The organism is Sphingomonas sp., from assembly GCF_965200105.1.
GTDB lineage: Bacteria > Pseudomonadota > Alphaproteobacteria > Sphingomonadales > Sphingomonadaceae > Solisphingomonas.
On record NZ_CBDATN010000001.1, the window covers coordinates 1 to 112,611 of the forward strand.

General features: G+C 70.5%; 100 protein-coding genes, 1 other RNA gene and 2 pseudogenes (1 of these 103 only partly in view). 42 read left to right on the plus strand and 61 right to left on the minus strand.

The features are described 5' to 3' along the window. The 3 genes and pseudogenes from ACOFKX_RS00005 to rplL all read left to right on the plus strand — a co-directional run. Positions 1-763: pseudogene (locus tag ACOFKX_RS00005) on the plus strand (hypothetical protein); the annotation flags it as partial. 299 nt (positions 764-1,062) lie between these two features. Further along, a complete protein-coding gene (rplJ, locus tag ACOFKX_RS00010) occupies positions 1,063-1,587 on the plus strand; it encodes a 50S ribosomal protein L10 (protein ID WP_419825261.1) in 525 nt (174 codons plus the stop codon). A 54-nt stretch (positions 1,588-1,641) separates the two neighbouring features. After that, positions 1,642-2,019: a 50S ribosomal protein L7/L12 gene (rplL, locus tag ACOFKX_RS00015; RefSeq protein WP_419825049.1), complete on the plus strand. Its 378-nt coding sequence runs from the start codon at positions 1,642-1,644 to the stop codon at positions 2,017-2,019. Between the two features lie 60 nt (positions 2,020-2,079). Here the strand turns inward: rplL and ACOFKX_RS00020 are convergent, their stop codons facing one another. Continuing rightward, the gene (locus tag ACOFKX_RS00020) at positions 2,080-3,180 is read right to left on the minus strand and encodes a catalase family protein (RefSeq protein WP_419825050.1); all 1,101 of its coding nucleotides are present in this window, start codon (positions 3,178-3,180) and stop codon (positions 2,080-2,082) included. Between the two features lie 341 nt (positions 3,181-3,521). Between ACOFKX_RS00020 and rpoB the strand changes: the two genes are divergently transcribed. The 3 genes from rpoB (at position 3,522) to ACOFKX_RS00035 (ending at position 12,562) form a co-directional block, all read left to right on the plus strand. After that, a complete protein-coding gene (gene rpoB, locus ACOFKX_RS00025) occupies positions 3,522-7,679 on the plus strand; it encodes a DNA-directed RNA polymerase subunit beta (protein WP_419825051.1) in 4,158 nt (1,385 codons plus the stop codon). A 138-nt stretch (positions 7,680-7,817) separates the two neighbouring features. Further along, positions 7,818-12,104, plus strand: a complete 4,287-nt coding sequence (rpoC, locus tag ACOFKX_RS00030) for a DNA-directed RNA polymerase subunit beta' (RefSeq protein WP_419825052.1) — start codon at positions 7,818-7,820, stop codon at positions 12,102-12,104. A gap of 116 nt (positions 12,105-12,220) precedes the next feature. Continuing rightward, the gene (locus tag ACOFKX_RS00035; RefSeq protein WP_419825053.1) at positions 12,221-12,562 is read left to right on the plus strand and encodes a hypothetical protein; all 342 of its coding nucleotides are present in this window, start codon (positions 12,221-12,223) and stop codon (positions 12,560-12,562) included. Positions 12,563-12,834: 272 nt separating this feature from the next. Here ACOFKX_RS00035 and dnaA read toward each other — a convergent pair whose 3' ends face one another. The 3 genes from dnaA to mutM all read right to left on the minus strand — a co-directional run bounded on the left by dnaA (position 12,835) and on the right by mutM (position 15,803). Next, entirely contained in the window at positions 12,835-14,208 is a 1,374-nt protein-coding gene (dnaA, locus tag ACOFKX_RS00040; RefSeq protein WP_419825262.1) for a chromosomal replication initiator protein DnaA, read from the minus strand. A gap of 433 nt (positions 14,209-14,641) precedes the next feature. After that, on the minus strand, positions 14,642-14,905 hold the full coding sequence (rpsT, locus tag ACOFKX_RS00045; RefSeq protein WP_419825054.1) for a 30S ribosomal protein S20: 264 nt from the start codon (positions 14,903-14,905) through the stop codon (positions 14,642-14,644). Positions 14,906-14,990: 85 nt separating this feature from the next. Further along, the gene (mutM, locus tag ACOFKX_RS00050; protein ID WP_419825055.1) at positions 14,991-15,803 is read right to left on the minus strand and encodes a bifunctional DNA-formamidopyrimidine glycosylase/DNA-(apurinic or apyrimidinic site) lyase; all 813 of its coding nucleotides are present in this window, start codon (positions 15,801-15,803) and stop codon (positions 14,991-14,993) included. Between the two features lie 61 nt (positions 15,804-15,864). Between mutM and ACOFKX_RS00055 the strand changes: the two genes are divergently transcribed. The 5 genes from ACOFKX_RS00055 to ACOFKX_RS00075 all read left to right on the plus strand — a co-directional run bounded on the left by ACOFKX_RS00055 (position 15,865) and on the right by ACOFKX_RS00075 (position 21,499). Further along, positions 15,865-16,596 carry a class I SAM-dependent methyltransferase gene (locus ACOFKX_RS00055; RefSeq protein WP_419825056.1) on the plus strand — a complete coding sequence of 244 codons (732 nt, stop codon included), beginning with the start codon at positions 15,865-15,867 and terminating at the stop codon, positions 16,594-16,596. Positions 16,597-16,620: 24 nt separating this feature from the next. Next, positions 16,621-18,147, plus strand: a complete 1,527-nt coding sequence (ubiB, locus tag ACOFKX_RS00060; protein WP_419825057.1) for a 2-polyprenylphenol 6-hydroxylase — start codon at positions 16,621-16,623, stop codon at positions 18,145-18,147. Positions 18,148-18,392: 245 nt separating this feature from the next. After that, positions 18,393-19,937: an apolipoprotein N-acyltransferase gene (gene lnt, locus ACOFKX_RS00065; protein ID WP_419825058.1), complete on the plus strand. Its 1,545-nt coding sequence runs from the start codon at positions 18,393-18,395 to the stop codon at positions 19,935-19,937. A gap of 24 nt (positions 19,938-19,961) precedes the next feature. After that, positions 19,962-21,179, plus strand: coding sequence for a methionine adenosyltransferase (metK, locus tag ACOFKX_RS00070; RefSeq protein WP_419825059.1), 1,218 nt, complete (start codon positions 19,962-19,964; stop codon positions 21,177-21,179). Continuing rightward, positions 21,176-21,499 carry a GCN5-related N-acetyltransferase gene (locus tag ACOFKX_RS00075; RefSeq protein ID WP_419825060.1) on the plus strand — a complete coding sequence of 108 codons (324 nt, stop codon included), beginning with the start codon at positions 21,176-21,178 and terminating at the stop codon, positions 21,497-21,499. Before metK ends, ACOFKX_RS00075 begins: the two co-directional genes overlap by 4 nt. A 53-nt stretch (positions 21,500-21,552) precedes the next feature. Here ACOFKX_RS00075 and ACOFKX_RS00080 read toward each other — a convergent pair whose 3' ends face one another. Further along, entirely contained in the window at positions 21,553-22,065 is a 513-nt protein-coding gene (locus tag ACOFKX_RS00080; RefSeq protein ID WP_419825061.1) for an OmpA family protein, read from the minus strand. 204 nt (positions 22,066-22,269) lie between these two features. Between ACOFKX_RS00080 and ACOFKX_RS00085 the strand changes: the two genes are divergently transcribed. Both ACOFKX_RS00085 and ACOFKX_RS00090 read left to right on the plus strand, forming a co-directional pair. After that, positions 22,270-24,459, plus strand: a complete 2,190-nt coding sequence (locus tag ACOFKX_RS00085; protein WP_419825062.1) for an ATP-binding protein — start codon at positions 22,270-22,272, stop codon at positions 24,457-24,459. Between the two features lie 31 nt (positions 24,460-24,490). Then, positions 24,491-24,865, plus strand: a complete 375-nt coding sequence (locus ACOFKX_RS00090) for a response regulator transcription factor (protein ID WP_419825063.1) — start codon at positions 24,491-24,493, stop codon at positions 24,863-24,865. 320 nt (positions 24,866-25,185) lie between these two features. On the opposite strand, the gene ACOFKX_RS00095 is transcribed toward ACOFKX_RS00090, so the two are convergent. From ACOFKX_RS00095 to secA, 5 genes are all read right to left on the minus strand, one after another. After that, positions 25,186-26,733: a DHA2 family efflux MFS transporter permease subunit gene (locus ACOFKX_RS00095; RefSeq protein ID WP_419825064.1), complete on the minus strand. Its 1,548-nt coding sequence runs from the start codon at positions 26,731-26,733 to the stop codon at positions 25,186-25,188. Beyond that, a complete protein-coding gene (locus ACOFKX_RS00100) occupies positions 26,730-27,986 on the minus strand; it encodes an efflux RND transporter periplasmic adaptor subunit (protein WP_419825065.1) in 1,257 nt (418 codons plus the stop codon). Before ACOFKX_RS00100 ends, ACOFKX_RS00095 begins: the two co-directional genes overlap by 4 nt. Beyond that, positions 27,983-29,407 (minus strand): efflux transporter outer membrane subunit, encoded by a 1,425-nt coding sequence (locus ACOFKX_RS00105; protein WP_419825066.1) that lies wholly within the window; start codon positions 29,405-29,407, stop codon positions 27,983-27,985. Before ACOFKX_RS00105 ends, ACOFKX_RS00100 begins: the two co-directional genes overlap by 4 nt. Beyond that, positions 29,404-29,892: a MarR family winged helix-turn-helix transcriptional regulator gene (locus ACOFKX_RS00110; protein ID WP_419825067.1), complete on the minus strand. Its 489-nt coding sequence runs from the start codon at positions 29,890-29,892 to the stop codon at positions 29,404-29,406. The genes ACOFKX_RS00105 and ACOFKX_RS00110 overlap by 4 nt, the downstream gene beginning before the upstream one ends. A 147-nt stretch (positions 29,893-30,039) precedes the next feature. After that, the gene (gene secA, locus ACOFKX_RS00115; RefSeq protein WP_419825068.1) at positions 30,040-32,775 is read right to left on the minus strand and encodes a preprotein translocase subunit SecA; all 2,736 of its coding nucleotides are present in this window, start codon (positions 32,773-32,775) and stop codon (positions 30,040-30,042) included. A 204-nt stretch (positions 32,776-32,979) separates the two neighbouring features. Between secA and argJ the strand changes: the two genes are divergently transcribed. Together argJ and ACOFKX_RS00125 are read left to right on the plus strand one after the other, a co-directional pair. Next, positions 32,980-34,200, plus strand: a complete 1,221-nt coding sequence (gene argJ / locus ACOFKX_RS00120) for a bifunctional glutamate N-acetyltransferase/amino-acid acetyltransferase ArgJ (protein ID WP_419825069.1) — start codon at positions 32,980-32,982, stop codon at positions 34,198-34,200. Between the two features lie 108 nt (positions 34,201-34,308). Next, entirely contained in the window at positions 34,309-34,551 is a 243-nt protein-coding gene (locus tag ACOFKX_RS00125; RefSeq protein WP_419825070.1) for a hypothetical protein, read from the plus strand. A 17-nt stretch (positions 34,552-34,568) separates the two neighbouring features. Here ACOFKX_RS00125 and trxA read toward each other — a convergent pair whose 3' ends face one another. The 9 genes from trxA to ACOFKX_RS00170 form a co-directional block, all read right to left on the minus strand. Continuing rightward, positions 34,569-34,889, minus strand: a complete 321-nt coding sequence (gene trxA / locus ACOFKX_RS00130) for a thioredoxin TrxA (RefSeq protein ID WP_419825071.1) — start codon at positions 34,887-34,889, stop codon at positions 34,569-34,571. A 53-nt stretch (positions 34,890-34,942) separates the two neighbouring features. Continuing rightward, entirely contained in the window at positions 34,943-38,377 is a 3,435-nt protein-coding gene (gene addA, locus ACOFKX_RS00135) for a double-strand break repair helicase AddA (RefSeq protein WP_419825072.1), read from the minus strand. Continuing rightward, positions 38,374-41,304 (minus strand): double-strand break repair protein AddB, encoded by a 2,931-nt coding sequence (gene addB / locus ACOFKX_RS00140; RefSeq protein ID WP_419825073.1) that lies wholly within the window; start codon positions 41,302-41,304, stop codon positions 38,374-38,376. Before addB ends, addA begins: the two co-directional genes overlap by 4 nt. Beyond that, positions 41,297-42,070, minus strand: coding sequence for a nucleotidyltransferase family protein (locus ACOFKX_RS00145; RefSeq protein WP_419825074.1), 774 nt, complete (start codon positions 42,068-42,070; stop codon positions 41,297-41,299). Before ACOFKX_RS00145 ends, addB begins: the two co-directional genes overlap by 8 nt. Then, entirely contained in the window at positions 42,067-43,086 is a 1,020-nt protein-coding gene (locus ACOFKX_RS00150; protein ID WP_419825075.1) for an aminoglycoside phosphotransferase family protein, read from the minus strand. Before ACOFKX_RS00150 ends, ACOFKX_RS00145 begins: the two co-directional genes overlap by 4 nt. Continuing rightward, positions 43,047-43,511, minus strand: coding sequence for a tRNA (adenosine(37)-N6)-threonylcarbamoyltransferase complex ATPase subunit type 1 TsaE (tsaE, locus tag ACOFKX_RS00155; RefSeq protein WP_419825076.1), 465 nt, complete (start codon positions 43,509-43,511; stop codon positions 43,047-43,049). The genes ACOFKX_RS00150 and tsaE overlap by 40 nt, the downstream gene beginning before the upstream one ends. A gap of 5 nt (positions 43,512-43,516) precedes the next feature. Next, positions 43,517-45,877 (minus strand): PAS-domain containing protein, encoded by a 2,361-nt coding sequence (locus ACOFKX_RS00160; protein ID WP_419825077.1) that lies wholly within the window; start codon positions 45,875-45,877, stop codon positions 43,517-43,519. A 104-nt stretch (positions 45,878-45,981) separates the two neighbouring features. Next, positions 45,982-47,391, minus strand: a complete 1,410-nt coding sequence (ahcY, locus tag ACOFKX_RS00165; RefSeq protein ID WP_419825078.1) for an adenosylhomocysteinase — start codon at positions 47,389-47,391, stop codon at positions 45,982-45,984. Between the two features lie 91 nt (positions 47,392-47,482). Further along, the gene (locus ACOFKX_RS00170; RefSeq protein ID WP_419825079.1) at positions 47,483-48,043 is read right to left on the minus strand and encodes a YqgE/AlgH family protein; all 561 of its coding nucleotides are present in this window, start codon (positions 48,041-48,043) and stop codon (positions 47,483-47,485) included. A 93-nt stretch (positions 48,044-48,136) separates the two neighbouring features. Between ACOFKX_RS00170 and ACOFKX_RS00175 the strand changes: the two genes are divergently transcribed. Beyond that, positions 48,137-48,613: a peroxiredoxin gene (locus ACOFKX_RS00175; protein ID WP_419825080.1), complete on the plus strand. Its 477-nt coding sequence runs from the start codon at positions 48,137-48,139 to the stop codon at positions 48,611-48,613. Here the strand turns inward: ACOFKX_RS00175 and ACOFKX_RS00180 are convergent. The 12 genes from ACOFKX_RS00180 to ffh all read right to left on the minus strand — a co-directional run bounded on the left by ACOFKX_RS00180 (position 48,511) and on the right by ffh (position 58,505). After that, the gene (locus tag ACOFKX_RS00180; protein ID WP_419825081.1) at positions 48,511-49,842 is read right to left on the minus strand and encodes a diguanylate cyclase; all 1,332 of its coding nucleotides are present in this window, start codon (positions 49,840-49,842) and stop codon (positions 48,511-48,513) included. The genes ACOFKX_RS00175 and ACOFKX_RS00180 overlap by 103 nt on opposite strands. Before the next feature lie 34 nt (positions 49,843-49,876). Next, positions 49,877-50,656: an alpha/beta fold hydrolase gene (locus tag ACOFKX_RS00185; protein ID WP_419825082.1), complete on the minus strand. Its 780-nt coding sequence runs from the start codon at positions 50,654-50,656 to the stop codon at positions 49,877-49,879. Then, the gene (locus tag ACOFKX_RS00190; RefSeq protein ID WP_419825083.1) at positions 50,637-51,077 is read right to left on the minus strand and encodes a GFA family protein; all 441 of its coding nucleotides are present in this window, start codon (positions 51,075-51,077) and stop codon (positions 50,637-50,639) included. The genes ACOFKX_RS00185 and ACOFKX_RS00190 overlap by 20 nt, the downstream gene beginning before the upstream one ends. 24 nt (positions 51,078-51,101) lie before the next feature. Further along, entirely contained in the window at positions 51,102-52,130 is a 1,029-nt protein-coding gene (locus ACOFKX_RS00195) for an aspartate-semialdehyde dehydrogenase (protein ID WP_419825084.1), read from the minus strand. 37 nt (positions 52,131-52,167) lie between these two features. Continuing rightward, a complete protein-coding gene (locus ACOFKX_RS00200; protein WP_419825085.1) occupies positions 52,168-54,387 on the minus strand; it encodes a DPP IV N-terminal domain-containing protein in 2,220 nt (739 codons plus the stop codon). 101 nt (positions 54,388-54,488) lie between these two features. Beyond that, on the minus strand, positions 54,489-54,869 hold the full coding sequence (rplS, locus tag ACOFKX_RS00205; RefSeq protein ID WP_419825086.1) for a 50S ribosomal protein L19: 381 nt from the start codon (positions 54,867-54,869) through the stop codon (positions 54,489-54,491). Next, on the minus strand, positions 54,866-55,609 hold the full coding sequence (gene trmD / locus ACOFKX_RS00210) for a tRNA (guanosine(37)-N1)-methyltransferase TrmD (protein WP_419825087.1): 744 nt from the start codon (positions 55,607-55,609) through the stop codon (positions 54,866-54,868). The genes rplS and trmD overlap by 4 nt, the downstream gene beginning before the upstream one ends. Continuing rightward, the gene (locus tag ACOFKX_RS00215; RefSeq protein WP_419825088.1) at positions 55,606-55,908 is read right to left on the minus strand and encodes a hypothetical protein; all 303 of its coding nucleotides are present in this window, start codon (positions 55,906-55,908) and stop codon (positions 55,606-55,608) included. Before ACOFKX_RS00215 ends, trmD begins: the two co-directional genes overlap by 4 nt. Continuing rightward, entirely contained in the window at positions 55,909-56,391 is a 483-nt protein-coding gene (rimM, locus tag ACOFKX_RS00220; protein WP_419825089.1) for a ribosome maturation factor RimM, read from the minus strand. It lies immediately after the preceding gene. A 19-nt stretch (positions 56,392-56,410) separates the two neighbouring features. Beyond that, positions 56,411-56,539: a hypothetical protein gene (locus ACOFKX_RS00225; protein WP_419825090.1), complete on the minus strand. Its 129-nt coding sequence runs from the start codon at positions 56,537-56,539 to the stop codon at positions 56,411-56,413. 52 nt (positions 56,540-56,591) lie between these two features. After that, complete coding sequence (gene rpsP, locus ACOFKX_RS00230; RefSeq protein ID WP_419825091.1) at positions 56,592-56,990, minus strand: 30S ribosomal protein S16; 399 nt, start codon at positions 56,988-56,990, stop codon at positions 56,592-56,594. A 30-nt stretch (positions 56,991-57,020) separates the two neighbouring features. Continuing rightward, positions 57,021-58,505 (minus strand): signal recognition particle protein, encoded by a 1,485-nt coding sequence (gene ffh / locus ACOFKX_RS00235; RefSeq protein WP_419825092.1) that lies wholly within the window; start codon positions 58,503-58,505, stop codon positions 57,021-57,023. A gap of 291 nt (positions 58,506-58,796) precedes the next feature. Here ffh and ACOFKX_RS00240 point away from each other — a divergent pair, with 291 nt between their 5' ends. The 4 genes from ACOFKX_RS00240 to ftsY all read left to right on the plus strand — a co-directional run bounded on the left by ACOFKX_RS00240 (position 58,797) and on the right by ftsY (position 63,440). Beyond that, complete coding sequence (locus ACOFKX_RS00240; RefSeq protein WP_419825093.1) at positions 58,797-60,359, plus strand: putative bifunctional diguanylate cyclase/phosphodiesterase; 1,563 nt, start codon at positions 58,797-58,799, stop codon at positions 60,357-60,359. Between the two features lie 63 nt (positions 60,360-60,422). Next, positions 60,423-61,241 (plus strand): diaminopimelate epimerase, encoded by an 819-nt coding sequence (dapF, locus tag ACOFKX_RS00245; protein ID WP_419825094.1) that lies wholly within the window; start codon positions 60,423-60,425, stop codon positions 61,239-61,241. Then, positions 61,238-62,491 carry a tRNA (N(6)-L-threonylcarbamoyladenosine(37)-C(2))-methylthiotransferase MtaB gene (gene mtaB / locus ACOFKX_RS00250; RefSeq protein ID WP_419825095.1) on the plus strand — a complete coding sequence of 418 codons (1,254 nt, stop codon included), beginning with the start codon at positions 61,238-61,240 and terminating at the stop codon, positions 62,489-62,491. Before dapF ends, mtaB begins: the two co-directional genes overlap by 4 nt. A 10-nt stretch (positions 62,492-62,501) precedes the next feature. Next, a complete protein-coding gene (ftsY, locus tag ACOFKX_RS00255) occupies positions 62,502-63,440 on the plus strand; it encodes a signal recognition particle-docking protein FtsY (protein WP_419825096.1) in 939 nt (312 codons plus the stop codon). On the opposite strand, the gene ACOFKX_RS00260 is transcribed toward ftsY, so the two are convergent. Continuing rightward, positions 63,437-63,868, minus strand: a complete 432-nt coding sequence (locus tag ACOFKX_RS00260) for a VOC family protein (RefSeq protein ID WP_419825097.1) — start codon at positions 63,866-63,868, stop codon at positions 63,437-63,439. The genes ftsY and ACOFKX_RS00260 overlap by 4 nt on opposite strands. A gap of 101 nt (positions 63,869-63,969) precedes the next feature. Between ACOFKX_RS00260 and ACOFKX_RS00265 the strand changes: the two genes are divergently transcribed. Then, a complete protein-coding gene (locus ACOFKX_RS00265) occupies positions 63,970-64,581 on the plus strand; it encodes an inner membrane-spanning protein YciB (protein ID WP_419825098.1) in 612 nt (203 codons plus the stop codon). A 3-nt stretch (positions 64,582-64,584) separates the two neighbouring features. Here ACOFKX_RS00265 and ACOFKX_RS00270 read toward each other — a convergent pair whose 3' ends face one another. Together ACOFKX_RS00270 and pspF are read right to left on the minus strand one after the other, a co-directional pair. Next, the gene (locus tag ACOFKX_RS00270) at positions 64,585-65,193 is read right to left on the minus strand and encodes a superoxide dismutase (RefSeq protein WP_419825099.1); all 609 of its coding nucleotides are present in this window, start codon (positions 65,191-65,193) and stop codon (positions 64,585-64,587) included. Positions 65,194-65,261: 68 nt separating this feature from the next. Continuing rightward, entirely contained in the window at positions 65,262-66,287 is a 1,026-nt protein-coding gene (pspF, locus tag ACOFKX_RS00275; protein WP_419825100.1) for a phage shock protein operon transcriptional activator, read from the minus strand. Positions 66,288-66,597: 310 nt separating this feature from the next. Here pspF and pspA point away from each other — a divergent pair, with 310 nt between their 5' ends. From pspA to ACOFKX_RS00315, 8 genes are read left to right on the plus strand one after another with little or no spacing between them, the layout of a single operon-like run. Further along, positions 66,598-67,269, plus strand: a complete 672-nt coding sequence (pspA, locus tag ACOFKX_RS00280; protein WP_419825101.1) for a phage shock protein PspA — start codon at positions 66,598-66,600, stop codon at positions 67,267-67,269. A 4-nt stretch (positions 67,270-67,273) separates the two neighbouring features. Continuing rightward, a complete protein-coding gene (pspB, locus tag ACOFKX_RS00285) occupies positions 67,274-67,549 on the plus strand; it encodes an envelope stress response membrane protein PspB (RefSeq protein ID WP_419825102.1) in 276 nt (91 codons plus the stop codon). 27 nt (positions 67,550-67,576) lie between these two features. Continuing rightward, positions 67,577-67,960: an envelope stress response membrane protein PspC gene (gene pspC, locus ACOFKX_RS00290; protein WP_419825103.1), complete on the plus strand. Its 384-nt coding sequence runs from the start codon at positions 67,577-67,579 to the stop codon at positions 67,958-67,960. Between the two features lie 13 nt (positions 67,961-67,973). Continuing rightward, positions 67,974-68,297 (plus strand): hypothetical protein, encoded by a 324-nt coding sequence (locus ACOFKX_RS00295; protein ID WP_419825104.1) that lies wholly within the window; start codon positions 67,974-67,976, stop codon positions 68,295-68,297. Positions 68,298-68,308: 11 nt separating this feature from the next. Next, a complete protein-coding gene (locus ACOFKX_RS00300) occupies positions 68,309-68,572 on the plus strand; it encodes a hypothetical protein (protein WP_419825105.1) in 264 nt (87 codons plus the stop codon). A 23-nt stretch (positions 68,573-68,595) separates the two neighbouring features. Continuing rightward, on the plus strand, positions 68,596-68,817 hold the full coding sequence (locus ACOFKX_RS00305) for a hypothetical protein (protein WP_419825106.1): 222 nt from the start codon (positions 68,596-68,598) through the stop codon (positions 68,815-68,817). A 41-nt stretch (positions 68,818-68,858) separates the two neighbouring features. Further along, positions 68,859-69,269, plus strand: a complete 411-nt coding sequence (locus tag ACOFKX_RS00310) for a SufE family protein (RefSeq protein WP_419825107.1) — start codon at positions 68,859-68,861, stop codon at positions 69,267-69,269. 8 nt (positions 69,270-69,277) lie between these two features. Next, a complete protein-coding gene (locus ACOFKX_RS00315; protein ID WP_419825108.1) occupies positions 69,278-69,673 on the plus strand; it encodes a hypothetical protein in 396 nt (131 codons plus the stop codon). Between the two features lie 7 nt (positions 69,674-69,680). Here ACOFKX_RS00315 and ACOFKX_RS00320 read toward each other — a convergent pair whose 3' ends face one another. The 4 genes from ACOFKX_RS00320 to rnpB all read right to left on the minus strand — a co-directional run bounded on the left by ACOFKX_RS00320 (position 69,681) and on the right by rnpB (position 71,677). Continuing rightward, positions 69,681-70,025 carry a (2Fe-2S) ferredoxin domain-containing protein gene (locus tag ACOFKX_RS00320; protein WP_419825109.1) on the minus strand — a complete coding sequence of 115 codons (345 nt, stop codon included), beginning with the start codon at positions 70,023-70,025 and terminating at the stop codon, positions 69,681-69,683. Continuing rightward, on the minus strand, positions 70,022-70,564 hold the full coding sequence (locus ACOFKX_RS00325; RefSeq protein ID WP_419825110.1) for a J domain-containing protein: 543 nt from the start codon (positions 70,562-70,564) through the stop codon (positions 70,022-70,024). Before ACOFKX_RS00325 ends, ACOFKX_RS00320 begins: the two co-directional genes overlap by 4 nt. 29 nt (positions 70,565-70,593) lie before the next feature. Beyond that, entirely contained in the window at positions 70,594-71,259 is a 666-nt protein-coding gene (locus tag ACOFKX_RS00330) for a YoaK family protein (RefSeq protein ID WP_419825111.1), read from the minus strand. 28 nt (positions 71,260-71,287) lie between these two features. Beyond that, an RNA gene (gene rnpB / locus ACOFKX_RS00335) (RNase P RNA component class A) lies at positions 71,288-71,677 on the minus strand. A 39-nt stretch (positions 71,678-71,716) separates the two neighbouring features. On the opposite strand from rnpB, the pseudogene ACOFKX_RS00340 reads away from it, so the two are divergent. Further along, a pseudogene (locus tag ACOFKX_RS00340) lies at positions 71,717-72,343 on the plus strand (class I SAM-dependent methyltransferase); the annotation flags it as partial. 10 nt (positions 72,344-72,353) lie between these two features. Here ACOFKX_RS00340 and ACOFKX_RS00345 read toward each other — a convergent pair. The 8 genes from ACOFKX_RS00345 to ACOFKX_RS00380 all read right to left on the minus strand — a co-directional run bounded on the left by ACOFKX_RS00345 (position 72,354) and on the right by ACOFKX_RS00380 (position 79,494). After that, a complete protein-coding gene (locus ACOFKX_RS00345) occupies positions 72,354-73,067 on the minus strand; it encodes an N-acetylmuramoyl-L-alanine amidase (protein WP_419825112.1) in 714 nt (237 codons plus the stop codon). Positions 73,068-73,108: 41 nt separating this feature from the next. Beyond that, positions 73,109-73,957 carry a CheR family methyltransferase gene (locus tag ACOFKX_RS00350; RefSeq protein WP_419825113.1) on the minus strand — a complete coding sequence of 283 codons (849 nt, stop codon included), beginning with the start codon at positions 73,955-73,957 and terminating at the stop codon, positions 73,109-73,111. Next, positions 73,954-75,051 carry a chemotaxis protein CheB gene (locus ACOFKX_RS00355; protein ID WP_419825114.1) on the minus strand — a complete coding sequence of 366 codons (1,098 nt, stop codon included), beginning with the start codon at positions 75,049-75,051 and terminating at the stop codon, positions 73,954-73,956. The genes ACOFKX_RS00350 and ACOFKX_RS00355 overlap by 4 nt, the downstream gene beginning before the upstream one ends. 7 nt (positions 75,052-75,058) lie before the next feature. Beyond that, the gene (locus ACOFKX_RS00360; RefSeq protein ID WP_419825115.1) at positions 75,059-75,424 is read right to left on the minus strand and encodes a response regulator; all 366 of its coding nucleotides are present in this window, start codon (positions 75,422-75,424) and stop codon (positions 75,059-75,061) included. 78 nt (positions 75,425-75,502) lie between these two features. After that, a complete protein-coding gene (locus tag ACOFKX_RS00365) occupies positions 75,503-75,940 on the minus strand; it encodes a chemotaxis protein CheW (protein WP_419825116.1) in 438 nt (145 codons plus the stop codon). After that, positions 75,940-78,321, minus strand: a complete 2,382-nt coding sequence (locus tag ACOFKX_RS00370) for a chemotaxis protein CheA (protein WP_419825117.1) — start codon at positions 78,319-78,321, stop codon at positions 75,940-75,942. The genes ACOFKX_RS00365 and ACOFKX_RS00370 overlap by 1 nt, the downstream gene beginning before the upstream one ends. 61 nt (positions 78,322-78,382) lie before the next feature. Then, positions 78,383-79,027 (minus strand): histidine phosphotransferase family protein, encoded by a 645-nt coding sequence (locus ACOFKX_RS00375; protein WP_419825118.1) that lies wholly within the window; start codon positions 79,025-79,027, stop codon positions 78,383-78,385. Continuing rightward, positions 79,027-79,494, minus strand: a complete 468-nt coding sequence (locus ACOFKX_RS00380) for a Mov34/MPN/PAD-1 family protein (RefSeq protein ID WP_419825263.1) — start codon at positions 79,492-79,494, stop codon at positions 79,027-79,029. Before ACOFKX_RS00380 ends, ACOFKX_RS00375 begins: the two co-directional genes overlap by 1 nt. A gap of 18 nt (positions 79,495-79,512) precedes the next feature. Between ACOFKX_RS00380 and ACOFKX_RS00385 the strand changes: the two genes are divergently transcribed. Together ACOFKX_RS00385 and rpoH are read left to right on the plus strand one after the other, a co-directional pair. After that, entirely contained in the window at positions 79,513-80,466 is a 954-nt protein-coding gene (locus ACOFKX_RS00385; RefSeq protein ID WP_419825119.1) for an RluA family pseudouridine synthase, read from the plus strand. Positions 80,467-80,526: 60 nt separating this feature from the next. Further along, positions 80,527-81,438: an RNA polymerase sigma factor RpoH gene (gene rpoH / locus ACOFKX_RS00390; protein ID WP_419825120.1), complete on the plus strand. Its 912-nt coding sequence runs from the start codon at positions 80,527-80,529 to the stop codon at positions 81,436-81,438. 36 nt (positions 81,439-81,474) lie between these two features. Here rpoH and queE read toward each other — a convergent pair whose 3' ends face one another. The 7 genes from queE to ACOFKX_RS00425 all read right to left on the minus strand — a co-directional run bounded on the left by queE (position 81,475) and on the right by ACOFKX_RS00425 (position 87,538). Then, entirely contained in the window at positions 81,475-82,116 is a 642-nt protein-coding gene (gene queE / locus ACOFKX_RS00395; protein WP_419825121.1) for a 7-carboxy-7-deazaguanine synthase, read from the minus strand. Further along, a complete protein-coding gene (gene queC, locus ACOFKX_RS00400) occupies positions 82,113-82,856 on the minus strand; it encodes a 7-cyano-7-deazaguanine synthase QueC (RefSeq protein WP_419825122.1) in 744 nt (247 codons plus the stop codon). The genes queE and queC overlap by 4 nt, the downstream gene beginning before the upstream one ends. A 176-nt stretch (positions 82,857-83,032) precedes the next feature. Then, on the minus strand, positions 83,033-83,932 hold the full coding sequence (locus ACOFKX_RS00405; protein WP_419825123.1) for an Hsp33 family molecular chaperone HslO: 900 nt from the start codon (positions 83,930-83,932) through the stop codon (positions 83,033-83,035). Positions 83,933-83,984: 52 nt separating this feature from the next. Further along, on the minus strand, positions 83,985-84,914 hold the full coding sequence (gene argF / locus ACOFKX_RS00410) for an ornithine carbamoyltransferase (protein ID WP_419825264.1): 930 nt from the start codon (positions 84,912-84,914) through the stop codon (positions 83,985-83,987). Beyond that, the gene (locus ACOFKX_RS00415; protein ID WP_419825124.1) at positions 84,911-86,101 is read right to left on the minus strand and encodes an aspartate aminotransferase family protein; all 1,191 of its coding nucleotides are present in this window, start codon (positions 86,099-86,101) and stop codon (positions 84,911-84,913) included. Before ACOFKX_RS00415 ends, argF begins: the two co-directional genes overlap by 4 nt. Before the next feature lie 79 nt (positions 86,102-86,180). Then, positions 86,181-86,657 (minus strand): hypothetical protein, encoded by a 477-nt coding sequence (locus tag ACOFKX_RS00420; RefSeq protein WP_419825125.1) that lies wholly within the window; start codon positions 86,655-86,657, stop codon positions 86,181-86,183. 35 nt (positions 86,658-86,692) lie between these two features. Continuing rightward, positions 86,693-87,538: an ABC transporter permease gene (locus ACOFKX_RS00425; RefSeq protein WP_419825126.1), complete on the minus strand. Its 846-nt coding sequence runs from the start codon at positions 87,536-87,538 to the stop codon at positions 86,693-86,695. 56 nt (positions 87,539-87,594) lie between these two features. Between ACOFKX_RS00425 and ACOFKX_RS00430 the strand changes: the two genes are divergently transcribed. The 3 genes from ACOFKX_RS00430 (at position 87,595) to ACOFKX_RS00440 (ending at position 91,709) form a co-directional block, all read left to right on the plus strand. Further along, complete coding sequence (locus tag ACOFKX_RS00430; RefSeq protein ID WP_419825127.1) at positions 87,595-88,287, plus strand: GcrA family cell cycle regulator; 693 nt, start codon at positions 87,595-87,597, stop codon at positions 88,285-88,287. 192 nt (positions 88,288-88,479) lie between these two features. After that, positions 88,480-90,459, plus strand: a complete 1,980-nt coding sequence (gene parE / locus ACOFKX_RS00435; protein WP_419825128.1) for a DNA topoisomerase IV subunit B — start codon at positions 88,480-88,482, stop codon at positions 90,457-90,459. Positions 90,460-90,674: 215 nt separating this feature from the next. Continuing rightward, positions 90,675-91,709: a sodium:calcium antiporter gene (locus ACOFKX_RS00440; protein ID WP_419825129.1), complete on the plus strand. Its 1,035-nt coding sequence runs from the start codon at positions 90,675-90,677 to the stop codon at positions 91,707-91,709. Between the two features lie 450 nt (positions 91,710-92,159). Here ACOFKX_RS00440 and ACOFKX_RS00445 read toward each other — a convergent pair whose 3' ends face one another. Next, on the minus strand, positions 92,160-92,963 hold the full coding sequence (locus ACOFKX_RS00445) for an arginyltransferase (protein ID WP_419825130.1): 804 nt from the start codon (positions 92,961-92,963) through the stop codon (positions 92,160-92,162). Positions 92,964-93,110: 147 nt separating this feature from the next. Next, a complete protein-coding gene (locus ACOFKX_RS00450; RefSeq protein WP_419825131.1) occupies positions 93,111-94,352 on the minus strand; it encodes a threonine ammonia-lyase in 1,242 nt (413 codons plus the stop codon). A gap of 101 nt (positions 94,353-94,453) precedes the next feature. Here ACOFKX_RS00450 and ACOFKX_RS00455 point away from each other — a divergent pair, with 101 nt between their 5' ends. From ACOFKX_RS00455 to ACOFKX_RS00465, 3 genes are all read left to right on the plus strand, one after another. After that, positions 94,454-95,320 carry an NAD(P)-dependent oxidoreductase gene (locus ACOFKX_RS00455; protein WP_419825132.1) on the plus strand — a complete coding sequence of 289 codons (867 nt, stop codon included), beginning with the start codon at positions 94,454-94,456 and terminating at the stop codon, positions 95,318-95,320. Next, the gene (locus ACOFKX_RS00460) at positions 95,317-97,002 is read left to right on the plus strand and encodes an amidohydrolase (RefSeq protein ID WP_419825133.1); all 1,686 of its coding nucleotides are present in this window, start codon (positions 95,317-95,319) and stop codon (positions 97,000-97,002) included. Before ACOFKX_RS00455 ends, ACOFKX_RS00460 begins: the two co-directional genes overlap by 4 nt. Positions 97,003-97,149: 147 nt before the next feature. Then, positions 97,150-99,432: an FG-GAP repeat domain-containing protein gene (locus ACOFKX_RS00465; protein WP_419825134.1), complete on the plus strand. Its 2,283-nt coding sequence runs from the start codon at positions 97,150-97,152 to the stop codon at positions 99,430-99,432. Positions 99,433-99,525: 93 nt separating this feature from the next. On the opposite strand, the gene ACOFKX_RS00470 is transcribed toward ACOFKX_RS00465, so the two are convergent. Further along, a complete protein-coding gene (locus ACOFKX_RS00470) occupies positions 99,526-101,544 on the minus strand; it encodes a protein-disulfide reductase DsbD family protein (RefSeq protein WP_419825135.1) in 2,019 nt (672 codons plus the stop codon). 64 nt (positions 101,545-101,608) lie between these two features. On the opposite strand from ACOFKX_RS00470, the gene ACOFKX_RS00475 reads away from it, so the two are divergent. Continuing rightward, positions 101,609-103,246: an alkaline phosphatase family protein gene (locus ACOFKX_RS00475; RefSeq protein WP_419825136.1), complete on the plus strand. Its 1,638-nt coding sequence runs from the start codon at positions 101,609-101,611 to the stop codon at positions 103,244-103,246. A 140-nt stretch (positions 103,247-103,386) separates the two neighbouring features. Here ACOFKX_RS00475 and ACOFKX_RS00480 read toward each other — a convergent pair whose 3' ends face one another. The 5 genes from ACOFKX_RS00480 to ACOFKX_RS00500 all read right to left on the minus strand — a co-directional run bounded on the left by ACOFKX_RS00480 (position 103,387) and on the right by ACOFKX_RS00500 (position 110,253). Beyond that, on the minus strand, positions 103,387-104,325 hold the full coding sequence (locus ACOFKX_RS00480) for a right-handed parallel beta-helix repeat-containing protein (protein WP_419825137.1): 939 nt from the start codon (positions 104,323-104,325) through the stop codon (positions 103,387-103,389). A gap of 53 nt (positions 104,326-104,378) precedes the next feature. Further along, entirely contained in the window at positions 104,379-107,099 is a 2,721-nt protein-coding gene (metH, locus tag ACOFKX_RS00485; protein WP_419825138.1) for a methionine synthase, read from the minus strand. Positions 107,100-107,193: 94 nt separating this feature from the next. Beyond that, positions 107,194-108,240 (minus strand): homocysteine S-methyltransferase family protein, encoded by a 1,047-nt coding sequence (locus tag ACOFKX_RS00490; protein ID WP_419825139.1) that lies wholly within the window; start codon positions 108,238-108,240, stop codon positions 107,194-107,196. Between the two features lie 121 nt (positions 108,241-108,361). After that, positions 108,362-109,303, minus strand: coding sequence for a methylenetetrahydrofolate reductase [NAD(P)H] (gene metF, locus ACOFKX_RS00495; protein ID WP_419825140.1), 942 nt, complete (start codon positions 109,301-109,303; stop codon positions 108,362-108,364). A 2-nt stretch (positions 109,304-109,305) separates the two neighbouring features. Next, the gene (locus tag ACOFKX_RS00500; protein ID WP_419825141.1) at positions 109,306-110,253 is read right to left on the minus strand and encodes an ArsR/SmtB family transcription factor; all 948 of its coding nucleotides are present in this window, start codon (positions 110,251-110,253) and stop codon (positions 109,306-109,308) included. Between the two features lie 100 nt (positions 110,254-110,353). Between ACOFKX_RS00500 and ACOFKX_RS00505 the strand changes: the two genes are divergently transcribed. The 3 genes from ACOFKX_RS00505 to recJ all read left to right on the plus strand — a co-directional run. Further along, positions 110,354-111,241, plus strand: a complete 888-nt coding sequence (locus ACOFKX_RS00505; RefSeq protein WP_419825142.1) for a VacJ family lipoprotein — start codon at positions 110,354-110,356, stop codon at positions 111,239-111,241. 121 nt (positions 111,242-111,362) lie between these two features. After that, positions 111,363-111,608: a hypothetical protein gene (locus ACOFKX_RS00510; protein WP_419825143.1), complete on the plus strand. Its 246-nt coding sequence runs from the start codon at positions 111,363-111,365 to the stop codon at positions 111,606-111,608. 163 nt (positions 111,609-111,771) lie between these two features. Then, positions 111,772-112,611, plus strand: the start of a protein-coding gene (gene recJ, locus ACOFKX_RS00515; protein WP_419825144.1) for a single-stranded-DNA-specific exonuclease RecJ. It continues 936 nt past the right edge of the window; 840 of the gene's 1,776 nt are visible here — the first part of the coding sequence; its start codon is at positions 111,772-111,774; the stop codon falls past the right edge of the window.

Genomic DNA, 112,611 nt, shown 5'->3' on the forward strand with positions numbered 1-112,611 from the left:
CAGCCACTGTTTTGAACACATTCCTGACTATAGGACCGTGCTGCGCGACTGGTACCGCGTCCTGCGGATGGGCGGCTACATCGTCATCGTCGTGCCGCATCGCGATTTGTTCGAGAAGCGCATCGCGCCACCCTCGCGCGGCAACCCCGATCACAAGCGTTTTTACACGCCGCAAAGTCTGCTAACCGAAATTGCGGAGAGCTATCCGGTTAACTCCTATCGCATCCGCCATCTCGCCGAGAACGATGCCGGCTTCAACTATCAAGATCCGCCCGGGACGCCGTCCTTTGGACAGTTCGAGATAGAGTTGGTCGTCCAGAAGATCGTGCAGCCCTACTGGAATCTAGACGATGGCACGGTACGGCCGTACGGAGCCTCCGAATTTGACAGCGACTGCGCGCGACCTGATCTCTGGACCATCGACGTCGATCTCGCGAACGGGCCCGGCGGATTGTTTTGGGGTCCATATACCGCGCTGCAGCCGGCGCGTTACACGGCCGTCTTCCATTTCGAACCAAGTGACTTCAGCCAAACATCACTCGCTGCCGAAGTGACTTTCGACATACTGAGCGAACTGAGGCCCATCGCCGCGACTACGCTCTCAGGCGCCGCCGGCGCCGACATGCTACGGCGGGGCGCGGTTAGACTCGATTTTGAGCTGACGCCTGCGCGATCCGAGCAGGTGGAGTTCCGAATGCTTGGCAGTGGGCGCGGCACGGGTCGCCTCCGGTTCAAGGGGCTAGATTTGCAATACCAGCGTTAGGCGCGAACACCTTGACTTCCTGTAGGGCCACGATACTGCACATCTTGCATCGGCACTAGCCGGCGCGACCGTCCGAGACCGCAGCCGCCCTCCGGGGCTTAATCATGCTGCGTAGGCGGGGAAGAGTTTGCGGGCGGGCCGTGCGCGGCGTGCCCTTAATCTGCCGTGATCGTCCCCGGACGCGTTGCGACCGATCGGCCCCTCCCCTGTTGGACGAACCGCAACGCGGGCATCTGCCCGCGCCGCGGCTCACCCGTCGGCCCGCGTCATGCGAGCCGGCACGTATGTGGAGATTGGCATTGGATCGCGAACAGAAGTCCGCGGCTGTCGCCGAGCTGAACCGCACCTTCTCCGAGTCGGGCGTGGTGGTCGTCACCCGCAACCTCGGGCTCAGCGTCGCGCAATCGACGGCGCTGCGCGTGAAGATGCGCGAGGCCGGCGCCAGCTACAAGGTCGCCAAGAACCGCCTCGCCCGCATCGCGGCCGAGGGCACGGCCTACAGCTCGATCGGCGCGTTGCTGACCGGGCCGACCGCGCTCTCGACCTCGAAGGACCCCGTCGCCGCCGCCAAGGCGGTGGTCGAATATGCCCGCACCAACGACAAGATCGAGATCGTCGGTGGGGCCATGGGCAACACCGTCCTCGACGTCGCGGGCGTGAAAGCGCTGGCCGAGCTCCCGTCGCTCGACGAGCTGCGCGCCAAGATCCTGGGCCTCGTGCAGGCGCCGGCGACCAAGGTGGTGCAGATCGTCCAGGCCCCGGCGGGCCAGCTCGCGCGCGTGTTCGGCGCATACGCGAAGAAGGACGAGGCCGAGGCGGCCTGAGCTTACCCTTCCTGAAGACATGATGGGGCGGATGCCCCGGCACGGAGATATCACATGGCTGACCTGCAGAAGATCGTCGACGACCTGTCCGCCCTCACCGTCCTCGAGGCGGCCGAGCTTTCGAAGCTGCTCGAGGAGAAGTGGGGCGTCAGCGCCGCCGCCGCCGTCGCGGCCGCTCCCGCCGCTGGTGGTGGTGCCGCCGCTCCCGCCGCCGAGGAGCAGACCGAGTTCGACGTGATCCTCACCGGCGACGGTGGCAAGAAGATCAACGTCATCAAGGAGGTCCGCGCGATCACCGGCCTCGGCCTCACCGAGGCGAAGTCGCTGGTCGAGGGCGCTCCCAAGGCCGTGAAGGAAGGCGTGTCCAAGGATGAAGCCGCCAAGGTCAAGGCGCAGCTCGAAGCCGCCGGCGCGACCGTCGAACTCAAATAAGCTCTCCCGCGACGAGCGGTATGGGAGGGGCGGTCCGGCGACGGGCCGCCCCTTGCTCGTTCAGGCGGTCAGCTCTTCCAGCCGGGCCGGCTCGTGGACCGGGCAGCGGTTGAACTCGGCCCGGAAGCCAGCCGACATCTCGTAGGTCGGTCGACGCGCGCGGTTGATCCCGCCGAGCGGGCGGTGCGCGGCGAGGCCGTGCCACGGTGCGAAGGAAAGCCTGTCCTCCGTCGTCTCGCTCTGGCCGGGCGTCCAGCTCGCCTGCGGCTCCGCCACGATGGTCGCGACCGTCACGTAGGGACTGGTCTTCTCGTTCCATTGCACCGAGGCATCTTCCACCGGCATCGCGGCGGGATCGGTGAGGAGTTGGACGCGGAACTCCCAGACGGCACTCTGCTCGATCATCGTCTCGGACACGTCGTGGCGTAGCGCGTCGGGACGATCTTTGGTGTTGACCTTGGAGCCCGTGAGCTCCGTCAGCCCCCGGGACACAGGTGCGACCGAGAACTTCGCGACATACGGCCCGTAGAGGAACGGCGTCTGGCTGTAGTAGGTCTCGCCCAGCGGGTGCGTGTTGGGCGCGCCGCCGAGCTGCGTCAGCAGCGCGCTCTTGCCGCCGACCGTCTCCAGCGCGTCTTCCACAGTCTGGAGGACGGAGGAGAAGGCCTTCTTCATGCCCTCGCCCCTGTCGGTGGTGGCGGCGAGCTGCTTCAGGTTCTTCAGGAACGCCTTGGGATCGGCAGCGGCGAAGGCTGGCGCGTTCGCCATCACGAAGTCCTGCGTCGACGCGCCTTCGGCGGCGCCCGGCAGCCGCTCGCCTTCGACGCCGAGCACCTTGACCGCCAGCCCGCGCGGCGCGCTCACCGCGTCATCGAGGATGTCTCCCGGATTGGTCGAGATGCGCAGGATCGCCTCGTACTCGCCCGGCCGCGCGAACAGCCCCTGCGCGTAAGCCTCCGGCAAGCCCTCCCCCACGGTCAGCGTCGCACGGATGATGCCGTGCGCCTTGGCGTGAACGCTGCGCACCGCATGGCCGTAACGCTTGGAGGTCGTCTCCAGGATCGAGCGGAACGTCTCGTTGAGCTCGCGCTGCGTCTCGGCCTCGTCCGGCGCCAGCTTCTCCATGGACGGATCGAACCGGGCGGGATCGGTAGCGGGCATGATGATCTCCGTTGAAACCTCCGGACCAATGCCCTGATCGAGCTCGTGTTCCCCCTTCCCTTCCGCGTCGCGGCCGCTATATGGAGGCTATTCCACATCACTGGCTGTCCGAACGCGAGGTTAGCGTGCGTGCGGCCGCCCGGCCCGCCTCCGGGACACGATCCGACCTGCGCATCGGATCGCGACGAATAGGGGGCATGTACGGGTTCAGAGTGCAGCAGTGCGGTCCCACAGCCGGGGCCGCACCTTTTTGCGTCGGCTAAACCGTGGTGGTTTGCCGACACCGGCTGCATGTTCGCTGCGAGGCGGGCGACGAGACGAACAGCGAGGACCAAGCTCCCATGGCCACCCAGCCCCTGCCACCCGAGACCGTCGCGGGCGCCAGCAAGCGCATCCGCAAGATGTTCGGCAACATCCACGAAGTCGTGCAGATGCCGAACCTGATCGAGGTGCAGCGCGAGAGCTATGAGCAGTTCCTGCGGTCCGACGCCTCGATCGGCTATGTCTCGGGGCTGGAGAAGACGCTGCGCTCGGTCTTCCCGATCCGCGATTTCGCCGGCACCGCCGAGCTCGACTTCGTCAACTACGAGCTGGAAGATCCCAAGTACGACGTCGAGGAGTGCCGCCAGCGCGGCATCACCTACGCCGCCCCGATGCGCGTCACGCTGCGCCTGATCGTGTTCGAGGTGGATCCCGATACGGAAACCCGCTCCGTGCTCGATATCAAGGAGCAGGACGTCTACATGGGCGACATGCCGCTGATGACGGGGAACGGCACGTTCTTCGTCAACGGCACCGAGCGGGTGATCGTCAGTCAGATGCACCGTTCGCCGGGCGTGCTGTTCGATCACGATCGCGGCAAGACGCACGCATCGGGCAAGTTCCTGTTCGCGGCGCGCGTGATCCCCTATCGCGGATCTTGGCTGGACTTCGAGTTCGACGCCAAGGACATCGTCAACGTCCGCATCGACCGCAAGCGCAAGCTGCCGGTGACGACCCTGCTCTACGCGCTGGGCCTCGGCGCGGAGGACATCCTCGGCCACTTCTACAACATCGCCACCTACGTGCGCGGCGAGAATGGCTGGAAGGTGCCCTTCCAGGCGGAGAACTGGCGCGGCCAGAAGCCGATGTTCGACGTGGTCAACGGCGACACCGGCGAGGTCGTGTTCCCGGCCGGCACCAAGATCAGCCCCCGCGCCGCCAACAAGGCGGGCAAGGACGGCTTGGCGACACTGCTGATCCCGACCGAGGAAATCTTCGGCCGCTATTCCGCCTACGATCTGGTCAACGACGCGACCGGCGAGATCTACATCGAGGCGGGCGACGAGGTCACTGCCGAGAACCTCGCCAAGCTCGACGCGGCGGGGATCGAGAAGCTCGATCTGCTCGACATTGACCACATCGCCACCGGCCCTTGGATCCGCAACACGCTTAAGGCCGACAAGGTCGAGGAGCGCGATCACGCGCTGTCCGAGATCTACCGCGTGATGCGCCCCGGCGAGCCGCCGACGAAGGAGACGGCGGAGGCGCTGTTCGGTGGGCTATTCTTCGATCCCGAGCGCTACGATCTCTCCGCGGTCGGACGCGTGAAGCTCAACATGCGCCTGGAGCTCGACGCCGAGGATACGGTGACGACGCTGCGCACCGAGGATCTGCTCGCCGTCATCAAGACGCTCGTCGGCCTCAAGGACGGCAAGGGCGAAATCGACGACATCGACAATCTGGGCAACCGCCGCGTGCGTTCGGTGGGCGAGCTGCTGGAGAACCAGTATCGCGTCGGGCTGCTCCGCATGGAGCGCGCGGTGAAGGAGCGCATGTCGTCGGTGGACGTGTCCACCGTGATGCCCAACGACCTCATCAACGCCAAGCCCGCGGTGGCGGCGGTGCGCGAGTTCTTCGGCTCCTCGCAGCTCTCGCAGTTCATGGACCAGACCAACCCGCTGTCCGAGGTGACGCACAAGCGTCGCGTCTCGGCGCTCGGGCCGGGCGGCCTCACCCGCGAACGTGCGGGCTTCGAGGTGCGCGACGTCCATCCGACCCATTATGGCCGCATCTGCCCGATCGAGACGCCGGAGGGGCCGAACATCGGCCTCATCAACTCGCTCGCCTCGTTCAGCCGCGTCAACAAGTACGGCTTCATCGAAACGCCGTATCGCCGCGTGATCGACGGCAAGGTCAGCCAAGAGGTGACGTACCTCTCCGCCATGGAGGAGGCCAAGCACACGATCGCGCAGGCGAACGCCGAACTCGACGGGGAGCATGGTTTCGTCGAGGATATCGTCTCGTCGCGCCAAGCGGGCGAGTTCCTGATGGCACCGCGCGATACGATCACGCTGATGGACGTGAGCCCCAAGCAGCTCGTCTCGGTCGCGGCCTCGCTCATCCCCTTCCTGGAGAATGACGACGCCAACCGCGCGCTGATGGGCTCCAACATGCAGCGTCAGGCGGTGCCGCTCGTCCGTGCCGAGGCGCCGTTCGTCGGCACCGGCATGGAGGAGACGGTAGCGCGCGACTCAGGCGCGGCGATCGGCGCGAAGCGCACCGGCATCGTCGATCAGGTCGACGCCGCGCGCATCGTGATCCGCGCCACCGAGGAGGTCGATCCCGGCAAGTCGGGCGTCGACATCTACACGCTGATGAAGTTCCAGCGCTCCAACCAGTCGACCTGCATCAACCAGCGCCCGCTGGTGAAAGTGGGCGAGACCGTCACCAAGGGCGACATCATCGCCGACGGCCCGTCCACCGAGTTCGGCGAGCTGGCGCTCGGCCGTAACGTCCTCGTCGCGTTCATGCCGTGGAACGGCTACAACTACGAGGACTCGATCCTGATCTCCGAGCGGATCGTGAAGGACGACGTCTTCACCTCGATCCACATCGAGGAGTTCGAGGTGATGGCCCGCGACACCAAGCTCGGGCCGGAGGACATCACGCGCGACATCCCCAATGTCGGCGAGGAGGCGCTGCGCAACCTCGACGAGGCGGGGATCGTCTATATCGGTGCCGAGGTGGAGCCGGGCGACATCCTGGCGGGCAAGATCACGCCCAAGGGCGAGTCGCCCATGACGCCGGAGGAGAAGCTGCTCCGCGCCATCTTCGGCGAAAAGGCGTCGGACGTGCGCGATACGTCGCTGCGCCTGCCGCCGGGCGTGTCGGGCACGATCGTCGACGTGCGCGTGTTCAACCGCCACGGCGTCGACAAGGACGAGCGCGCGTTGGCGATCGAGCGCGAGGAGATCGATCGCCTCGCCAAGGACCGCGAGGACGAGCGCGCGATCCTCAACCGCGCTACCTACGCGCGGTTGCGCCCGATGCTGGAGGGGCAGACCGTCTCGGCCGCGCCCAAGGGCATCCGCAAGGGCTCGGAGATCACGGGCGAGCTGCTGCTGGAGACCGAGAAGCGCGAGTGGTGGAAGTTCGCCGTCGCCGACGATGCCAAGCAGGCCGATCTCGAAGCGGTGAAGGCGCAGTATGACGAGGCCGTCGGCATCCTCCAGAAGCGCTACGAGGACCGCGTCGAGAAGCTCCAGCGCGGCGACGAGCTGCCGCCGGGCGTGCTCAAGATGGTCAAGGTGTTCGTCGCGGTGAAACGCAAGCTCCAGCCCGGTGACAAGATGGCCGGCCGCCACGGCAACAAGGGTGTCATCAGCCGCATCCTGCCCAACGAGGACATGCCGTTCCTCGATGACGGGACGCCGGTGGACATCGTGCTCAACCCGCTGGGCGTGCCCAGCCGCATGAACGTCGGCCAGATCTTCGAAACCCATTTGGGCTGGGCCGCGCGCGGTCTGGGCCGGCAGGTAACCGAGGCGCTGGAGGCGTGGCGCGAGGCCAACCCGGATGCGGAGGCATCGTCGCCGCCGACCGCGGTCATCGATCGCCTCAAGGCGATCTACGGCGAGCAGTATCATGCCGAGATCGACTCGCGCTCTGACGAGCAGATCGTCGAGATGGCGACCGTGCTGAAGGGCGGCGTGCCGATGGCGACGCCGGTGTTCGACGGCGCGCGCGAGGCGGACGTGTCGGCGATGCTGGCGCAGGCGGGGCTCGACACGTCGGGTCAGGTCGAGCTGTTCGACGGGCGGACGGGCGATCCGTTCGACCGCAAGGTGACGGTGGGCTATATCTACATGCTCAAGCTCCACCACCTCGTAGACGACAAGATCCACGCGCGCTCGATCGGGCCGTACAGCCTCGTCACCCAGCAGCCGCTGGGCGGCAAGGCGCAGTTCGGCGGCCAGCGGTTCGGCGAGATGGAGGTGTGGGCGCTCCAGGCCTACGGCGCCGCCTACACGCTGCAGGAGATGCTGACGGTGAAATCCGACGACGTCGTCGGCCGCACCAAGGTCTACGAGGCGATCGTCAAGGGCGACGACACCTTCGAGGCCGGCATCCCCGAGAGCTTCAACGTGCTCGTCAAGGAGATGCGCTCGCTCGGTCTCAACGTGGAGCTGCTCAACGAGGAGCTCGACGAGGACGGCGTGGCGATCGCGGCCGAATAAGCGAGACGGAGCCCTCTCCCCGACGGGGAGAGGGTTGGGTGAGGGGAAGCGACGCCAGCGGCGCGGCGCTTCCCCTCCACCGAACACACCCTCACCCTGCCCTCTTCCTCAAGGGAGAGGGTCGCACGGAGTGACGACATGAACGAGATGACCAACTTCGCCAATCCGGTCGCCAAGCCGGAGACGTTCGACCAGATCAAGATCGGCATCGCGTCGCCCGACAAGATCCGTTCCTGGTCATTCGGCGAGATCAAGAAGCCCGAGACGATCAACTATCGCACGTTCAAGCCCGAGCGTGACGGCTTGTTCTGCGCGCGCATCTTCGGTCCGATCAAGGATTACGAGTGCCTGTGCGGCAAGTACAAGCGCATGAAGTACAAGGGCATCGTCTGCGAGAAGTGCGGCGTCGAGGTCACCGTCTCGAAGGTCCGCCGCGAGCGGATGGGCCACATCGAGCTGGCCGCGCCCGTCGCGCACATCTGGTTCCTGAAGTCGCTGCCGTCTCGCATCGGCCTGCTGCTCGACATGCAGCTCAAACAGCTTGAGCGCATCCTCTACTTCGAGGCCTATGTCGTCACCGAGCCGGGGCTGACCCCGCTCGAAAAGTATCAGCTCCTCACCGAGGACGAGCTGCTCTCCGCGCAGGACGAGTATGGCGAGGACGCCTTCTCCGCCGGGATCGGCGCCGAGGCCGTCAAGCACATGCTGATGGACCTCGACCTGGAAGGCGAGCGCGAGGATCTGCTCAAGGAGCTCGCCGAGACCAAGTCGGAGCTGAAGCCCAAGAAGATCATCAAGCGCCTCAAGGTTGTAGAGAGCTTCATCGACTCGGGCAACCGCCCCGAGTGGATGATCTTGGACGTCGTGCCGGTGATCCCGCCAGAGCTGCGCCCGCTGGTGCCGCTGGACGGCGGCCGCTTCGCGACCTCGGACCTGAACGACCTCTACCGCCGCGTCATCAACCGCAACAACCGGTTGAAGCGCCTGATGGAGCTGCGCGCGCCGGACATCATCGTCCGCAACGAGAAGCGCATGTTGCAGGAGGCGGTGGACGCGCTGTTCGACAATGGCCGCCGCGGCCGCACGATCACGGGCGCCAACAAGCGGCCGCTGAAGTCGCTCTCCGACATGCTCAAGGGCAAGCAGGGCCGCTTCCGCCAGAACCTGCTCGGCAAGCGCGTCGACTATTCGGGCCGTTCGGTGATCGTCACGGGTCCGGAGCTGAAGCTGCACCAGTGCGGCCTGCCCAAGAAGATGGCGTTGGAGCTGTTCAAGCCGTTCATCTACGCGCGCCTCGACGCCAAGGGTCTCTCGATGACCTTGAAGCAGGCCAAGAAGTGGGTGGAGAAGGAGCGCAAGGAAGTCTGGGACATCCTTGACGAGGTTATCCGCGAACACCCGGTGATGCTCAACCGCGCGCCGACGCTCCACCGCCTCGGCATCCAGGCGTTCGAGCCGGTGCTGATCGAGGGCAAGGCGATCCAGCTTCACCCGCTGGTCTGCTCGGCGTTCAACGCCGACTTCGACGGCGACCAGATGGCCGTGCACGTCCCGCTGTCGCTCGAAGCGCAGCTCGAAGCGCGCGTGCTGATGATGTCGACCAACAACATCCTCTCGCCCGCCAACGGCAAGCCGATCATCGTGCCCTCGCAGGACATGGTGCTGGGCCTCTACTACCTGTCGCTCTCCAAGGAGGGCGAGCCCGGCGAGGGCATGATGATCGGCGACATGACGGAGGTGCACCAGGCGCTGTTCGCCAAGGCGGTGACGCTGCACACCAAGATCCGCACGCGCGTGCCGCAGACCGACGAGAACGGCCAGCAGTACATGAAGCGCGTCGAGACGACGGCGGGCCGCATGCTGATTGGCGAGACGCTGCCCAAGAGCCACAAGGTGCCCTTCGAGATCGTCAACCGCGTCCTCACCAAGAAGGACATCGGCGACGTCATCGACGAGGTGTATCGCCACACCGGACAGAAGGAGACTGTGCTGTTCGCCGACGCGATCATGGCGCTCGGCTTCAAGCACGCGTTCCAGGCGGGCATCTCGTTCGGCAAGGACGACATGGTCATCCCGGAAGCGAAGGATCCGCTGGTCGAGGAGACGCGCACGCTCGTGAAGGATTACGAGCAGCAGTATCAGGATGGCCTGATCACCCAGCAGGAGAAATACAACAAGGTGATCGACGCCTGGTCGCGCTGCGGCGATCGCGTGGCGGCCGAGATGATGAAGGAGATCCAGGCGGTCAAGCACGAGACCGATGGACCCAATGAAGGCCGCGAGAAGCCGATGAACGCCATCTACATGATGGCGCACTCGGGCGCGCGTGGTTCGGCGGCGCAGATCAAGCAGCTTGCCGGCATGCGCGGGCTGATGGCCAAGCCCTCGGGCGAGATCATCGAGACGCCGATCATCTCGAACTTCAAGGAGGGGCTGACCGTCCTCGAATATTTCAACTCTACCCACGGCGCGCGCAAGGGCCTCGCGGATACGGCGTTGAAGACGGCGAACTCGGGCTACCTCACCCGGCGTCTCGTCGACGTGTCGCAGGATTGCGTGATCGTCGACGTCGACTGCAAGACCGAACGGTCACTGGAGATGAAGGCGATCATCCAGGGCGGCGCCACCATAGCGTCCTTGGGCGAGCGCATCCTCGGCCGCACCACGGCGGAGGACATCGTCGATCCCAAGACCAACGAGATCGTCGTCCCCGTCCACACGCTGCTCGACGAGCCGACGGTGGCGCGGATCGAGGAGATCGGCACGCAGGCGGTGCAGATCCGCTCGCCGCTGGTGTGCGAGAGCATCGGCGGCGTGTGCGCCACCTGCTATGGGCGCGATCTCGCGCGCGGCACGCCGGTGAACATCGGCGAGGCCGTCGGCGTCATCGCGGCGCAGTCGATCGGCGAGCCGGGCACGCAGCTCACCATGCGTACCTTCCACATCGGCGGCGCCGCGCAGCTCAACGAGACCTCGAACTTGGAGGCGGTCAGCGACGGCCGTGTCGAGTATCGCGAGCTGCCGACGATCGTCGATCCGCGCGGGCGTCGCGTTTCGATGTCGCGCTCGGGCGAGATCGCGATCATCGACATGGATGGCCGCGAGCGCGCGACGCACCGCATTCCCTACGGCGCGCACCTGCTCCACCAGGACGGGCACATCGCGTCGAAGGGCGATCGGCTGGCGGAGTGGGATCCGTTCATGATGCCGGTCATCACCGAGAAGGCCGGCACGGTGAAGTATCAGGATCTCATCGAGAACCAGACGCTCTCCGAGCAGACCGACGAGGCCACCGGCATCGCGCAGAAGGTGGTGATCGAGTACCGCACCACTTCTCGCAAGGAGGATCTCCGCCCCCGCCTCACGCTCCTCGACGAGGGTTCGGGCGAGGCCGCTCGCTACATGCTGGCGCCGGGCGCGATGTTGTCGGTAGAGGACGGGCAGCAGGTGCAGGCGGGCGAGGTGCTGGCTCGCGTCAGCCGCGAGGCCGCCAAGACGCGCGACATCACCGGCGGTCTGCCGCGCGTCGCCGAGCTGTTCGAGGCGCGTAAGCCCAAGGAGAACGCGATCATCGCGAAGATCTCGGGGCGCGTCGAATTCGGCAAAGACTACAAGGCCAAGCGCAAGATCATCATCCGGCCTGACGATGGTTCGGAGCCGGTCGAGTATCTTGTCCAGAAGTCCAAGGTGATCGACGTTCAGGAAGGCGACCACGTCAAGCGCGGCGACAATCTGATCGGCGGCTCGCCCGACCCGCACGACATCCTTGAGGTCTTGGGCGTAGAGCCGCTCGCAGAGTATCTGGTTTCGGAGATCCAGGAAGTCTATCGTCTGCAGGGCGTGAAGATCAACGACAAGCACATCGAGACGATCGTCCGCCAGATGCTGCTCAAGGTCGAGATCACCGCCGCGGGCGACACCGTGTTCCTGCCCGGCGAGCAGGTCGAGAAGGAGGACATGGAGGCCGTCAACAAGAAGATGGTCGCCGACGGCAAGCTGCCGGCGGAGGGTAAGCCGATCCTGCTCGGCATCACCAAGGCGTCGCTCCAGACGCGGTCGTTCATCTCGGCGGCCTCGTTCCAGGAGACCACCCGGGTGCTCACCGAAGCTTCGGTGCAGGGCAAGATCGACAACCTCAATGGCCTCAAGGAGAATGTCATCGTCGGCCGCCTCATCCCGGCGGGCACCGGCGCGGGCATGAGCCGGCTGCGCGTGGCGGCGACGTCGCGCGACGCGGCGCTCCGCGTGCAGCAGCGCGCGATGGAGGCGGCGCTCGTCGCCCCCAACTCGGCGGTGGAGGAGCATGAGGCCGAGCTCGCGCGGTCGCACCGCGACGAGACCGGCGCCGGCCCCGATCCGCTCGCCGAGGTGACGCCCTCGGGCCATGGCACCGACGCCGACGCGGGCAGCTACCTGGAAAGCTGATCGCGCCGACCGGCGGCATGGAGCCCTCCGCGCGAGACGCGTGCGGAGGGCTTCGTCGTCTTGGAGCCTTTTCGGCGCGGGCGACGTTGCGCCAGACGAACCATCCGGAGATCGTCATGCGTCGCGTCGTCCTCCCCGTCTTCCTCGCCTGCCTGTCGCTCGCCGCCTGCAACAAGGGTAATGCGCAGGCCGATGCTCTCGATAATGCCGCCACCCAAGCCGATCCGGCTGCGGCCGACGTGATGCGCAACGAGGCGGACGCTATCCGGGAGAACGGATCGGACGCGAATCTTTCGGCCGCCGGCTCGCCGGTGCAGGACGCGATGGCCAATGCCGGCAACGCGGCCGAGCGCTCGAACGCCGCGCCGGGCGCGACGCAGGCGCCGGTAAAAACGGCCGACACGCAGGCCAGGCCGCACAAGGCCGGCGATCAGGTGCCACCGCCGCAGCAACACTGATCGTGTTGGTCGCGGCTGGCGACATTCCCACCGTCACCCCAGCGCAGTATGGAGCTCCCAGCCGTCGGACGCGGCGATCGCCTCACGAAAATCCCGGTTTTCGCTGAAAGACAACGGCCCCTGGCCAGCCTAGCCGCGCGTCCGCCCACAATGCGCCTGTTCACCAGTCGTCACCGCTGCGCAGGCAGAGGCCCCTCGCCCGCCGCTTGCGACGGAGATGGGCTGCTGCCTGGCGAGGACGACGACGATTGCTTTACGCGAAGGGACGCCCTCTAAGCCTCTAGCTGACGCATCAGCAGGCGGACATCCGCGTCAAGCTCGGCGTCGGCCAAGCGCAGCTTCTCGATCTGGCGAACGGCGTGGATCACCGTCGTGTGGTCACGCCCGCCAAAGCGACGACCGATCTCGGGCAGCGAGCGCGGGGTGAGCTGCTTGGCAAGATACATCGCGACCTGACGCGGCCGCGCGACCTCGCGCGCACGCCGGGCAGAGATCATCTCGGCGTGGCGGATACGGAAATGATCGGAGACACGGCGCTGGATCTCGTCGATGGTGATGCGGCGCTGGTTCGCGCGCAGCACGTCGGCCAGCGTCTTCTCCACGAACGCCACGTCGATCGCCTGGTCGGAGAGCGTGGCGTAGGCGATGACCCGGTTAAGCGCGCCTTCCAGTTCGCGAACGTTGGAAGCGATGCGCTTGGCCAAGAACATCCGCACATCGGACGACACGACGACGCTGGGCTGCCCCTCCAGCTTCTTCTCGATGATGTTGAGGCGCAGCTCGAAATCCGCCGGATTGACGTCGGCGACGAGCCCCCAGGAAAGGCGCGAGAGGATGCGGCTCTCGATGCCCTCCAGATCCTGGGGCGAACGATCGGCGGTGATGACCAACCGCTTCCCGCTCTGGATGATCTCGTTCATCGTGTGGAAGAACTCCTCCTGCGTGGAGTCCTTGCCGGCGATGAACTGGACGTCGTCGATCATCAGCAGGTCGGCCGAACGCAGCCGCTGCTTGAAGCTGTAAGTGTCCTTGGCGCGCATCGCCGACACGAATTCGAACATGAACTTCTCGGCCGACATGTAGACGACGCGCGAACGCGGATGCCGGCGACGGTACTCGTGACCGATGGCATGCATCAGGTGCGTCTTGCCGAGCCCGGTCTGGCCGTGGAGGAACAGCGGGTTGAAAGTGAGCGCGCCGCCCTCGGCCACCGTGCGCGCGGCGTTGTAGGCGACCTCGTTGGCCTTGCCGACGACGAAGCTATCGAAGGTGTAGCGCGGCTCCAGCGCGGGCGCGGCGATCGCCGGCTCGTCCTCGAATGCGGGCTCCGGCGCGGGCGCCTCGATCGCGAACAGCGCAGGTGGCGGCGTGCCCGTCGCGACGTCCACGGTTACGCGCGAGATCTGCGGGAGGTGCTGGCGCCACGCGTGAAGCAAGCGCTCGGCATAGTGGCTGTCGATGTAGCTGGCGGTGAACGCGGTGGCCGCCGCCAGACGGACCGTGCCGTCCTCGTCGAGCGCGATCAGCGTGGCGCCCTTCAGCCAAGTGTCGAACGCGCGCGCACCGACGTCGCGACGGACACCGTCGCGCACCAGCGACCAGGCGGCGGCGACCCCCTCGTCGACCGTGTCGCCGTCGCGCCGCACCAGCTCGATCGCCTCGCCCGTTCGCGCCACGCACCTCTCCTCGCCGCGAGAGCCGATGCGCTCGCGGTTGCCAATCGGCATCGCACCTTGCCCGCGACGCTCCCTTTGCGCGCGGGTGGACCGAAGCCCGTGATGTAGCGTCCCGGCTCGCCGAACCTTCCGATTCGGCAGCGCCGGTAAGACGTTTCTAGGGAGAGGCCCGCCGACCGATCAAGGCCGTCGCCGGTCATGAAATCGAAATATTGCGGCTTGACACGCAAAGCCGTTGTTTTCTTAACTAAACCCGTAACTCACTAGGAACGCTTGATAATTATTCAGGGTAACACATGTCGCTTGCGCGAATCGTGGATTGAGGCCGGGTTCCGTAACGGCAGCAAAAAGCCCGCCGGCCATGAGGCCGGCGGGCTTGAAAGAAGCCGTCGCGGCGAACGCGTCAACCGATGGCGGCGACGCGCTTGGTGAGCCGCGAGAACTTGCGTGCAACGGTGTTCTTGTGGAGCACGCCCTTCGCCACGCCGCGATGAAGTTCTGGCTGCACTGCCGCCAGCGCCGTCTCGGCGGCCGACCTGTCGCCGCTAGCGATCGCCGCCTCAACCTTCTTCACGAAGGTGCGAATGCGGCTGACGCGCGCGCCGTTGATGACGGCGCGACGATCGTTGCGGCGGATGCGCTTCTTGGCCTGCGGCGTGTTCGCCATGTCATTCCTCTGGCAGATAACGGGATCGCGGCGCGGGAGGCCCGTACCGTCACGTACGTGGCCCTACGCGAAGCACCGCACGGGGTCAACGCTGGCAGGCGCGGCAATGGAAGGTGGAGCGGCCAGAATCGACGCGTCGCACGATGGTGCCGCCGCAGGGGCAGGCGAGCCCCTCCCGCCCATAGGCGCGGAACTGCTTGGAGAAGTAGCCGAGTTCGCCGTCGGGTCGCGCATAGTCGCGTAGCGTGGAGCCTCCGGCTGCGATCGCCGCGAGCAGCGTCTCGCGCACCGCCTCGACCAGCCGCGCGAGCCGCGCCGCGCCGATCCGCCCTGCCGCGCGCGTCGGCGCGATGCCCGATATGTTGAGCGCCTCGCAGACGTAGATGTTGCCCAGCCCCGCCACGATCCGCTGATCGAGCAGCATCGCCTTGATCGGCGCCTGACGTCCGGCCAGCGCGGCGCGCAGGTACGCGGCGGTGAAGCCCGACCCCAGCGGCTCGGGGCCCAGCGCGCGAAACGCCGGCCACGCATCCAGCGCGTCCGTCGCCACGAGATCGAGCGAGCCGAAGCGGCGCGGATCGTTGAGCGCCAGGCGCCGCCCCTCCTCCGTTGCGATCAGCAGGTGATCGTGCGCGCCGATAGTATCGGGGTCGATCCGCCACCGGCCGGACATGCCGAGGTGGAAGATCAGCGTGTCGCCACGATCCGTGTGGATCAGCCCGTACTTGGCGCGGCGGCCAAGACCGGACGCGGTGGCGCCGGTCAGCCGCTGGCGAAGATCGGCAGGGATCGCGCGGCGCAGGTCGGCCCGACGCGGCTCGACTTCGGCGATCCGTTTGCTCTCCAGCACGGCGGCGAGCCCGCGCACCGTCGTCTCGACTTCGGGAAGCTCGGGCATCGTGTCAGGCGAGCTACGTGTCCGTTGCTCCCCCCGCAAGGGCTCGGCTAGGGCGGGCGCCATGCAGGACACCGCCCCCTTCGGCTACGCCGACGTTCCCGCCGCCGACAAGACGCGCATGGTGGGCGATGTCTTCGCCCGCGTGGCGCGCCGCTACGACGTGATGAACGACGCCATGTCGGGAGGGATGCACCGGCTGTGGAAGGACCAGTTCGTCAGGCGGGTGAAGCCCCGCGCGGGAGAACGCATCCTCGACATGGCGGGCGGCACCGGCGACATCGCCTTCCGCATGGCGGCCACCGGCGCGCACGTGACCGTCGCCGACATCAACCCCGCGATGCTGGGCGTCGGACGCCAGCGGGCGGAGAAACGCGGCATCCGGGGGCTCGTCTGGGCGGAGGAGAATGCGGAGTCGCTGTCCTTCGCCGACGGCCGCTTCGACGCCTACACCATCGCCTTCGGCATCCGGAACGTGACGGACATACCCGCCGCCCTGGCGCAGGCGCATCGCGTGCTGAAGCGCGGCAGCCGCTTCTTCTGCCTGGAGTTCTCGACGACGGAGTGGCCCGGCTTCCGCGACCTGTACGACGCCTACTCGCATCGGATCGTGCCGCGGCTCGGCAAGCTGATCGCCGACGACGAGGCGAGCTACCGCTACCTCGTCGAATCGATCCGCCGCTTCCCCGACATGCCGACGTTCGCGCGGATGATCGCCGAGGCCGGCTTCGTGCGGACGCGCGCCGAGCCGATCCTCGGCGGGCTGGTGGCGATCCATAGCGGGTGGCGGATATGATCCTTCCCCGCGCAGGGACGATCCTTGGCCTCTAGCCTCACCCACGTCTCGCGCCTCTGGCGCTGGGGACGGACGCTGGGGCGCCACGGCGCGCTGCTCGGGATCGAGCGCGATCCGATGGCGCCGCGCCCGCTGCGTCGGCTGGCGCGTCTCTCGCGGATCGGCGCGCGGCTGCCCGAGCGCCCCCGCTACGCCGATGCGTTGGAAGCGATCGGCCCGCCCGCGATCAAGTTCGGGCAGGCGCTCGCCACCCGGCCGGACCTCGTCGGCGAGGAGGCGACGCTCGATCTCTTCCGCCTGCAGGATTCGCTGCCCCCCATTCCCTTCCCGCTCGTGCGCGCGGCGATCGAGCAGGGGCTGGGCCGCCCGATCGAGGCTCTGTTCGCCCGGATCGAGGAGCAGCCGGTCGGCGCCGCGTCGATCGCGCAGGTCCACCGCGCCGTCACCACCGATGGCCGCCACGTCGCGGTGAAGGTGCTGCGGCCCGGCGTGGAAGACCAGTTCGCCGACGCGATCGACACCTATAGCTGGGCGGCCGCGCACGCTGATCGGCTTGGCGGCGAGGTGGCGCGGCTGCGCCCCCGCCTGGTCGTCGCGACGTTCGAGCGCTGGACGAGCCGCGAGCTTGATCTCCGGCGCGAGGCGGCGTCCGCCTCCGAACTCGCCGAGCGGATGGTGGCGGAACCCGGCTTCCACGTTCCCGCGATCGACTGGGATCGTACGGCCAGACGCGTGATGACGCTGGAGTGGATCGACGGCATCAAGCTCTCGGATCGGCCCAAGCTGATCGCCGCCGGGCACGATCTCAAGGCGCTGGCCGAGACGCTAGTCCGCTCCTTCCTGCGCCAGGCGATCGCGGACGGCTTCTTCCACGCCGATCTCCATCAGGGCAACCTGTTCGCCATGCCCGACGGGCGCGTGGCGGCGGTGGACTTCGGCATCATGGGCCGGATCGACCGGCGCGCGCGCGTCTGGCTGGCCGAGATCCTCCACGGGCTCATCACCGGCGACTACCACCGAGTGGCCGAGATCCATTTCGAGGCGCAGTACGTGCCGCCGCACCACTCGGCGGCCGAGTTCGCCTCGGCGCTGCGCGCGGTCGGCGAGCCGATCCGGGGCAAGGCGGTGGCGGACATCTCGGTCGGCCAGATGCTCGACGGGCTGTTCTCGATCACGCGCGATTTCGACATGCCGACGCAGCCGCACCTCCTCCTCCTCCAGAAGACGATGGTGATGGTGGAGGGCGTGGCGACAGGCCTGCACCCCGGCATCAACATGTGGGAGGTGGCGACTCCCGTCGTGGCGGCGTGGCTACGTGACGAACTCGGCCCCGAGGCGATGGTGGCCGATCGCATCCGCCGCGTCGGCCGCGCGGTCGCGCTGCTGCCCGATCTCGTCGAGCGGCTGGACCGGGCCTACCCGGCCCCCGGCGGTGCCCCCCCGTCCCCGCCACCGCGCGAGGTGGCGGTGGTGCGGCTCGGCGGCTGGCGCACCGGCGGGCTCGCCGCCGCCGCCGCGCTCGCCGGCGCGCTGATCGGGCACGTTCTCTAGCTCGCCGGAAGCGAGCGGTCGCGCTCGCACGGCGCGAGCACCCCGTCATCATCGCTGGACCGGGAGCGGAACGGCAGTCGCGTCGCCATCCATGCGCCCGCGCCCTCCATCACGCATCCCTCGACGCATCTGCGGGGAGCGGCGGCGATCGCGTGCTCGGTCCGCCGCCATGCGCGAGATGCCTCACCTCGGCGCTAGCCAGTGTCGGCGTCAATCTTTAGCGCGGGCGCATGGCAGCTCCGCTGATGGCCCTCGCGCTGGGCCTGCTCGTCGCGTTCGGGTTCGCGCCGTTCGGCCTATGGCCGCTGGCGCTCGCCGGCTATGGAGGCCTCGCGTTGCTCCTCGGGGAGCGCACCGGCCGGCCGCGCGCGGCGTTCGGCGTCGGCTGGTGGTTCGGGCTTGGCCAGTTCGTGCTCGGGCTCGACTGGATCGCCACAGCCTTCACCTACCAGGCCGCGATGCCGGCGTGGCTGGGTTGGGTGGCGGTGGTGCTGCTGTCGCTCTACCTCGCGGTCTTCCCGGGGCTGGCAACGCTGGCCGCCTGGTGGGCCACGCGCCGGATCGGCGGCGGCGCGGCGACGCTCTCGCTGGCGCTGGGCGCGTGCTGGGCGGTGGCCGAGTGGCTGCGCGCCACCGTGTTCACCGGCTTCGCCTGGAACCCGGCGGCGGCCGCCTTCGTCGACCTGCCGCTGGCGCACGCGGCGCGATGGATGGGCACCTACGGTCTCTCCGGGCTGATCGTCGGCTCGGCGGGATTGCTGGTGATCCTCGCCGCTGTACCGCGCGATCGGCTGGGCCGCGACACCATCCTGTCGGCGCGCAACGTGCCGGCGGCGATCGGTCTCGTCCTGCTCGTCGGCATCTACTTCGTGCCCGGCCTCGCGAGGCGCCTCGGGCGGGAGGAGCCGCCGGCACCCGGCACCGGCCCGCTCGTCACCATCGTGCAGCCCGACATCGGCCAGTCGCAGCGCTGGGAGCCGGGCCTGGCCGCCAAGCATCTCGCGCGGATCGCGGCATTGTCCGGGCGCCCCCGCGCCGAGCCGCGGCTGCTGCTGTGGCCGGAAAGCGCGATCGAGGACGACCTGCCCGAGGATCCGGCGGTGCGCGCCCAGGTGGCCGCCGCGATCGGCCCGCGCGACCTGCTGCTCGCCGGCGGCGTTCAGCCGGTGCGCGACCGATCGGGCGAGATGGTGGCGGCGCGCAACAGCCTGTTCGCGGTGGCGCCGGGCGCACGGATCGTAGCGCGCTACGACAAGGCTCACCTCGTGCCTTATGGCGAGTATCTGCCGATGCGGCCGCTGCTCTCCGCCATCGGCCTGTCGCGGCTGGCGCCCGGCGACCTCGACTTCCTGCCCGGCCCCGGTCCGCGCACGCTCGCCCTGCCCGACGGCACCAGGGTGGGCGTGCAGATCTGCTACGAGATCGTCTTCTCGGGTCGAGTGGTCGATGAGGCGCACCGCCCTGCCTTCCTGTTCAATCCGTCGAACGACAGCTGGTTCGGCGCCTCCGGCCCGCCCCAGCACCTCGCCCAGGCGCGGCTGCGCGCGATCGAGGAGGGGCTACCCGTCGCGCGCGCGACGCCCACCGGTATCTCGGCCATTATCGACCCCGAAGGGCGAGTGGTCGAGAAGCTGGACCACCATGCGATGGGGATGATGACGCGTCGGATGCCCACCTCGCTGCCGCCGACGCTTTTCTCCCGTCTCGGCAACATGTCCGTCTTCGTGACGGCGCTGGTGCTGGCGGGGCTGGCGTTTGCCGCGCGGCGATATAAGGAAGGCTTTATATAAGCCATCAGCCGCCACGGAGCCCTCATGCGCAGCGACTATCTCTTCACCTCCGAGTCCGTGTCCGAGGGGCATCCCGACAAGGTGGCGGACCAGATCAGCGACGCGATCGTCGACCTGTTCCTTTCCAAGGACGCGGAGGCGCGCATCGCCTGCGAGACGCTGACCACCACCAACAAGGTGGTGATCGCGGGCGAGATCCGCGGCGCCGGCATCATGGACACCGAGGGCAACTGGGCGCCCGGCGTCGAGGCCGAGATCGAGGATGCGGTGCGCCAGACGGTGAAGCGCATCGGCTACGAGCAGTCGGGTTTCCACTGGAACACGCTGGACTTCTCGAACAACCTCCACCCGCAGTCCGCCCACATCGCGATGGGCGTGGACGAGAGCGGCAACAAGGACGAGGGCGCGGGCGACCAGGGCATCATGTTCGGCTATGCCACCGACGAGACGCCGGGCTTCATGCCCGCCACGCTCTACTACAGCCACAAGATCCTGGAGACGATGGCGGCGGATCGCCATTCCGGCGCGGCACCCTTCCTGGAGCCCGACGCCAAGAGCCAGGTGACGCTCCAATACGAAGGCGGCGTGCCGGTGAAGGCTACCGCGCTGGTCGTCTCGACGCAGCACAAGGCGGGCTATGCCGAGAAGGGCGAAGGCGCCGAGCCCGGCCGCTACGAGGAGCTGCGCCAGTACGTCACGCAGGTGTTCCGCAAGGTACTGCCGGAAGGCTTCGTGGCCGAGGACACCAAGCTCTACATCAACCCCACCGGCGCGTTCGAGATCGGCGGGCCGGACGGCGACGCGGGGCTCACCGGCCGCAAGATCATCGTCGACACCTATGGTGGCGCGGCGCCCCACGGCGGCGGCGCGTTCAGCGGCAAGGATCCCACCAAGGTCGATCGCTCCGCGGCCTATGTGGCGCGCTACCTCGCCAAGAATGTGGTGGCGGCGGGGCTCGCCAAGCGTTGCACCATCCAGCTCTCCTACGCGATCGGCATCGCCGAGCCACTGTCGGTTTACGTCGACACGCACGGCACCGGCACCGTCGACGAGGCCAAGCTGGAGGCGCTGCTGCCGACGCTGGTGCGGCTGACGCCCAAGGGCATCCGCGAGCATCTCGCCCTCAACAAGCCAATCTACAGCCGCACCGCCGCCTACGGCCATTTCGGCCGGGACGCGGAGGGCGATCACTTCACCTGGGAGCGCACCGACCTCGTCGACAAGCTCAAGGCGGCGGTGTGAGCCGCGCGGGGGACGCCGAGCCGTCCCCCGAACGCCGTGCGCTGGAGGCACGATGGCTGAAGCTGACGCGGGAGACGCTGCCGGTGCTGGCGGTGGAGCGCGGCTGGCCGGTGCGTGCCGATCACTGCTTCCAGCGCATCCTGCTCGACAATGCGGTCGGCGGCCGCTGGTACGATGCGATCGAGGGCCGTCCCGCCTACCGCCACGCCGCCGCCGACGTGCTGGAGCATGCCACCGCGCTCGGCGATGCCGTCGCGAAGGGAGAGGCGGACCTGGCCTTGCTCAACCGGGGTTCGCTTGGTTGGCGTGGCAAGGTCTAGAACGGAAGCTGCGAGCGGCCACGTCACCCGCGAGACATGCCGCCACACCGCGCCTATCCCGCTAGAACAACCTCTACCCGCCGGTTGCGCGCGCGCCCGGTGGAATCGTCCTCGCCGTCGGGCTTGCGGTTGGGCGCCGCCGGGCGGAGCTTGCCGTAGCCGCGCACGGTGAGCTTGGTGCCGTCCACCATCCGCACCTCGACCAGATAGTCGCGCACCGCCATCGCGCGCGCGACCGAAAGCCGCTGGTTGACGGCGTCCGGACCTCGGCTGTCGGAGTGACCCTCGATCGCGACCGTGCCCGGATCGCGGGCCTTGATGAGCATCGCGAGCTTGTCGAGCGTGGGCCGCGCCGACGGGCGGATCGTCGCCTGGCCCTCGTCGAAGGTGATGTCACCCGGTAGCGACACCACCGTGCCGCGCGCGGTCTCGGTGGCCTCCAGTCCGCCGAGCGGCAGCGTGACGCTGGTGCCGATCGCGTCCGCCGGCGCGCCGTCGAGCGCGACGGCGGTGACCGCGCGCGGCGGCGAGGCACGCCTCTCGGGTCCGCAACCCGCAAGCGCCATCACCAACGCGCACAAGCCTGCCGCCGTGGAACACCCCCTGCCCATGCGGGCACGCTACGGCTTTTGCGGACCGCGCGCCACCATCACGCGATCGCGCTTCCGGTGCGGCGAGGAACAGGCGGAGGGCGACCCGACGGCGGTTGAGCGTTCGTTAAGTTTGTCGGACTAGGTGTGGGGCCTGTTTTGCTTTCTACGCGAGTGCCGATGCGCATGATCCTCAGCCCGACGCATCGCGCGCCGCTGCCCTTCGTCATCGGCGCGGCGATGCTGCTAATGTGCGCGGTGCTGGCGCTCGGCCTTTCGGTGCAGCAGCGCACGGCGGACGGATGGGTGCGCCACACGCTAGAGGTCGAGAACCGCGTAAACCACATGCAGATGCTCGCCGCGCGCGGCGAAATCTACCGGCGGGGCTATCTGTTGACCGGCGACCCTGGCAACATCACCGCCTACGACCGGCTGCGCGGCACGTTGCTGCCGGATCTTCCGTCGATACCGCGATTGGTCGCGGACAATCCGCCGCAGATGCGGCGAGCCGCCGCGCTCGCGGCGGCTGTCCACACGAAGCTCGACGAGCAGCAGCAATCGATCGCCCTCTTCCGGGCCGGGCGGCACGTCGAAGCGGTGGCCGTCCTTGAGAGCGAAGCCAGCCGCGCCACCGCCGACCGGCTCGTCCACCTCGCCGATCGCATACGCGGCAACGAGGCGGAACTGCTCAATCTCCGACGCGCGCGCGCGGATCGGCTGCGCCTGTTGACCGAGACGAGCTTCGTGCTCTGCGCGCTCGTCGTCTTCGGCCTCTCGCTGCTCGTCGCGCGCGAGCGCCGGCGGCGGCTGGTGGCGCTTGCCGCTGCCAACCGCGCGCTGGAGGAGGACATCGTCCAACGAAAGGCGCTGGAGCAGGACCTGGACGCCGCGCGGCTGCGTGCCGAGGTGGCACGCAACGCCAAGTCCGCCTTCCTCGCCGACATGAGCCACGAGATCAGGACGCCGATGAACGGCGTGCTGGGGTTTGCCGAACTGCTGCTGGCGAGCGAGCTTTCGGGCGAGCAGCGCCGGCATGCCGAGCTGATCGCCGATTCGGGTCGCGCGATGATGCGGCTGCTCAACGACATCCTCGATCTGTCGAAGATCGAGGCGGGGCAGATGCGCGTCCTCTCCGAGCCGTTCGACCTGCCGCACACGCTCGGCGCCTGCGGCAAGCTGATGGCGCCCGCGATACGGCAGCGCGGCCTGGGCTTCGACTGCGACATACCGGACGAGCTCCCGCGCGTGGTGCTCGGCGACGGGCTGCGGCTGCGCCAGATCGTGCTCAATCTCCTCGCCAACGCCGCCAAGTTCACGAGCGAGGGCGGCGTCGCCCTGCGCGCGCGCATCGCCGCAGGCGGGACCTGGATCGAGATCGAGGTGGAGGATAGCGGCATCGGCATCGCGCCAGATCGTCAGGCAGCGGTGTTCGACCAGTTCGTGCAGGCCGACGACGGCATCGCGCCACGTTTCGGCGGCACCGGCCTCGGCCTCGCGATCAGCGCGCAGCTCGCCCACGCGATGGGTGGCGAGTTGCGGCTGGAGAGCGAGCTCGGGCGGGGCAGCCGCTTCACGCTGGTCGTGCCGCTGCGCCAGCCGCAGCCCGCCGCCGAAGGCGATGCGGCGCCTGTCGCCGACCCGCTCGCACCCGAACCGCAGCACGAGACGGCGCGTCCTTCGCTACGCGTGCTCGTGGCCGAGGATCACGACGTCAACCAGATGCTGATCCGCGCCATGCTGGACAGATTGGGCCACCGCGTCGACGTCGCCGCCGACGGCGGGGAAGCGGCCGGGCTGGCGATCGCCGCCGATGCCGGCGACGATCCCTACGCGCTCGTGCTGATGGACCTGCAGATGCCCGAGGTCGACGGCTACGACTCGGCGCGACGCATTCGTGCCGCCGGGATCGACGCGCGCCGGTTGCCGATCCTGGCGCTCACCGCCAACGCCTATGCCGACGACATCGCCGCCTGCCTCCACGCCGGCATGCAGGCGCACCTCGCCAAGCCGCTCAACGGTGCCGCGCTCGACGCGGCGATCGCGCGGTGGACGAGCGTGCCCGCGCAGAGGGTGGCGGCGCCGCGCAGCGCCGAGCGCTTCAGCCCGCAGCTTCGCGAGCGCTACGCGATGCGCCGACAGGAGCTGATCGACGCGGTGGCGGCGCTGGCGGAGGGCAAGCGCGTCACCGATGGCGAGGTCACGGAGATGTCGCGCATGCTGCACAAGTTCCTGGGATCGGCCGAGATGTTCGGCGACGCGGCGCTCGCGCGGGAAGCGCGCGCGCTGGAACAGGGCTTCGCCGTCTGGTCGCGCGCGCGGCGGATCGACGAGGTTCGCCGCGCCGCTGACGCGATGCGTCGCGCGGCTTGATCGCGGACGAACGGGGCGCGATGTAGCAGCCATGGCGCTCATCATCATCGCCGACGACGACGAGATCGCGGGTGGCATCGCGCGCGACGCGCTGATCGCGGCCGGCCACGGCGTGGGTCTCCTCGCCGACGGCCGCGCCGCCTTGCAGGTGATCGCCGCGAAGCGGCCGGATCTCTGCGTCCTCGATTGCAACATGCCCGCACTCTCGGGCCTGCTGGTGCTGCGCGAGATGCGCAACTCGCGCGCGCTGTGCGACATCCCGGTGCTGATGCTCACCGGTCGGCAGAGCGAGCGCGACGCCGAGCTCGCGCGCTTCGAGGGAGCCAACGACTATATGCGCAAACCCTTCGATCCGGACGAGCTCGTGTTCCGCGCCGAGGAACTCATCGCGCGCCGCCGGTCGTGAGGACAACGCCGCGTTAATCATCTTCGGTTACGCGGTGTTGGTCCGCGTGCGGCTAACCCGATCGGCGGGGGAGCGGTTATCGCGGGCGTCGGATCGGGCGCTCCGGGAGACCGCCATGCGTATCAAGCTACTCATCGGCGCGCTGTGCTGCGTGCTTTCGCTTTCCGCCTGCTCGTCCGAAAGCGCCGGTGCGCTCACGGGGGATGGTCTGCCGACCCATTGAAGCCGCGCACGTTCCGTCAGCCCGCATCCACGGGCAGGCGCACGGTCACGCGGGCGGTTCGTCGTCCGGGGCTGCGACGCCTCGCGTCGGGCCCAGGCTAGTCCGCCGCGACTGCGTGGTTCGACGGCGCCGCCCTCCTGGTCATCCACACCACCGCGATCATCGCCAGCGTCATCCAGCCGCTCAGCCAGAACAGCTCGGTCGCGGAGAGTAGGTAAGCCTGGTCCGTGATCTGCCGTGCGATCGAGCCGGCCGCCTGCAGCGGCGTCATGCCCACCTCGCCCATCCGTTCGATCGCGGCGCGGTAAGCCGGCGACCACACCGTTCCCACCTCAGTCAGCCGCGTTTGGTGCGTCGCCTCGCGCCTGTCCCAGAGCGAAGTGATGATCGAAGCGCCGAAGCTGCCGGCGGTGATCCGCGCGAAGTTCGAGATGCCGCTCGCGGCGGGTAATTTGTCGGCGGACAGGCCGTCGAAGGCGATGCCGATCAACGGTACGAAGAAGGTCGCCATCGCCACGCCCTGGATCAGCAGCGGCATCGTGAGCGTCCAGAAGCTCGCGTCGGGCGTGTAGCGCGAGCGCAGGAGGAACGAGGCGCCGTAGGCGACGAACGCCAACGTCGCCAGCCAGCGCAGGTCGACCTTCTGCGACAGCCTGCCGACGAACGGCGTCACGACGATCGCCACCAGCCCGGAAGGCGCGGAGACGAGCCCCGCCCAGGTGGCCGTGTACCCCATGTTGGATTGCAGCCACAGCGGCAGCAACAGGTTGTTGGCGAACATGACGGAGTAGCCGAGGCACAGCACCAGCACCGACAGCGCGTAGTTCCGGCGCGCGAACAGCGACAGGTCGACCGCCGGTTGCCCGTCGGTCAGCTCCCAGATCATCCAGGCAGCGAAGCCGATGGCGGCGCAGATCGTCAATACCACGATCAGCGGATTGTGGAACCAGTCGCGATCCTTTCCGAGATCGAGCATCGTCTGGAGGCTGAACACCCAGAAGGCCAGCAGCACGAGACCGACGGTATCCACCGGCACCCGTCGCGTCGGCGTCTCGCGCCCGGTCAACCCGCGCCAGCTCGCGAAGGCGCAGACAATGCCCACCGGCACGTTGATGAGGAAGATCCAGCCCCAGTGGTAATTGTCCGAGATAAAGCCGCCGAGCACCGGCCCCAGCACCGGCGCGGCGAGCGTCGTCACCGACCAGATGCTGAGGGCGGTGCCGCGCTTGTGGGGCGGGAAGATCGAGATCAGCAGCGCCTGACTGCCTGGGATCATCGGCCCCGAGACCCCGCCCTGCAGGATGCGGAACAGGATCAGCGACGGCAGGTTCCAGGCGATCCCGCACAGCAGCGAGGCGACGGTGAACGCCAGCACCGAGGCGACGAAGGTGCGCACCACGCCGAAGCGCGTCATCAGCCATCCGGTCAGCGGCACCGTCACGCCGTTGGCACACGCGAAGCTGGTGATGACCCAGGTGCCGTTGTCCGTCGAAACGCCGAGGTTACCCGAGATGGTGGGAAGCGACACGTTGGCGATGGTGCTGTCGAGCACCTGCATGAAGGTGCCGAGCGCGAGCGCGACCGAGGTCACGGCGAGCACGATGCCGGCCAGCGGTGGCGGCGGCGTGCCCGCAGGCGCGCTCACCGGCCGGATCCGAGATTCTGTGCGATGATGCGGCGAATCTCGCCCTCCACCTCCGGCCCCGCATCCACGCTTCGCTCGACGCCGCCCGCCGGAGCGGTAGAGCCGGCGACCAGCGCGCCGGATTGGTCGGCCGTATCCACGGTCACCGTTGCCGAGAGGCCGATACGCAGCGGGTGACGCCGCAGTTCGGCCGGATCAAGCGCGATACGAACAGGTACGCGCTGGACGATCTTGATCCAGTTGCCCGTCGCGTTCTGCGCGGGCAGCAGCGAGAAGGCGTTGCCGCTCCCCGCGCCGAGCCCGAGGACATGGCCGTGGAAGACGATGCCGCCGCCGTAGACGTCGGCGACGACGGTGGCGGGCTGGCCGACGCGCAGGTCGCGCAACTGCGTCTCGCGCAGGTTGGCGTCCACCCAGAGCGAGTCGAGCGGCACGACCGCCATCAGCGGGGTCCCCGCGGCGACGCGCTGGCCGAGTTGCACCGTACGCTGCGCGACCACGCCCGCCACCGGCGACGCGATATGCATGTAGGCGCCGGTGATCGCCGCCGCGCGCACGCGGGCGATGGCCGCGAGCACGGCGGGATTGTCGTTCACGGTCACGCCGGCCACCGCGCTCGCCGCCTCGCCACGCTTGGCGATCGCGAGATCGAGCGCCGCCTTAGCGGTCGTCACAACGTCGCCGGCGTGGGCCAGCTCCTCGCCCGAGACCGCGCCGTCGGCAGCGGCGCCCTTGCGGCGGCCATAATCCGCCTGCGCGCGGGCGAGATCGGCGCGCGCGCTCGTCACCTCGGCGTCGGCTGCGGTGACGGTCGATTGACTGGAGCGGATCGCGCGCACCGCGCGGCCGAGCTCGGCCTCGGCGGAGGCGAGCTGGACGTCAGCGATCGCGGGATCGAGATCGATCAATGGCTGGCCATGCTTCACCATCTGCGTGTTGTCGGCGTGGAGCGCGAGGACGGTGCCGCCCTCGCGCGCCGTGATCGCGACCACGTTGCCGCCCACATAGGCGTCGTCGGTCGCCTCCGACGGCGAGCGGGTGAGCGCGTGGATCAGCCACGCGGCGGCGCCCAGAAGGATGACGATGCCGAGGATCAGGAAGGCGCGGAACCGCGCGCGCGACTTCGTCGCCGGCGGAGGCGGTGCCATCGATGGAGGCGCCGCGAGATCTGCCTCGGGCACCTGCCCCGTCGCGAAATCGTCGGCGGGATCGTCCTTGGGGTGCGTGTCGAGCCGCCGCGAATGATCGGTCATGATGGGTTGTCCGTAAGGGCCGGGCCTTGCGCCAGGACGGGATCGAAGCCGCCGCCGAGCGCGGCGACGAGCTGGACGCGCCGGGTGAGCGCGTCGGCCTGGAAGCCGACCAGCGCCTGCTCCGCCTCCAGCAGGCGAAAGCCCGAGTCGATCGCGTCGAGCCGCGAACCGAGCCCGTTGCGGAAGCGCACCTCGTCCAGCGCGACGGTGCCGCGCAGGCCGGCGACGATATGATCCTGGTCCTGGAGCGCGCGATCGCCGGCGCGCACGGTGCTGATCGCGTCGGCCGCCTCACGCACCGCGCCGAGCACCGCGTCGTTGTAGCTCGCCACCGCCGCGTCGAGATCGGCGGTGGCGGAGCGGTATTGCGCGCGCAGTCGGCCGCCCTCGAAGATCGGCAGCGTGACGGCGGGGCCGACCGAGTAGGTGAAGGCGCCCCCCGAGACGACGTTGCTCAGCCCCACGGCGGTGAGCCCCGCGAGCGCGGAGATGCTGATGTCGGGCAGGAAGGCGGCGGCTGCGGCCTTGCGGCCCTGCACCGCCGCGTCGATCCTCGCCCGGCCCGCGAGCAGATCGGGCCGTCGGCCGAGCAGATCGGCGGGCAGGGTCGCGGGCACCGGCGGCGCGCGATCGAGCGCCAGCGCCGGCGAGACGATCCGCGGGTAGAAGTCGGCGCCGCGCCCGGCGAGCGCCGCGATGGCGTGGACCAGCACCTCGCGCTGGCCGACCGCCTGCGTACGCGCCTGCTCGGCTTCGGCGAGCAGCGTCTCGGCGGCACGCAGCTCGAATTGGCTGGCGAGCTGGTTCCTGATCCGCGATTGGACGAAGCCGACCGCCTGCCGCCGCGTAGCCACGAAGTCGCCCGTGACGGCGACGAGCTTGTCCGCCCGCGCCAGACCAACATAGGCCTGCGCCAGCGACACCGACACCGCGAGCCGCGCCTGCGCCGCGTCGAGGCGCGCCGCCTGGGCGGTGGCCGCCGCCCTCGCGACCAGCGCCCGTCTGCGGCCGAACAGGTCGAGATCCCAGCTCAGGTTGCCGAGCGCGATCGCGATGTTGGTATCGTGGCCGCCGATCGGGGGCGGCGCGAACTTGTCGCCGACCCGCGCGCGATTGAGCTGGCCCGCGCCCGTCACCTGCGGCTTCAGGCTTTCCCGCTCGCCCTCCGCCTGCGCCGCGGCAACCCGGATCCGCGCCAGCGCCTCGTCGAGCGAAGGATTGCCGGCGAGCGCCATCGCGATCAGCCGGTCAAGTTGCGGATCGCCGAAAGCGCGCCACCACTCGGCGTTGATTGCCGTCGATGCCGTTCCGAGGCCCAATGTTCCGGACGTCGCCTGCCCCACGCGCGGCGTGTCGCGTGGCGTCGCGCACGCCGCCGCGAGCAGCGAGGCGATCAGGGTGGCAGGCACGAACCGCTTCATTCCGCCGCCTCTGCGACGGGCAGCTCGCGCTGACCGACCTTGGCCTCGATTGCGCCGACCAGCTTCAGCAGCGTCTCGATGAACAGGTTGGCCTCGGCCTGATCCAGGTCCGCCACCATCTCGTTCCAGAGATCGAGCACCGGCTGCATGCCGCGCTGCGCAAGCTCCTCTCCCGCCGCCGTCACAGACAGGCGGACGACGCGCCGATCGGCCACGCTCCGCACCCGCTCGATGCAGCCGCGCTGCTCCAGCCCGTCGAGCAGGCGAGTGGTGGCGCCGCTGGTGTAGCCAAGCTCACGCCCCAGTTCACCGGCGGTTGCCACGACGCCGTCGCGCACCAGCTTTAACGTCGCCCATTGCGAGTAGGTGATGCCGACGGTCGACAGCCGCTCCTCCGTGAGGGCGCGCATCAGCTTGTCGATGCGGCGGATCAGGCGGCCGGGCGCGCGTTGGGAGGTGCAATCGTCGATACGGAAATCGGCCATGCACGCCCAATAGCTGCCAATCCAATCTCTGCCAATGCAGATACTTAGATAGCAGCGGAATTAGGACAGCCTGCCCGTCTCGTCCCGACGCTCACGCCACCGGAAAACGATCAGGAGGCCACCGCCGAGCGGCCAAGCACCGGCGCGCTAGAGCTGGCCGTGGCAGTGCTTGTACTTGCGCCCCGATCCGCACGGACAAGGCGCGTTGCGGCTCACCGTCTCCGCCCACTGCGCGGGATCGTCGCCGAGTTCTGCGGGCATGTCGGGCTGCGGCGCCTGGAAGGGCGCGACGCGCGTCGTCACCAGCCCGAGCGTGCCCGCGTCGACATCGGCGGTATCGTCGCGCGCCGTCAGCGGATCATAGTGGGTGGTGAGGAAGTCGGGCAGCTCGGGCAGCGGCGGCGGCGCCTGGAAGCTGACGCCGGCCAGGATGCGCGTCACGTCCTCGCGGATGATGTCGAGCATCCGCTCGAACATCGCGAAGGCTTCCTGCTTATACTCGTTGATCGGCGTCTTCTGCGCGTAGGCGCGGAGATGGATGACCTGGCGCAGCGCGTCGAGCCGGGAGAGGTGATCCTTCCAGTGCTCGTCGAGCGTCTGGAGCAGCACGCTCTTCTCGATGCCGCGCCAGGTATCGGTGCCGACGTCGGCGATCTTGCCGGCCATCAGCTCGTCGACCTGGGACGTGATCCGCTCGGCGAGCGTCTCGACCTCAATGCCCTCCTCGCCGATCCACTCCACGACGGGCAGTTCGACGCCGAACACGTCGGTGACGCGGGCGCCCAGCGCCTCGCCGTCCCACTGCTCGGGATAGGAGCCGACCGGGCAGGCATCGCCGACCAGCGCCGAGATCGTCTCGCCGCGCATCTCGTCCGTCACGTCGTCGACGGTCTCGGAGTCCATGATGTCGGCGCGCTGCTCGTAGATGATCTTGCGCTGATCGTTCATCACGTCGTCATATTCGACGACCTGCTTGCGGATATCGTAGTTGCGCGCCTCCACCTTCTTCTGCGCGGTCTCGATCGCCTTGGTGATCCACGGGCTGACGATCGCCTCGCCGTCCTCCAGGTTCTTCTGCATCATCCGCGCGAACAGCGTCTGCGGGCCGAAGATGCGGAGCAGGTCGTCGTCGAGGCTGAGATAGAAGCGGCTGAGGCCCGGATCGCCCTGCCGGCCGGTGCGCCCGCGAAGCTGGTTGTCGATGCGCCGGCTCTCGTGCCGCTCGGTGCCGAGCACGAACAGCCCGCCGGCGGCGAGCACCTTGGCCTTCTCGGCCACGATCTCCTCGCGGATCGCGGCGGCGCGCAGCTCATAGTCGGGCGTGCCTTCGACGAGATCGGAATGCTCGTCGAGCATCCGGAATTCGAGATTGCCGCCGAGCTGGATGTCGGTGCCGCGCCCGGCCATGTTGGTGGCGATGGTGACGGCGCCGAGCCTGCCCGCCTGCGCGACGATATGCGCCTCGCTCTCGTGATAGCGTGCGTTCAGCACCTTGTGCGCGACCCCCTCGCGCTGGAGGAACTCCGACAACAGCTCGGACTTCTCGATCGACACCGTGCCGACCAGCACCGGCTGGCCGCTCTCCTGCTTGCTGCGGATCGACTTGGCGATGGCGCCATATTTGTCGGTGATGTTCTTGTAGAACTCGTCGTCCTCGTCGACGCGCTGCACGGGCACGTTGGTCGGGATCGAGACCACGTTCATCTTGTAGATCTCGAAGAACTCGGCCGCCTCCGTCGCCGCCGTGCCCGTCATTCCGCCGAGCTTGGGGTACATGCGGAAATAGTTCTGGAAGGTGATCGAGGCGAGCGTCTGGTTCTCGGGCTCGATCGTCACGCCCTCCTTGGCTTCGACCGCTTGGTGGAGCCCGTCGGACCAGCGCCGGCCGTCCATCATGCGGCCGGTGAACTCGTCGATGATGATGACCTTGCCGTCCTTGACGATATAGTCGGTGTCGCGCTTGAACGCGACGACGGCCTTCAGGCTCTGGTTGAGGTGGTGGACCACCTGCGTATTCTCGAAATCGTAGAGGTTGGCACCCTCCAGCAGCCCCGCCTCCTCTAGCATCCGCTCGACGGTCTCGGTGCCATCCTCGGTGAGCACGACCGAACGCTGCTTCTCGTCATGCTCGTAGGCGTCGGCGGGCAACCGCTTCACCACCGCGTCGACGCCCATGTAGAGTTCGGAGCGATCGTCGGTCGGGCCGGAGATGATGAGCGGCGTGCGCGCCTCGTCGACCAGGATCGAATCGACCTCGTCGACGATCGCGAAGGCGAACGGCCGCTGCACCATCGCGGCGCGCTCGTACTTCATGTTGTCGCGCAGATAGTCGAAGCCGAATTCGTTATTGGTGCCGTAGGTGATGTCGGCGGCGTAGGCGTCGCGCCGCTCCTGATCCGACAGGTTGGGCACGATCACGCCGACCGACAGGCCGAGCCACTGATAGACCTGACCCATCCACTCAGCGTCGCGCCGCGCGAGATAGTCGTTGACCGTGACGACATGAACGCCGGTGCCGGGCAACGCGTTCAGGTAGGTGGCGAGCGTCGCCACCAGCGTCTTGCCCTCGCCGGTGCGCATCTCGGCGATTTCGCCGCGGTGGAGCACGATGCCGCCGACCATCTGGACGTCGTAGTGGCGCTGGCCGAGCACCCGCGTCGCTGCCTCGCGCACCGTCGCGAATGCCTCGGGCAGGACGTCGTCCAGGCCCTCGCCAGCGTCGAGCCGCGCGCGCAACTTGGGAGTCTGCGCCTGGAGCGTCGCGTCGTCGAGCGCCTGCATGTCCGCTTCGAGCGCGTTGATCTTCGCGACGGTGCCGCGCAGCGACTTGACGTAGCGATCGTTTGAGGAGCCGAAGATGGCCTTGGCGATGCCGCCCAGCATGTGCGTTCCCGTCACCGAAAGGGCGAGGGGCGCGGGCGTGTGGGCACGGCCCGCGAACCCCCGCGCGAACAGGCGAGCGATCTAGGTTCGGGGGGGTGGAGTGTCAATTCGGGGCATGGGCCGCGTCGCGATCGCCCCACCCCGCAAGCGCACTCCGAGCCGGCGAAGTGGCGCCGGCCGGCCCGATCCTTTAAGCCCGCGCGCATGGACGCCTCGCCCCTCGCCCTCCCCTTCCCGTCGATGCCCCCGATCGCGGGCCTGCGCCTCGCCACCGTGCGCGCGGGGTACAAGGCGTGGGATCGCGACGACCTGACGCTTGCGCTGTTCTCGGAGGGGACGTCGGTAGCGGGCGTCACCACGAAGTCGCGCTGTCCCTCGCCCGAGGTGGAGTGGTGCCGCGCGGCGCTGCCGCTCGGCCGCGCCTCGGCATTGGTGGTGAACGCGGGCAACTCCAACGCCTTCACCGGCGCCGCCGGACGGCAGGCGGTGGAGGCGATCGCCGCGCGCGTGGCGCAGTCGACCGGCTGCGCGCCCTCCGACGTGTTCGTGGCCTCGACCGGCGTGATCGGCGTGCCGCTGCCGATCGCCACCGCCGAGGCGGGCGTCGACGCCGCGCTCGTCGCCGAGCCCACCGGCTGGCTCGCGGCGGCGACGGCGATCGGGACGACGGACACCTTCGCAAAAGGCGCCATGGCAACCGCGATCGTTGGCGGGCGCACCGCCACCGTGTGCGGCATCGTCAAGGGATCGGGGATGATCGCGCCCGACATGGCGACGATGCTCGGCTTCCTGTTCACCGACGCCGATGTGGCCGCGCCGCTGCTCCAGGCGATGCTGGAGGAGGCGAACGCCGCCACCTTCTCGTGCATCACCGTCGATGGGGACACCTCCACCTCGGACACGGTGCTGGCCTTCGCGACCGGCGCGGCCGGCAACGCCCCGCTCGCCTCGCGCGACGATCCCGGCGCCGACGCGCTCGCCGCCGCGATCGCGGACGTCTGCCGCCGGCTCGCCCATCTCGTCGTGCGCGACGGCGAAGGTGCTACGAAGTTCATCGAGATCGCGGTCGACGGCGCGGAAAGCGATACCAGCGCCCGGGTGGTGGCGATGAGCATCGCCAACTCGCCGCTCGTCAAGACGGCGGTGGCGGGCGGGGACGCCAATTGGGGCCGCGTCGTGATGGCGGTGGGAAAGGCCGGCGAACCCGCCGAGCGCGACAGGCTTGCGATCCGCTTCGGCGACACGCTGGTGGCCGAACATGGCGCGGCGGTGCCCGGCTACGACGAGGCGCCCGTCGCCGCGCACCTGGCGGGCAACGAAGTGCGGATCGCGGTCGATGTCGGCATCGGCGAAGGCCGCGCGACCGTGTGGACGTGCGATCTCACCCACGGCTACGTCTCGATCAACGCCGATTACCGAAGTTGAGCAGGTCGCGTCGTTGAGCGGTTGCACATCGGTGGCCAGCGATGGCATGTCGCCCGCAGCCGCGACAAGACGGCAACCGGGGAGAGGAGATCGCGTGGAGATCTCCCGATGAAGACGATAGAGCGGGTGGCGCGTGCCATCCACCAGTCCAGCGCGGGCGGCACGCCCAAGGACTATGACGGCCTGCGCGAGGAGATCCGCCGCGCCTACGAAATCGCCGCGCGCATGGCGATCGCGGCGATGCGACACCCCTCCGCCGCGATGGTCGAGGAGGGCAACCGCCGCGACATGGGAGGCGACGCCGCCAACGTCTGGGAGCGGATGCTCTTCCGCGCCCTCAACGAGGACTGACGCCGCCCACCGGGCGCCTAGAGCGACTTCTCGATGAACGCCTTGAGCTGGCTCTTCGGAGCGGCGCCGACCTGCGTGGCAGCGGGCGCGCCGCCCTTGAACAGGATCATCGTCGGGATGCCGCGCACGCCGTAGCGGCCGGGCGCGTCGGGATTGTCGTCGATGTTGAGCTTGGCGATCGTCACCTTGCTTCCCAGCTCGTCGCTGAGCTCCTCGAGCGCCGGGCCGATCATCTTGCACGGCCCGCACCACTCGGCCCAGAAGTCGACGAGCACCGGGCCGTCGGCGGCCAGCACGTCGGCGTCGAAACTCTGATCGGTTATCGTCTTGGTCGCCATGTGCGGTCTCCTGAAAGGCTTGGGCCGCGATGTAGGCGGCGCATTCACAGGGCTCAACGGCCGCCCGGCAATCTTTGCTCCGCGGCCGACAAGCCGGGCTTGCGCGCGGCAAGCGTGGCGGCGTCGACCTCGATCAGCACCGGGCCGGCGGTGTAGAGCAGCCCGGCGCGGACCGGCCGATCGGGGAAGATGACGGCGAGTGCCGCAGCATAGGCGGCGATCTGATCGAGGTGGTAGGCGGGCACTTGCGCGAGACCGGCGGGCGCGCGGCGGCCGGTCTTGAAGTCGACGACCATCACCGCCTCCTCGGCCACCAGCAGGCGATCGACGGTGCCCGCGATCACCTCCCCCGCGACAACCGCCGCGATCGGCGCCTCCGCGAGCGCGCCGGGTGCGAAGATCGCGGCGAAGCGCGGATCGGCGATGATCGCGCAAGCGTCGCGGGCGAGCGCCTCGGCCTCCTCGGGATCGACGCCCGCCGACCGGGTCAGCCAGCCGATCGCCGCCATATGCCGGCGGTCGGGCGTACAGTCCGGCAGGCGCTGGAACAGCGCGTGGAGCAGGCGGCCGCGCGCCGCCGCGTCGCGCGCGGCGGGCGACGGCGGCGCCTCCGCGACATCGTCGCGGCCGATCGAGGAGGGGGCGAGCGGACGCGGCGGGCGCTCCTCGCGCGGCGCGGGCTCTCGCGCCCACGACGGCAGCGTCGCGACCGGCGGCAAGCTGATCTCGCGGCGCGGCCGGCGCACCGCCTCCGCCCCGCCGACGTGGCGACGCGACGCGCCCCACAGCGGCTCGTCCAGCATTTCGGCGCCGAGCGCGTCCATCGCGTGGCCGAGCGCCGCGTACCAGCTCGCCTGCGGCGGCACGCCCTTGGCGAGCGGCCCCAGCGCGCCGCCCACCGCCAGCCACTCCTCCGCGCGGGTGACGGCGACGTAGAGCAGCCGCCAATGCTCCTGCCGCTCGCGCGCCTGCGCGCCGGCGATCAGGTCGTCGAAGGGGGCGAAGCGCTCGTCCGCGCGCGGGCGCGGCATCGGCACCGTGACGCCATCCTCGATCGGCCAGTCGACGCCGCCGACCGGCGAGCGATCCGGGTCGACCGTCGCATCGGCGAGCACGACGAGCGGCGCCTGGAGGCCCTTGGCGCCGTGCACCGTCATCACGCGCACCGCGTCGAGCGGCGCGGAAGGGTCGCGCTTGATCTGCACCTCGCCGCGATCGAACCAGTCGAGGAAGGGCTGGAGCTGCGGCATGCCCTCGTCCTCGAAGGCGAGCGCGGCGGAGAGCAGCTCCTCGATCGGATCGCGCGCCTCCTCGCCCAGCCGGCGCAGCAGCTTGCGGCGCGCGTCGAGTTCGCCCGAGAGCAGCTCCTCGAAGAAGCGATACGGCGTGATCTGGTCGGCAGCGTTGAGGATGCGGTTCAGCGCCTCCGCCGTCCCGCCATGCGCCGGATCGGAGCGCAGCGCGGCGAGCAGCGTGCCGCCGCGCTCGAAGGCGAGCGCGAAGAGCTCGTCCTGCGAGAGGCCGAACAGCGGCGAGACGAGCAGGCTGGCGAGCGTCAGGTCGTCCTCGGGCTGGAGCGCGAAGCGCGCGGCGGCGAGCAGGTCCTTCACCGCCAGCGGCGCGTCGAGCCGCAGCCGGTCGACGCCCGCAACCGGCACCCCGCGCGCGTGCAGCCGCGCGACGATCAGCGAGGCGAGATCGCCGCGCTTCCTCACCAGCACCATCACGTCCTCGGGGCGCAGCGGGCGGCCGCGCGAGGCCAACCACGGCGCCTCGTCCAACCAGGCGCGCACCTGCCGCGCCAGCTGGTCGGCGAAGGCGCGGGTGGCGTCGTCCAGCCAGCCCTCCTCGCCTTCCGTGTCGCCCTCATCCTGCGTATCGAGCGACACGGGCGCCCATAGCTCGATCCGCCCCGGCCCCTCGCGCGCGGCGGCGTGGGGCGGGATGGCGTGATCGAGGCCGAGCGCGTCCGATCCCAGATGATCGAGCAGCCGGTCGACGAGCGCCAGCACCGGCGGCGTCGATCGGAACGAGGTGTCGAGCGATAGCCGCTCGATCCGCAGATCCTCCTCGCCCCCGCTCGCCTCCTCGGCGCGGCGGCCGAAGGCGATCGCCGCCTGCTCGAAGGCGTCGGGGCTGGTGCCCTGGAAGCCGAAGATCGCCTGCTTGAAGTCGCCGACCGTGAAGATCGTGCGGAGCCTGTCGCGCGCGCCCTCGCCCGCGAAGAACTCCGACGCCAGCGCGGCGACGATCGACCACTGGTCGAGATTGGTGTCCTGCGCCTCGTCGACGAGGATGTGGTCGGTGCGCTGGTCGAGCTTGTAGCGCACCCACTCGCCCATGCGGTCCTGCGTCAGCAGCGCGACCGTGGTGGCGATGAGATCGTCGAAGTCGACCGCCGCCGCCGCGCGCTTGGCCTCGGCATAGGCGCGGGCATAGGCCTGGCCGGCGCGCAGCCCCGCCGCCGCCATCGCCGCGAACGCCGCCTTGGCGCGCAACGCGAGCAGCGCCGAACAGGCGGCGTGCATCGCGCCGACATCGTCGGGATAGCCTTCCACCTGCGGCGCCTGCCCCTTGCCCGTGGAACGCGGATCGCCATCCGCCCTCGCCCAAACGGTGTGCAGCTCTGCGAGCCCCGCCGCCCGCGCCGCCGGATCCAGCGCCAGCCAGCGATCGATCGCGTCGCCGCGCGCCGCCCCGCTCTTGCCGCTCCAGCCGCGATTGGCGTCGCGCAGGCGGCCGAGCGCGCCGTGATCGAGCGCGCCGCACTGACCCGCGATCGCCGCCTCGATGTCGCCCGAGGGCAGCTCCAGCGCGCGCCGCAGCCGCGCCTCGATGCCGGGCGCGGGGCCAATCGCCGCCATCGCCTCGCCCGCCCGCGCGCAGCGGCGCAGGAACGCCTCCGCCTTGTCCTCGCCCATTCGTCGGCTGAGCGTGGCGACGTCGGCCAGCAGCGGCAGGTCGCCCCCCGCCTCGGCCTGCGTCAGCATCCGCGCCAGCGCCGAGCGGGCGAGCGCCTGCGCCTCGCGATCCTCGATCAGGCGGAAGCCCGGCACCAGCCCCGCCTCCGCCGGGAAGGCGGCGAGCAGCGACTGGCAGAAGGCGTGGATGGTCAGGATGCGGATGCCGCCGCCCGTCGCCTCCAGCACGCGCGCGAACAGCGTGCGGGCGTAGGCGCGCGCCTCCGGCCCGTGATCCTCGCCCAACGCTTTCAGATCGGCGGCGAGCTTGGGATCGGGCATCCGCACCCAGCTCGCCAAGCGGCCGTGGATGCGCTCCGCCATCTCGGCGGCGCCGGCCTTGGTGAAGGTGAGGCAGAGGATCGCGGCGGGATCGTTGCGCGCGATCAGCAGCCGGATCACGCGCGCGGTGAGCACGTGCGTCTTGCCGGTGCCCGCCGACGCCGACAGCCACACCAGCCGCCGGGGATCGGAGGCCGCCGCCTGCGCGCCGGCGAGCGGCCGCAGCGGGGAGACGCGCGCGCTCATGCCTCGCCGAGCCTCCCGTACCATTCGTCGAGCCGCATGAGCTGGTCGTAATCGCCATAAGGCGCGAGCTCGGGGTGGAGCTTGGCGACGAACGGCTCGTCGCCGGTCAGCCAGCGCGACGCCGCCGCCGCGAAGTGGCGATGCGCGTGCGCGGTGAAGTCGGCGGGATCGATCGCCGGCCGCTTGCCGAGCGCCTCCGCGACATGGCCGAGCTTGCCTCCCTTCTGCGCCAGCGACCAATATTCGAAGGCGCGCGGCTCTCCGGCGACCCCTGGGAAGCCGCCGCGCTCGGCGATGAGGCCGAGCAGGCCGAGCTGCATCGCGAACCCTGAGAACACCTGGCGCGGCCCGGGGGGAGTGCCCGTCTTGTAGTCGACGATCGCGAGGCTGCCGTCGGCTTGACCGTCGATGCGGTCCGCTTTTCCGTAGAGTTCGATGCCCTCGATCGTCGCGCGGCCGAACTCCTCGGCGAGCAGCACCTCGCGGCCTTCTCCGCGCAGCCGCTCCATCTCGCCCGCGATCCATTCCACCGCCTCGCGCAGGCGCGGCGCCCAGAGCGCGCGCAGCACGGGGTGCGCGGCGATGCCCGCGAGCATCGCGTCGGCGCGCGCGGACAGCAGCGCGGGATCGCAACCGTCCTCCTTCGCCCAGGCCTCCAGCACCGCGTGGACGGCGGTGCCCCGCCATGCCGGTCCGGGTTCGGCGTCGACCGGATCGAGCGGCGACAGCTTCAGCATCGCCTGCGCATAGAAGGCGAAGGGGTCCGCCTTCAGCCGATCGAGCCGCGTCACCGCGAGCTTGCGCGGGCGCAGCGCGACGGGCGGACTGGGGTGGGGTCGCTCGGCCGGTGCGAACTCGGCCGTCGCATCGATCGCACGCGCCCAAGCGAGCGGAATGCGGGCACGCACCATGCCGCCCGTCATCGCCTCCAGCCGCAGCCACAGCCGCGAGGCGATCGTCGGCGCGCGCGCGTCGCGCCGGGCACGGGTGACGAGCACGTCGCGGCTGCCGAGCACGCCCACCAGATCGTGCGCGGCGAGCCCGATACGCCGCTCCAGCCCGGGCAGGCCGAGTTCGGCGCGGATGCGCGGGCCGAGCCACGGATCGGGCGCCGGCAGCGCCGGCCACACCCCCTCGTTAAGGCCGCCGGCGACGACGAGATCGGCCTGCTGGAGCCGCGATTCCAGCAGCCCCCAGATGAAGACGCGCGGGTGTCCGCCCTGCGGCGGCCGCACCGCCTCCTCCGCCATCAGCCGCTCGATCAGCGGCGCGACCGCTGGCGCGGCGAGCGCCGTCGGACCCTCGCCGGCAAACGCCTCGGCGTCCTCGATCAGGCGGGCGGCGGCACGCCCCGCCGGCCCCGCCCAGGCGCCGTCGCCGGCCAGCGCCTGCGCGCCCTCGCGCAGTGCCGCCAGCGCCGAGACGAGCGTCGGCTCGCCCGCGAACGCCGCCTCCAGCGGGCGCAACCGCGCGGCGCAGCCCTGCCACCAGCCGGAAAGGCGCGGCGTGGCCTCGGCGATCCGCGCCGCGACGCCGTCGAGCCCCGGGGCCGGACGTGGCCCACGCAGCGCGCGATCGAGCAGGCGGACGTCGCCCAGCCAGGCGAGCCGCGCCTCCCCGCCCGCCACCAGCGGATGTTTGAGCAGCGTCAGCAGCTCGACGGGTGCGAAGCCGCTCGCCGCCGCGGCCGCCAGCGCGGTCAGCAGCGTGCCCGGCGGCGTGGCGGAGAGCGGGCGGCCGGCGCTGTCGTCCGCCGCGATCCCCCAGCGCGCGAGATGCGCCGAGACGCGCCGCGCGAGGCCGCGATCGGGCGTGACGAGCGCGGCGGTGCGGCCGGGCGTCTCCACCGCCTGGCGAAGTGCGACGGCGATCGTCTGCGCCTCCTCGGCGGGCGTCGCGGACTCGACCGCGCGGACGCCGGTCAGACGCCGTCCGGCGGTCGGCAGCGTCTGCCACTTGGCGGTGAAACGCGCCGGCGCCATCGCGTTGGCCACCGCTCGGCCGCGCGCGGCGCTCGCGCCCGTGCCGCCGCCCGCCCGCCAGACGGCGACCTCGCCACGCGCCACGCCCATGCGATCGAGCAGCAGGCGGAGCTGATATTGTGGGTGGCTCTCCTGCGCGCGCTCCTCGTCACCGCCGCCCAGCGCCTCCCACTCCTCCTCGGGCATGTTGAGATCGAGCGCGGGGAGCAGCACGGCGCCGCCCGGCAGCCACGACACCACGCGCAGCAGCCGCGCCACCGCCGGCGCGGCGGTGACGATGCCGGCGGCGACGACCAGCCCCTCCGGTGGCGTCTCGCGCCAGCGCCGAGCCACCGCGTCGAGCTGACGGTTCCGCCGCTCCGCCGGTTCCAGCCGCCCCATCGCGGCAAGCTCGCGCCGCCAGCGCGGCACCACCGCCGTCAGCACGCCGAGCGCCGCCTGCCAGTGGCCGGAGAGTTCGGGCGCGACGTCGCTGCCCAGCAGCCGCTCGAACGCCACCTCCTCGATCGCGAGCTGGTCGAGCGTGCGGCCGAGCGCGGTGGCGAGCCGCATCGCCTCGGCGGCATCGACCGGTTGGCCCGCCACCGCGCGTTCCTCCGCCACCAGCCGCGCCAGCCGCATCCGCCGGCGCATCGGCTCCACCGCCGGCGGCAGCGATCCGCCGTCCGCCGCGTCGGCCGGGTCCAGTGCCGCGCCCAGCGCCTCGTCCAACTCGGGATCGCCGATCGCGACGAGGCGGGGCAGCAGCAGCCCCTCGCCCGAACGCCGCACGAAAGCGTCGGTGATCGCGCGACCTGCGCGATTGCTGGGCACGAGCAGCGTCGCGCGCGCGAGCGCCAGCCGATCTCCGCCGGCCCGCGCGATCAGGCCGGCTGCGAGCGCGTCGGCGAAGGGGCGGTGCGCCGCGATGGTGAAGACCGCCGGGCCGCCCACCCGCTCAGCCACGCCGCAGCATCTCCTCGGCCTGCGGGATGTTGCCCGGCGCGCCGACGTCGCACCACAGCCCCTGGTGGACGATGCCGTGGGCGCGCCCGTCCGCGATCGCGCGATCCCACAGCAGATTGAACGAGAAGGCGCCGCCCGGCGCGCTTTCCAGCAGGCGGGGCGAGACGAGCTGCACGCCAGTATAGACGAAGGGCGCGATGCGGCGCGGCCCGCGCCGGCGCAGGCGCCCCGCGGCATCCATGTGGAAATCGCCCGCCCCGCCGTGCGCGGTGGCGCGCGCGAGCGGCACGACGAGCAGCAGCGCGTCCATCGCGGCGTCGTCCCAGCGCGCCGCGAGCAGCCGCAGCGTGTCGATCGGCCCGTCGATCCAGACATTGTCGGTGTTGATGACGAAGAAGGGCTTGGCGCCGAGCAGCGCGCCCGCGCGCGCAACGCCGCCGCCCGTCTCCAGCAGCTCGGCACGCTCGTCGGAGACGGTGACGTCGAGGTCGCCGGCAGCGCGCTTCAGGTGCGCTTCCAGCGCGTCGGCATAGTGGTGGACGTTGACGACCACCCGCCCGATACCGCCCGCGCGGACATGATCCAGCGCGTGATCGAGCAAGGTCGCGCCGCCCACCTCGACTAGCGGCTTGGGGCGCGTGGCGGTCAGCGGCCGCATCCGCTTGCCGAGGCCCGCGGCGAGCAGCATCGCGGTATCCGGCACGTCGCCGCCTTCACGCTGGCGGGGATCGGGGCGTAGCGCCAGCGGCTTGGCGAAGCGGGTCACGCGTGGCCGTCCCACGCGGCGGCGCGCGCCTGCGCCGGTACGTTGGCGTTGAACCACGCCGCCACCGCCTCCAGCGCCGGATGCGCGAGATCACGTTCCAGGTAGCGCCAGACGCGCGGCTGATGCTTCAGGTAGCCGGGCTTGCCGTCGCGCTTCCACAGCCGGGTGAAGATGCCGAGGATCTTGACGTTGCGCTGCGCGCCGAGCGTCGCGTAGTCGGCGCGGAAGCGCGCCGCGTCGGCGATGCCGGCGGCGGCGAGGTATCGCTCGATCATCGCCGCCTCGAGCGCCTCGCCCACGTCGCGCCGCGCGTCCTGGAGCAGCGACACCAGATCGTAGGCGCGGTGGCCTAGGAGCGCGTCCTGGAAATCGAGTAGTCCCAGCCGGGCATCGCCGGGCCTGTCGAGCAGCATGATGTTGTCGACGTGGAAGTCGCGCAGCACCAGCACCGGATCGGCCGGCGCGGCGACCGCGTCCAGCGCCTCGTTCCACGCCGCCCGCCAGCCTGCGCGATCGACGACGAGACCGCAGGCGGGCGCATACCAGTCGGCGAACAGGTCCACCTCGCGGTCGAGCGTCGCGCGATCGTAGGCGTCCACGCGGGCGGGCGGCGCCTCCTCGCCCAGCGCCGCGAGCAACGCCACCGCGTCGCGGTAGATCGCGGCCTCGTCGCCGCCGCCGCCGCGCAGCAGCGGGCCGACCAGCGCGTCGCCAAAATCCTCGAGCAGCAGCAGCCCGCCCGCCACGTCCTCCGCCAGCACGCGCGGCGCCGAGAGCCCGATCGCGTCGAGGTGGCGCGCGATCCGCACGAACGGGCGGACATCCTCGTGGGGCGGCGGCGCGTCCATCAGCACCGCCACGCGACCGTCGTCGCGGACGCGGAAATAGCGGCGGAACGAGGCGTCGTCGGCGAGCGGCGCGATCGCGGCGCCCGCCCAGCCATGCGCAGCGAGGAAAGCCGGCGCATGCGACGGGATCAGCGTGCCGGCTCCAGGGTCGGGTTGGGGGGCGGCCATCGCGCTTCCCATGCCGCCGGCACCTCCCAAGTCAAGCACCGCCCGTCGCCCTCCGGCTCCAGCCGCAGGCGAAGCGCGCCCGTCCACGCGGCGTCCGGCAGCCGCTCGGGCCACTCGACGAGCAGCGCACCTGTGAGCGCATAGTCCTCCAGGCCGAGTTCGGCGGCCTCGACCGGATCCTCGATCCGGTAGAGATCGACGTGCGCCACCGGCAGCGACAGCTCGGGCGGGGCGTAGGGCTGGACGATCGCGAAGGTCGGGCTCGGCGCCTCGCCGGCGAGGCCGAGTGCTGCCAGCACGCCGCGCGCGAAACTGGTCTTGCCCGCGCCCAGGTCGCCCGACAGCGTCACTACGTCGCCCGCGCGAAGCAGCGGCGCCAGCGCGCGGCCCGCCGCTTCGGTGGCGCCGGCATCGGCCAGGACCATGCGGCTCAGGCCGCCGCCCGCGCGCGTTCGCGGGGCAGGCGGATGATGACGGTGGTGCCCTCGCCCGGCCGGCTCTCCAGCGCGATCGCGCCGTCGTGCGCCTCGACATAATGGCGCGCGAGCGGCAGCCCGAGGCTCAGCGCGCCGTCGCGCTGCCCGCCCGCGCGGCCGGCGGTGGCGACGCGGTCGAAGCTGCGCTCGGCATCTGCGGGAGGGAGCCCGTCGCCGTCGTCGGCGACGGTGATGCGCGCCTCGTCCTCGTCGCCCTCGACGCGGAAGGCGACGCGGCCGCCCTCGTGCACGCGCTCGACCGCGTTCGCCAGCACGTGCGCGATCGCCTGGCGGAGCCGCGCGGCATCGCCCGCGATGATGCCCGCCCGCGCGTCGATGGCGATCTCCAGCACCAGCTTGCGCTCCCGCGCGCGGTCGCGATGCTGCTCGGCGACCTCGCGGGCGAGCCTCGCGAGATCGAGCGGAGCGATCTCCAGCTCCAGCGTGCCCGCCGCGCTGCGCGTCAGGTCGAGCACCTCGTCGACGAGTTCGCCGAGCTTGCCCGTCGCCGTCAGGATCGCGCCGACATAATCGGCGGCACGCGGCGGCATCGGCCCGGCGAGCCCCGCCGACAGCATCTCGGCGAAGCCGGCGATCGAGGTCAGCGGCGTGCGCAGCTCGTAGCTCATCGCCGCCACGAAGGCGGACTTGACGCGATCCCCCTCCTCCAGCGCGGCGGCACGGTCGCGCAGCGCCTGCTCGGCACGCCGGCTGTCGGAGATATCGAGCAGCGTGAACAGCGCGTTGCCGTCGGGCAGCGGCACGGCGGCGAAGCGGAAGTGGCGGCCATCGGCGAAGGCGATGCGACCGACCCGGCTCTGCCGCTCGGCAGTGGCGAGGCGGACGAGCTCGCGGATGAGCCCCGCGCGCTGCGGGTTGGCGAGGCTGGGCGCGATCCGCCCGATCAGCTCGTCCACGCGCGGGTGCGTGCCGAGATACTCCTCCTCCAGCGCCCACACCTCGCGGAAGCGATCGTTCCACAGGTGCAGCCGGCCGTCGGCGGCGAACACGCCGATCGCCTCGAACAGGTTGTTGAAGGTGGCGGTGCGCACGCGCAGCAGCGTGTCTCGCGCCGATTGCAGCTTCACCTGCTCGGTGCGGTCCTCGAAGATGGTGAGCAGCCCGCCATCGGGCAGCGGCTGGCCGACGACGCGGAGATGCGCGCCGCCCGGAAGCTGCCACGTCTCCTCGACGGCGGCCGCCGCCACGAACCAGCGCCGCCGCTCAGCCTTCCAGCCGGGGAAGTCGCGGCTCTCGGGCAGGCGGCCGGCCTCGCGCATCCGTTCGAGCACGCGGTCGAACTCGGGGCGATCCTCCAGCCATTCCGGCTGCATCGCGAACAGGCGGCGGAAGGCGGCGTTGGAGAAGGCAAGGTGGCGGTCGGCCGAGAACTGCGCCACGCCCGCCGACAGGCGGTCGAGCATGTCGCGCTGCGCGTCGCCGAAGCGGACGAGATCGGCGCGCGCGCTCTCCACCTCCTCGACGTCGAGCGCGTAGCCGGCGATGCCGCTCTCGCCGAGCGGCACGTCCACGACGCGCAGGTTGCGCCGCTCGCCGCCGATGGTGGCGGCGACGGTGCGCGAGGAGACGACGCCCGCGTCGCGCGCCGCGGCGGCGGTGGCGAGCGGGCTCGACGCGCCCTGCCCCTCCACCAGCTCAAGCCCGCGCGCGATCACGTCGCCCGCATCGCGCCCGTCGACCGATCGGACATAGGCGGTGTTGACGAGGCTGAGGCGCAGGTCGGGCGCGCGATGCCACATCGGAATGGGCGCCGCCTCGATGAGGCCGGCGAGCGCGTCGAGCGTGGCGGCGAGCTCGCCGCGCTCATGGTCGAGCCGCGCGATTTCGGCCTCGCTGTCGGTCGCGTCGAAGATCCACAGCAGCACGGCACGGTCGCCGAGTTCGGGCTCGGCGGCGCGGCCGCGCACCATCAGCACGCGGGCGCCACCCGCAGGCGTCACCGCGCGCGCGAAGCCGCCGCCGGATACCCGCGCGAACTCGATGTCCGTGGCGAGCGCGGCGCCATCGGCGGAATCGAGCGCGTCGGTGATCTCCGCCACGCGACGCGGCGCGCGCGCGAGCCCCAGCCAGTCGCCGACCCGCTGCGTCGCGTCGACGCGCCCGTCGCCCGCGATCACGATCGGCAGCGCCGGCGCGCCCGCGAAGGTGGCGTTGAGCCGGGCGACCTCGGCGACCGCCGCATCCGCGCGCCGCCATCGCCGCGCGCCAAGCATCACGGCGGCCACCGCGCCCGTCAGCCAGAGCGCGAGCAGCAGGCCGACCAGCGCCGCGTGCGCGCCGGTGATGACGATCATGAAGTGCCCGCCCCGCTCATCGCGGCCGTTCTAGCGCGGCCAGGCGGGCGGTGCCATGCCCCGACTTCGCTCCGTTGGCAGGAGCGAAGCCAAGGGCGCAGGCCTCAGTAGCGGTAATGATCCGGCTTGAACGGCCCCTCGGTCGAGACGCCGATATAGGCCGCCTGCTTCTCGGACAGCTTGGAGAGCTTGACGCCCAGCTTGGCGAGGTGGAGCCGCGCGACCTTCTCGTCCAAGTGCTTGGGCAGCACGTAGACCTGCTTCTGATACTGGTCGGCGCGGGTGAACAGCTCGATCTGCGCCAGCACCTGGTTGGTGAAGCTGGACGACATGACGAACGAGGGGTGGCCCGTCGCGCAGCCGAGGTTCACCAGCCGGCCCTTGGCGAGCACGATGATCTTCTTGCCGTCCGCGAACTCGACCTCGTCGACCTGCGGCTTGATCTCCGTCCACTTCAGGTTGGAGAGGCCGGCGATCTGGATCTCGCTGTCGAAGTGGCCGATGTTGCACACGATCGCCATGTTCTTCATCGCGCGCATGTGATCGAGCGTGATGACGTCGGCGTTGCCCGTCGCCGTCACGAAGATGTCGGCACGCTCGGCGGCCTCCTCCATCGTCACGACCTCGTAGCCCTCCATCGCCGCCTGCAACGCGCAGATCGGATCGATCTCGGTCACGATCACGCGCGCGCCGCCGTTGCGCAGCGACGCGGCCGAGCCCTTGCCGACGTCGCCGAAGCCGGCGACCGCCGCCACCTTGCCGGCGAGCATCACGTCGGTGGCGCGGCGGATCGCGTCGACGAGCGATTCCTTGCAGCCGTAGAGATTGTCGAACTTGGACTTCGTCACCGAGTCGTTGACGTTGATCGCGGGGAAGGGCAGCCGGCCCTTCTTGGCGATCTCGTAGAGCCGGTGGACGCCGGTGGTGGTCTCCTCCGACACGCCCTTGATCGCCTCCACCGAGCGGGTGAGGTAGCCGGGCTTGGCCGCCACGAACGCCTTCAATGCGCGGTGGAACTCGACCTCTTCCTCGTTCTCGGGATCGGGCAGCGTCTCCCCGGCTTCGAGACGTGCGCCGAGCAGCGCGAACATGGTGGCGTCGCCGCCATCGTCGAGGATCATGTTGCAGGGCTCGTCGCCCCAGTCGAAGATGCGGCCGACATAGTCCCAATAATCGGCGAGGCTCTCGCCCTTGATCGCGAATACCGGGATGCCGGCCTTGGCGATCGCTGCGGCGGCATGGTCCTGCGTCGAGTAGATGTTGCACGACGCCCAGCGCAGCTCCGCGCCCAGCGCGGCCAGCGTCTCGATCAGCACCGCGGTCTGGATCGTCATGTGCAGCGAGCCGACGATCCGCGCGCCCTTCAGCGGCTGCGAGGCGCCGAACTCGTCGCGCAGCGCCATCAGGCCAGGCATCTCGGTCTCGGCGATCTCGATCTCCTTGCGGCCGAAGGCGGCGAGGCTGAGGTCGGCGACGACATAGTCGGTGCGGTCGAGAACGGGGGCGGTGGCCACGGGCGGCTCCTGCGAAGGGTCAAGGATGGGCGCGCGCCTACCGCTCCCAGCCTGCGAAGGCAAATATAAAGATGTCTTTATATGGCGAGGTTCACGCTCGCCCCGCGCTGGCGCTGAGCAGCCGGGTGTCGATGCCGGCGGCGGCGTAGGCGCCCGCCCAGCGCTCGTCGGCTTCGCGTTCGAACAGCAGCGCGTCGGGCACGGGCGTGCCGAACCAGCCGTGCCGCGCCATCTCGTCGTCGAGCTGCCCCGGCGCCCAGCCGGCATAGCCCAGCGCCGCGATCCATCGCGTCGGCCCACGCCCCTCCGCGATCGCCTTGAGCACGTCGAGCGTGGCGGTGAGCACCCACCGTCCGGCGACGTCGACGCTCCCCTCCCCGCCCCAATCGGCCGAGTGCAGCACGAAGCCGCGGCTGGGCTCCACGGGGCCGCCCCTGTGCACGGGCGCGTCGGGGGAGTCGCCGGGATCGATGTCGAGCCGCCGCATGAGATCGTGGAGGCCGAGCCCCGGCACGTGCGCGCCGATGCCGATGCCCAGCGCACCGCCCTCGTCGTGGACGCACATCGCGATCACCGCGCGCTCGAAGCGGGGATCGCCGATCCCGGGCATGGCGAGCAGCAGCTGGCCGGTGAGGAAGCGCGGCGAGTCCATCTGCGGAGACTAACGCCGCCGCGCGAAACGGTCCACGCTTGGCGCGCGACGTGGCGGCGCTTACGGGCGGACGAAGCCACAGGAGATACCGACATGACGATCAGCGAGGGCGACAGGCTGCCCGACGGCAACTTCTCGACGATGACCGCTCACGGTCCGGAGCCGGTCGGCGGGGAGTTCTTCGCCGGCCGGACCGTGGCGCTGTTCGCGGTGCCGGGCGCGTTCACGCCCACCTGCTCGACGCGCCACCTGCCCGGCTTCGTCGACAAGGCCGACGCGCTGCGCGCCAAGGGCGTCGCCGCGATCGCCTGCACGTCGGTCAACGACGTGTTCGTGATGGATGCCTGGGCGAAGGCGAGCGGCGCCACCAACGTGACGATGCTGGCGGACGGCAACGGCGATTTCGCGCGCGCGGTAGGCCTGGTCATGGACGGCACCGGCTACGGCATGGGCACGCGCAGCCAGCGTTACGCCATGCTCGTCGAGGATGGCGTCGTGAAGCGGTTGTTCGTGGAGAAGCCCGGCGCGTTCGAGGTCAGCTCCGCCGAGCACATGCTCGCCTCGCTATAGCCGCGCGGCACCACCGGGCGTGGCTCGTCCTCGCTTGCCTCGAAGGCGGCGAGGAAGCGGGGATCGGTGCCGCCGGGCCGCTCCGTCGTCGCGACGGTCACCCGGTCCCGACCGTCTAGCTTCGAGCCGTAGAGCGCGGCATCCGCCCGGACGAGCATGGAGGACAGGCTCTCGTCGCGAACGTCGAGCGTGGCGATGCCGAAGCTCGCGGTGACAGACACGGGCAGACCGAGGTCGGCCAGCGCGCCGGGGATCCCCTGCCGCATACGGTCGATCGCCTCGACGGCCGCGCGCGGATCGGCATCGGCGAGGACGATCACGAATTCCTCGCCGCCGAGGCGGCCGACGGGATCGCCCTCGCCCACCGACGCTTCGCAATGCGCGGCGAACCGCTGGAGCACGAGGTCGCCGAGCGCGTGGCCGAACCGGTCGTTGATCGACTTGAAGCGATCGAGGTCGGCGACGATGATCGCGAAAGGCCGATGGGAACGGCGGCACCGCGCGAGCATCTGCTCCGCCGCATGATCGAAACCGCGACGGTTGAGCACTCCGGTCAGCGGATCGAGTGAGGCGAGGCGCTGCAAGCGCGCCGACAGGTCAGAGGCGACGAGCAGCATCGTGAACAGGCCGAGCCCGGACAGCGCCGCCGGCGCGCCGAGCAGCATGGCGAGATCGTAGACCGCCGTCGGCACCGGGCCGCCCTGCCGCGCGAACAACGCGAGCACGGCGAGACCGCCGACATAGCCGGCGAAGGCGGCCACCATCCAGAAGGACGCGCGTCCCGCGCCCTCGCGCCCGTACGGATCGCGGCGCAACGCCTGCGCGGAGAAGAGCAGGAGCACGGCGGTGCAGGTGTTCGCGAGCACCCGATCCTGGAAGACCGCGGATTGCCGCAGCACGGTCATCGTCATCAGGAGGAACATGAGGATCGATACCGTGGCGACGCCGCGCCACTCCTCCAGCCCGGCGCGCTTCCGAAAGCCTTGCGAGAGCAGCGAGGCGCACAGCAACGAACAGCCGACCGCGACGAGGCTGGCGATCCGCTCGACCGCAGGCAGGCTGAGGACGACCACGCGCGCGAGGTTGCTCGCAGCCGCCGCGAAGAAGGCGGCGGACCAGAAGGCGACGTGCGTCTCCCGGCCGAACCGCGCCCACGCGACCGCTAACGCCAGCCCGAGCAGGCCCATGGTGAGAACCATGCCGTCCAGCATGACGAGCTTGAAGTCCATGCCGCGTTCCTCCCACGAACGCGGTGAAAATTCGCTAAACGGATGCCGCGAGAAAATCCGCCATGGCCGCGCCGAGTTCGGGCTTCACGACGGCGCTCATGTGATTGCCCGGCACCGCCACGTAGCGGCCGTCGCCGAGCGCGGCGGCGAGCGCCTCGGCCGATCCGTTGTCGGCATCGTCGACGCCGCACGCCACCAGCGTCGGCGTCGCGATCCCGGCGAGCGCGGCCGGCGGCGTATCGACGAAGCAGCCGAGCAGCGGCAGCAGCGCCGCCGGATCGGCCCCCGTCGTCTTCAGGAAGGCTTCCGCCAGATACTCGGGCGAGCCGCGCGGATGCGTGCCGAGCCCTTCGAGCACGCGACGGAAGTGGCCGGAGCGCGCGGCCGTGTCGAGCAGGCCCTGCAACCCCATGCCCGCCACGATGGCGCGGCGGGGCCGCGCGCCGCGTGCGAGCATCCGCACGACGGTGCGCCCGCCCAGCGAGTAGCCGCCGAGATCATAGGCGCCGTCCTCGAAGCCGAGCGCCGCGAGAAGCGCGAAGCCGTCGTCGGCCAGGATGTCGGGCGGGTAGGCGGCGGGATCGTGCGGCGCCCCGCTCATGCCGTGCGCGCGCAGGTCCGGCATCACGACGCGGAAGCCCGCCGCCGCGATCCGCGCCGCGTGGCCGTAGCGGATCCAGTTGGTCTCGGCGTTGGAGAACAGCCCGTGGATCAGCACCACGGGACGCCCGTCGCCCAGCTCGCGCCACGCCAGCGCGACACCGTCGCGGCCCGTGAAGCGGTGGACGGACGGCTCAGTCGGGAAGCTTGCCAAGCGCGTTCATCCAGCGTTCGACGACGCGTTCGTTCTCCTCCGACCGCGTACCCGGCAGGTGCGCCGTATCCTGCCAGGCGGGCAGCAGGCTCTCGGTCGCGTAATGGTGCGTCGGCGCGAAGCGATCGGGCTCGTCGAAGGAGCCGAGCGTCAGGTCCATCCGCTCCGCGCCTTCCAGGAAGGCGAAGCCGAGCGGAGTCCCGCACGCCGCGCAGAACGGCCGGTGCGCGATCGGCGAAGAGCGGTACCAGTCGGGCTCGATCGCGAAGGCGACGCCCGCCCGCGCCACGCTCACGAAGGCGATCGAGGCCCCGCCCGTCGCCTTGCGGCACATGCGGCAGTGGCAGAGGTAGGCATCGGCGTCGCCCACGTCGGCGGCGTAGCGGACGCGCCCGCACTGGCAGCCACCCTCGGCGATCATGTCGCCCCGGCGGAGCGCGTCACCTCACGCCGCCTTCTTGAGGTGGCGCCGGCCGAGCAGCTCGGCGATCTGGACGGCGTTGAGCGCCGCGCCCTTGCGGAGATTGTCGGACACGCACCACAGCACCAGGCCGCTGTCGACGGTGGGGTCCTCGCGCACGCGGCTGACGAAGGTGGCGAACTCGCCCACGCACTCGACGGGGGTGACGTATCCGCCGTCCTCGCGCTTGTCGACGAGCATGACGCCCGGCGCCTCGCGCAGGATGGACTGCGCCTGCGCCGCCGAGATCTCACGCTCGAACTCGATGTTGATCGCCTCGGAATGGCCGACGAACACCGGCACGCGCACGCAGGTGGCGACCACCTTCACCTTGGGGTCGAGGATCTTCTTGGTCTCGACGACCATCTTCCACTCTTCCTTGGTGAAGCCGTCGTCCAGGAAACTGTCGATGTGGGGAATGACGTTGAAGGCGATCTGCTTGGTGAACTTCGCGGGCGTCGCGGAATCGCCGACGAAGATGTTGCGCGATTGCTCGAACAGCTCGTCCATCCCCGCCTTGCCCGCGCCCGAGACCGACTGGTAGGTCGAGACGACGACGCGGGTGATCTTGGCGGCATCGTGGAGCGGCTTCAACGCCACCACCATCTGCGCGGTGGAGCAGTTGGGGTTGGCGATGATGTTCTTGCGGCGGTAGCCGTCGATCGCCTCGGGGTTCACCTCGGGCACGATCAGCGGAACGTCGGGGTCCATGCGGTAGAGCGAAGAATTGTCGATCACCGTGCAGCCCGCCGCCGCCGCGCGCGGGGCGTGAATTTTGGTGGCCTCCGATCCGATCGCGAACAGCGCGATGTCCCAGCCCGTCCAGTCGAAATGCTCGATATTCTTGACGGTGAGCATCCTGCCCGTGTCGCCGAACTCGATCTGGTCGTTGGTGGAGCGTGGCGAAGCGACGGCGGCGATCTCGTCGATCGGGAACTCGCGCTCGGCGAGGATCGCGAGCATCTCGCGCCCGACATTGCCGGTGGCACCCGCCACGACCACCTTATAACCCATAACCGTTCCGACCCGTCCGAATAGTGCGCGTGACGCCTTAACGGGCGGGTGCCGCTTGTCCACCCAAGCCAAGCTTGTCGTCGAGGAAGCGTTCCATCGTGCCGTACAGGTGGGTCTGCGTGGCCGAGCCCGAGATGGAGTGCGTCTTGCCGGGATAGACCATCATCTCGAACGGCACGCCCTTGTCCTGCATCGCCGAGACGAGCTCGACCGTGTTGTCGAAGAACACATTGTCGTCGGCCATGCCGTGCATCACCAGCAGCGGATCGCGAACCGCGCCGGCCTCGTCGATCAGGTCGGACGCCTTGTAGGCGTCGGGTACTCGGCGCGGATCGCCCATATAGCGTTCGGTATAAGCGGTGTCGTACAGCTCCCACCGCGTCACCGGCGCCACCGCCACGCCCGCCGCGTAGGCGCCCGGCGCCTTCTCCAGCATGCGCAACGTCATGTAGCCGCCGTTGGACCAGCCGAACAGCGCCACCTTCTTCGGGTCCACGTCGGGCTGCGCCTTCAGCCAGGCGAGGCCGGTGAGTTGGTCCTCCACTTCGACGGTGCCGTTCTTCTCGTAGATCTGGCTCTCGAAGGCCGTCCCGCGATGCGGCGTGCCGCGCCCGTCGAGCGAGAACACCACCCAGCCCTTGCGCGCCAGATACTGCTCGAACAACCCGCCGCGCCCCGCCCAGGCACGCCGGACCGTCTGCCCGGCCGGCCCGCCATAGACCTCGACGAAGGCGGGGTGCGGGCCGGGCGTCGCGGGCCTCGTCACGCGATAGTGGAGCGTCGAGCCGTCCGTCGCCTTGAGCGTGCCGAACGCGGTCGGGAGCTGGCCAGCCAGATAAGGCGCGTAAGGGTGCGAGGCGTCGAGCGCGTTGCGCTCGATCCAGCCGAGCCGCTTGCCGTCGGCGTCCGCGAAATAGACCTGCGGCGGCTGGTCCGGGCTCGATCGCTGGACGAGCAGGCGCCGGCCGTCCTTGTCCGCCGCCGCCTCGTTCCAGTAGCCGCCCTCGGTGAGCTGCCTCGGCTCGGCGGGGCGCGCGTAGTCGACGGCGTAGACATGGTTCTCGACCGGCGTCGCCTTGTTGGCGGTGAAGGTGAGGCGGTGCGCCTTCTCGTCGACGCCGATGACGTTCCCAACCATCCACGGCCCGCGCGTGAGCTGCGTCCAGGCTCCCGCCTTCCAGCGATAGAGGTGGCGATAGCCGTCGCGCTGCGACACCCAGATCAGGCTGCCGTCCTTGAGCGCGCGGAAACTCTCCGAAAGGTCCACCCAGGTCGGCGAGGTCTCGGAGAACAGCACGGACGAGGCGCCGGTCGCGGGATCGACCCTGAGCATGTCAAGCCGCTTCTGGTCGCGGCTGAGCCGCTGGACGTAGAGCGTGCGACCGTCCTGCGCCCAGTCGACGCGCGCGAGGTAGATGTCCGGGTCGGGCCCGAGATCGACCTTCACGCGGCGTCCGCCCTCCGGTGCCACGACCCACAGCGAGACGAGCACGTTGGGCGTCCCGGCGAGCGGATAGCGTTGCGTGTAGGTGGTGGTGCCGGTGGCGCCGATCGAGGCGCGCGTGATCTCCTTCATCGGCGCCTCGTCGTAGCACTCCACCGCCACGCGACCGTCGTCGGGCGCCCACCAGTGGCCGGTGCGGCGATCCAGCTCCTCCTGCGCCACGAACTCGGCGGTGCCGCAGGTGACGCTGCCCTTGCCGTCGGTAGTGAGCGCGCGATCCGCACCGCTCGCGAGATCGATGGCATGAAGGTTCTGCCCGGCGACGAAGCTGACGTAGCGGCCGCCGTCCGACACCTTGGCGTCGAGCTCGCTCTCGGGCGTGTCCGTCAGCCGGCGGACGGCGCCGTCGAGCGTGGCGAGATAGAGGTCGCCGTCCACCGGCACGAGGACGCTCTTGCCGTCGGGCGCCCAGTCATAGTCGACGATGCCCTTGGTGCCGCCGACACGCGCGCGCTCGCGGCGCATCTTCTCGGCCTCGCTGATCGCGCCGCCGCCGAACCTGGTGCTGTCGACCAGCATCCGCTCCGCGCCGGTCGTCGTGTCGATCGCCCACAGGTCGTAACGCTCGGCGTCGTCCGGACGCGGCTTGAGCAACGTCGCGTAGCGGCCATCGGGCGACAGCTTGGCGGCACGCGGGCTCGGCCCGGAAAGCGACGGGCTGGCGAACACGCGGGCCAACGTCAGCGGCTGCTGCGGCACGGCAGGCGGCGCGGCGGCGAGGAGCAGCGGGAGAGCTAGGAGGAGAGAGCGCATCGCGCCGGTGTAGCCCGCCGTGCCGCCCTCGCAAGGGGACGAACGAAGGGCGCCGGCAGCTTCACGCCGCCGACGCCCTCGCGGGCCCTGATGGTGGCGCGTCAGGCCGTCGCGGTGCCGCGCGGGTCCTTGCGCTCGGCGATGCGGGCGGCCTTGCCGGTGCGGCCGCGCAGGTAATAGAGCTTGGCGCGACGCACCGCGCCGCGGCGCACCACCTCGATCGAATCGACGTTGGGCGAGTAGAGCGGGAAGACGCGCTCCACGCCCTCGCCGAACGAGATCTTCCGCACGGTGAAGCTGGAGCCCATGCCGCGATTGGCGCGCGCGATGCACACGCCCTCGAACGCCTGGACGCGCGTGCGCTCGCCCTCGACGACCTTCACGCCCACGCGCAGCGTGTCGCCGGGGCGGAACTCCGGAATGGCCTTGGTCTGGTTGAAATGCTCGATCGCCTCGGCTTCGAGCTGCTGGATCAGGTTCATCGGTCGTCCCCGTCTTCGCGCCGCGCGCCAGAGGGCGACGGGACCGGGCCGCCACCATGGCGCTCCCAAAGGTCCGGCCGCCTTGACCGTGTGATCAACGCGGCCTCGGCATGGCGCCAGGCCGCGATCCGCGCGTGATCCCCCGATCGCAGCACTTGCGGGATCGTGCGCCCCTCCCACTCCTGCGGTCGGGTATAGTGCGGATATTCGAGGAGGCCGCTCTCGAAGCTCTCCTCGTCCGCACTTGCGGGCGCGCCCATTACGCCGGGAAGCAGCCGGACGCAAGCGTCGAGCAGCGTGCACGCCGCCACCTCGCCGCCCGAGAGAATATAGTCGCCGACCGACAGCTCCTCGATGTCGCGCGCGTCGAACAGCCGCTGGTCGATGCCCTCGAAGCGTCCGCACAGAATGATCGCCCCCGGCCCCGCCGCCAGCGCGCGGACGCGGGGCTGGCGGAGCGGCGCGCCCCTCGGCGTCATCGCCAGCACCGGCAGGCCGGGCAGGCGCACCGTGGTCGCGTCGAGCGCGGCCGCCAGCACGTCGGCGCGCATCACCATGCCCGCGCCGCCGCCCGCCGGCGTGTCGTCGACCGAGCGGTGGCGATCGCCGGCGAAGTCGCGGATCTGCACGGTTTCCAGCGCCCAGCGCCCCTCGGCCAGCGCGCGGCCGGCGAGGCTGTGGCCGAGCGGCCCCGGGAACATCGCGGGGTAGAGCGTCAGGATCGCGGCGCGGAAGCTCACCGCCGCACGAGACGGACGAGCAGCGTCGCCCAGACCATACCCACGAGCCACAGCACGAGGTAGGCCAGCGCGATCCGCGCCAGCGGCCCGTAGCTGAGCGGCATGCCGGCCTGCGCGAAGGCTTGCACATAGGCGTGGGCGACGAACAGCATCAGCACGATCGGCACAGCCGCCGGCGCCACGAAGCGGTAGGCACCCGCCCGCGCCGGATAGCGCCGCGCCACCAGCACGACGACGGCGGCGGTGAACGCCGCCTGCAACGCCAGGATCAGCAGGAAGAAGGCGGACGGCCCGTCCAATCACGCCTCCACGAACGCGGCGTGGACGATCACCGGCGGCCCGAGATCGTCTACGCCCGCGCCTACGGGCACGAGGAAACGCCGCCCGTCGGGCCGCTCTACCTCGACGAGGTCGCCCGCGCCGTAATTCTCGACGGCCACGATCCGGCCCAGCGCCTCGCCCTCCGACGAGCGCGCTTCCGCGCCGATCAGGTCGGCGTGATAATATTCGCCGTCTCCGAGCGGCGGCAGCGTGTCGCGCGGCACGCTGAGCGTCACGCCGCGCAGCGCCTCGGCGGCGGTGCGATCGCCCACCTCGGCGAAGCGCGCGACGACACCATTGGCGCCGGCGCGCACCGACAGCAGCGTCAGCGTCCGTCCGCCCGCGTCGAACGTGCGATAGCGGGCGAGATCGTCGCTGAACGCCTTCAACCGCACCTCGCCACGCACGCCGTGCGCGCCGACGATGGCGGCGAGCACGACGGCTTGGGGCGGTGCGGTCAAGCGCGACCTTCCTGCGGCATCAGCCCTTGGGCGAGCCCTCGGTCGGCGGCGACACGTCGTCGTCGCCCTCGGCGGGCGCCTGCGACGGCACCGCCTTGCCGGCGTCGGGCTGCAAGGGCTCGCGGTCCTTCTGGTCGTCCTCGGTCATGCCGGTCTCCTGTCGTTGGGTGACGGGAGAACGCGGCCGACCGTGAACGGGTTCAGGCCTCGGCGCCGGCTTCGGCTGGCGCCTCGGCGGCGGGCTCCTCGACGGGGTTCGCCGCGGCGGCCTTGGCGGCGCGCTCCTCGGCGCGCTCCTTGGCCTTCTCGCCCGGCTCCGCCTTCTTGGGGTTGCTGCGCTGGGCGCGCTCCTTCACGCCGGCGGCGTCGAGGAAGCGGGCGACGCGATCGGTCGGCTGCGCGCCTTGGGCGATCCAGTGCCTCGCGCGCTCGGCGTCGAGCACCACGCGCTTCTCGTCGTCCTTGCCGAGCATCGGATTATAGGTGCCGATCTTCTCCAGATAGGCGCCGTCACGCGGCGAGCGCGAGTTGGCGACCACGATGCGGTAGTAGGGGCGCTTCTTGGCGCCGCCGCGCGACAGGCGGATCGATACGGACATGGTCTTCCCTTCTGCGAAACGGTTCTGAAGTTACTTCTTACGCATAAAATTCTGGAAGCCGGGCGGCATCTGCTGCCCGCCCGGCAGCCCTGGAAGGCCACCGGGGACACCCGCGCCCGGCAGGCCGGTCGGCGGCATCTGCCCGCCGGTCATGCCGCCGAGCGCCGCGTCCATGCCGCCCTTGGAGAACATCGACGCCAAGCCTTTCAGCCCGCCCATCTTCTTCACGCGCTTCATCACGGTCGCCATCTCCTGGTGCATCTTGAGGAGCTTGTTGACCTCCTGCACCGTGGTGCCGGAACCCTTGGCGATGCGGATCTTGCGCTTGGCGTTGACGATCTCGGGCTTCTGCCGCTCCTTGGGCGTCATCGACGACATGATCGCGTCCAGCCGCACGAGCAGCGTGTCGTCCATGCCTCCGGCCTGCGCGGCATTCTTCATCTTGGCCATGCCCGGGATCATCGAGGCGAGCGCGCCCAACCCCCCCATGCGCCGCATCTGATTAAACTGGGCGCGCAGATCGTCGAGGTCGAACTTGCCTTTCGACATGCGGTCGGCGAGCTTCTCGGCCTCCTCCTGCTGGATCGTCTCGGCGGCGCGCTCGACGAGGCTGACCACGTCGCCCATGCCCAAGATGCGGCCGGCGACGCGCGCCGGCTGGAACAGCTCCAGCCCGTCCAGCTTCTCGCCGGTGCCCGCGAACTTGATCGGCTTGCCGGTAACGGCGCGCATCGACAGCGCCGCGCCGCCCCGCGCATCGCCGTCCATGCGCGTGAGCACCACGCCGGTGAGCGCCACCTGCTCGGAGAAGGAGGTGGCGACGTTGACCGCGTCCTGACCGGTCAGCGCGTCGACGACGAGGAGGATCTCGTCGGGGCTCGCGATGCCCGCGACCGCCTTCATCTCCTCCATCAGCGCCTGGTCGACGTGGAGGCGGCCCGCCGTGTCGAGCATCAGCACGTCGAAGCCCTGAAGCCTAGCGGCCTGCACCGCGCGTCTGGCGATATCGACCGGCTGCTGCCCCGCGACGATCGGCAGCGTCTGCACCTCGGCCTGGGTGCCCAACACCGCGAGCTGTTCCTGCGCGGCCGGGCGATTGACGTCCAGCGACGCCATTAGCACCTTCTTGCGGCCACGCTCGCGCAGGCGCTTGGCGATCTTGGCTGTGGTCGTCGTCTTGCCCGAACCCTGCAGGCCGACCATCATCACGATCGCGGGCGGCGTCACGTCGAGCTGGAGGTCGGATGCCTCCGAACCCAGCATCTCGGTCAACTGGTCCGAGACGATCTTGACGACCTGCTGGCCCGGCGTGATCGAGCGCAGCACCTGCTGGCCGACCGCCTGCTCCGTCACCTTGTCGACGAAGGAGCGTACCACCGGCAGCGCGACGTCTGCCTCCAGCAGCGCGACGCGCACCTCGCGCATCGCCGCGCGCACGTCCGCCTCGCCCAGCGCGCCACGTCCGCGCAGCTTGTCGAACACGCCGGCAAGCCGCTCGCTCAGGCTCTCGAACATCGGCCACGCTCCTCAAGCGTCCCGCTTGTCGCGCCGGCCCCAACGCACGAAGCGCCGGCGGGCGAAAACTCGCCGGCCGGCGGACGCCGACCCTGAAGGATACGGCGCTGGAGCCAGATCGCACCACGCGGGAACGAACGCGCAAGCCCGTAGCGCAGCGCATTCGGTGGCGCAAGGTGCGCGGCTTCACCGCTTCTTGACGCTTCGCGCGCAATATCGCCCGGAAGTGGTGTGGGAGCTTGCATGCGGTCGCGATCGAAACGAGCCACGGGCGCTGTACCGCACGCCCGCATGCGCCGCGACCTCGTCGCCGGCGGCGTCCTGATCGCCGCCTTCATGCTGATGCTGTTCGCCGGCACCCACCTGATCGGCGAGGCGGCGCCCGATCGCACGCTGATACCCGGTCTGCTGCTCGACATCGCGCTCGTGCTGTTCGCCTGGCGGCGCTACCACGATCTCGTGGCCACGATGGCCGCGCACGATCGCGCGGTCGAGCGCGCCGACCAACTCTCCCGCACCGACGAGCTCACCGGTTTCCTCAGCCGCCGCGCCTTCGTCGAGGAGGGCGCCGGGCTCATCAAGGCGGCGCTGAAGCGCGGTCGCACGGCCGCCATGCTGATCGTCGATCTCGACCACTTCAAGACCGTCAACGAGGTGCACGGCCATCTCGCCGGCGACGCGGTGCTGCGCGAGGCCTCCGGGGTGATCCGGCGTGCGCTGCCGGGCGGCGCGATCTCGGCGCGGCTCGACGGCGACGAGTTCGCGGTGCTGGTGCCCTTCGACGTGGCGGGCGCGGGCACGGTCGACACGCTCGCGGACTTCATCGTCGACGCGCTCGCCCGACCCCTTACCGTCAAGGGCATCACCGCGCATATCGGCGCCTCGATCGGCATCGCCCGCTCCGAACCCGACTGCACCGACGTCGACGCGCTGCTCCGGCGCGCGCACATCGCGATGGACGCCGCCAAAACCGCCGGCCGCAACCGGCATATCCGTTTCGACGCCACGATGGAGCGCGCGCTGATCGAGCGCAACGCGATCGAGGCGGGCCTGCGCGAGGGCATTCCGCAGGGCCGCTTCCTGCCCTATTACGAGCAGCAGATCGAGCTCGAGACCGGTCGGCTGATCGGCTTCGAGGTGCTCGCCCGCTGGGATCATCCGGACGGCGAGACGATCGGGCCCGACAGCTTCATCCCGATCGCCGAGGAGTGCGGACTGATCTCCGACCTCTCGGTCGCGGTGATGCGCCGCGCCTTCGTGGAGGCGCGCGACTGGGATGCCTCGCTCACCCTGTCGGTGAACATCTCGCCCGCGCAGCTCAAGGATCCGTGGCTCGCGCAGAAGATCGTCAAGCTGCTGATCGAGACGGGCTTCCCCGCCAGCCGGCTGGAGATCGAGATCACCGAGAGCTCGCTGTTCCAGAACCTGTCGCTCGCCCAGTCGATCGTCCGCAGCCTCAAGAACCAGGGTATCCGCATCGCGCTCGACGATTTCGGCACCGGCTACTCGTCGCTGGCGCACCTGCGCGCGCTGCCCTTCGATCGCATCAAGATCGACAAGAGCTTCGTCACCGCGATGGTCGAGGACCCGGAGGCCGCCGCGATCGTGATGGCGATCTCCAGGCTCGGCGACAGCCTCAACCTGCCGATTACCGCCGAGGGCATCGAGGACGCCGCCATCCGCGATCGGCTGAAGGCGATCGGCTGCGCCAAGGGCCAGGGCTGGCACTATGGCAAGCCGATGAACATCGCCGCCGCGCGCCGCCTGCTCGCCGAGCGCGGGCTGCTGCCCACCGCGCGCGGGCCGGTGGACGATATGGTCATGCCGGAAATGCGCGCGCGCAAGCTGGGCTGAACCGGCGCGCGGCCGCGCGCCGCATGGACAGGGCGGCCCCCGCCCCCTAGATCGCCCGCCGTCATGCGGCGGCGGTTCCACAAGATGCACGGGCTCGGCAACGACTTCGTCGTGATCGACGCGCGCGTCGAGCCGTTCGCGGTGTCCGCCACGCTCGCCCGCGCGATCGCGGACCGGCGGACGGGCATCGGCTGCGACCAGCTCATCCTGATCGAGCCTTCCGCCGTCGCCGACGTGCGGATGCGCATCTTCAATCGCGACGGCGGCGAGGTCGGCGCCTGCGGCAACGCCGCGCGTTGTGTGGCGAGCCTCGTCGGCGGCGCGCCTGCGATCGAGACCGGCGGGGGCATGATCCGCGCCGACGCGCATGACGGCGGCGTGCGCGTCGACATGGGCATGCCGCGCTTCGGCTGGGACGAGGTGCCGCTCGCCTACCCGCTCGACACCGCCGCGCTGCCGCTCGGCTGGGACGGCGTCGCGCCCGTCCGCGCGCCGATCGCGCTCAACGTCGGCAATCCGCACCTCGTGCTGTTCGTGGACGATGCCGACGCGGTGGACCTCGCCGCCGTCGGCCCGGCGATCGAGCAGGACTCCGTCTTTCCCGAGCGCGTCAACGTCGGCATCGCCACGGTGGAAACGCGCGATCGCATCCGGCTGCGGGTGTGGGAACGCGGTGCCGGCGCCACGCGCGCCTGCGGCACCGGCGCCTGCGCCGCCGCCGTCGCCGCCATACGCGCCGGGCTCGCCGACGAGGAGGTGTGCGTGCGCCTGCCGGGCGGGGCGCTGACGATCGGCTGGACGCCGGGCGGCACGATCGCGATGACCGGGCCCGCCACCCTCGTTTTCGACGGCGAGCTCGATCCGGAGCTTCTCGCGGCATGAGCGGGCCCGAGATCGTCTCGCTCGGCTGCCGCCTCAACATGGCGGAAGGCGAGGCGATGCGCGCGCTCGCCGGCGACGCCGACGACCTGATCGTCGTCAACTCCTGCGCGGTCACGGCAGAGGCGGTTCGCCAGTCCGCGCAGGCCGCCCGCCGCGCGGCGCGGCAGGGCGGCAAGCGCGTGATCGTGACGGGGTGCGCCGCCCAGCTCGAACCCGATCGCTTCGCGGCGATCCCCGGCGTCGCGGCGGTGCTCGGCAACCGCGAGAAGTGGGACGCGGCACTCCTGCGATCGCCCACCCCGCCACCCGTGGCGGTCTCCGACATCATGGCCGCGCGCGAGACGGCGCCGCACCTCGCCGCCGGCTTCGGCACGCGCGCGCGTGCGTTCGTCGAGGTACAGAATGGCTGCGACCATCGCTGCACCTTCTGCGTCATTCCGTTCGCGCGGGGGCCGAGCCGGTCGGTGCCGCCCGCGCTCGTCGTCGACAAGGTGAAGGCGCTGGTCGATCGCGGCTATCACGAGGTGGTGCTGACCGGCGTCGACACGACCAGCTACGGTGCGGACATCGGCGACAGCCTGGGCAGCCTCGTCGAGCGCGTCCTCGCCGCCGTGCCCGCGCTCCGCCGCTTGCGCCTGTCCTCGCTCGACTCGGTCGAGATCGACGACCGGCTGTTCGCGTTGGTGACGCAGGAGCCGCGCGTGCAGCCGCACCTCCACCTCTCGCTCCAAGCCGGCGACGACATGGTGCTGAAGCGCATGAAGCGGCGGCACACGCGCGGTCAGGCGGTCGCGCTCGTCGAGCGGCTCAAGGCCGCGCGCCCGGAGATCGCGATCGGCGCGGACCTCATCGCCGGCTTTCCCACCGAGACCGAGGAGCAGGCTGGCAACACGCTGCGACTGCTCGCCGATTGCGACATCGTGTTCGCGCACGTCTTCCCCTACTCGGCCCGCCGGGGCACGCCCGCCGCGCGGATGCCTCAGGTCGAGCCGCAGGTCGCGCGCGCCCGCGCGAAGCGCCTGCGCGAGGCGGGCGAGACCCGACGGCGGGCGTGGCTCGGGGCGCAGCTCGGCGCCGTCCAGTCGCTGCTCGTCGAGCGCGAGGATGGGCGCGGCCATGTCGGCAGCTACGCCGAGGCGCGGCTGGCGGGCGGCGCGCCCGGCGCCGGCAACCTGCCCCGCCCCGGCGACATCGTCGCGATGCGCGTCACGGCCGTCGACGGCGACGCCCTGATCGGCGAGCTGGCATGATCGAGGGCCCATGACCGACAAGCGCGTACCCCACACCGTCATCTGGCACGACAAGCTGGTCGCGGGCTTCCGCCGCACCTCCGATCGGCTGTCGGACAATCTCGACAGCCTGTTCAACAAGGAGCGGCTCGAGGCTTCCACGCTGGACGAGATCGAGGACGCGCTGATCGCGTCCGATCTCGGCCCCGTCACCGCCTCCAGGGTACGCGATCGCCTGGAGGACGAGCGCTACGACCGCGATATCGACGAGGCCGGCGTCCGCGCCGTAGTCGCCGACGAGGTGGCGAAGATGCTCGCCCCCGTCGCCAAGCCGCTGGAGATCGAGGCCTTTCCCCGCCCGCAGGTGATCCTCGTCATCGGCGTCAACGGATCGGGAAAGACGACCACGATCGCCAAGCTCGCCCACCTGTTCCAGGAGCAGGACTATCAGGTCATGCTGGTGGCGGGCGACACCTTCCGCGCCGCCGCGATCGGCCAGTTGAAGGTGTGGGCGGAGCGGATCGGCGTGCCGATCATCACCGGCGCGGAAGGATCGGACGCCGCCAGCCTCGTATGGGAAGGCGTCAAGCAGGGCACCGCGATCGGCACCGACGTGCTGATCGTCGACACCGCCGGCCGCCTGCAGAACAAGGCCGGGCTGATGGACGAGCTCGCCAAGATCCGCCGCGTGCTCGGCCGCCTCAACCCGGCCGCGCCGCACGACGTGCTGCTCGTGCTCGACGCCACGACGGGGCAGAACGCGCTCCAGCAGATCGAGGTGTTCGGCAGGGAGACCGGCGTCACCGGCCTCGTGATGACCAAGCTCGACGGCACCGCGCGCGGCGGCGTGCTGGTCGCGGCGGCGGAGCGCTTCAAGCTGCCCATCCACGCGATCGGTGTCGGCGAGACGCTCGACGATCTCCGCCCGTTCGATCCCAAGGAAGTGGCGGGGCTGATCGCGGGCGTCTAGCGCCCGTCGGGGGGTTGGTACGTCCACCACAGGCCGGGCGTCGCGAGTTCGAGGACGTGGCCGTCGGGATCCTCGAAATAATAGCTCCGGCCGCCGCGCGGCCACATCACCTCGGACAGCTCCTTCACTTGCGCCTTGCGGAGGTGCGATCGCCACTCGTCGTAGTCGGCCTCGGCGATCTTGAAGCACATGTGGAGCGGACCGGCGCCGTCGTGCCCGGGGATGTGGCCGCCGGGCGTGTCCTCGCCGTCCACCGACTGCCCGCGCGCGAAGATCAGCAGCACGCTGTTCCCGCCGGCGTCGAGCCCGGTCAGCCGCTCCTGATCGAGCAGGATCGGCAGGCCCATGACTTCGTGGAAGAAGCGCACCGAGCGCGGCTTGTCGTCGACGTATAGCGCGGTCTCGAGAACGCCGTTCAACCGGGGCATCGCCATCTCCCTTCACCTGCGACGCCAACGCGCGCGCGCGCGGATCGGTGCAGCGAGGTCGCTGATGACGGCGGGTGCGTCGTCCTGTAGTGCCCCGCGCGATGAAGCCGGAACCCTCCCCCACGCTCCGCATGGCGATCGATTTCGGGCCGCTCGTCCTGTTCTTCCTCGCCAACTTCGTGGCGCCCGTGCCGGCGTCGGAGAAGGCGTTCGTGGCCACCGGCGTGTTCATGGCGGCCACCGCCGTCGCCATGCTGGTGTCCAGGTGGAAGCTGGGCGCGGTATCGCCGATGCTGTGGCTGTCCGGCGTGATGGTGCTGGTGTTCGGCGGGCTGACGCTCGCCTTCCACGACGAGGACATCATCCGCGTCAAGCCGACCATCTACTATCTGACGGTCTCGGGCGGGCTGTTCGCGGGGCTCATGCGCGGCAAGGCGCTGCTCAAGCTGATGTTCGGCAGCGCCTATCCGGGCTTGAGCGAGCGCGGCTGGCTGACCGCGTCGCGGAACTGGGCGCTGTTCTTCCTGGGCATGGCGATCGCCAACGAGGTGGCGTGGCGGCACATGAGCTTCGCGGCGTGGAGCGGCTTCAAGCTGTGGGGCGCGATGCCCGCCACGGTGCTGTTCGCGCTCGCCAACGTGCCGATGATGATGCGCCACGGCCTGATGGAGACGCCGGGCGAGGCTGTGGCGCAGCACCCGCCCGGCGAGTGAGCGTTACTTCGCGACGCCCTCGTAGATCTCGGACGCCTTGGACCAGTTCACTACGTTCCACCACGCCTTCAGGTAATCGGGCCGGCGATTGTTGTAGGTGAGGTAGTAGGCGTGCTCCCACACGTCGTTGCCGAGCACGGGCGTGCCCTTCACCTTGGCGTCGTCCATCAGCGGATTGTCCTGGTTGGGCGTGGAGGCGATCTCCAGCTCGCCGCCAGGCTTCGCCACCAGCCAAGCCCAGCCCGATCCGAACTGGTTGGCGCCGGCGGTGTTGAACTTCTCCTTCATGTCGTCGATCGAGCCGAACGCGCTCTCGATCGCCGACTTGAGCGCGCCGGAAGGCTCGCCGCCGTTGGGCCCCATGATCTCCCAGAAGAAGCTGTGGTTCCAGTGACCGCCGCCATTGTTGCGCACGATCGGCGGAAGCGAGGAGATCGAGCCGAGGATATCCTCGATCGACTTGCCGTCGAGGCCGTTGTCGCCGAGCGCGCCGTTGAGCTTATCGACATAGGCCTGGTGGTGCTTGTCGTGGTGGAGCTTCATCGTCTCCTCGTCGACGGTCGGTGCGAGCGCGCCGTAATCGTAAGGGAGCGGGGGGACCTGGAACGCCATCGCGTTTCTCCTTCGTTGAGTCGCACGGTTAACGCCACGCCTCGCGCAAAGGTTCGTCGACGCGAGGATCAGGAGGCGGGCTGCCGGTCGAGCAGGCTGTGGCGACGCAGCGCGTGGCGAAGCTGATCGTAGGTGAGCGACAGCGCCGCCGCCGTATGGCGCTGGTTGTAGCGGCAGCGCTTCAGCGCCGCCTCCAGCAGCTTGCGCTCGTAAGCCTCAGTGGCGGCGCGGAAGTCGCTGACGTCCTCGGCGACGATCATTGGCTCGGCGGGGCCGGGCTGCACCGTCATCGCCGGCTTGGCGGCGGCGCCCTGCGGCCGCCACGGCGAGGCGAAGGGATCGAATTCGATGCCCTCGATCGCTCGCTCGGGCTCGTCCCAGCGGTAAACCGCGCGCTCGACGACGTTGCGCAGCTCGCGGACGTTGCCGGGCCAGCCATAGCTCGTCAGCTCCGCCATCGCCGCAGGCGTGAAGCCGGGCCAGCCCTTCCACCCCAGCTCGAAGCCGATGCGTTGCCCGAAATAGTCGGCGAGCACCGGCACGTCGCCCTCGCGGAAGCGGAGCGGCGGCAGCGTCACCACCTCGAACGACAGCCGGTCGAGCAGGTCGGCACGGAAGCGGCCGCGCTCGACCAGGTCGGGCAGATGCTCGTTGGTAGCCGCCACGATGCGGACGTCGACGCGGATCGCGCGCGACGAGCCGATCCGCGTCACCTCGCCATATTCCACGGCGCGCAGCAGCCGCTCCTGCGCGCCCGACGACAAGGTCGCCAATTCATCGAGGAACAGCGTGCCGCCGTCCGCCTCCTCGAAGCGGCCCTGGCGCATCTTGGTGGCGCCGGTGAAGGCGCCCGCCTCATGGCCGAACAGCTCCGCCTCGATCAGCGTCTCGGGCAGCGCCGCGCAGTTCAGCGTCACGAACGCGCCCGACCAGCGTGGTGAGAGACGATGCAGCCGCTCGGCGATCAGCTCCTTGCCGGTGCCGCGCTCGCCGATCACCAGCACCGGGCGGTTGAGCCCGGCGGCGCGACTGGCGCGCTCGATCGCGTCGAGGAAGGCGATCGATTCGCCGAGGAACTTGGTGTCGCGGTCCACGGGCCGGGAGTTGGTACGGAATCCCAATGCTTGGCAAGTGCGTCGATGCCGCCGGCCGGTCATGGACGGCTAAAAACGGCGGAAATGCGCGCTTCCACGCACTTGGCACGGCACCTGCAAAGCTGTTGGCGTCACCGCTTCGAGCGGTCCACGAAGATGATCAGGGAGCCTCCGCCATGTTCACCGCCGCCATCGAACGCCCCGCTTTCGCCACGCTGCTGACGCTGCTCGCCACCGCGGCGACCAGCCTCCTGTGCCTGGGCGCCGCCGTCGGCCCCGCCATCGCCTGACCAGCCAAGGAACCGAGCTTATGGGTATCTTCAATCGCGCGAAGGACATCTTCGCCGCCAACGTCAGCGACATGCTGGATCGCGCCGAGGATCCCGCCAAGATGATCCGCATGATCATCATGGAGATGGAGGAGACGCTGATCGAGGTCCGCGCGTCCGCCGCGCGCACCATCGCCGACCAGAAGGAGATGCGCCGCCACATCGCCAAGCTGGAGACGCTGGGCCAGGGCTGGACCGAGAAGGCCGAGCTCGCGCTCTCCAAGGGCCGCGAGGATCTCGCCAAGGCCGCGCTCGTCGAGAAGCGCAAGTCCGCCGACATGGCCGTCCAGCTCCGCGAGGAGATCACCACGCTCGACGATGCGCTCTCCGCCTCGGAGGACGATATCGGTAAGCTCCAGGGCAAGCTGCGCGAGGCGCGCGCCCGCCAGAACTCGATCGTCGCCCGACTGGAGAGCGCGCAGAACCGCACCCGGATGCGCGAGATGACCAACGGCCCGCGCATCGACGACGCCTTCGCGCGCTTCGAGACGATGGAGCGCCGCGTCGATTTCGCCGAGGGCCGTGCCGAGGCCGCCGGCATGGGTGCCGCGCCGCGCAGCCTGGAGGAGGAGTTCGCCGACCTGCGCGCGTCGGACGCGGTGGAGGACGAACTCGCCGCGATGAAGGCCAAGCTGGCCAACAGGGAAGGGTGAGGCGATGGAGGACGTGTTCCTGCCGATCGTGATCTGCGGGATGCTGTTCATCGGCGTCCCGTGGCTCCTCCTCCACTATGTGACGCAGTGGCGGCGCGCGCGCGGGCTCTCGATCGAGGACGAACGCCTGCTCGACGAGATGCACGATCTCGCCCGCCGCCTCGACGAGCGGCTCCAGACGATCGAGCGCATCGTCGCCGCCGACGATCCCACCTGGCGGCCGGGCGACGCACCCGCGCGCCCGCTACCGCCCGAGGCCCGCTGGCCGGGCCACGCCTGACGCACGATATCAACGGGGAGACGAACGATGGCCGCCCGACACACCAAATTCTACCTCGACAAGCGCAACGGCAAGTGGCTGGGCGTCTGCGCGGGGCTCGCCGATTATACCGGGCTCGATGCCACGCTGGTGCGCGTCGGCATGGTGATCCTGACGATCGTCGGCGGCTTCCCGTGGACGCTGATCGCCTACGGCGTCACCGCCTGGGCGGCGAACGACAAGCCGGGCGAGCTAGCCTACGACAGCGTCGAGGACCGCAAGTTCTGGCAGGGCGTGCGCGCCAAGCCCGGCAACTCGATCCGCGACGTGCGCTCCTCCTTCCGCGACATCGATCGCCGCCTGTCGGACCTGGAGGTCCACTACACCAGCAGCAATCGCCGGCTCGCCGACGAGATCGACAGCCTGCGCTGAGGGAGGACGAACAATGGAAACCGCGCTCTCACTTCGCGAAGTCGCCCCGATCATCGTCACCGGGATCATGATCCTCGGTGTGGCATGGCTGCTCGTCACCCGCATGAAGGTCAAGCACGGCTATCCGCTGGGCGGCGGCCCGTTCGGCCCGCTCGTCCACCCGCACTCCGCGCAGGCCACCGACGAGCGCGTCAGCCTGCTTACGCAGGAGAATGCGCAGCTCCGCGCCGAGCTGGGCGCGATCAAGGACCGGCTCGCCACGGTCGAGCGCATCGTCACCGACGGCGCCTATCGCCTCGATCGCGAGATCGAGGGCCTGCGCAGCCCCATCAACTGAGGATCGCCACCATGGATTTCAGCCTCATCATCCCCTTCGTCGCGGTCTGCATCCCGATCGTGGCGCTCGCCCGCCGCCCGTTCGAGCGGTGGCTCGAAGCCAAGGAGCGGATCGCCCAGGCCACCTCGAACGACGCCGCCGAGCGCGCCGCGCAATATGCCGCCAAGACCGAACGGCTGGAGAGCCGCGTGGCGGTGCTGGAACGCATCCTCACCGATCGCGGCACGCATCTGTCCGACGAGATCGAGCGGCTGCGCGACCGCCCGCTCAACTGAGCCCGGCAGGAAGGGACATCGTGATGATCCCCGCCCTCATCCTCCCCGTCGCGGCGCTCGCCGGCCTCGCGATGCTCGTCGTCGCGACGCTCGCGGGCTGGCGCGGCTGGCTCGACCTCCAGCACCGCCTGCTCGCGCGCGCCGAGCCTGCCGCGAACCCCTCCGCCGGCGCGCGGATCGAGCTTGCGGACCTGCGCGAGCGCATCCGCAAGCTGGAGGCGATCGCGGAGGGCATCGATCCCTAGCCGGGGTGACGATCGCCCCGCCCGTCACTAAGTCTCCATCCATGCAGAGCCTCGCCGACATCCGCGACGAATATGCGTTCCTCGACGCCGACGATCGCTACCGCCTGTTGATCGATCTCGGCCGTGCGCTGGAACCGATGCCCGACGCGCTCAAGACCGAGGCGACGCTGGTCCGTGGCTGCTCGGCGTCGGTATGGGTCTATCCGGTGCCGGGCGACGGGGAACGGCTGCACTTCCTGGCCGACTCGAACGCGGCGATCACCAAGGGCATCATCGCACTGGTGCTCGAGACGGTGCAGGACCGGCCGGCGGACGAGATCGCCGCCACCGACATCGCGGGCGCGCTGGCGCCCTTCGATCTCTCGGCGCAGCTCTCGTCCAACCGCACGCAGGGCATCCCCAACATGATCGCGCTCATCCGCGAGACTGCGGGACGGTACACGGCGGCATGAGGATGCGCATGATCGCCGCGCTGGGCCTCGCCCTGCTGCTCACCGGCAGCGCGGCGTGGGCGGGCGCCGCCTATCCCACCGGGCGCTTCGCGGTCGCCGGCGTGGGCGTAGCGCCCGCCCAGGTGCTTGACGCGCGCGCGCTGCCCGATGCCGGCGGCAAGCCGTCGCTGATGGTCACGCTGACGGCCGCCGGCGTCGCGGCGGTGAAGGCGGCGGCGAAGGGCGCGACCGACCTCGCCGTCACGCTCGACGGTAAGCCGCTCGGCGCCAGCCCGGCGGCGGCGCTGGCGGACGGCGGCGCGCTGCAGATCTCGGGGGAGTTCGGCGACTATGCCGCCGCGTCCGCCACCGCGCGTCGCATCTCGGGCAAGGATCCGGTGCCGGAGAGCCTGGGCGACGAGTAGCCGCGCATCAGACAGTCGGCACGCTTTCGGCGTCCAGCTCCGGCAGTCCCAGCCGCCGCGCGACCGCCTCTATATCCTCGCCGGGCCGCACGAGCTGCCAGTCGCCCGGCCTCGCGCCGTTGATCGCCACCACCGCGCCCTTGGGGCAGAGCTTCAGGCAGCCCGTCTCGATCACGCCGTAGGACAGCCGGTAGGTCTTGCCCTTGCCCGCCCGCTTGCGGAGCGCCTTGGCGAGCGGAGTGTGGCACTTCGATCCGAAGCCGCCCTTCACCTTGCGCGTGCACTTGCCGCACACCAGCACCGCGCCGCGCCAGCGGGTGGGCACCGACTGGCGCCGGATCGCCTTGCTCACGGCGCGCCTTCATAGGGGGCGCGGCGCTCCTCGGCCGCGCGCAGGACGTCCCACGCCGCCTGCACGCGGCGGAAACGTTCGGCGGCCTCGGCGTCGTTGGGCTTGACGTCGGGATGGTTGGCCTTGGCGAGCCGGCGCCACGCCGCCTTCGCCTCCTCGAACGTGGCGTCGACCTCCAGCTCCAGCGCGTCGAGCGCGCGCAGCTCGTCGCGCGATCGGCTGCCGTCGCCCGGCCCGGCCCAGCGGCTGGACGCGGCCTGCCCGAAGCCCGAGGCGTCGCGGCGCTCGTCGGCCTCGCGCTTCGCTGCTTCCTCCGCGCTCAGCCCGGCGAAATAGTCCCAATTCCGATTATACTCGGCGGCGTGCGCCTCGCAGAACCACCAGCGTTCGGGGCTGTTGGGCGATTTGGGCGCGGGCCGGTCGCCCGGCTGGTCGCAACCGTGACGGTCGCACATCCGCACGCGCGTGGCGCCACTCTCGGCGCCGTAGCCGCGCCAGCGTGGGAACCCCCAATCGTTCGAGCGCGAGTAGCGTGCCATCGCGCCTTCTGTAATGGCCGCCTGCGCGTTTAGCGACCGCTTCCTTCGACCCGCCGTTTCGCCGTCACGAGTTCGACGAGGCCGAGCAGCGCCACCACCGCCGCGAGCGCCGCCAGCGTGGACATGCCGTAGCGCAGCCGCGCGAGCGCGCCGCCCACCGCCCCGCCGAGCAGCGCCAGCCACGACGCGACGTCGAAGGCGAGCCGCGCGGCCCCGCCCCGCGCGCGTCCGAGCGCGGCGAGCCCGGTGCCGACGCGGACCAGCGCGCCCGTCGCGTAGGTGACGCCCGGGTGCGGCCCCGGCCCCTGCGCGGTGACGATGTTGGCGAGCCCCATCGCCACCGCCAGCAGCACCACGCCGAGCATCGGCCGCGAGGAGCCGAACCCCATCCAGGCGAGCGCCAGCAGCGCCGCCTCGACGATCAGCAGCACCGGCACCGTCCGCTTCGCGGCGCGCTCGACGACGAGCGTGCCCAGCGTCGCCCCGCCGACGAACAGCGCGACGAGGCCGAGCGGCGCCACCGTCCCCGCCCAATCGCCATAGGCGAGCGCGAGCCCGGCCTGCGTGGTGTTGCCGCTCATGAAGGAGACGAAGTAGCGCCCCGTCTCGGCGAGGCCGATCGCGTCGACGCAGCCCGCGATCGCCAGCAGCAGCAGGACGGTGGCCTTGCGGTCCGGCGTCGGGCTCTCCAGCATCGCGCCCTGCTATCGGCTGCCGACCCCGAGCGCCAGAGGGTCTGTAAGCCGGGTTCTGTCCACCGCGCCGAAGCACGGATGGGCGACCATTCCTCTAGGGCCGGGATTACTCCCGGCCTCAAGCGACCAACCCGGATCGCGGGGCGGGTCCGGCCCCTGAGCGTAAAGCTCGCGCGATCCCTATTCGGTCTTGCTCCCGGTGGGGTTTGCCGTCGCCGATCCCGTTGCCGGAATCTCGGTGCGCTCTTGCCGCACCCTTTCGCCCTTGCGTCGCCGAAGCGGTCGCGGTCTGCTTTCTGTGGCACTGTCCCTGACCCCGGACATGTCCGGAGCCGCCGGGCGTTACCCGGCACCGTGTTCCCGTGGAGCCCGGACTTTCCTCCCCTCGCAAGCGAGCGGCGGCCGCCCGACCCTCTGGCAAGGGCCGCGATAGCGCCACGCCTGCCCGGTTGTCGAGCGCGCGTCACGGACGCATAGCGGCGCGATGCGCCAGGTTCTCCACGTCGGCTGCGGCTCCGCCACCATCGCGCGGATGACCGCCGGCTTCCAGCAGGGCTGGCGCGAGATCCGCTTCGACATCAACCCCGACGTCGAGCCCGACATCGTCGGCACCACGCTCGACATGCACGCCGTCGCCGACGAAAGCGTCGACGCCCTCTACTCCTCGCATAATATCGAGCATGTCGAGACGCACGAGGTCGCGGGCGTGCTCGCCGAGTTCCGCCGCGTGCTCAAGCCCGACGGCTTCGCGGTCGTCACCTGCCCCGACGCGGTGGCGGTCGCGGAGCATGTCGCCGCCGGTCGGCTGGCCGAACCGCTCTACGTCTCGCCGGCGGGGCCGATCACCGCGCTCGACATCCTCTACGGTCACGGCGCCTCGATCGCGCGCGGCGAGACCTACATGGCGCACCGCACCGCCTTCTCGCGCGAGACGCTGGTCGCGGCGCTGACGGCGGCGGGCTTCGCGATGGTCGGCGCGCGGCGGCGGCCCGCGCCCGCCTACGATCTGTGGGCGGTGGCGACGAAGGCGGCAATGGAGGAGGAGGCGATCCGTTCGCTGATGCGCGACTATTGCCGCGCGTGAGGCGCGCGCCTCAGCGCTCGCCCGCCGCCCTCAGCGCCGCCGCCTTGTCGCCGCCGGTCAGCAGCGACAGCAGGATGGCGCGGCACTGGCCGTCGATCACACCGTCGAGTATGTTGGGGCGGTAGCGGCGCTGGAAGGCGACCACCGCCGCCTCGGGCTCGGAGATGTCGTAGCCGAAGCGTTCGAGCGCGAGCAGAAAGCCGCCGTCGTTCCAGTCCGGGTCCGCCAGGTACTTGTGCGGGCGCGGCAGCGCGAGCCGGAGTCGCGCCAGTCGCTCCCAGTCGAACAGCTCGCCCGGATCCTGCTTGCGCGCGGGCGCGATGTCGGAGTGGCCGACGATGTTGCCGCGCGTGATGCCGTGGCGCTGCGTGATCTCCGCCATCAGCGGGATCAGCGCCGCCATCTGCTGCTCGGGAAACGGGCGGTAGCCGATCTCGTGGCCTGGATTGACGAGCTCGATGCCGATGCTCGCCGAATTGACGTCGGTGACGCCGCGCCACCAGCTCTTGCCGGCGTGCCAGGCGCGCCGGTCCTCGGCGACGAGGCGGACGACCTGCCCGTCCTCCGCGATCAGATAGTGCGCCGAGACCTCCGATGTCGGATCGGTCAGCCGCTGGATCGCGGAGGCGGCATCCGTCATGCCGGTATAATGGAGGACGAGGATCGACACCGGCAGCAGGCGCTCGCCATGGTTGGGCGATGGGCAGTCGATCGGCTCGGCCATGTCCCTGGTTCGCGTGGGCGCACGCGCCCGTCAAGCCTCGCTCAGGAAGCGGCGGCTTGGCGGGGAGGCTCGACACGCGGGCGGTAGAGGCCGCGGCAGGAATAGTCGGAGACGAACTGGTCGGTCTGGCCCATCGTCGTCTCGCCGGCGCCCAGCATCAGCGCGCCGTCCTGCGCGATGGCGCTGGCGATGCGGCCGAACACCAGCCGCCGCATGTCACCCGCAAAGTAGAGCAGCACGTTGCGGCACAGCACCGCGTCGAAGCGGCCGGCGGGCGGCGCGTCGAGCAGGTTGTGGACCTGGAAGCGGACCATCCGCCGCAGCGCCGCCTCCACCCGCCACTGGCCGTCGCGTTGCTCGAAGCGGCGGAGCATCTGCGCGATCGGCAGCCCGCGCTGCACCTCGAAGTGGGTGTAGACGCCGGATCGGGCGCGCTCGATCGCGGCGGCGGAGAGGTCGGTGCCGAGGATGTCTATGTGCCAGTCCGCCCAGCGTTCGGGCTCGTCGGCGAACAGCATCGCGAGCGTGTAGGCCTCCTGCCCGGTGGCACAGCCGGCGGACCAGACGCGCAACCGTCGCGTCTCGCGCCGCGCCTCGTGCAGGCGGCCGAACCCGAGCTCGGCGAGCTGCTGGAAAGCGCGCGCATCGCGACAGAAGGAGGTCTCGTGGTTGAGCAGCGCCTCGATCACCTTGTCGGCCAGCATCGGATCGCGTCCGGCGACGACCCGATGCGCGAGATCGTCGAGGCTCGATGCGCGCACCTCGGCGAGCAGCGGGCGGAGCGCGGTGTCGATCCGCCAGCGTCGGCCGACCGCGAGCTGCTGGCCGGTGCGCGCCTCCAGCAGGCCGGCGAGGATGTGCACCGCGCCGTCGCTGATCTGGTAGCTCATCGCAGCACTCGCCGCGTGCCCGCCGGCAGCGCACGCTCGGCGAGACGGCGCGCGATCGCGGCGGGTTCGGCTACGGTGGCGGCAAGCCCGGCGGCGGCGACGCTGCCGGGCATGCCCCAGATGACCGAGGTCGCGCGATCCTGCACCGCCACCTCGCCGCCCGCCTCCACCAGCCGGCGCGCGCCTATCAGCCCGTCGCGGCCCATCCCGCTCAGCACCACGCCGACGCCCCTCGCGCCGAAGCACTCGGCCACCGCCTCGAACATCGGATCGACGGAGGGCAGGCAACCCGACGGCGCGGGCGTTCGATCGAGGCGCACGCGCACCTCGCCCTGCGCCGCGCGCAGGCCGAGATGCGCGTCGCCCGGCGCGACCAGGATGGTCCCCCGGTGCAGCGTCTCGCCCTCCCGCGCGACGGTGCAGCGGCGCCCCGTCATCGTCGCGATCTGCGCCGCGAAATAGGGCATGAAGACGGCGGGCAGGTGCTGGGTGATCGTGATCGGCGCGTCGCAGCCCGGATCGAGCGCGGCGAACAGCGCGCTCAGCGCGTGCAGCCCGCCCGTCGACGCGCCGATCGCGACGCAGTCGATCGCGCCGGTCGTCGTCGAGGCGAGCGCCACCGGGCGGTCGCGCGGCACGGCACCGGCACCAGCAGGTCCTGCGACGGGGCCCTCGACGCCGATCCGCGCGAGCTTTTCGACGAGTTCGTTCGCGAAGCCCTCGCCGAAGCCGGCGGCGGGCTTCTCCAGCGTATCGACCGCACCCAGCGTCAGCGCGCGAACGCAGTCGTCCGCGCCCTTCCCCGCCGTCGCCGAGACGACGATCACGCGCGCGCCGCGCCGGACGAAATCGGGAAGCGCTGTGAGCCCGTCCATACCCGGCATCGCCAGGTCGAGCAGCACGACGTCGACGGGCGTGCGGTCGAGCTCGGCCAGCGCCTGCGCGGCGCCGCTCGCCGTCGCGACGACCTGGAAGCGGGGATGCGGAGCCAGGATGGATTGTATGACGGAGCGCGCGACGATCGAATCGTCGACCAGCATCACGCGCGTCGCAATCCCGCCAGCCCGGCGCCCGGCGGGCGCGGACACGCTCACCGGCGTGTCAGGCGACGCCGACGAGCGCGAACTTGCTCTGCAGGGTCTCGCGGTCGAAGGGCTTCATGACATACTCATCGGCGCCCGCGTCGATCGCGGCGCGGATGTGCGCGACGCCGTTCTCGGTGGTGCAGAAGATCACCTTCGGCTTGCGCTGCATCGCCTCGCGACCCAGCGCGCGCAGGAACTCGATGCCGCTCATCACCGGCATGTTCCAGTCGAGCAGCACGACGTCGGGCGCGGTCGCCCGGCAATGGTCCAGCGCCTCCTGGCCGTCGCCGGCCTCCTGGACGTCAAAGCCGATCGTCTCGAGAATGTGACGGGCAACCTTGCGGATCACCTTCGAGTCGTCGACAACGAGACAGGTCTTCATCTGCGCTTATCCCCGCTGTACGCTGAATGGTCCAAGGTTAGGCGAAGGGTGTAAGCGTCGGGTTAACGAGCGCGTCGGTCACGCCGCCTCGAGCGCCGTGCCGCCCCCCACCAGGCGAGCCGGATCGACCAGCAGCGCGCCCTGGCCATCGAGTTCGATCAGGCCGATCGCGGCCGCGGCCCAGCCGCGCCCGAGGCCGGCGGGAAGCGGCATGATCTCGCAGTCTAGCGCGACCACGTCCTCCACCTCGTCCACGAGCAGGCCGTAGCTATGGCCGTCGATCGTCACCACCACGGCCTGGCGCGCGCCCTCCGCATCGGCGGGCGCCTCCCCGATCGCGACATAGCTGTCGATCACGGTGAGCACCCGGCTGCGCAGCGGCGCCAGGCCCGCGACGTGGCGCGAGGCGAGCGGCGCGGGCGTGATCTGATCGAGCTCCACCACCGATTCGATCGCGGCGGCGGGCAGCGCCACCAACTGGCCGCCGAGGCGCGCCACGAGCTTCAGGTCGTCCATCATCGCCCTCCCGAGACGGCGGCGAGCGCCGCGACCAGTGCCGGCCGATCGTAGCGGTAGATCGAGCCGGCCGGTGCGCCGCCCTGTTCGGCCGTCGCGCGTAGCCGGATCACCGGCGCGGGCAGGCCGGCGGCCGCGGCGGCGTCCGCATCGGCGGAGAGGATCGCGACCGCCGGCGGCTCGTCCGAGTCGCCCGGCCCGATCCCGAAGCCGACGCGATAGCCGGCCAGCTCCACGAGCGGGCGCAGGACGTCGCGCATCCACGGGTCACGGCCGTCGAGCAGGCAGAGCGGCCGTTCGCGCGACGCAGCGGCGGTCGCGGCGGGCGCGAGCGCGCCGGCGGCGGCGAAATGCCAGAACGGATCGAGGAGTTCGATCTGGCGTCCGCCCACCACGACGACGCCGGCCACCGGCCCGGGTGCGGCGGCGGGCACCACCTCCGGCGGCAGCTCGTGGATGTCGACGACCTCGGCGATCGCGAAGGCGATCTCGGCATCCCCGTCGGTGAGGAGCAGGACGCGCAGCCGCTCCCGTGCGCCGGCGTCTTCCGCTCCGCAGCCGAACAGCGCGAGCAGCCGCCCGTCATGGACGAGGCCGAGCCGGCCACCGGCGTGCGCGACGGCGGCGGAGGGCACGTCCTCGATCCGCTCGACCAGCCCCAGGCGGATCGCGCGGACGGCGCCGTCCATCCCGCGGAACAGCAGCGTCGACGCCGTCTCGGCGCGTGGCTCGGCGGGCAGATGGTGCTGCGGCATCACGCCGGCGAGCGCGCGCACGCCCGCGACCTGCGCCACCCCGGCCGGATTGATGAGCAGCATCGGGCGGCCATTGTCGGGCAGCGTCGTGCCGGCGTAGATGCCGGCCGCCATGATCGCGGGCGCCGCCGGCTTCACCACCAGCTCCTCGTGATCCTGCACGCTGTCGACCGCCAGCGCGTAGCGCTCGCCGCTCGACGCGCGGACGACGACGAGGATCGCCGCGGAGCGCGGCACGCGGGCCTCGATGCCCAGCAGCGCCGCGAGTTCCACCACCGGCAGCCGCTCGCCGCGGATGCGCGCGACGGGCGCGCCGCCGACGGTCTCGATCTCCACCGATCCGCCGGCCACGCGGGCGATCTCGTCGATCGCGCCTCGCGGGATGGCATAGCGTTCGGAGCCGACCGAGAAGGTGAGCGCCGGGATGATCGTCAGCGTCATCGGCACCTGCATCGTCAGCCGCAGGCCGTGGCCCAGCCGGCTGTCGATCGTCACCTCGCCGCCGATCCGCTCGATATTGGCGCGCACCACGTCCATGCCAACGCCGCGCCCCGAGATCGCGGTCACCGCGCTGGCCGTGGAGAGGCCGGGCGCGAAGATCAGCTCCAGGCGCTCGCGCATCGGCATGCGTTGCGCGGCGTCGCGCGTCACGATGCCGGCGACGACCGCCTTGTCGACCAGCCGCGCGTCGTCGATCCCGCGCCCGTCGTCCTGCACCTCGATGAGGATCTGGTTGCCAGCCTGGCGCGCCGCGACGCGAAGCTGGCCGGCGGCGGGCTTGCCGGCGGCGCGGCGCACGTCGGGCTCCTCGATGCCGTGGTCGATCGCGTTGCGCACGATGTGCGTCAGCGGATCGCGGATCATCTCCATCATCTCGCGGTCGATCTCGACGTCGGCGCCGTCGACCGCGACGCTCGCCTGCTTGGAGAGGTCCGCGCAGAGGTCGCGCACCATTCGCGGCAGCGCCGAGAACAGGCCGTCGACGCGCTGCATCCGCGTCTTGGTGATCGCGTCGCGCATCTCGGCGACGCAGGTCGACAGCCGCTCGAAGGCGGCGTCGACGCCGGCCTCGGCACCGCGATCGCGCAGGCGGCGCGACAGCTCGTTCCTCGCCAGCACCATGTCGGACACGCCCGCCATCATCCGGTCGAGCAGTTCGACGGGCAGGCGGATGCTGCGCGCCGGGGCGCGCGGCGCCGCTGCGGCCGACGGGGATGCGGACGCGGCCTCGCACGGCCTGGTCGCTGGGGCCGCCTCCTCGGCCTCCTCCAGCGCCAGGATCAGCGCCTCGTCGCCCTCGTCGGCGACCGCCTCGCCATCGTCGAGCGCCTCGACGAGCGCGCCGATGCGATCGATGATCGCCAGCGCCGCGCTCACCAGCCGCCCGTCGGGCAGGCGCGCGCCATCGCGGACCTGCGCCAGCGCGTCCTCGGCGGCGTGGCTCAGCCGTTCCAGGCGCGGCTGGTCCAGGAAGCCGCAGCTCCCCTTCACGGTGTGAACGAAGCGGAAGATGGTATCCAGGCGCGTGCGGTCGGCGGGCTCGGCCTCCCACGCGACGATCTCGGCGCCCAGCGGCTCCAGCGTCTCGCGGGTCTCCGCGATGAATTCGGCGAGCAGTTCGTCCATCGGGCGCAGGTCCGCTTGTAGTCGGACCACCGCTCTGCCGCAGCTACGGTAAAGAAGGCGTTTAGGGGCTGCCGGGCAGCTCGGCGCCGAGGATCAGCACGCCGTCGGCCTCGTCCGACACGTGGATGGCGCCGCCCCGGCCATGGGCGAGGTTCCACACCAGCCAGGCGGCGGCCGCGCGCGGGGTGAGCGCGTCCGCGGCCGTGCCGCCGGTGAGCGCGCTCTTGAGCTCGGGATCGAGGACGATGCGCGGCCCCTCGGCGCGCACGACGATCTCGGTGCGCGTCGCGCCGGCCTCCGCGCCGATGTCCAGCCGTCCGCCGCGCACCAGCGCGTCGCCCGCGATCAGCGCGAGGTTTAGGAGGATCTTGATCGTGCCCTTGGCGAGCGCGCCCTCCGCCACCATCCAGCCGACCTGGATCCGCCGGTCGCCGCCGAACAGGCCTTCGATCGCGCCGCGCACCTCGCGCGTGTCGACCGAATCGCCGAAGCCCCCCGCCGCGCCGAACGCGAGGCGGAAGAACTTCAGCTTGTTGGCCGAAGCCCGCGCGCTCTCCGCCAGCAGCTCCAGGCAGCGCGCGCGCATCTCGGGATCGGTCTCGTCGGCGAGCAGCTCGATGCCGTTGTTGAGCGCGCCGACGGGCGACAGGAGATCATGGCACAGGCGCGAGCAGAGCAGGCTCGCGAACTCGATCCCGTCAGCCATCACACGTCCCCACTCCAACCCTTAACGCCCTTTTGGCGAGTGGCGGACGTTTCCGCAACCGGCTCGACGACGAGCGTGACCGGCGCGAACGCCCCGTGGAGCGGCCCGCCCGCCACCGCCCGCCACAGCCGGGCCTCGCCTGCCGCCAGGATCAGCCACAGACCGCCCGCGCCGTCGGCGGAGGCGGCGTCGCAGGGCGAGGGATCGGGCGTACCGGACGGGTGCGAGTGGTAGTGGCCGAGCACGCGCGCGCGCCCCGCCCGCTCCCCGCGCAACGCCGCGAACAGCGTCGCGGGATCGAGCTCGAAGCGGGTGGCGGGCGCGTCGGCGACGTTCACCGCCGCGGGGGCGGCGTCGATCCGCTCGGGCGCTGCGCCGAGCAGCAGCCCGCAGATCTCGGCCTCGGGCGAGGCGGCCGCCAAGGCGTGCAGGCGGGCCAGTACCGCGCTTGAAATCGCCACCGCCATCGCCACGTCGCCTAGCCGATGAACCGGGGGGTTTCCATCACGCAGGCGACGATCCCGGCCGAGGCCGACGGCTGGCGGCTGGACCGCGCGCTCGCCGCCGCGCTGCCGACGCTCTCGCGCGAGCGGCTGAAGGTGCTGATCGCCGCAGGCGAGGTGACGCGGGGCGGCAACGCCACGCGCGATCCGGCGGCGAAGGCGCGCGCCGGTGACGGTTATGCGGTGGCGATCCCCGATCCCCGCCCGCCGGGCAACGCGGCGCAGGACATCCCGCTGGTCGTCGCCTACGAGGACGAGCACCTGATCGTCGTCGACAAGCCAGCCGGTCTCGTCGTCCACCCGGCGGCCGGTAATCTCGACGGCACGCTGGTCAACGCGCTGCTCCACCACTGCCACGGCCAGCTCTCGGGCATCGGCGGGGTGGCGCGGCCGGGCATCGTCCACCGCATCGACAAGGACACGTCCGGGCTGATCGTGGCGGCCAAGCATGATCGCGCGCACGAGGGCCTCGCCCGCCAGTTCGCCGATCACTCGATCGAGCGGCGCTACCTCGCCATCGCCGACGGCGTGCCGCTCCGCCAGGCGGGCACGGTGGACGCGTCGCTCGCCCGCTCGGAGCGCGACCGCCGCAAGGTGGCGATCGTGGCCGAGGGACGCGGCAAGCGCGCCGTCACCCATTGGCGGCTGGTCGAGCCGCTGGATCACGCCGCGCTGATCGAATGTCGGCTGGAAACCGGGCGCACGCACCAGGTCCGCGTTCACCTCGCCTCGATCGGGCATCCGCTCATCGGCGATCCGGCCTACGGACCGCGCGGCGGACGGCACTTCGCGCTCGCGAATGAGTTGGGGTTCCGGAGGCAGGCACTGCACGCCGCGGCGCTCGGGTTCGAGCATCCGGTCACAAGGCAGGCTTTGTCGCTGCAAAGCAATATACCACCCGATATGCAGCTTTTGTTCAGCGCGCTTTCGGTATAGATGTTACCGGTCGGTACGGGGCGGTTCCCCGCGTGCCGCAGGCGATTTGGAGGGCAGGTCATGGCGGCATCCACGGCAAAGGTCCCGGCGACCATTCCGGCGCTCGGCGGCGAGCAGAGCCTCAACCGGTACCTCTCGGAGATCAGGCGCTTCCCGATCCTGACCGCCGAGGAGGAGTATATGCTCGCCAAGCGCTTCTCCGAGCATGGCGATACGGAGGCGGCGTCCAAGCTCGTCACCTCGCACCTGCGGCTCGTCGCCAAGATCGCGATGGGCTATCGCGGCTACGGCCTGCCCACCTCCGAGCTCATCTCGGAGGGCAATATCGGCCTGATGCAGGGCGTGAAGAAGTTCGAGGCCGATCGCGGCTTCCGCCTCGCCACCTACGCGATGTGGTGGATCCGCGCCTCGATCCAGGAATATATCCTGCGCTCGTGGAGCCTCGTGAAGATGGGCACCACGGCGGCGCAGAAGAAGCTGTTCTTCAACCTGCGCCGCATGAAGTCCAAGCTCGACGCGTTCGAGGACGGTGATCTCCACCCCGATCACGTCGCCAAAATCGCCAAGGATCTCGGCGTCACCCATGACGAGGTGACGTCGATGAACCGCCGCATGGCGATGGGCGGCGACTCGTCGCTCAACGCGCCGATGCGCGAGGATGGCGAGGCCCAGTGGATGGACTGGCTGGTCGACAACGACCCGCTTCAGGACGAGACGTTGGCCGAGGAGGAGGAGAAGGGCGTCCGCCACGATCTGCTCGTCGAGGCGATGGACGACCTGAACGATCGCGAGAAGCACATCCTCGCCGAGCGTCGGCTGTCCGACGATCCCAAGACGCTAGAGGAGCTGTCCCAGGTCTATGGCGTCAGCCGCGAGCGCGTCCGCCAGATCGAGGTGCGCGCCTTCGACAAGCTCCAGAAGGCGATGCTGCGGCTCGCCGGCGGACGCGGGCTGGTCCCGGCGCTGGCCTGAGAAGCGATCGGCGGAGGCGACCGGCGGTCGCCTGCGCTATCGCACCCCGATCAGCTTGTGCGTCTGCACCGACAGCCGCCACCTGGGGTGCTGGAGCACGTAGCGGATCGCCGCCTGGCGGTTGGCGGTCGCGCCCGGCCCGTCGAGCGGCTGGACGAGGTGGTGCGTGAAATCCCACGCCTCCATCGCATCGGGATCGATCCCGGGCTGTGGCCACACAAGCTTCAGCTCGTCGCCCGAACGCTGCACCACCCGCGTGCCCGCCTTGGGGCTCACGCAGATCCAGTCGATCGCGCGCGGCACCGGCAGCGTGCCGTTGGTCTCGATCGCGATCTTAAAGCCGGCGGCGTGCAGCGCGTCCACAAGCGCGTCGTCGACCTGGAGCATCGGCTCGCCGCCGGTGACGACGACCAGCCTGGGGCCGGGCTCCTCCAGCCCCTCCGCCCAGCGCGCCTCGACCGCATCCGCCAGCGCGGCGGCGTCGGCGAAGCGGCCGCCACCGTCGCCGTCCAGCCCGACGAAGTCGGTGTCGCAGAAGGTGCAGTCCGCGCCCGCCCGATCCGCCTCGCGCCCCGACCACAGGTTGCACCCGGCGAAGCGCAGGAAGACGGCGCGCCGCCCGGCGTTGATGCCCTCGCCCTGAAGCGTGACGAACATCTCCTTGACGGCGTAGCTCATGACGAGCCCGCGCCGTCGCTCGGCTGTTCGGCATAGGCGGTGGGATCGGGCAGCCCGGCCTCCGCGAAGCCGCGCGAGCGTAGCCGGCAGCTGTCGCACAGCCCGCAATGCAGAGCGTCCTGCGGATCGTAGCAGGACCAGCTCATCCCCGCGTCGAGCCCCAGCCGATCCGCCTCGCGCACGATGTCGGCCTTGGTCATGCGGAGGAGCGGCGCGGCGACGCGGAAGCGATCGCCCTCCGCGCCCGCCTTGGTGGCCACCGCCGCCATCGCCTCGAACGCGTCCACGAAGGCGGGGCGGCAGTCGGGATAGCCCGAATAATCGAGCGCGTTGATGCCGAGGAACAGCTCGCGCGCGCCCGCCGCCTCCGCCCAGCCGAGCGCGAGGCTGAGGAAGATGGTGTTGCGCGCGGGCACGTAGGTGACGGGGATGCCGGCCCCCTCCCCGCCCAGCCCCATGCCATCCTTGGGCACCGGTATGTAGGCGGTGAGCGAGGAGCCGCCGAACGCGGTCAGGTCGATCGGCAGCACGACGTGGCGCACCGCCCCCAACGTCGCGGCGATCCGCCGCGCGGCGGCGAGCTCGATCAGGTGGCGCTGGTTGTAGTTGATGGTGAGCGCGAGGAGATCGAAGCCCAACTCGCGCGCGAGCCCCGCCGCCACCATCGAATCGAGCCCGCCCGAGAGCAGCACGACGGCCCGAGGCCGGCCTTCCGGCTTCCCGTTGTTCGCTGACGTCATGGAGCCCGCCCGCTAGTCGCGCGCGGGCGGCGCCGCAACCCACAAGGGAGGGCCGCCCGATCGCAGGAGGGGGCGGCCCAGTTGGCCCCGAGGGGCTGCTAGGAAGGCATGCGTACCAACGTCCGTACGCGCCCGATCTAGCGCTGTCGACGTTAACCTGCGATTGCCGACGCGGCTCATTCCACCGTCACCGGGAAGGAGCGCGCGCAGAATTCGCAGTCGACGCGGATCGTGCCGTCCGCCTCCGCCATCGCCGCGCGCTCGCTCTCGGGAAAGCGGGAGAGCACGTCGCGGACATGATCGGGCGAGCAGCGGCAGCCGCGCGCGAGGTGCGTGGGGGCGAGCAGCCGCACCTCCTCCTCCTCGTGGAACAGCCGCCACAACAGCTCGTCGGCGGGCAGCGTGGCGTCGGTCAGCTCGGCCGGGCTGATCGTCGAGGCGAGCGCCAGAACGTGCCGCCACTCGGGATGGTCGAGCCGCGTGTGCAGCCGCTCGCGCCCCTCCTCGCCCTCGGGCAGGTGCTGGACGAGCAGCCCGCCCGCCACCATCCGGCCGGCGCGATCCTCGCCGACCGATACGCGCACCAGGCTCGGGATCTGCTCGGACTGCGCGAAATAATGTTCGGCCGCTTCCGCCAAAGATCCGCCCTCCAGCGGCACGATGCCTTGATAGCGTTCGCCGGAGACGGCCTGATCGAAGGTGATGGCGAGATAGCCCTTGCCGAACAGCCCGAACAGCGACGGCTCGACGGGCGCTTCGGCCAGCCGCTCGGCGTCGTGGCGCAGATAGCCGCGCATCTCGCCGCCGCGATAGTCGACGACGAGCAGGTCGATCGCCCCGCCCTCGGTCTGCGCCTGCAGCGTGAGCTGGCCCTCCGCATGCTTCAGCGTCGCGCCGAACAGCGCGCCGAGCACCAGCGCCTCGGCCAGCACGCGGGCGAGCACCGGCGGATAGGCGTGGGCGGCGAGGATGGCGTTCAGCGCCGGCCCCAGCCGGGCGACGCGCCCGCGCGCGTGGCGCGACGCGATGGTGAAGCCCTGGACGGTGTCGAGCGCGGTGGCGGCGGTGTCGGTCATCGCGCGGGATATCGGAGGGAGGACGCCCTTTCGCTACCCCGTACCGACGCCGCTACCCGATCCTGCCCAGGCACCACAGCAGCACCGCCTTCTGCGCGTGCAGCCGGTTCTCCGCCTCGTCCCAAATCGCGGACTGCGGGCCGTCGATCACGTCCGCCGCCACCTCCTCGCCGCGATGCGCGGGCAGGCAGTGAAGGAAGGTGGCGGTCGGGGCCGCCGCCGCCATCAGCGCGGGCGTCACCTGATAGGGGGTCATCGCCGCGAGCTTCGCCTCGGCATGGTCCTGCCCCATCGAGATCCACGTGTCGGTGACGACGATGTCAGCGCCCGTCACCGCGCGCACGGGATCGCGCTCCAGCGTGACGCGACCGCCGCGCTGGGTGGCGCCGCCGATCGCGTCGTCGTGCGGATCATAGCCCTCGGGTCCCGAGACCACCGTCTCAAAGCCCATCAGCGCGCCCGCCTCGATGATCGAGTGGAGCACGTTGTTGCCGTCGCCCAGCCACGCCCAGCGCGAGCCGCCAAGCGATCCGCGCCGCTCAATCACCGTCTGCATGTCCGCCATCACCTGGCAGGGATGCGACCAGTCGGTCAGCCCGTTGACGACGGGGACGGTGGCGTGCGCCGCCATCTCGACGAGCTTGGCGTGATCGTCGGTGCGTATCATGATCGCGTCGACGTAGCGCGACAGCACGCGCGCGGTGTCGGCCACGCTCTCGCCGCGCCCGAGCTGCATCGCCGAGCCTTCGAGGACGATGGTGGTGCCGCCGAGCTGGCGCATCGCCATGTCGAACGACACGCGCGTGCGGGTCGAGTTCTTCTCGAACAGCATGGCGAGCGTGTGGCCCTCCAGCGGTCGGTCGGCGTCGGCGCGGCCCTTGGGCCAGCCGGCGCGCGCGGCCTTGCGGGCGGCCGCCTCGCGCAGCATCGCGGCGATGCCGTCGGCGCCGGCGTCGGAGAGGTCGAGCAGGTGGCGCATCAGTCGTCCGATGGCGGCACGTAGCTGCGCGCCGCCTCGGAGAGCTTGGACACGAACTCGTCGATATGCGCCTGCCCGATGGTGAGCGGCGGTAGCACGCGCACGACGTTGTCGCCTGCCGCCACGGTCAGCAGGCCGTGGTGGTCGCGCGCGTGCGCGACGAAGCGGCGGCTGTCGGACTTCATCTTGAGGCCCAGCATCAGCCCCATGCCCCGGACGGATTCGAAGAGCTGATCGTGATTGGGGATCATCTGCTCGATGGCCTGGCGCAGCCGGTCCCCGGTCGCGCGCACGCCGTCGAGGAAGCCGGGCGCCAGCACCACGTCGAGCACCGCGCCGCCGGCGGCCATCGCCAGCGGGTTGCCCCCGTAGGTGGAGCCGTGCGTACCGATCACCATCCCTGACGCCGCCTTCTCGGTGGCGAGGCACGCGCCGAGCGGAAAGCCGCCGCCGATGCCCTTGGCGGAGGCCATGACGTCGGGCACGATCCCGTACTGCTCGTGCGCGTAGAGCATGCCGGTGCGCGCCATGCCGCACTGCACCTCGTCGAGCACCAGCAGCAGGCCGCGCTCGTCCGCCAGCCGGCGCAATCCCCGCAGGAACTCCGGCGAGGCCGGCCGGATGCCGCCCTCCCCCTGCACCGGCTCGACGAGGAAGCCCGCAGTCGTGTCGTCGATTAGCGCCTCGGCCGCCGCGAGATCGTCGAAGGGCGCGTAGCGGAAGCCCGGCAGCAACGGCTCGAAGCCGGAACGGAGCTTCTCCTGGTCGGTCGCCGAGATGGTGCCGATGGTGCGGCCGTGGAACGCGTTCTGGAACGCGATCAGCGTGGTGCGCTCGGGCTTGCCGGTGGCGAAGTGGTAGCGCCGCGCCGTCTTGATCGCGCACTCCACCGCCTCGGCGCCCGAGTTGGTGAAGAACACGGTGTCGGCGAAGGTGGCGTCCACCAGCCGCTTCGCCAGCGCCTCGCCCTGCGGGGAGCCGTAGAGGTTGGAGACGTGGATCAGCGTCGCCGCCTGATCCTGGATCGCCTTCGTCAACACGGGATGGCCGTGGCCGAGCAGGTTGACCGCGATGCCGCTCGCGAAGTCGAGGAAGCGGCGGCCTTCCTCGGAGATCAGGTAGGCGCCCTCGCCGCGCACCGGCCGCACGTCGCACCGCGGGTAGACGGGCATCAGCGGGGTGATCGGCATGGCCTCGCGCTCCAACGCAAAAAGGCGGCTCTGATCGGCCGCCTCATGCGCGTCCTCTATCCTCGTCGCGTGAGGGCGGTCAACCGCGCGCGGACCGCGCCTCGATCAGCCGGGTGGCCTCGGCATAAGCGCCGGCGGTGGCGGCGCCGTAAACGGCGTGATGGAGGAGATCGATCGCGAGCGCCTGCCGCGACCAGCGGGTCGGCGGCTCGCATGCGCCGAGCGCCGTCATGATGGCGTTGCCCGCACCCCACGCGCCTGCCGCGAACAGCGGCGCGCGCGCCGCCGCCGGGGCGCGATCGAGCAGCGCCACGCCGAGCCCCAGCGTCGTGCCGAACGCGAAATGCGCGGCGGTGGACAGCCGCGCCTCGTCGGCCGGATCGTAAAGTGTGACGCCGGTGAGCGTCTCCGCCGCCTTGGCGGGCACCATCGAGGGGCCGCGCCCGGTCGCCCACATCTCGGTCTTCTGCGACAGCAGCATCACGGTCGCGCCGACGAGCCCCGCGCCGAGCGCGAGGGCGAGCTTGGCGCCGAGGCCGATCGATGCATCCTTCATGCGCTCCGAACCGACCGGAAAGCGGCCGGTTCCCCTCAGCTCTTGATCCGCCAGCCGCGCTTCAGCAGCGTCCAGCACAGCAGCCCGAGCGCCAGGTTCACCGCCGGCAGCGCCACCGCGCCCACCGCCAGCGGCGAGTCCGAGACGCCCAGGAACCCGGCGCGGAAGCCCGAGATGACGTAGAAGATCGGGTTCAGGTGGCTGATCGCGCGGAACGTCGGCGCCAGCCGCTCGACCGAGTAGAAGGTTCCCGAGAGCAGCGACAGCGGCTGCACCACGAAGTTGGTGACGGCGGCGGCGTGATCGAACTTCTCCGCCCAGAGCGACGTCAGCAACCCCAGGAAGGCGAGCAGCAGCGATCCCATCAGCCCGAACCACAGCACCAGTTCCGGCCGCGCGGGCGCGACATGCACGCCCGGCCACAGCGCCATCGCCAGCCACACCGCGAGCCCGACGAGGAAGGCGCGCGTGACCGCCGCGCCGATCAGCCCCGCCAGCAGCTCGCCCGCTGAAATGGGCGGCATCAGATAGTCTACGATCGTGCCCTGCATCTTGCCGACGAGCAGCGAGAAGGAGGAGTTGGCGAACGCGTTCTGCATCGCGCCCATGATGATGAGCCCGGGCGCCACGAAGTCCGCGAAGGGGATCGTCGCGCCGCCGACATGCACCGGACTGCGCGCGCCGAGCGCCACCGTGAAGATCACGAGGAACATCAGCGTTGTGATCGCCGGCGCCCAGATCGTCTGGAGCTGCACCTTGAAGAAGCGGCGCACCTCCTTCACATAGAGCGTCCGCACGCCGATCCAGTTCATCTTCCGGATCACCGGCACGCCGGGCTCTGCGTGCGCGACGATGGCGGCGCGCGGTTGCAACTCTGACATGGGTCGCGACTAGACGGCGCGGCGGCGGCCGACAAGACGGATGGAGTGGCGACGCGATGGCGTGGACGGACGAGCGGATCGAGAAGCTGAAGACGCTGTGGGGCCAGGGCCTCACCGCGAGCCAGATCGCCGACGATCTCGGCGGAGTCAGCCGCAACGCGGTGATCGGCAAGGCCCACCGCCTGGGGCTGGAGAGCCGGCCCTCGCCGGTGAAGCCGGGCGAGACCGCGCAGGCTGCCGACGTCACGACGCCCGTATCCGACGCCCCCGAGCCGGTTCAGGTCGAGGCGCCGCAGCCCGAGCCGCTTCGGTCCGACGCCGCGCGCGCCGATGTGGCGCCGCCTGCGCCCGTCGTGGCGCTCCCGGAGACGCTTGCCGAGGAGGACGCGGCGGCCGACTTGCCGCCGCCGCGCCCGGAGCCGGTGTACCGCTCGATCGGCCCCGGCGGCTTCCAGCGCCAGCAGCCCGGCGAGCAGCAGGCGCCGATCCCGCCCGCGCCGCCGCGCCGGCTGGTGCCTGCCAAGACCTCGGCCGAGTTCGCCGGCAAGACGTCGCTGCTCGATCTCAACGATCGCATCTGCAAGTGGCCGCTCGGCCATCCCGGCGAGCCCGACTTCCACTTCTGCGGCGTTCAGGTGAATCCCGGCTTCCCCTATTGCGTGCAGCATTGCGGCCTCGCCTATCAGGCGCAGCTCCCCCGCCGCGACCGGCGCCCGCCGCCGCTCCCCTTCGGCGGCCCGCGCCGGTAACGCACGTCCGTCGTCGTTCCGTGCCCTGCGAGGGGAGTCGTATGGCCTTCAACGCGATAGGCATCGTTCTTCATCGCGCCAGGAACATGCCGACCTGCGATGCGCGAGCATCGCGCGGGGCGGCCGAAGCTATCTGACGATCGCGGCACAGGACAGGTCGACCTGGCTTCCGGTCCGCCCTAGGCTCCGCGCATGGCCGACGACCTTTTCGCCTCCGCCCCCGCCGCCCAGGGCAGCTACGACGCCTCCGCAATCGAGGTGCTGGAGGGGCTTGAGCCGGTGCGCCGCCGTCCGGGCATGTATATCGGCGGCACCGACGAGCGCGCGCTCCACCATCTCGTCGCCGAGGTGCTCGACAACGCGATGGACGAGGCGGTCGCCGGCCACGCCACCCGCATCGAGGTGACGCTCGGGCTCGGCAACCGCGTGACGGTCGTCGACAACGGGCGCGGCGTGCCCGTGGACGAGCATCCGAAATATCCCGGCAAGAGTGCGCTCGAAGTCATTCTGACGACGCTGCATTCCGGCGGTAAGTTCTCCGACAAGGCGTATCAGACCTCCGGCGGGCTCCACGGCGTCGGCGTCTCGGTGGTCAACGCGCTGTCGACCGAGACGGTGGTCGAGGTCGCGCGCAACCGCGAGCTCTATCGCCAGCGCTTCGGCCAGGGGCATCCGCTCGGACCGCTGGAGAAGCTGGGCGCGGCGCCCAACCGGCGCGGCACGACGGTGGCCTTCACCCCCGATCCCGCGATCTTCGGCGAGCTGAGCTTCAAGCCGCAGCGGCTCTACCGGCTCGCCCGTTCCAAGGCCTATCTGTTCGCCGGCGTCGAGATACGCTGGCGCTGCGATCCCGCGCTGATCGAGGGCGGCGACACGCCGGCCGAGGCCGTGTTCCAGTTCCCCGGCGGCCTCGCCGACCACCTCCGCGAGCAGATCGGCACCCGCGAGTGCGCCACCGCCGAGCCCTTCGCCGGGCGGCAGGATTTCGCGGGCGGCGCCGGCTCCGTCGAGTGGGCGGTGGCGTGGCCGCTCTACTCCGACGGCTCGTACAGCTATTACTGCAACACCATCCCCACCCCCGACGGCGGCACCCACGAGCAGGGGCTGCGCGCGGCGCTGACCAAGGGCGTGCGCGGCTTCGCCGAGCTGATCGGCAACAAGCGCGCCAAGGATCTCGCGCCCGAGGACGTGATGACGGGCTGCGAACTGATGCTCTCCGTCTTCGTGCGCGATCCCCAGTTCCAGTCGCAGACCAAGGACCGGCTGACCTCGCCCGACGCGGCACGGCTGGTCGAGAATGCGGTGCGCGATCACTTCGACCATTTTCTCAGCCACAACAGCGATCGCGGTCGCGCGCTGCTCGGCACCATCCTCGATCGCATGGACGAGCGGCTGCGCCGCAAGGCCGAGCGCGACGTCAAGCGGAAGACGGCGACGTCCGGCCGCAAGCTCAGGCTGCCCGGCAAGCTGACGGATTGCGCGTCGGACAGCCCGGACGGCACCGAGCTGTTCATCGTCGAGGGCGATTCGGCGGGCGGTTCGGCCAAGCAGGCGCGCGACAGGAAGACGCAGGCGGTGCTGCCGATCCGCGGAAAGATCCTCAACGTCGCCTCCGCGAACATCGCCAAGATCCTGGCGAACCAGGAAATCGCCGATCTCATCCAGGCGCTGGGCTGCGGCACGCGCGATCGCTGCGACGCCTCGGCGCTGCGCTACGAGCGCGTCGTCATCATGACCGACGCCGACGTCGACGGCGCCCACATCGCCACGCTCTTGATGACCTTCTTCTTCCAGGAGATGCCCGACGTCGTGAAGCGCGGCCACCTCTACCTCGCGCAGCCGCCGCTCTACCGGCTGACGGCGGGCGCAAAATCCGAATATGCCCGCGACGACGCGCATCGCGCCGAGCTGGAGCGCACCGTCTTCAAAGGCCGCAAGGTGGAGATCGGCCGCTTCAAGGGGCTGGGCGAGATGATGCCGCAGCAGCTCCGCGAGACGACGATGGACCCGAAATCGCGCACGCTCATCCGCGTGACGCTGCCGCAGGAATATGAGGAACGCGCGGGCGTGCGCGATCTCGTCGAGCGATTGATGGGGCGCGAGGCGGCGCACCGCTTCGCCTTCATCCAGGAGAATGCCGCGCGCCTCGACGAGGAGGAGATCGACGCCTGATCCGCGGGCGCGATGACAGGCGCGTGACACGCGCGCCCGCCTGGGTTAGGCTCGCCACGTTCCTTGGGGAGTAGCCGCCCGCTGCGTCAGCGGGGGGCACGTCAACATGATCGGTGTCGGCCGGCGACGGCTGGCCCGTGGCGTGTCCGGCCGGTGGGCTTGGCAAGACCTTGGTTCCGCGATCACGCGCCACGGGGCGGCGCGTGCGCGGGCCGATGGTCGCGCCCTCCCGAGACGTGCCGATGCCGCCGCTGCTCATGCCGTTCGCGCTGCTGATCGTCTCGGCCGGCGCGATCTACATCGCCTGCGAATATTTCGTGAACGGCGTCGAGTGGGCGGGCCGCAAGTTCGCCTTCGGCCAGCAGGCGACGGGCACCGTGCTCGCCGCCTTCGGAACCGCCCTGCCCGAGAGCGTGGTCACGCTGGTGGCGGTGTTCCGGGGATCGCCCGAGCAGAAGCAGATCGGCATCGGCGCCGCGCTCGGCGGGCCGCTCGCGCTCTCGACGCTGGCCTATGCGGTGGTCGGCATCTGCCTGCTGCTCGGGCGCCGCACCTTCTCGCAGACGGGCGCCAATCGCGACTGGTTCCGCGGGCTGGCGGGCGACCAGGCGTGGTTCCTGGCGATCTTCGCGTGCAAGCTGGCGCTCGGCGTCGTCGCGTTCGCGGGCAAGCCGTGGCTGAGCGTCGCGTTCCTGCTCGCCTACGCGGTCTATTGCTGGCGCGAGGTGCGCGCGCCCACGCCCGGCGAGGAGGAAGGCGTGCTCGAACGCCTCAAGCTCGCGCCGCGGCTGGAGGTGCCCACCTCCGCGCTCGTGCTGGCGCAGGTGCTCGCCTCGCTGGTCGTGATCTTCGTCGCCTCGCGGCTGTTCGTGCGCCAGCTCGACGCGCTCGGCCCGCATCTGGGCCTGCGCCCGCAGGTGCTGGCGCTGCTGCTCGCCCCGCTCGCCACCGAGCTGCCCGAGACGCTGAACGCGGTGATCTGGGTGCGGCAGGGCAAGACCAGGCTGGCGCTCGCCAACATATCGGGCGCGATGATGATCCAGGCGACGGTGCCCACCGCCTTCGGCCTGTTCTTCACGCCGTGGCTGCTGCAACCCGCGCTGCTGCTCGCCGGCGGCGTGACGGCGGCGACGATCCTGACGATGTACGTCGCCTTCTCGCGCGGATGGGTGTCGCGCACCTTCCTGGCGTTGGTGCCGGTCTTCTACGTCGGCTTCATCGTCGCGGTGCTGATGCTGCGGCTGGAATGAGCTTGACATCTGTAACCATATCGGATATTTTGCCGCCGCGTTCGCTCACCTGCCTGACGAGGCGGGCGCGGGCGGACGGGATGGGACGGCCCTGGGGCTTCATCGCTCGGGAGTCGTCCGACGGCCGGCGCGCTAGGCACCCGGAGGGTAGCCTCGCGACCTGATGTTCAACCGGCCGGCGAGGCTGCGGGGTCCGTGCTCAAGCGACCCCCGATTCCTCGTCCGCCCCTACCGGGAAGCTCCCGCCCCGCCTCGAAGTCCGCCACGCGGAACAGGGCGGCCACCCGGGAACAGGCCCTCGCGGGGAAACGATGGCATCCCGCACCCCTCCGCGCGCCACGAAGCACGCGAGGGCGCCGGCCGTCCTCTCCTCCAGCGGCGGGAGAGGTGCGCCCGCAAATCCAACATCGGCGGCACGACCATTCCGAGCCGATCGGCGCGTGACGCCACTCAGGGCGTGCCGACGAGCTGCTCCTTCGACGGCAGCGGTGCGCGGCGGCGGCGCGCCGGCGCCGGCGCGGGGGGATCGAACGCCATCCAGCCGCTCGCGGCCAGCCGCTCGATCGGGCGGAAGCGCGTCTTGTACTGCATCCGGTCCGATCCCTCGACCCAGTAGCCGAGATAGACGTAGGGCAGCCCCGCCTCCGCGGCGCGCCGGATATGGTCGGCGATGACGTAGGTGCCCAGCCCGTCGCGTCCCTCGCAGCCGGGATCGAAGAAGCTGTAGATCATCGACAGCCCGTCGCCCTGCTTGTCGGTGAGGCAGGCGGCGACGAGCCGGCCGGGACGCGCGCCGTCGGAGGGCTCGCGATACTCGATCATGTAGGTGCGCACCGGCGTCTGCTCGACCATGTCGGCGAAGTCGAACTCGTCCATATCGGCCATGCCGCCGCCGGGGTGGCGGACGGCGAGATAGGCGCGCAGCAGCCGGAACTGCTCCTCGGTGGTCCACGGCTTGCAGGCGGTGACGACGAGGTCGGCGTTGCGGACGAGCGTGCGCTTCTGGCTGGCGGTGGGGCGATAGGCGTCGGCGCGCACCCGCACCGAGACGCACGCCTGGCACCCATGGCAACTCGGCCGGTAGGCGACCGCCTGCGAGCGGCGGAAGCCGATGCGGCCCAGCGCGTCGTTGAGCTCGCCCGCGTGCGGCCCGGCAAGCTCGGTGAACACTTTCCGCTCCGTCCGCCCCGGCAGATAGGGGCACGGGCTCGGCGTCGTCACGAAGAAGCGCGGGAAGCGGATAGGCGCGCTCACCTGATATCGAGACCCCGTCTGGCGGACGCCCGAGATGGGCACCGCGCCGGTACGTTGCACGGGCGGCGGAGGCCACGCAAACCGAAAAAGCCGGCACGCGCATCGTTTCGCGACGAAGCGGGACCCCCCGCGCGGCGGGATGCGGGATCAGGCAAGCTCGACTCGGCTCGCCTCGTAGCCGGCGTCCGCCAGCGCCGCCATCAGCCGTTCGAGGTGGGCGGCGTCGCGCGTCTCGCACTCGATGTCGGTAACGAGCCCCTTGGCGGGCAGCGTGGTGAACACGCGCTGGTGATACACCTCGATGATGTTGACCTGCTGCTCCTCGAATACGCGCGCGACGTTGAACAGCGCGCCCGGCCTGTCCTTCAGCCGGATGCGCAGCCGCGCCAGCCGTCCCGATCGGGCGAGATCGCGCAGCAGCACGTTGGCGAGCAGCCGCGTGTCGATGTTGCCGCCGCACAGCACGATGCCGACGGTGCGCCCCGCGAAGCGCGCGGGGTGGGCGAGCAGCGCGGCGAGGCCGGCGGCGCCCGCCCCTTCCACCACCGTCTTCTCGATCTGAAGCAGCAGCGATACCGCGCGCTCCAGATCGCGCTCGGAGACGAGCAGGACCTCGTCGACCAGCTTCGCCACAATCGCGGCGGTGATCGCGCCGGGGCGCTTGACGGCGATGCCCTCCGCCAGCGTGTCGCCCTCGCAAGGCAGGTCCCTGCCCTTCAGGTGCGCGTACATCGAGGGATAGAGTTCGGCCTGCACGCCCACCACCTCGATGCCGGGCTTCAGCGTCTTGGCGGCCGTCGCGCAGCCGGACGCGAGCCCGCCGCCGCCGATCGGGATGGCGAGAAGGTCGATCGCCGGCACGTCCTCCAGCATCTCGATCGCGACGGTACCCTGCCCGGCGATGATCGCGGGATCGTCGAAGGGATGGACGAAGACCTGGCCGCGCTCGTCGGCGATGCGGTACGCCTCCGCCTGCGCGTCGTCGAAGCGCTCGCCGTGCAGGATCACCTCGGCGCCATGGGCCTGGGTCTGCTGGATCTTCACGGTCGGCGTGTGCCTGGGCATCACGATCGTCGCCGGGATGCCGAGCCGCGAGGCGTGATAGGCGAGGCCCTGCGCGTGGTTGCCCGCCGACGCCGCGATCACGCCCCGCGCGCGCTCGTCGGGGGTGAGCTGCGACAGCTTGTTGAGCGCGCCGCGCTCCTTGTAGGCGGCGGTGAACTGGAGGTTCTCGAACTTCAGCCATACCTCCGCGCCCGTCACCTGCGAGAGCGTGCGCGAGTAGAGCGTCGGCGTCCGCACGATGTGCGGCGCGACGCGGGCGTGGGCGGCGCGGATGTCGCCGATCGTGACGGCCGCTGCATCGGCGGGGGTGGCGAGCGTGGCCATCGGCGCGGATTAGGCGGTGTCCGCCTCGACCGCAATGGCGCCGCCCGCCCGCCGAAGAAGGGTTGGCGGCCCGCCTCAAGAGCCGCTATCGCCCCTCCACGATGGCCAAGCTCGCATTCCTCGGCGTCGGAACGATGGGCGGACCGATCGCGCGGCACCTCGCCACTGCGGGCCATGAGCTGACGATCTTCAACCGCACGCGCGCCCGCGCCGAACGCTGGGTGGCGGCGCATGGCGGGCACGTTGCCGCCAGCGCGGGCGAGGCGGCGGCGGGGGCGGACGCGGTGTTCGCCTGCGTCGGCACCGACGACGATCTCGCCGACGTGACGCTGGGGCGCGGCGGCGCCTTCCGCTCGATGAAGCGCGGCACGCTGTTCGTCGACCACACCACCGTCTCCGCGCGCATCGCCCGCCAGCTCGGCGTCGAGGGGCGTGACCTCGGCCTCCTCGTGCTCGATGCGCCGGTGACGGGCGGGCACAGCGGCGCGGAGGCGGGCGAGCTCTCGATCATGTGCGGCGGCCCGAAGAAGGCCTATGAGGCGGCGCTGCCCTATTTCGAGGCCTATGCGAGGAAGTCCGTCCATATCGGCGTCGCAGGCAGCGGGCAGACCGCCAAGATGGCCAACCAGGTGGCGATCGCCGGCGTGGTGGCGGCGCTCGCCGAGGCGGTGCGCTTCGCGCAGGCGGGCGGGCTCGACCTCGATCGCGTGTTCGAGGCGATCAACTGCGGCGCGGCGTCGTCGTGGCAGATGACCAACTATTGGGGCACGATGGGCCGCGACGAGTTCGACTTCGGCTTCGCGGTGGACTGGATGCGAAAGGATCTCGGCCTCGCGATCGAGGAGGCGCGCTCCAATGGCGCGGCGCTGCCGGTGGCGGGGCTGGTCGACCAGTTCTACGCCGACGTGCAGGCGATGGGCGGCGGCCGGCAGGACACCTCCTCGATCATTCGGCGCTTGCCGCGATGAGGCGCCTCGCGCTCGCCGCCTGCGCCGCCCTCGCGCTCGCCGCGCCTGCGGGCGCGAAGAAGAAGTACGGCCTCGCCCCGCCCACCGAGGGCGGGCTGATCGACGACGTCAACGGCTACACCGTCGCGAAGGACGGATCGCTCACCCGCTTCACCGGCCTGCTGATCGGCAAGGACGGCAAGGTGGCGCGGCTGCTCAAGGCGGGCGAGGAGCGGCCCAAGTGGCTCGACTATCGACAGGACGCGCACGGCCGCACGATGCTGCCCGGCCTGATCGACGCGCACGGCCATATCATGGATTACGGCTTCCAGCTCACCACGCTGGACCTGTCCGCCACCACCTCGCTCGCCGACATGCAGACCAAGCTCGCCAACTACGCGGCGCACAAGCAGACGCCCGGCTGGATCCGCGGCTTCGGCTGGAACCAGGAGCGCTGGCCGGACAAGCGCTTCCCCACCGCGCAGGACCTCGATCTCGCGGCGCGCGAGCGGCCGGTGCTGCTGGAGCGGGTCGACGGCCACGCGGTCGTCGTCAACTCGGCGGCGATGGCGGCGGCGGGGATCGGTCCGTCCACGAAGGACGTGCCCGGCGGCCGCATCGAGCGCGACGCGAAGGGCCGCCCCACCGGGCTGTTCGTCGATGCCGCCGTGGCGTTGGTGAAGCGCGCAATGCCACAGGCGGCCGCGATCGAGGTCGACGACGCGTTCGGGCACGCGCAGGAGAAGCTACTCTCCTACGGCGTCACCGCCGTCGCCGACATGAAGACCGAACTGTCCGACTGGAACGCCTGGCGTCGCGCCGGCGATCGCGGCGCGCTCCGCATCCGCATCGCCAGCTACGCCGACGGCATCGACGTGGCCGCCTCGGTCGCCGGCGAGGGGCCGACGCCGTGGCTGTACGACGGGCGGCTGCGCATGGTCGGCGTCAAGCTGTTCGCCGACGGCGCGCTCGGCTCGCGCGGGGCGTGGCTGAAGCGGCCCTACGCCGACATGCCGTCGACGCGCGGCCTCCAGTTCATGGACGACGCGCAGGTGCGCAACCGGATGAGCCGCGCGGCGATGGACGGCTTCCAGGTCGCGATCCACGCCATCGGCGATGCCGCCAACGCGCAGGCGCTCGACAGCATCGAGGAGCTGGCGCAGACCTACAAAGGCGACAGGCGCTGGCGGATCGAGCATGCGCAGATCGTCGATCCCGCCGATCTGCCTCGCTTCGCGCGCAACGGCATCGTCGCCTCGATGCAGCCGACGCACGAGACCGGCGACTGGGCGATGGCGGAGGCGCGGCTGGGGCCGGAGCGGCTGGCCGGCGCCTATGCCTGGAAGACGATGCTCGACGAGCATGTGCCGCTCGCCTTCGGCTCCGACTTTCCGGTGGAGAGCCCCAACCCCTTCCCCGGCCTTGCCGCCGCCGTGTCGCGGCAGGACGCGGCGGGCCGGCCAGCGGGGGGCTGGCACCCCGAACAGCGCATCGGCATCGCGCAGGCGCTCGCTGCCTTCACCACCGGCGCCGCCTACGCCGAGGGCGCGGAGGACCGCATCGGCTCGCTGCAGCCGGGCCACTACGCGGACTTCGTGCTGATCAACGGCGATCCGATCGCAAATCCCGATCCGCAGACGCTGCGCGCCATCCGCGTCGCCGAGACGTGGATCGGCGGCGTCCGCGTGTGGGAACTCAAGTAGCGCGCGGCGGTCGGTGGTGGTGAGCGGACGAGGGGCTTTCAAACCTGTGGACTCGCTCGCGGACGCGAGCTGCGCTAAGCTCTTCCACGGCTCTGAACAGACGTCGTACGAGTCTGATCTCTGTGTGTTGGACGTGGGAGGGCATGCATGACGGCGTACAGCTTCAAGCCGGATGCGAGCGCAAATTCCGTCAACTGGCACGATCCGGCGGTTTGGGCCGGGAATGTCGTGCCGAACGCGCCGGATGCCGACGTCGATTTCCCGATCGTCACCCGAACCGGCACCGGCGAAACCTATACATCGTTTGTCAGCATCCTGGCCGGGGAGAGCTTCGCCGTGCGCTCGCTGGCGTTGCGAGACTATCTGGGGGTGTACGGCTCACTCTCCGTCAGCGGCACGCTCACCCAGACCGATGCGGGCGAGATCGACATGCACGGCGGCACGCTGACCGCCGGCAAACTCACCAACGATGCCTACGACATCCAGGGATCGGGGCGGATCGCGGTCGGCACGCTCATCAACGATACGCTGATCGTGGGCGACGGCCTCACCGTTACCGCCAACACGCTGGTTAATAACGGAACCCTCGCCGGCAACATGACGGTCGAGGTGGATGCGGGCGGGTTCACCGGACTGGCGGACGGCACGCTCAGCCGCGGCACGCTGGCGGGCTACCAGGACGACACGCTGGTGCTCCATGCGGGCAGCGTGATCGCGACGGACGCCGCCGCGATCACGCTCGCGGGCGGCACCATCACCAGCCGCGATCCCGCGACCGGGCAAGACGTGCCGCTGACGAACTCTCTGCACCAGATCGCCGCCGGGGGCACGCTCACCGTATCGGCCGGCAACTACCATTTCGGTCAACTCGGGATCGCGGGCACGCTCAGCCTGGCCGATCCGGGCCATATCGCGGCCGACCAGTTAACGGTCTCGGCCGGCGGGCAGCTGACGGGAAGCGGCACGCTGAACTCGCCAGTGGAGAACGATGGCATCATCCGGGCGGGCACCGCGGTCTACAATGCGGTACCGGGCTACGGCGGCACGCTCGTCCTTGGAGATACCGTCAGCGGAAGCGGATCGATCGAGATCCTGCCGGCAAGCGCCTCGTTCACTTTTTATGGCGGGTACAGCTACTACGGTCCGACGCTGGAGATCGCGGGCACGGCCGCGCAGAACGTCGTGTTCGACGATGCCTACGGCACGCTCCGCCTCGATCAGCCGAGAGGGTTCACGGGCGTGATCACGACCGCCGTCGGCCAGACGGGCGATTCGATCCTGCTGCCGAACGTCGACTTCTCGTCGATCACCGGCACCTCTTACGCTGGCGACGCTACGGGCGGCACGCTGACGTTGCAGGAGGCCGACGGCGCGATCTCGCTGAGGTTCACCGGCAGCCACTCACTCGGCAACTTCGTCATCGCCGCCGTTCCGGGCGCGCTGTCGAGCGATCCGAGCAGCGTCCGCATTAACGTCTCGGGCCGCGGTCCCCAACCTATCGCCGACTTCAACGGCGATGCCCACAGCGATATCCTCTGGCAGAACGTCAACGGCGCGGTGAGCACGTGGCACGCGACCGGCACGGGTTCGGGCGACGGCATCGTCCAGGATACCTACGATGCCCATGTCGATCCGAGTTGGACCGCCATCGACACGCTGGATTATAATGGCGATGGCCGCGCCGACATACTTTGGCAGAACCGCGACGGAACAGTCGCGATCTGGGCCGGCACGAACACCGGCTTCACGCAATCCAGCTATGTCGGCTCGCTCGGCCTCGTCGACGGCGCGATCGTCGCAACCGGAGACTATAATGGCGACGGGCGCGATGACGTGCTGTACCGCAATGCAGACGGCTCGATCGGCGTGGAGGCATCGAACGGCACCTCGCTCCAGCCGGGCATCCAGCTCGGCTATTCGCACGCGTCCGTCGGCACGAGCTGGCTGATCGAGGGCAGCGCAGACTTCACCAGCGACGGCAAGGCCGATATCCTGTGGCGGAACACCGATGGCTCGCTGTCCACCTGGGACGCCACGTCCTCGTCATCCCCGGGCGCGGACTTCCAGGAAAACAGCTGGTTCCACGATCCGATCGATCGGTCGTGGCACGTGGTCGGCCTTGGCGATCTCAACGGCGACGGCCGTGCGGACATCTTGTGGCGCAACGACAACGGCGCGGTATCCGGCTGGACCTCGACCGGCAATGGCGGGTTCGCGGAGAACCAGTTCAATGCATCCGCCGCGGCCAGCTGGTCCGTAGCGCAAGTGGGTGACTTCAACGGCGACGGGCTGGCGGACATCCTGTGGCGAAATACTTCGGGGGAAATCTCGATCTGGCACTCCACCGGCTCGGGTTGGGCGCAGAACACCTATTCGGATGGTTCGGTAGGGGCCGACTGGACGATCGCAGCACACCAGGTCCCACTCTGACCGATTCTGATCGAGGAGTGACCGGAACGACCGCTATCGGGACGAGGTAAGTACGCCCTTGGCGACCGAACGTGGCGAAAGCGGTCGCTCTGGTTACCGCCCGCTCGCCAAGCCGGCGAGCAACCCCGGCGTCAGCACCTGCGGCAGCTCGCGGGCTTGCCCGTCCGCGCCGTACCAGAGGTAGAGCGGCACGCCCGATCGCCCGTGCTCGCTCAGGAAGTGGCCGATCGCGGGATCGCCGCGCGTCCAGTCCCCCACCATCGTGGCGACGTGACCGCGCGCGAAGGCGGCGCGCGTCTCCACCCGATCGATGGCGAGGCGCTCGTTGACCTTGCACGACAGGCACCAGTCGGCGGTGAAGTAGAGGAACACCGGTCGGCCAGAGCGCCGCAGCGCCGCCAGCCGCGTGGGATCGAAGCGCTCGCTGCCCGCGCTCTGCGTCGGCGCGGCGGAGGCGGTAGGCGCCATCGCGACGATCGCGGCCGCCGCCGCGAGCCCCAGCGCCGCCGGCGCCCACGCCGCGCGCCCGAACGCGCGTTGGCGCAGGCCGGTCAGCCACAGCCCGATCGCCAGCGCCGTCGCCGCGCCGACCGCCGCCACCACCGCCTCGTCGCCCGCCTGGCGCCCGAGCACCCAGGCGAGCCCCAGCGCGGTCAGCCACATCGGCACCGCCAGCAGCCGGCGGAACGTCTCCATCCACGCCCCCGGCCGGGGCAGCAGGCGGCGCAGAGCGGGCACGAAGCCGATCGCCAGGAACGGCAGCGCGAGGCCCAGCCCCAGCCCGGCGAACACGGTCAGCGCCGCCGGCCACGGCAGCAGCAGCGCGGCGCCCAATGCGGCGGCCATGAACGGCCCGGTGCACGGCGTCGCGACGAAGGCCGCCAGCGCCCCCGTCCAGAACGCGCCCGCCGCCCCGCCCCGGCCCGCCAGCCCGCCGCCCGCGCCGATGCCGGGCAGCTCGAATAGTCCCGCGAGGTTGAAGCCGATCGCGGCGGCGAGCAGCAGCAGCGCCGCCACCACGCGCGCGTCCTGCAACTGGAACGCCCAGCCCGCGGCACTTCCGCCGGCGCGCAGCGCGAGGATCGCGCCACCCAGCGCCACGCACACCGCGATCACGCCTCCCGCATAGGCCAGCGCCTCGACGCGCGCGCCGCGCTCCCCGCCGCCTGCGCGCGCGAGGCTCAGCGCCTTCAGGCTGAGGATCGGGAACACGCAGGGCATGACGTTGAGGACGAGGCCGCCCGCCACCGCGCCTAGCAGCGCGATCAGCGTGGCCGCCAACATGCCCGCCGCGGGCCGCGCCGGCGGCACCGCGCCCGTCGTTGCACGGAAGGAGAGGCCATCGCCACCCGTCGCCAGCACCGCGTCGATCGCGCGCGCGCGCGCCGGGCCGGCGGCGGTGTCGATCACCAGCCGGTCGCCGTCGCGCGCGAACGCCTGGGTCGCGCCGGGCTCCACCGCGCCATCGGTCGCGACGAACAGGTGCGGGGCAGCGAGGCTCGCGCCCGCCGGCCAGGGCAGCGCGATCCGCACGCGGCCGCCCTTGGCCTCGAACCGCGCGGTCGCCCCGAGCGGTCGCGGCAGCGCCGCGCGCCAGCCCTCGAACCGTGCGGCGGTCGCGGGATCGACGGCGCCGCCGCCCACGATCAGCTCGGTCGCGAGCTCGGCATGTTCGGGCACGCACAGGCTGGTGGTGCACACCAGATAGTCGAGCCTCAGCCGCACCGGCAGTCGCGTGCCCGCGGGCGTTCCTGCCGCCACGTCGAGCGGCACGAGCAGCGCGAACGGCTTCTCGTAGACGTGGTTCATCAGCCCCGCGATCACCAGCATGCCGGGCACCGGATAGGCGGGCACGCCCACGCGCAGCGCCGGCGGCAGCGTCCAGGCGAGCTGCGGCGGCAGCCCGCTGTCGCCCGGCTGCTGCCAATATCCGTGCCAGCCCGGCTGCGGCGACATGGCAATCGCGAGCGTGGTGCGGGCGCCCGGCCGCGGCGCGTCGCTCTCGGGCACGATTTGCGCGAGGATGTGCGGCGCCGCACCCGGTCCCTGCGCCGCCGCGGTGCCGGCGAGCAGCGCGAGGAGCGTCACGAAGAGGAAACGCAACGCCGTCATCGCCCGATCCTTGCCCGTGCGCGCCGACGATCCGTCGCGCGCTGATCCTGCCGGAGCCCGTACCATGCGCGCGTTCGCGTTTGCAGCCGCCCTTCTCGCCTCGCTGCCCTCGTTCGCGATCGCGGCCCCGCCGCCGCCCGCGCCCAAGCTCGTCGTGGCGGTCTCGGTGGATCAATATTCGTCCGAACTCTTCCGCCGCTACCGCGCGAGCTATACCGACGGCCTCGCCACGCTCTCGCGCGGAATCGCCTACCCGGTCGGCTATCAGAGCCACGCCGCGACCGAGACTTGCCCCGGCCATTCGACGATCCTGAGCGGCCGCCATCCCGCCGGCACCGGCATCGTCGCCAACAACTGGTTCGACAGGCGCACCGGCTCCACCGTCTACTGCGTCGCGGTGCCTGGCGATCCAGTCGCGCGCGGGCCCGCCAACATGCGCGCCACCACGCTCGGCGATTGGATGAAGGCGGCGGACCCGCGCGACCGCGTCTACGCCGTGTCGGGCAAGGATCGCGCGGCGATCACAATGGCGGGACATCGCGCCGACGGCGTGTGGTGGTGGGAGGACGGCCGAGGCTTCGTCACCTCGCCCGCCGCCGGCCCCGCCACACCCGCCGTCACCGGCCCCGCGCGAGCGTTCGACGCCGCCACCTTCGCGCATTGGCGACAGGGCAAGCCGATGCTTTGGCCGCAGCCCTCGCCCGCCTGCGCGGGGCTCGCGGCGCCGCACCGCTTCGGCCAGCTCGACGTCACCGGCGAGGTGCCGCCCGCCGCCGCGCTACGCTCCGAGGAGCCCACCGACTTCATGGCGACGGACAGCTTCCGCGACGCGCTGCGCGCCTCACCGCTGTTCGACACGCTGGCCGCCGACTTCGCGATCGCCACGATCGCGCGCCAGCGGCTGGGCCGGGGCGCGGGCACCGACCTCCTCGCCGTCAGCCTGTCGGCCACCGACTACATCGGCCACCGCTTCGGCAATGGCGGCGCCGAGATGTGCGTGCAGCAGGCCGCGCTCGATGCCACGCTCGGCCGGCTGATGGACGCGATCCGCGCGACGGGCGTGCCGGCGCTGGTGGTGCTCACCGCCGATCACGGCGCCACCGACGCCGCCGAGCGCGAGCAAGAGCATGATCCGGAGGCCGCCCGGCTCGACTCAGCGGCGCTCGTGGCGGCGCTCAACAAGGCGATGCGCGAGGAGACGGGGCTCGGCTATGATCCGATCGTCGGCGACGATCCGCAGCAGCTCACCGTCAACGTCGGCACCGACGCCGCGCTTGCTGCTCGGGTGCGGAGCGCCGCCGTCGCCTGGTTGAAGCGCCAGCCGCAGGTGCGCGTGGTGCTGACGGCGGACGAGGTCGCCGCCGCGACAGTGCCGCCCGGCACGCCGCCCGACCGGCTGACGATCGCCCAGCGCTTCCACGAGAGCTTCGATCCCGCGCGCTCGGGCGACATCGCGGTCGCCTACGCGGCGCGCACCAGCTTCGGCCTGCCGCGCTCGCCCGGCGACGTGGTGGCGGGCCATGGCTCGCCCTGGGACCATGACCGGCAGGTGCCGATCCTATTCTGGTGGCCCGGCGTGACGCCCGAGGATCGCCCCGCCCCCGCCGAGACGGTCGACATCGCGCCGACGCTCGCGAAGGCGGTCGGCGTCGCGACGCCGGCGGTGGACGGGCGGGTGCTGGAGCTGGGCGCGAACGATTGAAGCGCTGGCGACTCGAGTGGAAGTTCGCGCTTATCGAGCTCGGCAATCCGAATTGGCGCGACCTTCACGACGAACTCGCGCGCTGATGACAAGGCGCGACCCCGGCTCAAGGCCGGAGTGACATTAGAGGCGTCGCCCCGCTACTCCGACTGGAACGGGGTGATGCCGGCGCCCAGCTTGTTGCCCGAGATCTTCAGCGCCTCGTGGCTCCAGTCGAGCACGAAGGCGGGCTTGAACGACACACCCGGCACGTTGGTGGCGGTGTTGCCCGTGATCGTCAGGCCGGCGGACGGGTTGACGTTCTCCTCGGCGCGCACCGCGATGTAGCCGGAGTGGTTCTCCTTGTCGCGGCCCATCACCATCGTGTTGCGCGCCACGAGCCCGGTCGAGCCCGAAGGCAGGTCGATGATGTAGTTGGTCTGGTGGCCATGGCTGTCGTCGATCGAGTTGTCGGTGATCGAGACGAAGGCGCTGCGCGACTTGATATAGTGCCCGCCCGCCCCGGTGTCGAAGCGCGATCGCGTGACGTACAGCTTGCCATAGTGCCCGATGTAGAGCGAGTGCGCGCAGCCCGCCTGGATCGCGCAGGAGCCCAGGTTGCGGAAGGTCGAGCGATCGACGCGGATGACACCGGCGGGGTCGTCGGCGGTCAGGATGCCCTCGTCCGAATCCTGGAAGGTGGAGTTCATGACGGTGAGGCCGCCATGCTCCAGCCGGATGCCCGCGCCGTTGCCGTCCTGGACGTGCAGGTTCCTGAACACGATGCCGTCGACCATCGCCTCGCGCCCGCGGAACACGAAGGTGGCCTTGCCTTCGCAGATGCCGCCGTCGAAGATCACGCTGCCCGAGACGCGCGCGCGTAGCGCGACGCGGCCATGCTCGACGACCTCGCAGTCCCTGTAGGTGCCGGGCTGGATGAGGACAGTGGCGTCGCCGCCATGAACCGAGTCGACCGCCTCGATCAGCCGCGAGTAGGTCTTGCCCGTCTCCTGCACGAGATAGGGGCCCTCCGCGCGCGCGGCGGCGAGCGGAGTGGCGAGGAGCGCGCCGACGACGAGGGGGCTGAGGAGCATCTTCATGGCCCCGCCCTGACACGCCCGCGCCCGCCTCGTCGAGATGCTTGGGCCGGGCCTCAGTCCAGATTGGGACGCAGCCAGCGCGTCGCCGTGTCGAGGTCGACGCCACGCCGCTCGGCATAGTCGTTGAGCTGGTCCTCGCCGATCCGCGCCACGCCGAAATAGCTCGCGTCGGCGTGGCCGAAGTAGAAGCCCGAAACGGCGGCGGTCGGCAGCATCGCGAAGCTGTCGGTGAGCGTGATGCCGGTCTTCTCCGTGGCACCCAGCAGATCGAACAGGATCGGCTTCAGGCTGTGCTCGGGGCAGGCCGGATAACCTGGTGCGGGGCGGATGCCGCGGTACTGCTCGCGGACGAGCGCCTCGTTGGTGAGCTGCTCGCCCGGCGCATAGCCCCACAGCTCGGTGCGAACATGGTGGTGCAACGCCTCCGCGAACGCCTCGGCGAGCCGGTCGGCGAGCGCCTTCAAGAGGATGTCCTGATAATCGTCATGGCCGGCGCGGAAGCGCGCGCTATGCTCGTCGATGCCGTGAATGCCGACCGCGAAGCCGCCCATCCAGTCATGATCGGGCGCGATGAAGTCGGCCAGGCACATATTGGCGCGGCCCTCGCGCTTCTTCATCTGCTGGCGGAGCATGGGCAGGCGTACCTCGTGCTCGGGCAGCACGTGCGCGGCGGCCAGCGAGGCGGATGCGCCCTCTCCGACGATGGCCTCGGGCACGCCGGCCGCGTGGACGACGATGGTGTCACCGTCGCGCCGGCACGGCCACAGCCCGGCGACGCCGCGCGCCGTCAGCCACTTCTCCGCGATCACCGTGTCGAGCATCGCCTGCGCGTCCGCCCACAGCGCGCGCGCGCTCTCGCCCACCACGGCGTCGTCGAGGATCGCGGGATAGTTGCCCGCCAGCTCCCACGCACGGAAAAAGGGCGTCCAATCGATATACTGGCGCAGATCGGCCAAGTCCCAGTCGTCGAAGACGTGGAGGCCGGGCTTGGCGGCCGGCGGCGCCTTGCCGTCGGGCGCGGCCTTGAAGCCGTTGGCGCGCGCGTCGGCCAGCGGCGCCAGCTCGTTCTGCCCCTTGCCGGCGCGTGCGACGCGCACCGCCTCGTAATCCGCCGCCGTCTTCTCGACGAGGCCGTCGCGTTGCGTGTCGGACATCAGCGCGGAGGCGACGCCGACCGCGCGGCTGGCGTCGAGGACGTGGATCACCGGACCGGCATAGGCCGGCGCGATGCGCAGCGCGGTGTGGACCTTCGAAGTGGTGGCGCCGCCGATCAGCAGCGGCATCGTCATCTTGGCGCGCGCCATCTCGGCCGCCACCGTCACCATCTCGTCGAGCGACGGCGTGATGAGGCCGGACAGCCCGATCATGTCGGCGTCGTTCTCGTTGGCGGCCTCCAGGATCTTGGACCACGGCACCATGACTCCAAGATCGATGATCTCGTAGCCGTTGCAGGCGAGAACCACGCCGACGATGTTCTTGCCGATATCGTGAACGTCGCCCTTCACGGTGGCCATCACGATCCGGCCCTTGGCGCGCGCGCCGACCTCCTTGGCCGCCTCGATGAAGGGCAGCAGGTGCGCCACCGCCTTCTTCATCACGCGCGCGGACTTCACCACCTGCGGCAGGAACATCTTGCCCGATCCGAACAGGTCGCCGACGACGTTCATGCCGTCCATCAGCGGGCCCTCGATCACCTCGATCGGGCGGGTGTGCTGGAGGCGCGCCTCCTCGGTATCCTCGACCACGAAGGCGTCGAGGCCCTTCACCAGCGCGTGCTCCAGCCGCTTGCGCACGTCCCAGCCGCGCCATTCCTCGGCCTGCTTCTCGGCGACCGCGTCGGTGCCCTTGAAGCGCTCGGCGATCGCGATCAGCCGCTCGGTCGGCGTCTCGAAGCCGCTGTCCGCGCGGTGCGGGCGGTTGAGGATGACGTCCTCCGCCGCCTCGCGCAGATCGGCGTCGATCGTGTCGTACACGTCGAGTTGCCCTGCGTTGACGATGCCCATGTCCATGCCCGCCGGGATGGCGTGGTAGAGGAAGATCGAGTGCATCGCCCGGCGCACCGGCTCGTTGCCGCGAAACGAGAAGGAGAGGTTGGAGAGCCCGCCCGAGATGTGGACGTGCGGGCAGCGACGGCGAATCTCGCGCGTCGCCTCGATGAAGTCGACGCCGTAATTGTCGTGCTCCTCGATCCCCGTCGCCACCGCGAAGACGTTGGGATCGAAGATGATGTCCTCCGGCGGGAAGCCGATGCCGACGAGCAGCTTGTAGGCGCGCTCGCAGATCTCGATCTTGCGGTCGCGCGTGTCGGCCTGGCCCGTCTCGTCGAAGGCCATCACGACGACGGCCGCGCCATAGGCCATGCATTTGCGAGCGGACGCGAGGAACGGTTCCTCGCCCTCCTTCATGCTGATCGAGTTGACGATCGGCTTGCCCGAGACGCACTTCAGCCCCGCCTCAATCACGCTCCACTTGGAGCTGTCGATCATCACCGGCACGCGCGCGATGTCGGGCTCGGCGGCGATGAGCTTGAGGAAGGTGGTCATGGCGTGCTCGGCATCGAGCAGGCCCTCGTCCATGTTGACGTCGATCACCTGCGCGCCGTTCTCCACCTGCGCGCGCGCGACCTCGACGGCCTTGGCGTAGTCGCCGCCCATGACGAGCTTCTTGAAAGCGGCGGAGCCGGTGACATTGGTGCGCTCGCCGATGTTGACGAAGCTGGCGCCGGACGGGCGCGCGGGCTCTTCGTCGGCGGGGAGTTCGGGTGCGGTGGCCATCGGGTTCGTCGCTCCTGCGCAGGCAGGAGCCTATCTCCTGGTCGGCGCAACGGTGAAGGCGGGAGATGGGCCCCTGCCTGCGCAGGGGCGACGGCTATGCGGCTATCGTGAACGGCTCCAGCCCGGCCAGCATCATCTTGCGCGGCGGCGTCGGCAGCGTGCGCGGGCCGTGCCCTCGCACCGCCTCGGCCATCGCCGCGATGTGACCCGGCGTCGTCCCGCAGCAGCCGCCGACGACGTTGATGAGCCCGGTCGCCGCCCACTCCGCGATGAAGCCGCCGGTGGTGTGCGGCTCCTCATCATAGGCGCCGAGCTCGTTGGGCAGGCCGGCATTGGGATAAATCATCAACAGCGTGTCGGCGAGCGCGGACAGCGCCACCACGTGCGGGCGGAGCTGCGGCGCGCCGAACGAGCAGTTGAGGCCGACGGTCAGCGGCCTGGCGTGGCGCACCGCAGCCCAGAATGCCTCCACCGAATGGCCGGACAGGTTGCGGCCGGACATGTCGGTGATCGTCATGGAGATCATCAGCGGCACGGGCTCGCCCCGCGCATCACCCGCTTCGATCACCGCCATGATCCCGGCCTTCGCGTTGAGCGTATCGAAGATCGTCTCGATGAGGATGAAGTCGCAGCCGCCGTCGAGCAGCGCATCGACCTGCTCGCGGTACACGTCCTTCAGCGTGTCGAAGTCGATCGCGCGAAAGCCGGGATCGTTGACATCGGGGGAAAGCGACAGCGTCTTGTTGGTCGGCCCTACCGCGCCCGCGACGAAGCGCGGGCGGCCATCGGCGGACTGCGCGTCGTCCGCCGCGCGCCTCGCGATACGCGCGGCGGCGAGGTTCATCTCGCGCACCAGATGCTCGGCGCCGTAATCGGCCTGGCTGATCGTGTTGGCGTTGAAGGTGTTGGTGGAGACGATGTCCGATCCGGCTTGCAGGTACTGGCGCGTGATCGCGTCGATCACGTCCGGGCGGGTGAGCACCAGCAGGTCGTTGTTGCCCTTCTGGTCGAACCCGGTGTCGTACGTTCCGCGATACGCCGCCTCGTCGAGCAAATAGTTCTGGATCATCGTGCCGAACGCGCCATCGGTGAGCAGGATGCGTGTCGCGGCGACGGCGCGAAACTGATCGGCCTTGGTCATCGCGAGACCCCGAAAAACGGCACGTCGCTCCTGCGGAGGCAGGAGCCAATCTCCTCACCCCTCCACTCGGCGGCACGGGCAGGAGATAGGTCCCTGCGTGCGCAGGAGCGACGATCGCGGATCACGCCGCCGCCTCCAGCCGCACGTCCAATTTCGGCCGCACGCCGAGCAGGTGGCAGATCGCGTAAGCCAATTCCGCCTGATTGAGCGTGTAGAAGTGGAAGTGCCGCACCCCCCCCGCGTACAGCCGGCGGCACAGCTCGGCGGCGATCGTCGCGGCGACGAGCTGGCGCGCGGCGGGGCGATCGTCCAGCCCTTCGAAGAGTTGGTCCATCCAGCGCGGGATCTCGGCGCCGCATTGCCCGGCGAATTTACGCGTTTGCGCGACGTTGGAGACGGGCAGGATGCCAGGAATGATCTCGGTCTCGATCCCCGCCGCCGCCGCGCGGTCTCGGAAGCGGAAGAAAGCCTCAGGCGAGAAGAAGAACTGGCTGATCGCACGCGTCGCGCCGGCATCGATCTTGGCCTTAAGATTGTCGATGTCGGCCTGCGGATGCGCGGAGTCCGGGTGGCATTCCGGATAGGCCGCGACCGACAGCTCGAACGGCGCCACGCGCTTCAGCCCGGCCACGAGATCGGCGGCATTGCGGTAGCCGTCAGGATGAGCCTCGAACACTGCGCCCATCTCGGGCATGTCGCCGCGCAGGGCGACGATGTGGCGCACCCCCGCCTCCCAGTAGGAGCGCGCGATGTCGTCGATCTCGCGCTTCGACGCGGCGACGCAGGTGAGATGCGCGGCGGCCGGGATGTCCGTTTCCGCCGCGATCCGCGCCACGGTCGCGTGGGTACGCTCGCGCGTCGATCCGCCAGCACCGTAGGTGACGGAGACGAACTCGGGCGAGAGCGGCGCCAGCGCCGTCACCGCGTCCCATAGCTGCTGATCCATCTTCTCGCTCTTGGGCGGGAAGAACTCGAAGGAGACCGCGAGATCGCCCGCCATGTCCGCGAACAGCGGCGCTTCCAGCGCGCGTCGCGCCTCCTCCAACTCGGCGATGCTCGGCATAACTACGCTACCTTCCGGACGGGGGAGGCCGGGCGTTCGCCCAGCCACAGCTTGACGGTGAGCGCGCCGCCTTCGAGCGCGCGGGTGTCGGCGAGCGTGAGGCCGGCGGCGCCGAACCACTTGGCGACCTGATGGTCGGAGAAGCCCAGGCGGACGTGCGCGTCCACTGTCCGCAATTCCTCGCGATCATGCGCCGCGAAGTCCGCGACCAGCAGCCGCCCGCCCAGCCCCAGCAGCCGCGCCGCCTCGGCGAGCGCCGCGCCCGGCTGCTGCGCGTAGTGCAGCACCTGATGGAGCACGACGACGTCGGCCGAGCGATCGTCGAGCGGCAGCGCGTACATGTCGCCCTGCCTGAGCTCGGCGCGCGCGGTGGCCTCCTGTCGCGACAGCTTGGCGCGGGCGAAGCGCAGCATCTCGGACGAGCGATCAATGCCGACCGCGCTCTCGGCGTCCGGCGCCAGCAGCTCGAGCATCCGTCCGGTGCCGGTGCCGACGTCGACCAGTCGCCCAACCGGCCGCCCACCCAACGCCGCGCGGATCGCCGCCTCCACCTCGGCTTCCGCCACGTGGAGCGAGCGGATCGCGTCCCAGTCGCCGGCATGGCCCGCGAAATAGCGTTCGGCCGCCGCCGTCCGTTCGGCGCGCACCGCCTCCAACCGCGCGAGATCGTCCGAACCCGCCGCCCCCTCGCCCCAAGCGTCGATCGCGGCGAAGATGGGCGCCGTCCTCGTCGGCGAGGCGAGCGTCAGGAACACCCAGCTCCCCTCACGCCGCCGCGCCGTCAGCCCGGCGTCGGCGAGGATCTTGACGTGACGCGAGACGCGCGGCTGGCTCTGCGCCAGCACCGCCGCCAGCTCGCCCACCGACAGCTCCATCGCGCGCAACAGAGCGACGATGCGCAGCCGCGTCGGATCGGCCAGAGCGCGGAAGATGGAAAGGGCGTCGCTCATGGTTTCATCCCGGTGCGGAACGAGACATAAGGAAATCTTTATATGCGGTCAACGGGCTAGACCGCTTGTGCGTCGCCGGGGGCCATGGCAATCGCAGCCCATGAACGGCAGGTCCAACACGCGCGCGCTCGCCTGGCTCCCCGCTTTGGCGCTGCTCGCCGGCTGCGCGACGACGGGCGCCAAGTCTCCGGGCGATCCGTACGAGGGCTTCAACCGCAAGATGTGGGGCTTCGACCGGACGCTCGACCGCGTCGCGTTCAAGCCTGTCGCGAAAGGCTATATCGCGGTCGTGCCGCGCTTCCTACGGCGCGGCCTGTCGAACATGCTCGACAACGTGTCCGAACCCTTCTCGGCGATCAACTCCGTGCTGCAGGGCAAGCCGGTGCGCGCGCTGAACTCGGTCGGCCGCTTCGTCATCAACACCACGGTCGGCATCGGCGGCTTTCGCGACATCGCCTCCAAGGTGGGTTATCCCCCGACGCCCGAGGATCTCGGCCAGACCTTCGCGGTGTGGGGCGCCAGGAAGTCGAGCTATCTCGTTCTGCCCTTCTACGGACCGACGACGATCCGAGACGGCATCGGCACCGCCGCGTCGCAGTTCGCCGATCCCTACCGCATCGTAATCCGCGATCATCTGAGCTTCTGGCCATCCGCCGGCATTACCGCTTTCGAGCTGGTCGACGCGCGCGCGAACCTCATCGACAGCGGCGCCGACAGCCTGCTGGAAAGCTCGGCCGACAGCTACGCGGTCGCACGCTCGGCCTATCTCCAGCGCCGCGACGCCCAGATCCAGGATCGCGACGACCAATCCGCTAGCGGGTCCGACGACGCCGGCCTCGACGCCGCGCTGAACGAGCTTGGCCCGGCCGATGCCGCGGGCGCCTCCGATGCCGCCGGCAACGGTGCCGCGCCGGCGGTGCCGCCCTCCCCGGCGCTCTCGCCCGACCAGCCCTCCCCCGGCCAGACCTCCGCCTCACCCCGCGGCTAAGACGGGCCGTGGGCAGGCGGCATTGCCACGCGAGAGCCGATTCGCTACGCGTCCGATCCGGCCCGGGGGGCGTGATCGTACCCGGCAGGCCGACCGTTAAGACATCAGGGAAGATCCAACCATGAAGAAGATCGTCGCGCTGCCGCTGATCGCCGCCGTCGCGCTCGGCGCCGCCGCCTGCTCGAAGAAGAGCGAGGACAACAGCGCCATGAACACCGAGGCGTCCGCCGACATGAACGCCGCCGCCAACGACGCGATCGCCGACGTCAACGCCGCGACCGAGGCCGGCGCCGACAACGCGTCGATGGCGATGGACAACGCCAGCGCGATGAACGCGTCGGACACGAACGCCTCGAACGCGATGTGATCTGCGGCCGGGCGCGCACGCGCCCGCTACGCCTATCGAGGGCCGCGGCTCCCACACGGGTGCCGCGGCCCTTCTCACGTCGGCGCGATCGATCTCCGCTCGAACCTCAAGTGACGCCCAAGGCGCCCTTCCCCGCCATCGGACGATCCGTTAACCATCCGCCATGTCGCTTACCCCGCCGTGCGGCGTCGCCGCTTCCATCCTCGGACAGCCCTGGCGCTGGCGGCATCTCGCCCATGAGGAGGGCGGCGACGCGGGCTTCCGCCCCGATGCGCTGATTGATCAGCTCCTGCTCGCGCGCGGCTGCGGGCGCGAGGCGCTCGACGCGCACCGCCTGCCGACGATCCGTAACTTCATGCCCGATCCTTCAGTGTTCCGCGACATGGATCGCGCCGCGACGCGCCTGGCCGACGCGGTCGAGCGTGGCGAGGCCGTGACGATATTCGGCGACTATGACGTCGACGGCGCCACCTCGGCGGCACTGATGGTTCGGCTGCTGCGCGCGCTCGGCCTCGCGCCCGCCACCTACATCCCGGATCGCCTGCTCGAAGGCTACGGCCCGTCCGCAGACGCGCTCGTCCGGCTCGGCGCGGGCGGCGCGCGCGTGATCGTCACGGTCGACTGCGGCGCGCTAGCCTTCGAGGCGCTCGCCGCCGCGCGTGACGCGGGGATCGACGTCATCGTCGTCGATCATCACAAGTGCCAGGCGGCGCTCCCCCTCGCCTACGCCGTCGTCAATCCCAACCGGCTGGACGAGGCTGACGATGCCGCCGCGCACGGTCATCTCGCCGCCGTCGGCGTCGCCTTCCTGCTCGGCGCGGCGCTGATCCGGACGTTGCGCACACGTGGCTGGTTCGCAAATCGTGCCGAGCCAAGGCTTCTCGACCTGCTCGACCTCGTGGCGCTCGGCACCGTCGCTGACGTGGCGGCGCTGCGCGGGCTCAACCGCGCCTTCGTGGCGCAGGGGCTAAAGGTGATGGCGCAGGGGCGCAACGCCGGCCTC

Coding starts and splice junctions, on each gene's coding strand:
- rplL (WP_419825049.1), top strand. CDS start 1,642: ATGGCTGACCTGCAGAAGATCGTCGACGACCTGTCCGCCCTCACCGTC.
- ACOFKX_RS00020 (WP_419825050.1), bottom strand. CDS start 3,180: ATGCCCGCTACCGATCCCGCCCGGTTCGATCCGTCCATGGAGAAGCTG.
- rpoB (WP_419825051.1), top strand. CDS start 3,522: ATGGCCACCCAGCCCCTGCCACCCGAGACCGTCGCGGGCGCCAGCAAG.
- rpoC (WP_419825052.1), top strand. CDS start 7,818: ATGAACGAGATGACCAACTTCGCCAATCCGGTCGCCAAGCCGGAGACG.
- ACOFKX_RS00035 (WP_419825053.1), top strand. CDS start 12,221: ATGCGTCGCGTCGTCCTCCCCGTCTTCCTCGCCTGCCTGTCGCTCGCC.
- rpsT (WP_419825054.1), bottom strand. CDS start 14,905: ATGGCGAACACGCCGCAGGCCAAGAAGCGCATCCGCCGCAACGATCGT.
- mutM (WP_419825055.1), bottom strand. CDS start 15,803: ATGCCCGAGCTTCCCGAAGTCGAGACGACGGTGCGCGGGCTCGCCGCC.
- ACOFKX_RS00055 (WP_419825056.1), top strand. CDS start 15,865: ATGCAGGACACCGCCCCCTTCGGCTACGCCGACGTTCCCGCCGCCGAC.
- lnt (WP_419825058.1), top strand. CDS start 18,393: ATGGCCCTCGCGCTGGGCCTGCTCGTCGCGTTCGGGTTCGCGCCGTTC.
- metK (WP_419825059.1), top strand. CDS start 19,962: ATGCGCAGCGACTATCTCTTCACCTCCGAGTCCGTGTCCGAGGGGCAT.
- ACOFKX_RS00080 (WP_419825061.1), bottom strand. CDS start 22,065: ATGGCGCTTGCGGGTTGCGGACCCGAGAGGCGTGCCTCGCCGCCGCGC.
- ACOFKX_RS00085 (WP_419825062.1), top strand. CDS start 22,270: ATGCGCATGATCCTCAGCCCGACGCATCGCGCGCCGCTGCCCTTCGTC.
- ACOFKX_RS00090 (WP_419825063.1), top strand. CDS start 24,491: ATGGCGCTCATCATCATCGCCGACGACGACGAGATCGCGGGTGGCATC.
- ACOFKX_RS00100 (WP_419825065.1), bottom strand. CDS start 27,986: ATGACCGATCATTCGCGGCGGCTCGACACGCACCCCAAGGACGATCCC.
- ACOFKX_RS00105 (WP_419825066.1), bottom strand. CDS start 29,407: ATGAAGCGGTTCGTGCCTGCCACCCTGATCGCCTCGCTGCTCGCGGCG.
- ACOFKX_RS00110 (WP_419825067.1), bottom strand. CDS start 29,892: ATGGCCGATTTCCGTATCGACGATTGCACCTCCCAACGCGCGCCCGGC.
- secA (WP_419825068.1), bottom strand. CDS start 32,775: ATGCTGGGCGGCATCGCCAAGGCCATCTTCGGCTCCTCAAACGATCGC.
- argJ (WP_419825069.1), top strand. CDS start 32,980: ATGGACGCCTCGCCCCTCGCCCTCCCCTTCCCGTCGATGCCCCCGATC.
- ACOFKX_RS00125 (WP_419825070.1), top strand. CDS start 34,309: ATGAAGACGATAGAGCGGGTGGCGCGTGCCATCCACCAGTCCAGCGCG.
- trxA (WP_419825071.1), bottom strand. CDS start 34,889: ATGGCGACCAAGACGATAACCGATCAGAGTTTCGACGCCGACGTGCTG.
- addA (WP_419825072.1), bottom strand. CDS start 38,377: ATGAGCGCGCGCGTCTCCCCGCTGCGGCCGCTCGCCGGCGCGCAGGCG.
- ACOFKX_RS00150 (WP_419825075.1), bottom strand. CDS start 43,086: ATGGCCGCCCCCCAACCCGACCCTGGAGCCGGCACGCTGATCCCGTCG.
- tsaE (WP_419825076.1), bottom strand. CDS start 43,511: ATGGTCCTGGCCGATGCCGGCGCCACCGAAGCGGCGGGCCGCGCGCTG.
- ACOFKX_RS00160 (WP_419825077.1), bottom strand. CDS start 45,877: ATGATCGTCATCACCGGCGCGCACGCGGCGCTGGTCGGCCTGCTGCTC.
- ACOFKX_RS00170 (WP_419825079.1), bottom strand. CDS start 48,043: ATGGACTCGCCGCGCTTCCTCACCGGCCAGCTGCTGCTCGCCATGCCC.
- ACOFKX_RS00175 (WP_419825080.1), top strand. CDS start 48,137: ATGACGATCAGCGAGGGCGACAGGCTGCCCGACGGCAACTTCTCGACG.
- ACOFKX_RS00180 (WP_419825081.1), bottom strand. CDS start 49,842: ATGGACTTCAAGCTCGTCATGCTGGACGGCATGGTTCTCACCATGGGC.
- ACOFKX_RS00190 (WP_419825083.1), bottom strand. CDS start 51,077: ATGATCGCCGAGGGTGGCTGCCAGTGCGGGCGCGTCCGCTACGCCGCC.
- ACOFKX_RS00195 (WP_419825084.1), bottom strand. CDS start 52,130: ATGGGTTATAAGGTGGTCGTGGCGGGTGCCACCGGCAATGTCGGGCGC.
- ACOFKX_RS00200 (WP_419825085.1), bottom strand. CDS start 54,387: ATGCGCTCTCTCCTCCTAGCTCTCCCGCTGCTCCTCGCCGCCGCGCCG.
- rplS (WP_419825086.1), bottom strand. CDS start 54,869: ATGAACCTGATCCAGCAGCTCGAAGCCGAGGCGATCGAGCATTTCAAC.
- ACOFKX_RS00225 (WP_419825090.1), bottom strand. CDS start 56,539: ATGACCGAGGACGACCAGAAGGACCGCGAGCCCTTGCAGCCCGACGCC.
- rpsP (WP_419825091.1), bottom strand. CDS start 56,990: ATGTCCGTATCGATCCGCCTGTCGCGCGGCGGCGCCAAGAAGCGCCCC.
- ffh (WP_419825092.1), bottom strand. CDS start 58,505: ATGTTCGAGAGCCTGAGCGAGCGGCTTGCCGGCGTGTTCGACAAGCTG.
- ACOFKX_RS00240 (WP_419825093.1), top strand. CDS start 58,797: ATGCGCCGCGACCTCGTCGCCGGCGGCGTCCTGATCGCCGCCTTCATG.
- dapF (WP_419825094.1), top strand. CDS start 60,423: ATGCGGCGGCGGTTCCACAAGATGCACGGGCTCGGCAACGACTTCGTC.
- mtaB (WP_419825095.1), top strand. CDS start 61,238: ATGAGCGGGCCCGAGATCGTCTCGCTCGGCTGCCGCCTCAACATGGCG.
- ftsY (WP_419825096.1), top strand. CDS start 62,502: ATGACCGACAAGCGCGTACCCCACACCGTCATCTGGCACGACAAGCTG.
- ACOFKX_RS00260 (WP_419825097.1), bottom strand. CDS start 63,868: ATGCCCCGGTTGAACGGCGTTCTCGAGACCGCGCTATACGTCGACGAC.
- ACOFKX_RS00265 (WP_419825098.1), top strand. CDS start 63,970: ATGAAGCCGGAACCCTCCCCCACGCTCCGCATGGCGATCGATTTCGGG.
- ACOFKX_RS00270 (WP_419825099.1), bottom strand. CDS start 65,193: ATGGCGTTCCAGGTCCCCCCGCTCCCTTACGATTACGGCGCGCTCGCA.
- pspA (WP_419825101.1), top strand. CDS start 66,598: ATGGGTATCTTCAATCGCGCGAAGGACATCTTCGCCGCCAACGTCAGC.
- pspB (WP_419825102.1), top strand. CDS start 67,274: ATGGAGGACGTGTTCCTGCCGATCGTGATCTGCGGGATGCTGTTCATC.
- pspC (WP_419825103.1), top strand. CDS start 67,577: ATGGCCGCCCGACACACCAAATTCTACCTCGACAAGCGCAACGGCAAG.
- ACOFKX_RS00295 (WP_419825104.1), top strand. CDS start 67,974: ATGGAAACCGCGCTCTCACTTCGCGAAGTCGCCCCGATCATCGTCACC.
- ACOFKX_RS00300 (WP_419825105.1), top strand. CDS start 68,309: ATGGATTTCAGCCTCATCATCCCCTTCGTCGCGGTCTGCATCCCGATC.
- ACOFKX_RS00305 (WP_419825106.1), top strand. CDS start 68,596: ATGATCCCCGCCCTCATCCTCCCCGTCGCGGCGCTCGCCGGCCTCGCG.
- ACOFKX_RS00310 (WP_419825107.1), top strand. CDS start 68,859: ATGCAGAGCCTCGCCGACATCCGCGACGAATATGCGTTCCTCGACGCC.
- ACOFKX_RS00315 (WP_419825108.1), top strand. CDS start 69,278: ATGATCGCCGCGCTGGGCCTCGCCCTGCTGCTCACCGGCAGCGCGGCG.
- ACOFKX_RS00325 (WP_419825110.1), bottom strand. CDS start 70,564: ATGGCACGCTACTCGCGCTCGAACGATTGGGGGTTCCCACGCTGGCGC.
- ACOFKX_RS00330 (WP_419825111.1), bottom strand. CDS start 71,259: ATGCTGGAGAGCCCGACGCCGGACCGCAAGGCCACCGTCCTGCTGCTG.
- ACOFKX_RS00345 (WP_419825112.1), bottom strand. CDS start 73,067: ATGGCCGAGCCGATCGACTGCCCATCGCCCAACCATGGCGAGCGCCTG.
- ACOFKX_RS00350 (WP_419825113.1), bottom strand. CDS start 73,957: ATGAGCTACCAGATCAGCGACGGCGCGGTGCACATCCTCGCCGGCCTG.
- ACOFKX_RS00360 (WP_419825115.1), bottom strand. CDS start 75,424: ATGAAGACCTGTCTCGTTGTCGACGACTCGAAGGTGATCCGCAAGGTT.
- ACOFKX_RS00365 (WP_419825116.1), bottom strand. CDS start 75,940: ATGGACGACCTGAAGCTCGTGGCGCGCCTCGGCGGCCAGTTGGTGGCG.
- ACOFKX_RS00370 (WP_419825117.1), bottom strand. CDS start 78,321: ATGGACGAACTGCTCGCCGAATTCATCGCGGAGACCCGCGAGACGCTG.
- ACOFKX_RS00375 (WP_419825118.1), bottom strand. CDS start 79,027: ATGGCTGACGGGATCGAGTTCGCGAGCCTGCTCTGCTCGCGCCTGTGC.
- ACOFKX_RS00380 (WP_419825263.1), bottom strand. CDS start 79,494: ATGGCGGTGGCGATTTCAAGCGCGGTACTGGCCCGCCTGCACGCCTTG.
- ACOFKX_RS00385 (WP_419825119.1), top strand. CDS start 79,513: ATGAACCGGGGGGTTTCCATCACGCAGGCGACGATCCCGGCCGAGGCC.
- rpoH (WP_419825120.1), top strand. CDS start 80,527: ATGGCGGCATCCACGGCAAAGGTCCCGGCGACCATTCCGGCGCTCGGC.
- queE (WP_419825121.1), bottom strand. CDS start 82,116: ATGAGCTACGCCGTCAAGGAGATGTTCGTCACGCTTCAGGGCGAGGGC.
- queC (WP_419825122.1), bottom strand. CDS start 82,856: ATGACGTCAGCGAACAACGGGAAGCCGGAAGGCCGGCCTCGGGCCGTC.
- ACOFKX_RS00405 (WP_419825123.1), bottom strand. CDS start 83,932: ATGACCGACACCGCCGCCACCGCGCTCGACACCGTCCAGGGCTTCACC.
- ACOFKX_RS00415 (WP_419825124.1), bottom strand. CDS start 86,101: ATGCCGATCACCCCGCTGATGCCCGTCTACCCGCGGTGCGACGTGCGG.
- ACOFKX_RS00420 (WP_419825125.1), bottom strand. CDS start 86,657: ATGAAGGATGCATCGATCGGCCTCGGCGCCAAGCTCGCCCTCGCGCTC.
- ACOFKX_RS00425 (WP_419825126.1), bottom strand. CDS start 87,538: ATGTCAGAGTTGCAACCGCGCGCCGCCATCGTCGCGCACGCAGAGCCC.
- ACOFKX_RS00430 (WP_419825127.1), top strand. CDS start 87,595: ATGGCGTGGACGGACGAGCGGATCGAGAAGCTGAAGACGCTGTGGGGC.
- parE (WP_419825128.1), top strand. CDS start 88,480: ATGGCCGACGACCTTTTCGCCTCCGCCCCCGCCGCCCAGGGCAGCTAC.
- ACOFKX_RS00440 (WP_419825129.1), top strand. CDS start 90,675: ATGGTCGCGCCCTCCCGAGACGTGCCGATGCCGCCGCTGCTCATGCCG.
- ACOFKX_RS00450 (WP_419825131.1), bottom strand. CDS start 94,352: ATGGCCACGCTCGCCACCCCCGCCGATGCAGCGGCCGTCACGATCGGC.
- ACOFKX_RS00455 (WP_419825132.1), top strand. CDS start 94,454: ATGGCCAAGCTCGCATTCCTCGGCGTCGGAACGATGGGCGGACCGATC.
- ACOFKX_RS00460 (WP_419825133.1), top strand. CDS start 95,317: ATGAGGCGCCTCGCGCTCGCCGCCTGCGCCGCCCTCGCGCTCGCCGCG.
- ACOFKX_RS00465 (WP_419825134.1), top strand. CDS start 97,150: ATGACGGCGTACAGCTTCAAGCCGGATGCGAGCGCAAATTCCGTCAAC.
- ACOFKX_RS00470 (WP_419825135.1), bottom strand. CDS start 101,544: ATGACGGCGTTGCGTTTCCTCTTCGTGACGCTCCTCGCGCTGCTCGCC.
- ACOFKX_RS00475 (WP_419825136.1), top strand. CDS start 101,609: ATGCGCGCGTTCGCGTTTGCAGCCGCCCTTCTCGCCTCGCTGCCCTCG.
- ACOFKX_RS00480 (WP_419825137.1), bottom strand. CDS start 104,325: ATGAAGATGCTCCTCAGCCCCCTCGTCGTCGGCGCGCTCCTCGCCACT.
- metH (WP_419825138.1), bottom strand. CDS start 107,099: ATGGCCACCGCACCCGAACTCCCCGCCGACGAAGAGCCCGCGCGCCCG.
- ACOFKX_RS00490 (WP_419825139.1), bottom strand. CDS start 108,240: ATGACCAAGGCCGATCAGTTTCGCGCCGTCGCCGCGACACGCATCCTG.
- metF (WP_419825140.1), bottom strand. CDS start 109,303: ATGCCGAGCATCGCCGAGTTGGAGGAGGCGCGACGCGCGCTGGAAGCG.
- ACOFKX_RS00500 (WP_419825141.1), bottom strand. CDS start 110,253: ATGAGCGACGCCCTTTCCATCTTCCGCGCTCTGGCCGATCCGACGCGG.
- ACOFKX_RS00505 (WP_419825142.1), top strand. CDS start 110,354: ATGAACGGCAGGTCCAACACGCGCGCGCTCGCCTGGCTCCCCGCTTTG.
- ACOFKX_RS00510 (WP_419825143.1), top strand. CDS start 111,363: ATGAAGAAGATCGTCGCGCTGCCGCTGATCGCCGCCGTCGCGCTCGGC.